At 29.7% G+C, this 115,343-nt stretch carries 94 protein-coding genes, 6 tRNA genes, 1 other RNA gene and 1 pseudogene (2 of these 102 only partly in view); 52 read left to right on the top strand and 50 right to left on the bottom strand.

What is annotated here, in order from left to right; translation table 11 throughout:
- From FZC34_RS02025 to FZC34_RS01995, 7 genes and pseudogenes are all read left to right on the top strand, one after another.
- Positions 1-407, top strand: the 3' portion of a protein-coding gene (locus FZC34_RS02025) for a trypsin-like serine peptidase (protein ID WP_148971798.1). The gene continues 955 nt to the left of window position 1, outside the view; only the last 407 of its 1,362 coding nucleotides appear in the window; its start codon lies beyond the left edge, outside the window; its stop codon occupies positions 405-407.
- A 169-nt stretch (positions 408-576) separates the two neighbouring features.
- A complete protein-coding gene (locus FZC34_RS02020; RefSeq protein WP_148971797.1) occupies positions 577-1,188 on the top strand; it encodes a hypothetical protein in 612 nt (203 codons plus the stop codon).
- Positions 1,189-1,221: 33 nt separating this feature from the next.
- Positions 1,222-1,776: pseudogene (locus tag FZC34_RS02015) on the top strand (trypsin-like serine peptidase); the annotation flags it as partial.
- Entirely contained in the window at positions 1,748-2,020 is a 273-nt protein-coding gene (locus FZC34_RS02010; RefSeq protein ID WP_187440015.1) for a hypothetical protein, read from the top strand. The pseudogene FZC34_RS02015 and the gene FZC34_RS02010, both read left to right, overlap by 29 nt.
- A gap of 360 nt (positions 2,021-2,380) precedes the next feature.
- Positions 2,381-3,604 carry a trypsin-like serine peptidase gene (locus FZC34_RS02005; protein ID WP_148971794.1) on the top strand — a complete coding sequence of 408 codons (1,224 nt, stop codon included), beginning with the start codon at positions 2,381-2,383 and terminating at the stop codon, positions 3,602-3,604.
- Between the two features lie 287 nt (positions 3,605-3,891).
- Positions 3,892-4,209 (top strand): hypothetical protein, encoded by a 318-nt coding sequence (locus tag FZC34_RS02000; protein ID WP_148971793.1) that lies wholly within the window; start codon positions 3,892-3,894, stop codon positions 4,207-4,209.
- Positions 4,210-4,308: 99 nt separating this feature from the next.
- Complete coding sequence (locus tag FZC34_RS01995) at positions 4,309-5,349, top strand: hypothetical protein (RefSeq protein WP_187440014.1); 1,041 nt, start codon at positions 4,309-4,311, stop codon at positions 5,347-5,349.
- A gap of 363 nt (positions 5,350-5,712) precedes the next feature.
- Here the strand turns inward: FZC34_RS01995 and FZC34_RS01990 are convergent, their stop codons facing one another.
- Both FZC34_RS01990 and rnpB read right to left on the bottom strand, forming a co-directional pair.
- The gene (locus FZC34_RS01990; protein WP_187440013.1) at positions 5,713-6,981 is read right to left on the bottom strand and encodes a hypothetical protein; all 1,269 of its coding nucleotides are present in this window, start codon (positions 6,979-6,981) and stop codon (positions 5,713-5,715) included.
- A gap of 41 nt (positions 6,982-7,022) precedes the next feature.
- Positions 7,023-7,355, bottom strand: an RNA gene (rnpB, locus tag FZC34_RS01985) — RNase P RNA component class A.
- Positions 7,356-7,527: 172 nt separating this feature from the next.
- On the opposite strand from rnpB, the gene ndk reads away from it, so the two are divergent.
- From ndk to accD, 5 genes are all read left to right on the top strand, one after another.
- Positions 7,528-7,947 carry a nucleoside-diphosphate kinase gene (gene ndk / locus FZC34_RS01980; protein WP_148971790.1) on the top strand — a complete coding sequence of 140 codons (420 nt, stop codon included), beginning with the start codon at positions 7,528-7,530 and terminating at the stop codon, positions 7,945-7,947.
- Positions 7,947-8,438, top strand: a complete 492-nt coding sequence (locus FZC34_RS01975) for a CDP-alcohol phosphatidyltransferase family protein (RefSeq protein ID WP_148971789.1) — start codon at positions 7,947-7,949, stop codon at positions 8,436-8,438. Before ndk ends, FZC34_RS01975 begins: the two co-directional genes overlap by 1 nt.
- Before the next feature lie 16 nt (positions 8,439-8,454).
- Entirely contained in the window at positions 8,455-9,423 is a 969-nt protein-coding gene (locus FZC34_RS01970) for an AI-2E family transporter (protein ID WP_148971788.1), read from the top strand.
- 184 nt (positions 9,424-9,607) lie between these two features.
- Positions 9,608-10,240, top strand: coding sequence for a P-loop NTPase family protein (locus FZC34_RS01965; protein ID WP_148971787.1), 633 nt, complete (start codon positions 9,608-9,610; stop codon positions 10,238-10,240).
- A 229-nt stretch (positions 10,241-10,469) separates the two neighbouring features.
- Complete coding sequence (accD, locus tag FZC34_RS01960; RefSeq protein ID WP_148971786.1) at positions 10,470-11,309, top strand: acetyl-CoA carboxylase, carboxyltransferase subunit beta; 840 nt, start codon at positions 10,470-10,472, stop codon at positions 11,307-11,309.
- Between the two features lie 92 nt (positions 11,310-11,401).
- On the opposite strand, the gene FZC34_RS02830 is transcribed toward accD, so the two are convergent.
- Positions 11,402-11,545, bottom strand: a complete 144-nt coding sequence (locus tag FZC34_RS02830) for a hypothetical protein (RefSeq protein WP_187440012.1) — start codon at positions 11,543-11,545, stop codon at positions 11,402-11,404.
- A gap of 250 nt (positions 11,546-11,795) precedes the next feature.
- On the bottom strand, positions 11,796-12,515 hold the full coding sequence (gene dapF, locus FZC34_RS01955; RefSeq protein WP_148971785.1) for a diaminopimelate epimerase: 720 nt from the start codon (positions 12,513-12,515) through the stop codon (positions 11,796-11,798).
- Positions 12,516-12,641: 126 nt separating this feature from the next.
- Between dapF and FZC34_RS01950 the strand changes: the two genes are divergently transcribed.
- Positions 12,642-13,787: a hypothetical protein gene (locus FZC34_RS01950; RefSeq protein WP_148971784.1), complete on the top strand. Its 1,146-nt coding sequence runs from the start codon at positions 12,642-12,644 to the stop codon at positions 13,785-13,787.
- A 20-nt stretch (positions 13,788-13,807) separates the two neighbouring features.
- On the opposite strand, the gene FZC34_RS01945 is transcribed toward FZC34_RS01950, so the two are convergent.
- Entirely contained in the window at positions 13,808-15,178 is a 1,371-nt protein-coding gene (locus tag FZC34_RS01945) for a lipid II flippase MurJ (protein WP_148971783.1), read from the bottom strand.
- 89 nt (positions 15,179-15,267) lie between these two features.
- The gene (locus FZC34_RS01940) at positions 15,268-15,813 is read right to left on the bottom strand and encodes a peroxiredoxin (protein ID WP_148971782.1); all 546 of its coding nucleotides are present in this window, start codon (positions 15,811-15,813) and stop codon (positions 15,268-15,270) included.
- A gap of 192 nt (positions 15,814-16,005) precedes the next feature.
- Here FZC34_RS01940 and FZC34_RS01935 point away from each other — a divergent pair, with 192 nt between their 5' ends.
- A complete protein-coding gene (locus tag FZC34_RS01935; protein ID WP_148971781.1) occupies positions 16,006-18,411 on the top strand; it encodes a ComEC/Rec2 family competence protein in 2,406 nt (801 codons plus the stop codon).
- A 263-nt stretch (positions 18,412-18,674) separates the two neighbouring features.
- On the opposite strand, the gene FZC34_RS01930 is transcribed toward FZC34_RS01935, so the two are convergent.
- A complete protein-coding gene (locus tag FZC34_RS01930; RefSeq protein WP_148971780.1) occupies positions 18,675-19,403 on the bottom strand; it encodes a 2,3,4,5-tetrahydropyridine-2,6-dicarboxylate N-succinyltransferase in 729 nt (242 codons plus the stop codon).
- 175 nt (positions 19,404-19,578) lie between these two features.
- Here FZC34_RS01930 and FZC34_RS02825 point away from each other — a divergent pair, with 175 nt between their 5' ends.
- From FZC34_RS02825 to FZC34_RS01905, 5 genes are all read left to right on the top strand, one after another.
- Complete coding sequence (locus tag FZC34_RS02825) at positions 19,579-21,855, top strand: hypothetical protein (RefSeq protein ID WP_187440011.1); 2,277 nt, start codon at positions 19,579-19,581, stop codon at positions 21,853-21,855.
- A gap of 207 nt (positions 21,856-22,062) precedes the next feature.
- Positions 22,063-22,818 (top strand): enoyl-ACP reductase FabI, encoded by a 756-nt coding sequence (locus FZC34_RS01920; protein WP_148971944.1) that lies wholly within the window; start codon positions 22,063-22,065, stop codon positions 22,816-22,818.
- A gap of 145 nt (positions 22,819-22,963) precedes the next feature.
- Positions 22,964-24,373 (top strand): S49 family peptidase, encoded by a 1,410-nt coding sequence (locus FZC34_RS01915; protein WP_148971779.1) that lies wholly within the window; start codon positions 22,964-22,966, stop codon positions 24,371-24,373.
- Positions 24,374-24,599: 226 nt separating this feature from the next.
- Entirely contained in the window at positions 24,600-26,759 is a 2,160-nt protein-coding gene (locus FZC34_RS01910; RefSeq protein ID WP_148971778.1) for a hypothetical protein, read from the top strand.
- Positions 26,760-26,959: 200 nt separating this feature from the next.
- The gene (locus FZC34_RS01905) at positions 26,960-29,899 is read left to right on the top strand and encodes a hypothetical protein (protein WP_148971777.1); all 2,940 of its coding nucleotides are present in this window, start codon (positions 26,960-26,962) and stop codon (positions 29,897-29,899) included.
- A 318-nt stretch (positions 29,900-30,217) separates the two neighbouring features.
- Here FZC34_RS01905 and FZC34_RS01900 read toward each other — a convergent pair.
- Positions 30,218-30,308: transfer RNA gene (locus tag FZC34_RS01900), tRNA-Ser, on the bottom strand.
- Between the two features lie 80 nt (positions 30,309-30,388).
- Here FZC34_RS01900 and rpmH point away from each other — a divergent pair.
- Together rpmH and rnpA are read left to right on the top strand one after the other, a co-directional pair.
- Complete coding sequence (gene rpmH, locus FZC34_RS01895) at positions 30,389-30,523, top strand: 50S ribosomal protein L34 (protein ID WP_148971776.1); 135 nt, start codon at positions 30,389-30,391, stop codon at positions 30,521-30,523.
- Positions 30,524-30,856, top strand: a complete 333-nt coding sequence (gene rnpA / locus FZC34_RS01890; RefSeq protein WP_148971775.1) for a ribonuclease P protein component — start codon at positions 30,524-30,526, stop codon at positions 30,854-30,856.
- 406 nt (positions 30,857-31,262) lie between these two features.
- Here rnpA and frr read toward each other — a convergent pair whose 3' ends face one another.
- Complete coding sequence (frr, locus tag FZC34_RS01885) at positions 31,263-31,820, bottom strand: ribosome recycling factor (protein ID WP_148971774.1); 558 nt, start codon at positions 31,818-31,820, stop codon at positions 31,263-31,265.
- A gap of 156 nt (positions 31,821-31,976) precedes the next feature.
- Here frr and FZC34_RS01880 point away from each other — a divergent pair, with 156 nt between their 5' ends.
- Together FZC34_RS01880 and FZC34_RS01875 are read left to right on the top strand one after the other, a co-directional pair.
- On the top strand, positions 31,977-32,675 hold the full coding sequence (locus tag FZC34_RS01880; RefSeq protein ID WP_187440010.1) for a triose-phosphate isomerase: 699 nt from the start codon (positions 31,977-31,979) through the stop codon (positions 32,673-32,675).
- Positions 32,672-33,379, top strand: coding sequence for a ComF family protein (locus FZC34_RS01875; RefSeq protein WP_148971772.1), 708 nt, complete (start codon positions 32,672-32,674; stop codon positions 33,377-33,379). The genes FZC34_RS01880 and FZC34_RS01875 overlap by 4 nt, the downstream gene beginning before the upstream one ends.
- Before the next feature lie 192 nt (positions 33,380-33,571).
- On the opposite strand, the gene greA is transcribed toward FZC34_RS01875, so the two are convergent.
- The gene (gene greA / locus FZC34_RS01870) at positions 33,572-34,045 is read right to left on the bottom strand and encodes a transcription elongation factor GreA (protein WP_148971771.1); all 474 of its coding nucleotides are present in this window, start codon (positions 34,043-34,045) and stop codon (positions 33,572-33,574) included.
- A gap of 223 nt (positions 34,046-34,268) precedes the next feature.
- Here greA and rpsB point away from each other — a divergent pair, with 223 nt between their 5' ends.
- The 4 genes from rpsB (at position 34,269) to FZC34_RS01850 (ending at position 37,884) form a co-directional block, all read left to right on the top strand.
- The gene (gene rpsB / locus FZC34_RS01865; RefSeq protein WP_187440009.1) at positions 34,269-35,153 is read left to right on the top strand and encodes a 30S ribosomal protein S2; all 885 of its coding nucleotides are present in this window, start codon (positions 34,269-34,271) and stop codon (positions 35,151-35,153) included.
- On the top strand, positions 35,146-35,976 hold the full coding sequence (gene tsf, locus FZC34_RS01860) for a translation elongation factor Ts (RefSeq protein WP_148971769.1): 831 nt from the start codon (positions 35,146-35,148) through the stop codon (positions 35,974-35,976). Before rpsB ends, tsf begins: the two co-directional genes overlap by 8 nt.
- A gap of 17 nt (positions 35,977-35,993) precedes the next feature.
- Positions 35,994-36,686, top strand: coding sequence for an amino acid kinase family protein (locus FZC34_RS01855; RefSeq protein ID WP_148971768.1), 693 nt, complete (start codon positions 35,994-35,996; stop codon positions 36,684-36,686).
- A gap of 700 nt (positions 36,687-37,386) precedes the next feature.
- Positions 37,387-37,884: a glycoside hydrolase family 108 protein gene (locus FZC34_RS01850; protein WP_148971767.1), complete on the top strand. Its 498-nt coding sequence runs from the start codon at positions 37,387-37,389 to the stop codon at positions 37,882-37,884.
- Between the two features lie 109 nt (positions 37,885-37,993).
- Here FZC34_RS01850 and FZC34_RS01845 read toward each other — a convergent pair whose 3' ends face one another.
- The gene (locus tag FZC34_RS01845; RefSeq protein ID WP_148971766.1) at positions 37,994-40,009 is read right to left on the bottom strand and encodes a hypothetical protein; all 2,016 of its coding nucleotides are present in this window, start codon (positions 40,007-40,009) and stop codon (positions 37,994-37,996) included.
- Between the two features lie 417 nt (positions 40,010-40,426).
- On the opposite strand from FZC34_RS01845, the gene FZC34_RS01840 reads away from it, so the two are divergent.
- Positions 40,427-41,536, top strand: a complete 1,110-nt coding sequence (locus FZC34_RS01840; protein ID WP_187440008.1) for a M23 family metallopeptidase — start codon at positions 40,427-40,429, stop codon at positions 41,534-41,536.
- A 327-nt stretch (positions 41,537-41,863) separates the two neighbouring features.
- Positions 41,864-44,911, top strand: coding sequence for a S1 family peptidase (locus tag FZC34_RS01835; RefSeq protein ID WP_148971764.1), 3,048 nt, complete (start codon positions 41,864-41,866; stop codon positions 44,909-44,911).
- Between the two features lie 171 nt (positions 44,912-45,082).
- Here the strand turns inward: FZC34_RS01835 and ybeY are convergent, their stop codons facing one another.
- A complete protein-coding gene (gene ybeY, locus FZC34_RS01830; RefSeq protein WP_148971763.1) occupies positions 45,083-45,601 on the bottom strand; it encodes an rRNA maturation RNase YbeY in 519 nt (172 codons plus the stop codon).
- 226 nt (positions 45,602-45,827) lie between these two features.
- On the opposite strand from ybeY, the gene FZC34_RS01825 reads away from it, so the two are divergent.
- The 4 genes from FZC34_RS01825 to FZC34_RS01810 all read left to right on the top strand — a co-directional run bounded on the left by FZC34_RS01825 (position 45,828) and on the right by FZC34_RS01810 (position 51,499).
- Positions 45,828-46,373, top strand: coding sequence for a nucleotide exchange factor GrpE (locus FZC34_RS01825; RefSeq protein WP_148971762.1), 546 nt, complete (start codon positions 45,828-45,830; stop codon positions 46,371-46,373).
- Positions 46,374-46,467: 94 nt separating this feature from the next.
- Positions 46,468-48,375 (top strand): molecular chaperone DnaK, encoded by a 1,908-nt coding sequence (dnaK, locus tag FZC34_RS01820; RefSeq protein ID WP_148971761.1) that lies wholly within the window; start codon positions 46,468-46,470, stop codon positions 48,373-48,375.
- A 27-nt stretch (positions 48,376-48,402) separates the two neighbouring features.
- A complete protein-coding gene (dnaJ, locus tag FZC34_RS01815) occupies positions 48,403-49,512 on the top strand; it encodes a molecular chaperone DnaJ (protein WP_148971760.1) in 1,110 nt (369 codons plus the stop codon).
- A gap of 298 nt (positions 49,513-49,810) precedes the next feature.
- Complete coding sequence (locus tag FZC34_RS01810; RefSeq protein WP_148971759.1) at positions 49,811-51,499, top strand: MBL fold metallo-hydrolase; 1,689 nt, start codon at positions 49,811-49,813, stop codon at positions 51,497-51,499.
- 212 nt (positions 51,500-51,711) lie between these two features.
- On the opposite strand, the gene rpoD is transcribed toward FZC34_RS01810, so the two are convergent.
- The 9 genes from rpoD to FZC34_RS01765 form a co-directional block, all read right to left on the bottom strand.
- Positions 51,712-53,310 (bottom strand): RNA polymerase sigma factor RpoD, encoded by a 1,599-nt coding sequence (gene rpoD, locus FZC34_RS01805; protein ID WP_148971758.1) that lies wholly within the window; start codon positions 53,308-53,310, stop codon positions 51,712-51,714.
- A 2-nt stretch (positions 53,311-53,312) separates the two neighbouring features.
- Positions 53,313-54,896: a DNA primase gene (gene dnaG, locus FZC34_RS01800; RefSeq protein WP_148971757.1), complete on the bottom strand. Its 1,584-nt coding sequence runs from the start codon at positions 54,894-54,896 to the stop codon at positions 53,313-53,315.
- Positions 54,897-54,923: 27 nt separating this feature from the next.
- A complete protein-coding gene (locus FZC34_RS01795; protein ID WP_148971756.1) occupies positions 54,924-55,304 on the bottom strand; it encodes a hypothetical protein in 381 nt (126 codons plus the stop codon).
- A gap of 1 nt (position 55,305) precedes the next feature.
- The gene (gene atpD / locus FZC34_RS01790; RefSeq protein ID WP_148971755.1) at positions 55,306-56,742 is read right to left on the bottom strand and encodes a F0F1 ATP synthase subunit beta; all 1,437 of its coding nucleotides are present in this window, start codon (positions 56,740-56,742) and stop codon (positions 55,306-55,308) included.
- On the bottom strand, positions 56,735-57,514 hold the full coding sequence (locus tag FZC34_RS01785) for a F0F1 ATP synthase subunit gamma (RefSeq protein ID WP_148971754.1): 780 nt from the start codon (positions 57,512-57,514) through the stop codon (positions 56,735-56,737). Before FZC34_RS01785 ends, atpD begins: the two co-directional genes overlap by 8 nt.
- Positions 57,511-59,034 (bottom strand): F0F1 ATP synthase subunit alpha, encoded by a 1,524-nt coding sequence (gene atpA, locus FZC34_RS01780; protein WP_148971753.1) that lies wholly within the window; start codon positions 59,032-59,034, stop codon positions 57,511-57,513. The genes FZC34_RS01785 and atpA overlap by 4 nt, the downstream gene beginning before the upstream one ends.
- Positions 59,015-59,512, bottom strand: a complete 498-nt coding sequence (locus FZC34_RS01775; protein WP_148971752.1) for a F0F1 ATP synthase subunit delta — start codon at positions 59,510-59,512, stop codon at positions 59,015-59,017. Before FZC34_RS01775 ends, atpA begins: the two co-directional genes overlap by 20 nt.
- Before the next feature lie 267 nt (positions 59,513-59,779).
- On the bottom strand, positions 59,780-61,738 hold the full coding sequence (locus FZC34_RS01770; protein WP_148971751.1) for a hypothetical protein: 1,959 nt from the start codon (positions 61,736-61,738) through the stop codon (positions 59,780-59,782).
- 279 nt (positions 61,739-62,017) lie between these two features.
- Entirely contained in the window at positions 62,018-62,602 is a 585-nt protein-coding gene (locus FZC34_RS01765) for a coiled-coil domain-containing protein (protein WP_148971750.1), read from the bottom strand.
- Positions 62,603-62,887: 285 nt separating this feature from the next.
- Here FZC34_RS01765 and FZC34_RS01760 point away from each other — a divergent pair.
- A tRNA-Gly gene (locus tag FZC34_RS01760) sits at positions 62,888-62,959 on the top strand.
- A 286-nt stretch (positions 62,960-63,245) separates the two neighbouring features.
- The gene (tsaD, locus tag FZC34_RS01755) at positions 63,246-64,247 is read left to right on the top strand and encodes a tRNA (adenosine(37)-N6)-threonylcarbamoyltransferase complex transferase subunit TsaD (RefSeq protein ID WP_148971749.1); all 1,002 of its coding nucleotides are present in this window, start codon (positions 63,246-63,248) and stop codon (positions 64,245-64,247) included.
- Positions 64,248-64,475: 228 nt separating this feature from the next.
- On the opposite strand, the gene FZC34_RS01750 is transcribed toward tsaD, so the two are convergent.
- The 3 genes from FZC34_RS01750 to FZC34_RS01740 all read right to left on the bottom strand — a co-directional run bounded on the left by FZC34_RS01750 (position 64,476) and on the right by FZC34_RS01740 (position 68,502).
- Complete coding sequence (locus FZC34_RS01750) at positions 64,476-64,922, bottom strand: histidine triad nucleotide-binding protein (RefSeq protein WP_148971748.1); 447 nt, start codon at positions 64,920-64,922, stop codon at positions 64,476-64,478.
- Between the two features lies 1 nt (position 64,923).
- A complete protein-coding gene (locus FZC34_RS01745) occupies positions 64,924-66,900 on the bottom strand; it encodes a ComEC/Rec2 family competence protein (protein ID WP_148971747.1) in 1,977 nt (658 codons plus the stop codon).
- A 141-nt stretch (positions 66,901-67,041) separates the two neighbouring features.
- Positions 67,042-68,502, bottom strand: coding sequence for a hypothetical protein (locus FZC34_RS01740; RefSeq protein WP_148971746.1), 1,461 nt, complete (start codon positions 68,500-68,502; stop codon positions 67,042-67,044).
- A gap of 183 nt (positions 68,503-68,685) precedes the next feature.
- On the opposite strand from FZC34_RS01740, the gene cgtA reads away from it, so the two are divergent.
- Positions 68,686-69,882 (top strand): Obg family GTPase CgtA, encoded by a 1,197-nt coding sequence (gene cgtA / locus FZC34_RS01735; protein WP_187440007.1) that lies wholly within the window; start codon positions 68,686-68,688, stop codon positions 69,880-69,882.
- A gap of 292 nt (positions 69,883-70,174) precedes the next feature.
- Here the strand turns inward: cgtA and FZC34_RS01730 are convergent, their stop codons facing one another.
- The 3 genes from FZC34_RS01730 to tsaE all read right to left on the bottom strand — a co-directional run bounded on the left by FZC34_RS01730 (position 70,175) and on the right by tsaE (position 74,400).
- A complete protein-coding gene (locus FZC34_RS01730) occupies positions 70,175-72,397 on the bottom strand; it encodes a hypothetical protein (RefSeq protein WP_187440006.1) in 2,223 nt (740 codons plus the stop codon).
- 89 nt (positions 72,398-72,486) lie between these two features.
- Complete coding sequence (locus FZC34_RS01725) at positions 72,487-73,761, bottom strand: M48 family metalloprotease (protein WP_187440005.1); 1,275 nt, start codon at positions 73,759-73,761, stop codon at positions 72,487-72,489.
- Positions 73,762-73,932: 171 nt separating this feature from the next.
- The gene (tsaE, locus tag FZC34_RS01720; RefSeq protein WP_148971742.1) at positions 73,933-74,400 is read right to left on the bottom strand and encodes a tRNA (adenosine(37)-N6)-threonylcarbamoyltransferase complex ATPase subunit type 1 TsaE; all 468 of its coding nucleotides are present in this window, start codon (positions 74,398-74,400) and stop codon (positions 73,933-73,935) included.
- A 167-nt stretch (positions 74,401-74,567) separates the two neighbouring features.
- On the opposite strand from tsaE, the gene rpmE reads away from it, so the two are divergent.
- Entirely contained in the window at positions 74,568-74,819 is a 252-nt protein-coding gene (gene rpmE / locus FZC34_RS01715) for a 50S ribosomal protein L31 (RefSeq protein WP_148971741.1), read from the top strand.
- A gap of 466 nt (positions 74,820-75,285) precedes the next feature.
- Here the strand turns inward: rpmE and FZC34_RS01710 are convergent, their stop codons facing one another.
- From FZC34_RS01710 to FZC34_RS01695, 4 genes are all read right to left on the bottom strand, one after another.
- Positions 75,286-76,893, bottom strand: coding sequence for a Mur ligase family protein (locus tag FZC34_RS01710; protein ID WP_148971740.1), 1,608 nt, complete (start codon positions 76,891-76,893; stop codon positions 75,286-75,288).
- 175 nt (positions 76,894-77,068) lie between these two features.
- Complete coding sequence (locus FZC34_RS01705) at positions 77,069-78,556, bottom strand: penicillin-binding transpeptidase domain-containing protein (protein ID WP_148971739.1); 1,488 nt, start codon at positions 78,554-78,556, stop codon at positions 77,069-77,071.
- Positions 78,557-78,830: 274 nt separating this feature from the next.
- Positions 78,831-79,676: a 16S rRNA (cytosine(1402)-N(4))-methyltransferase RsmH gene (gene rsmH / locus FZC34_RS01700; RefSeq protein WP_148971738.1), complete on the bottom strand. Its 846-nt coding sequence runs from the start codon at positions 79,674-79,676 to the stop codon at positions 78,831-78,833.
- Entirely contained in the window at positions 79,676-80,104 is a 429-nt protein-coding gene (locus tag FZC34_RS01695) for a division/cell wall cluster transcriptional repressor MraZ (protein WP_148971737.1), read from the bottom strand. Before FZC34_RS01695 ends, rsmH begins: the two co-directional genes overlap by 1 nt.
- A 426-nt stretch (positions 80,105-80,530) precedes the next feature.
- Between FZC34_RS01695 and FZC34_RS01690 the strand changes: the two genes are divergently transcribed.
- From FZC34_RS01690 to rpsD, 4 genes are read left to right on the top strand one after another with little or no spacing between them, the layout of a single operon-like run.
- A complete protein-coding gene (locus FZC34_RS01690) occupies positions 80,531-82,621 on the top strand; it encodes a sodium-translocating pyrophosphatase (RefSeq protein ID WP_148971736.1) in 2,091 nt (696 codons plus the stop codon).
- Positions 82,622-82,636: 15 nt separating this feature from the next.
- Entirely contained in the window at positions 82,637-84,601 is a 1,965-nt protein-coding gene (locus FZC34_RS01685; RefSeq protein WP_148971735.1) for a hypothetical protein, read from the top strand.
- Positions 84,585-86,969 carry a UvrD-helicase domain-containing protein gene (locus tag FZC34_RS01680; protein ID WP_148971734.1) on the top strand — a complete coding sequence of 795 codons (2,385 nt, stop codon included), beginning with the start codon at positions 84,585-84,587 and terminating at the stop codon, positions 86,967-86,969. Before FZC34_RS01685 ends, FZC34_RS01680 begins: the two co-directional genes overlap by 17 nt.
- Positions 86,970-87,012: 43 nt before the next feature.
- On the top strand, positions 87,013-87,633 hold the full coding sequence (gene rpsD, locus FZC34_RS01675; RefSeq protein ID WP_148971733.1) for a 30S ribosomal protein S4: 621 nt from the start codon (positions 87,013-87,015) through the stop codon (positions 87,631-87,633).
- Positions 87,634-88,257: 624 nt separating this feature from the next.
- Here rpsD and FZC34_RS01670 read toward each other — a convergent pair.
- From FZC34_RS01670 to FZC34_RS01650, 5 genes are all read right to left on the bottom strand, one after another.
- Positions 88,258-89,250 (bottom strand): hypothetical protein, encoded by a 993-nt coding sequence (locus tag FZC34_RS01670; protein WP_148971732.1) that lies wholly within the window; start codon positions 89,248-89,250, stop codon positions 88,258-88,260.
- Positions 89,251-89,408: 158 nt separating this feature from the next.
- Positions 89,409-90,623, bottom strand: coding sequence for an APC family permease (locus FZC34_RS01665; RefSeq protein ID WP_148971731.1), 1,215 nt, complete (start codon positions 90,621-90,623; stop codon positions 89,409-89,411).
- 188 nt (positions 90,624-90,811) lie between these two features.
- Positions 90,812-91,270 (bottom strand): holo-ACP synthase, encoded by a 459-nt coding sequence (locus FZC34_RS01660; protein ID WP_148971730.1) that lies wholly within the window; start codon positions 91,268-91,270, stop codon positions 90,812-90,814.
- A 97-nt stretch (positions 91,271-91,367) separates the two neighbouring features.
- Positions 91,368-92,564, bottom strand: coding sequence for a tRNA 2-thiouridine(34) synthase MnmA (mnmA, locus tag FZC34_RS01655; RefSeq protein ID WP_148971729.1), 1,197 nt, complete (start codon positions 92,562-92,564; stop codon positions 91,368-91,370).
- A 2-nt stretch (positions 92,565-92,566) separates the two neighbouring features.
- The gene (locus FZC34_RS01650; RefSeq protein WP_148971728.1) at positions 92,567-93,739 is read right to left on the bottom strand and encodes an MFS transporter; all 1,173 of its coding nucleotides are present in this window, start codon (positions 93,737-93,739) and stop codon (positions 92,567-92,569) included.
- A 135-nt stretch (positions 93,740-93,874) separates the two neighbouring features.
- Between FZC34_RS01650 and FZC34_RS01645 the strand changes: the two genes are divergently transcribed.
- Together FZC34_RS01645 and FZC34_RS01640 are read left to right on the top strand one after the other, a co-directional pair.
- Positions 93,875-93,947, top strand: a tRNA-Thr gene (locus FZC34_RS01645).
- 162 nt (positions 93,948-94,109) lie between these two features.
- A complete protein-coding gene (locus tag FZC34_RS01640) occupies positions 94,110-94,550 on the top strand; it encodes an NUDIX domain-containing protein (RefSeq protein WP_187440004.1) in 441 nt (146 codons plus the stop codon).
- A 252-nt stretch (positions 94,551-94,802) separates the two neighbouring features.
- On the opposite strand, the gene FZC34_RS01635 is transcribed toward FZC34_RS01640, so the two are convergent.
- The 7 genes from FZC34_RS01635 to FZC34_RS01605 form a co-directional block, all read right to left on the bottom strand.
- Positions 94,803-94,885, bottom strand: a tRNA-Leu gene (locus tag FZC34_RS01635).
- Positions 94,886-95,256: 371 nt separating this feature from the next.
- Positions 95,257-95,823 carry a cold shock domain-containing protein gene (locus FZC34_RS01630; RefSeq protein WP_148971726.1) on the bottom strand — a complete coding sequence of 189 codons (567 nt, stop codon included), beginning with the start codon at positions 95,821-95,823 and terminating at the stop codon, positions 95,257-95,259.
- Between the two features lie 87 nt (positions 95,824-95,910).
- Positions 95,911-95,981, bottom strand: a tRNA-Gln gene (locus FZC34_RS01625).
- A 158-nt stretch (positions 95,982-96,139) separates the two neighbouring features.
- Positions 96,140-96,733 (bottom strand): ribosome biogenesis GTP-binding protein YihA/YsxC, encoded by a 594-nt coding sequence (yihA, locus tag FZC34_RS01620; RefSeq protein WP_148971725.1) that lies wholly within the window; start codon positions 96,731-96,733, stop codon positions 96,140-96,142.
- Positions 96,730-99,174: an alanine--tRNA ligase gene (gene alaS / locus FZC34_RS01615; protein WP_148971724.1), complete on the bottom strand. Its 2,445-nt coding sequence runs from the start codon at positions 99,172-99,174 to the stop codon at positions 96,730-96,732. Before alaS ends, yihA begins: the two co-directional genes overlap by 4 nt.
- A gap of 121 nt (positions 99,175-99,295) precedes the next feature.
- Positions 99,296-99,907 (bottom strand): MarC family protein, encoded by a 612-nt coding sequence (locus tag FZC34_RS01610; protein WP_148971723.1) that lies wholly within the window; start codon positions 99,905-99,907, stop codon positions 99,296-99,298.
- 139 nt (positions 99,908-100,046) lie between these two features.
- Positions 100,047-100,868 carry a response regulator transcription factor gene (locus FZC34_RS01605; RefSeq protein WP_148971722.1) on the bottom strand — a complete coding sequence of 274 codons (822 nt, stop codon included), beginning with the start codon at positions 100,866-100,868 and terminating at the stop codon, positions 100,047-100,049.
- A 284-nt stretch (positions 100,869-101,152) separates the two neighbouring features.
- On the opposite strand from FZC34_RS01605, the gene FZC34_RS01600 reads away from it, so the two are divergent.
- Positions 101,153-101,224: transfer RNA gene (locus tag FZC34_RS01600), tRNA-Thr, on the top strand.
- Between the two features lie 637 nt (positions 101,225-101,861).
- Here FZC34_RS01600 and FZC34_RS01595 read toward each other — a convergent pair.
- The 5 genes from FZC34_RS01595 to FZC34_RS01575 form a co-directional block, all read right to left on the bottom strand.
- A complete protein-coding gene (locus FZC34_RS01595) occupies positions 101,862-102,794 on the bottom strand; it encodes a beta-ketoacyl-ACP synthase 3 (RefSeq protein WP_148971721.1) in 933 nt (310 codons plus the stop codon).
- Positions 102,795-102,802: 8 nt separating this feature from the next.
- The gene (locus FZC34_RS01590; protein WP_148971720.1) at positions 102,803-103,777 is read right to left on the bottom strand and encodes a phosphate acyltransferase; all 975 of its coding nucleotides are present in this window, start codon (positions 103,775-103,777) and stop codon (positions 102,803-102,805) included.
- Between the two features lie 6 nt (positions 103,778-103,783).
- Positions 103,784-103,966 (bottom strand): 50S ribosomal protein L32, encoded by a 183-nt coding sequence (gene rpmF, locus FZC34_RS01585; protein WP_148971719.1) that lies wholly within the window; start codon positions 103,964-103,966, stop codon positions 103,784-103,786.
- Positions 103,967-104,033: 67 nt separating this feature from the next.
- Positions 104,034-105,917, bottom strand: a complete 1,884-nt coding sequence (locus FZC34_RS01580) for a ribonuclease J (protein ID WP_148971718.1) — start codon at positions 105,915-105,917, stop codon at positions 104,034-104,036.
- A 10-nt stretch (positions 105,918-105,927) separates the two neighbouring features.
- Positions 105,928-107,238 (bottom strand): UDP-N-acetylglucosamine 1-carboxyvinyltransferase, encoded by a 1,311-nt coding sequence (locus FZC34_RS01575; RefSeq protein ID WP_187440003.1) that lies wholly within the window; start codon positions 107,236-107,238, stop codon positions 105,928-105,930.
- Between the two features lie 46 nt (positions 107,239-107,284).
- Here FZC34_RS01575 and FZC34_RS01570 point away from each other — a divergent pair, with 46 nt between their 5' ends.
- The 5 genes from FZC34_RS01570 to FZC34_RS01550 all read left to right on the top strand — a co-directional run bounded on the left by FZC34_RS01570 (position 107,285) and on the right by FZC34_RS01550 (position 111,165).
- Positions 107,285-107,818: a hypothetical protein gene (locus FZC34_RS01570; RefSeq protein WP_148971716.1), complete on the top strand. Its 534-nt coding sequence runs from the start codon at positions 107,285-107,287 to the stop codon at positions 107,816-107,818.
- An 83-nt stretch (positions 107,819-107,901) separates the two neighbouring features.
- Complete coding sequence (locus FZC34_RS01565) at positions 107,902-108,576, top strand: pseudouridine synthase (protein ID WP_148971715.1); 675 nt, start codon at positions 107,902-107,904, stop codon at positions 108,574-108,576.
- A 151-nt stretch (positions 108,577-108,727) separates the two neighbouring features.
- The gene (locus FZC34_RS01560) at positions 108,728-109,501 is read left to right on the top strand and encodes a hypothetical protein (RefSeq protein ID WP_148971714.1); all 774 of its coding nucleotides are present in this window, start codon (positions 108,728-108,730) and stop codon (positions 109,499-109,501) included.
- A gap of 265 nt (positions 109,502-109,766) precedes the next feature.
- Positions 109,767-110,327 (top strand): hypothetical protein, encoded by a 561-nt coding sequence (locus FZC34_RS01555; protein ID WP_148971713.1) that lies wholly within the window; start codon positions 109,767-109,769, stop codon positions 110,325-110,327.
- A 265-nt stretch (positions 110,328-110,592) separates the two neighbouring features.
- On the top strand, positions 110,593-111,165 hold the full coding sequence (locus FZC34_RS01550) for a hypothetical protein (protein WP_148971712.1): 573 nt from the start codon (positions 110,593-110,595) through the stop codon (positions 111,163-111,165).
- A gap of 96 nt (positions 111,166-111,261) precedes the next feature.
- Here the strand turns inward: FZC34_RS01550 and FZC34_RS01545 are convergent, their stop codons facing one another.
- Together FZC34_RS01545 and FZC34_RS01540 are read right to left on the bottom strand one after the other, a co-directional pair.
- Entirely contained in the window at positions 111,262-112,329 is a 1,068-nt protein-coding gene (locus FZC34_RS01545) for an FtsW/RodA/SpoVE family cell cycle protein (protein WP_148971711.1), read from the bottom strand.
- A 99-nt stretch (positions 112,330-112,428) separates the two neighbouring features.
- On the bottom strand, positions 112,429-112,767 hold the full coding sequence (locus FZC34_RS01540) for a hypothetical protein (RefSeq protein WP_148971710.1): 339 nt from the start codon (positions 112,765-112,767) through the stop codon (positions 112,429-112,431).
- A gap of 112 nt (positions 112,768-112,879) precedes the next feature.
- On the opposite strand from FZC34_RS01540, the gene FZC34_RS01535 reads away from it, so the two are divergent.
- The 3 genes from FZC34_RS01535 to FZC34_RS01525 form a co-directional block, all read left to right on the top strand.
- Positions 112,880-114,130 (top strand): terminase large subunit domain-containing protein, encoded by a 1,251-nt coding sequence (locus FZC34_RS01535; protein WP_148971709.1) that lies wholly within the window; start codon positions 112,880-112,882, stop codon positions 114,128-114,130.
- 267 nt (positions 114,131-114,397) lie between these two features.
- Complete coding sequence (locus tag FZC34_RS01530; protein ID WP_148971708.1) at positions 114,398-114,871, top strand: single-stranded DNA-binding protein; 474 nt, start codon at positions 114,398-114,400, stop codon at positions 114,869-114,871.
- 157 nt (positions 114,872-115,028) lie between these two features.
- Positions 115,029-115,343: the 5' portion of a hypothetical protein gene (locus FZC34_RS01525; protein WP_148971707.1), read on the top strand. The gene runs 297 nt beyond the window's last position; the window shows 315 of its 612 coding nt (coding positions 1-315); it begins with the start codon at positions 115,029-115,031; its stop codon lies off the right edge, out of view.

Raw genomic sequence — 115,343 nt, 5'->3', positions numbered from 1 at the left:
ATGCAATCTATAAAGATCAGCTAATCATTCATACAGCAGATACTTTGCCAGGAAATAGTGGAAGCCCTATTATTTTACGGTCAAATAATAATGTTATAGGGGTCCATACAGCATATAGTGATGCAATGAAATTTAATAATGGATACGGGGTTAATAATGATACTGTAAAGTTCATAAATAAAGCAATTACATTGTACAATAAAGATTTAAAAATCATGAAACAACCTAAAACAGGTAGTCTTAAAGTGCTAAAGAGTATAAGCATTGCTAAAAAAGTGAAATTAGACTATAAGATAATTCAAATTGTGAAGAATTTACTAGCAGATCATATGCCTATTAATAAGATCGCTACCATAACAGGCGTTAGTAAAAGTGCTATTAATAATATAAAAGCTAAAAAAAAATAAAGTTTATATTATAATGAGCATATACGTTGTGGTGAGTTATTGTATATATATAATTTAATATACAAAATCACATTATATAACTTAGGTGAATAAAATAATGATCGTTATCAGAAGGTTATTATAGTGATACAATACTGCATGGGAATTTATAGTTTCTATAGGGGGTAATATGAATAAAGTTTTACTATTAAGTATACTGTTAAGTAGTTCTGCTGATTGCATGAATTTTTCATATGTAAAGAGTATAGGATTTGGTATTGCACGTAGTAGTATGGGGATTAGCCATGCATATGTACGAAGTGTTGGGTTGGCTCAAAGCACTTTATCACAGTCTGTTCGTTTTTATAGTAAAGAAGATCATAGCTTAAAATTGGACTATGTTTCGGTTGATAAAAATGGGTTGGTGACTATTTCGCAACCTGATTACCCTGAATTTGATCAAACTGTACATGAAGCTTATTTGCGTAATTCAAAAGGGCCATTTTATGATGAAGATAGAGGGTTATATTATACAGGTGATATTGAAGATCCAAATGATTATTTCGAATTACAAAGTAACATAAGTGATAGGGATTTACGCAATATAAGATTTTCTAAACAATTGGATCACAAAAAAAATACTATGCATAGAAGAAAAGAAAGCATAAATTTAAACAAGAAAAATCACAAAATATTTTCTGGAAAAACATTTGATAATGCATTTAAAATTGTAGATAGTGAGTGGTTATCTCAATTGCCATATGCTGCTTCTGGTAAACTGACAATGCATATTGATGAATAAGAAGGTAATGAAGTTTTTACTGGCAGTGCATTTTTTATTGGTACGAATGCTATACTAACTGCTGCTCATAATTTATTGCCTCCTTTCATCAATGGGCATTATAATACAGATCGCGTTAGAGCAGATTCAGTCAGCTTTCATCATATGTTAACTACAGCATCATTTGCCAAGAAGAAACCTGCATCTGCGACAGTATTAACTCACTGTTTTATTCATCCTGAATGGGAGAAGAATTTCAATCCTAAATATGATGTTGCATTATTATTTTTATCTGAGAGCTTGAATTTGTCGCAAGAGCAAATAGATAAACTGCTAAAATTGAAAATATTTAATGAGGAGAAAGTTATAAGTGTTGTGGGGAATCCAAATGGATCAAAAGATGTTAATGAATCAAAGGGAGATGTGTATACAGAAGATATAGATTCTAAAGAGATGATATACCATTTAGCTAATACATTACCTGGAAGTAGTGGAAGTCCAATTGTGTCGGAATGCATGCATATTATTGGAACCCATACAAGAGGAGTAAATGAAAAATATGCACAAAACCGGTGTAAAGATGAAAGTAGAGTTACTGCCATTTATTGATAGTAGTGTAGCATCATATCAAAAAATGCTAAGTCAATCTGATAAAATTGAAGAACTAAGGATTGAGGTGCAGGAGGAAAAAGATCAATTATTGATAGATAAAGGAATTGAAAGAGGGTTGAAAGGAGGTATTGAGCAAGTTGCAATGAATTTGTTAAGGGTGAATATGCCTATAGAGGATATTATGAAGGTTACAGGATTAGATGAAAATAGATTAAGTGAATTAAAAGAAAATATGAGATAATAAAGCTCTTTAAGCATAATGAAAATTATACTGGGTTCTTTATATGAATAGTATGATGTGAGTGTGCTAATAATGGTTTTGCTTACAAGAAATGCTAGATGCAAATTAAGTCGGTTGGGGAATAAATTTTCTTATTTATTCTATAAACATTAGTATGTTATTAGGCTAGATACAAACAATTGAGATCTTTAAGTACTGAATTGTATTTATTTTGATTTGGTTTCTTGTGGTAATATTGATGCTGTTATGCTAAATAAAGCCAATGTGTAGAAGGGAAATCTGCACAAGATTCTATTGCATATATATATAGAATGATAGTATAATTATTGTGGAAGGCGCTTGCTTTTATAGGGGGAGAATATGAATAAGATTTTATGTGCTTGTTTGATTGCAGGTATAATAGATGGTATGCCTGATTCGGAATCGGAAGTTTCATCTGAATCGACATTTCATGGAGTTTATGTGAATGCATGTGGTGATGGGAAGGTAACTATTAGAAGTCCTAATAAGCAATCTGTAGATACATACCAGACAAATACTATTGATCCAGATGAATGGGAGGGTCCATTTTTCGATTCTTTTGCACCTTATTATATAAAAAAAGAGGATCATGAGCATCAAGTCGAAGAATCTGAGGCATTAGAATCTATTCTGTCAGACAAAAGCAAATTTGATGAAATATTTAAATTAATCAAGAGTGATGAATTAAAGACTATGCCATATTCATCATGTGGAAAAGTAAGAGTTACATATGCAGTAGAAGGTCATAAGCGCAATTATGTAGGAAGTGGATTTTTAATCAATAAAAACATAGTGATGACAGCAGCACATAATGTGTTAACCAAGAATTTTAGCGCTGCCAAACCAAATAAAAATAAGATTAGAGCGGCTCATGCGTACTTTTGCGCTAAATCAGATGATAAAAAAGACCTTGGTAACGAATGTTCTCATTACTACATTCATCCAGAATGGGAGAAGGGTTTGGATGATAATTACGATGTGGCATTATTGTTTTTTGCGCAAGCAGAAGCAGATAAGCTTACATTACAATTAGCAAAAGACCAAAATGTAAAAGTAGTTGGATACCCAAAGGGATGCGATGAGATGCGCAAAACAGAAGGTAGCGATACTCAATATGATGGTGCAGTTCTAAAACATAAAGCAGATACATTGCCTGGAAATAGTGGTGGCCCAATCATATCTGCAGAAAATGAATGTGTATTAGGTGTGCATACAAGAGGAAAAAGTGATAAGGAAGATTATAATAAAGGTGTAAGAGTTAAGAAAAGTATATTGCAATTTATAGATGATAGTATAGAGAAATATAACCAAGATATAGCGGGAAATGATAAATTCAAAAAATCATACAATCAAGATAGTGAAATTGCAAAAGCAGAACGAAATAAGGAAACTGATATGGTTAAAAGTTTGTTGGCTAATAGTGCTGGTATAGATTTGGTTATGAGAGTAGCTAAAATACTTACAAAAGATGAAGTAAATAAGCTAAAAGAGCAAGTAGATCATAATAGTGATATCAACGCGAGTGGTGATAATCCTGACGCTAAAAGACAACGAACTGCTTGATTGTAATATATCAATAAATTCTGTGTGCAGTGTGCATAGTTTTTATGAATATATAGATTTGTGAATACTAACCAATGATGCTTTTGATATATATGGGTTTATTATGTATTTTGATATATATATGTTTATTATGTAATTAGCCATAATATCAATATTTTATATATAATATAATTCAGTAATCATATATATTGCTATAATACATATAGGTTTGTGATTTAGTTGTTATATATGTAATATTCATGCTATTATGCCGGATAGAAGCTAATATGTTTCTATAGGGGGGTAATATGAGTAAGACTTTTATGTGTGTTAGTTTTATTACATGTGTTTTAAATAGCACTAATGATGGACAATTCAAAAGCCAATATGTAAATGTAGGTGAAGATGGGATCGTGAATATTACAATGCCAAAGATTAATGGTCCCACAGCTGAAAGCACACCTTTTACTTTTAATCCAAGTGAATGGGAAGGGCCATTTTTAGATAAAAAGAGAGATATGTATTATTACACAAACAAAACAAGCAACACTGATGTTAATATGCAATATAAAGGAATTAGTGGTTATATTATGGGATTAATAGAAAAATATAATATGAATAGGTAGCAAATAATAAAATAGTAGGATTGATACTTTATCAATTATGTATTGTTTAATTGCATTTAACAATGATTGATATGTTGTTAATATAGTTTTAATATATATGTGGATATTAGTTTGCTGTTTTGTGGTTTATTAGGTTCATGCAATGTAAATTGTATGTTTTCAGATTTATGCAATGTAAATGAACATCGTTATGCAAATGTGCACAGTGATATAGTTGTTCTTTCTGATGATTCTGTTAAAAATGTAGATAGCTCAGAAGTTAGAAGCTTACAAGCGATCTTATCTGGGAAACCAATTGAAGATGCATTTCATATTCTTAACGCTGATCAATCAAATGAATTGCCAGATTCAGCTTGTGTAAGATTATTAATGGAATATAAAGATTATTCAGAAAATATAGAAAATATGTATTATAATGGCAGTGGGTTTTTTATTAATCAAACTATGATTATGATTGCAGGGCATAATTTGTATAGTCAAAATAATGCAGCCTCTAATGTATGTTATTATAAGCAATCACTAGATAGTACTGAGTTTAAGCTTGATGTTTTAGGATATGATATTATGAAACCTATAAATTCATGGCTATTAACTAAAAAAATAATTTTTGGAATTGATATTACAGAATCGATATATGTGTTATTAAACTATATTAATGATTATTATCTTATTAAATATGAAAAATTTAAACTTGAATCTTTTAGGTTGAATTATTATTATATTCATCCAAAATGGATGGAAAATGAAAAGCATGATATAGCATTGCTATTTGCTGATCATCCACAAAATAATTTTTTGAAACTAAGTACAAGTCATACACTTGGAAAGATAAGAACTTCTAGTTGTCCTAGAGGTAGATATAAAAGTGTGTCTTATGGTGAAGCGACAGAATATAATAATATTATGCCATACAGCAGATACAGAATCAGGAAGCAGTGGATGTGCTATAATATGTTAGCAGGGGATCATTCTGTAGTTGGAGTGCATGCATATAATAGGGGTAAATTAAATTTTGGAACAAGTATTAAATATAATATGCCATTTATCAATAATGGGATTAGAAATCGATATCTAATGACATTTTGTGATAAAGCATTTAATGACTTTGCAAATCCTAACTATATTCTTTCAGCAATATAAAATCCATAATCCATACAAACAATTCTAGAAAACCTTAGAGCAATATGCATATGAATTGTACAGTATGAACTATTAACAACTTTATACGAATCACATATATCATATAAACAATATATGTTTGCTCAAAGCATGATTAAACATTGAATTAATCTTGCACATATATGCCATATTATAGGTATAAAAACAGAGAATCTCATATATATGAACTATATAACATGATGAATAATGTGTTTATAAATATATAGCTTTGTGAATATTAAATAATAATGTTTTAGATATATACATATGGATTGATATATAGTTATAGTATTAGATTTGATATATTTCTATATATATAGAAATCAGCAATTATGTTATATATTGCTATAATACAGTAGAGGTTTGTGATTTAGAGGTTGTTATATATGTAATATGAACATCTTGACGGTTATTTATATTGATATGGTATGTGTTAAATGTACGTTCATTGTTGCCTTTTAATGATTTTTTAATTAATTCTCCATTATTATGATATGTTAATTCTATCATATCATATGTATCTAAATTGATTATAATACGAGAGCTGTGATATATATTTAATTCATCTATATTTGTTTTCGCTAATATAATAGTTTCATACTGTTGGTTAAGATTTGCTTGTTTAGCATTTAGATTTGATAAATCAATACATTCGTGCATCTCTCTATCTCTTGCTATGTTAACCATTTTACACTCCCCATTAATATTTAATCTTTGTGTTTGACTTCTATATAAATAACATGGAGTGATATTAATTATGCTATCTTTAGAATTAATATATAGTGATATTTTTGCGAATGCATAGTATTGAGTTAAATTAATATCTCCTTGTATGCTATGAATTATTAATGATCCATCTTGACTTAATCTATAAGAGTGTTCATCCTCATCGCTATATCCTGTAATTCTATATTTGACTTTATCTAAGAAATCTTTATCTCTTTTCAATAAATGGCTTGTTAATGAATATGGAATTATATATTTATCATCACTGCTATGCTTATGATCTTCGTTATTAGGTAGGTTTTTTAATAGTGCATTTGAATAGTTTGCTTCAACATTTAATATATCTGAATAATCATCCCCTAAATATTGCAATAAGTTATATGCTACTACATGCTCATATGCTTTTATTCTTTGCATAATTGCATTTCCTGCTGCTATAAAATTATTAGAAGGATATGTTTTTCTATTTTTATTGAATTGATCCAATAATTTACTAGAATAACCACATAATTTTAATGCAGATTCTGTTTTCTTATAATATGATTTGATTTCTTCTTGATCGCTAATAAATTGCTCAGTTAGGTTGCGTGTGATTTGTGATATAACCTTATCATCATGATTAAATAATCTATATATAGCCACTAGTTTCTGTATATTATTATACATGTTTAAAAAACAATCAATTTGGAACTGCTGGTTTTTATGATCTGTATTTTTCCTATCATTTATTGACATTCTCTCATAAGCGCTAAAATGTTCGCATTGAAGCCTATAAGGCATAACAGGGCTTGCATTTTCTATGTGAGAATTCCCATCATTTACTCCAAAATAATATGGGCCTGTAGACGCAATGCTTTGCATCATTAGTATAATTATATAATGTTTCATGGTTTAGTATAGCATAAAATACTGTTTAACTAATAATGATTTTTTAATAGAAGCTTATAAGCCGGGTTTTGTATTAAGTTGTCATTTGTCTCTATTTTACATTGCTGTAAAATTATAGCATTTAACCCAAGAGCATTAGTGAAGAACCAACTCTTTGCTTAAATTTGCTCCAGGTGGGGTTTGCCATGCCTGATCTGTTGCCAAATCAGCGGTGCGCTCTTACCGCACCATTTCACCCTTCCCAACTTTTCAGTAGGAGGTATATTTTCTGTGGCACTTTCCCTAAGTTTTTACACTCGCCGGCCATTAACCGGCACCTTTTCTCCATGGAGCCCGGACTTTCCTCTAATCATAGCGACAACTAAGCTTCCATTGATTATATTAATAGGTTTTCTCCGGAAGAGCAAATAGAAATGGCGTAGATATTTGAATTGCATAATTAAATAGCTATATAAGTTTTTATCAAGTTTCTTATTCAATGGTTTGAGGCAAATTTGTTAAGTGTAAATGCTTGAATCAAATTGGGTAAACATATAGAATTACGTTATGAATATTCAAAGAACTTTATCTATTATTAAGCCAGATGCTATTAAAAAAAGTGTGTCAGGAAATATTATCAATATGTTTGAATCTAATGGATTTAAAATTGTTGCTATGAAGAAAATTCACTTGTCTAAATTGCAAGCTCAAGAATTTTATAAGGAACATTCTGCAAGACCATTTTATGGTGATTTATGTGATTTTATGTGTTCAGGCCCTGTTGTTGTGCAAGTTCTTGAAAAAGATAATGCTATTAAAGCGAATAGAGATTTGATGGGAGCAACAAATCCATCTGAGTCTGATGAAGGAACAATTAGAAAGATGTACGGAGATTCAATTGATAATAATGCAGTACATGGTTCTGACTCTGAAGATAGTGCAAAAAGAGAAATTTCATTTTTCTTCTCTGAATTGGAAATTTGCTAATGCACTTAATCCCTAATTTGATCACAGTATCGAGATTGGTTTTAGGGGTTTTGTTTTTTATGCTTTATCCAAAACATGCTTCTCCACTTATTTTATTAGGTGCATTAAGCGATGTTTTGGATGGATTTATCGCTCGTGCTTTTCATATGACATCAAAGTTAGGAGAGATATTAGACCCTATAGTCGATAAAATATTTTGGATTTTAGTTATATTGAAACTATACCTTAATGATATAATTCCTGCATGGTTTATATCAATCATACTAATTAGAGATATGATATTTTTTGCTGCGTTTTTATATATGCTGTATAAAAAGATTGATAGATTCAAAGCGACATGGTCTGGTAAATTAACAGCTGTAGTTGTGGGAAGTACTATATTTATTTCACTGCATGAAACATGTCCATTTTGTATGTATAGACTATATGTATTGTGTGTTGGAATGATTATAGTCAATATACTAGATTATTATAAAAGAGTGTTTAGATGAGTATAAGGATATTTAGATGAATATATTAACATTAGGGATAGTGTTTTATTTTTTAGATGTAATCACATTGATATTTTCTTCTTTTTTATTATCATATATTTTATCTCCAATATATGAGCGGTTGGTGAAAATTGGACTGTCTAGGTTTCTAGCATCTTTAATGGTTGTTGCATCAAGTGCAATGTTGTTTATTTCATTCTTAATATATTCTTTGCCAAAATTATATATGCAAAGTATTGATTTATTTAAGTTTTTACAGTCAGTTTTTCGTTTGATTATAGATAAGTATTCGCATGTTTTCGAAGGATATCAGAATAGCTCATTAGATTATATTTTACTGAATAAAACCAATTTGCAGAAAGTAATTACTTTAGCATCTGCCTATGGGTACGATGCTGTGAGTTTGATTTTCCAGTTTATGACTGTATTAATGATGTGTTTTTATATGTTGAGAGATTGGGGATTATGGAGAGAAAGACTGCTAAACATTATTCCAGAAAAATATAAAAGCACCACAAATATATTGTTTGAAGATTTAATGTATTCGTTGAAGATTTGGATTTATGGGCAAATGTTAGTTACCATCACATTATTTATATATTACTTCATATCCCTTACATATATCAGCATGCCATTTGCATTTTTGCTTGCATCTACATTTAGTATGTTAAGCATTATTCCTTATATAGGAGATATGCTATCATCTGCAATTATGCTTAGTGTATTATCAGGATATCAGCCATTTATTTCTGAATTTTCAATTTATTCATTCATAATTTTAATATTAGGATTTATATTAGAAAATGTTTTTATTGTTCCATCATTTATAGGTAAGAAAGCAGGGATTCACCCATTATTCTTATTAATACTATTTTTGCTTTTTGGAAAAATATTAGGCATTAGTGGTGTTATTTTGACATTGCCATTATCAGTGATTTTTGCAGCAGTATGGAGAACAGGTATTATTAAGCGAAGATGGTCTTGAAGTATAAGCAAAACAGCTTGAAATGCATATTACACCTATATAATTTGGCGAAAACATTACATCAATATGTTATACAATATATTCTATGTAAGTACAGTATGGTATATAAATTAAGATTCAATTCTAGGTATAGGGTATATAAATACAAATATCAATTTATACATAAGTGGTTTTCATATAAAAAATGGCTTGTATGCAAATGATATTAGATTTTCAATGGAATATTGATTTTTCAGAAAGCAGTTTTTTTGTTAATGAAACAAATAGGCATGTTATTTCATGGATTAAAAGTCAGAATATGTGGAATTACCATACTATACTTATTGGCCAACCAAAATCTGGCAAAACCCATTTAGCGCATATATGGAAAAAACTTACAAATGCCTCTTTTATAAAAAATGTACAAAATATTGACTATACCCAACCCCTAATAATAGATAAAATCGAGAGCTTTATACAAGAAGATATATTTAATATTCTATTTAATTCTATGCACCATAAAACACATACATTATGGCTTATAGAAAATTCTAATATTTTAAAACAATTTATTCCTGATATACAATCTAGGTTTAACACTATGACATCTATGCATATTCCAAGCCCAACTGAAGAAATTTGCATAGAAATTATGAGAAAGATGAGTATAGATTTTGGATTAGATATACATGATGATGTATTTCAATTTCTGATTAAAAGAATCAAAAGATCATATGTAGATGTTTTTAATGTTATATCTCATATTAATATGCAGTGTATGCTGCAGCGAAAAGCCCCTTCTTTAATATTTATAAGCTCTATTTTGCATATGATTTGATGGTATATTGTAATATGTATCATATTTGTGTATTCATTTACTATACTATATATTGTTTTTTTACTGTGCCATGATTTTGTAATTTTATGGTATAACATGTAATTCACCCTATTATGATAATAGTATTATTGGACAATAATATAGCGTCACTATTAATTTTATCATATAGCAGGGAAGGATATTTGATGGTTACTAGCAGAAAAAGATAAATTATCATAAAATTGTGTTAATGAATTGGTTAACGAATTGGATTCCTAAAATTAGATCTACAAAGTCTTCTAGCATACCAGAGAACCTTTGGCACAAATGTAATAAATGTGGAGAGATGATTTTCAAGCAGCAAATAGAAGATAATTTATTAGTTTGTACTATTTGTGATCACCATGAACGAATGACAGCTAAGCAGAGATTATGCGCATTTTTCGGATCTGAGAAATGTTTTGTTGTAGAAGAGCCTAAGAAATACTCTGATGATCCTATTAATTTTACTGATAAAATTTCTTATAAATCTAGATTGAAAAAGTATAGAGAGATATGTGATTCAGATGATTGTTTCTTAATTGGAATTGGAAGTGTAGAAGGTAAAAAAGTAGTTGCATTATCTATGAATTTTAAATTTATAGGTGGGTCTATGGGGCGTGCACTTGGAAATGCAATTGTATATGCTGCTGATCTTGCTGTAGAAAATGGAATCCCTTTAATTATATTTTCATCTTCTGGTGGAGCTAGAATGCAAGAAGGAATGTTTTCTTTAGTTCAAATGGCTCGTACTACTATTGCTATTAAGCAAGTGAAGGAAGCTGGTTTGCCATATATCTCTGTATTATGTGACCCTACCACTGGTGGTGTGCAGGCTTCATTTGCAATGTTAGGAACTATTACTTTAGCAGAACCTGATGCATTAATAGGGTTTGCAGGAAAAAGAGTTATTCAGCAAACTATTAGAGTAGAATTGCCAGATGATTTTCAAAGTGCTGATTTCCAATTTAACAATGGATTTATAGATAAGATTGTACATAGATCTAAAATGCGATCAGAGATTATCAGAATATTAGATATTTTAGATTGAGAATTACGCAGTTCAAATTGAATTTATAGAGTTTTAGACCAGAAGTAGTGTGATAAATTATAGATCATAGATTAGTAAAATAGGCATAAGAATCAATTAAATTCTGATTTATATTGTATATTGATTTTGATAGTTAATGCTAACTCTTCTTTTAAAAGCAAATGATATTTCGAATCAATCGTGCTATTTAGCATTTTTGTAATAATGAAACTTATATATAAGAAACCTTTATACATATAGCCTCCTTTAGTTGAGCCTTGCTCGGAGGTATTATATCATATTATTATTGCGCATATGATTAGAACTTATGTATAACAGATTATGATTATATTTTACATATTATTTATTTAAACACTATTTGCATTGTTAATTTAAACATTACTATATATAGTGAATTTCGAATATTATGATGTATTATAATTGTAGTGTTGTTTTTTGATATATATATTTAGTAAACTCGATACCATGCAGAGTTATATTTGCAATTTAAATCAGCTTAAAATTACCATTGGCTACAATATTTGCTGGTCCAATTTGCCATATTTGTTTTTTCTTTATAACAGATAATTCACCTATTTCAGTATGGAATGTAATATTATCTTTATTGCCTAGTGTGAGAGATTTATTATTCTCCCAAACTGCACATGCTGCAGCAATAGTTCCTGATCCACATGCTAATGTCCTGCCTACACCACGCTCCCATGACCTAATATTCCATTGTTTATCATGCCAAATACACATAATGTTTTTTATGCTTAAATAATCTTGAAAATCATGTGTAATTTGATCCCAATCTGGCTCATTATTTATGAATATAACAATATGTTCATTACCAATGTGAACGTCATAAGTAGGCAATTTATAACTCATTTGCTTTATTACAGGTATGACTGGTAGTGAAAATGCAACCTGTTCATTATTCAGCTTAACTGTATGAATTATTCCTGAGTTTGTATGAAATTTATTGATTACTCTATCGTAATATTGCGCTAAACAGCGAATTCCATTACCACACAAGTTTGCTTCTGATCCATCTTGATTCCAAAACCTTACATTATATTGTCCATTATTATTTATGTTCTGAATGACCTGATCACATCCAATCCCTAATTTTCTGTCAGATAATAATATCATATCTTCTTTAGAAATATCTTGAAATATCATAATAAAATCATTTCCTAGTCCATGTGCTTTAACGAATTTCATAGCATATTTTAATACATTTAATTGACAAATTATATAATATAACTAACATGTGGTGATATAGTGAATTTTATATTATTTATAATAATGATCTACTATATGCATATATATTATATTTACAATTAAATTATGGTTAATATAAATAAAATAATTACTGCTTGTATGCTATATTATAGCAGTGCCAATACTACTTTTGAAACTAAGATAGAAGATGCAAAAACACATCAAATATTTGATGAAAGTTATATAAAGTACGTAGATACTTCAAGTTGTGTTAGAAGAATTATGTTATCTGGGTATATAGCAGCATCTATGATTAAAGATAATGAATATAAGAATTTATTTAAGTCAGTGCTTAAAAATGATGATAAATTTGAATTTAGCTATATAAGCAGATTACAAGAATTAGCAGATCAATTATTATATGGAATGGGTGTTATATCTAATATTTTGCAATATATGAGTGTTGAATGGAATATGTTATTTCGTATACATCAAGGTAAGTATGATTTCACATATGTAGATATAATAAGGTTGCAACGTCATATAAGGAGCGAAGATAAGTTTGTAAATACAGTTGTTTTAATGGGCCCAACTGATGTTGAGTTAGTTACATATATTCATGATATGTTGAAACAATATAGAGAAGAATGTATTAGAAATGATAATATTGTTATTAGAAATATTAGAATGTTACATGTAAAAGATAAAGATACGGAAGCTTACGCATTAGCAGATAGATTTAATAATGGGCCAAGAAGAAATAAAGTAACTATTAATGTGAAAGATTTGAAAGATGAGCTTGTTATAAATGCTAGAGATTGGGATGGCAGCAAGATAGATTTAGATATTGATTCTAATGGAGGAAGTGTGCATGTAATACGTCCATTGAGTGATTTGCCAACACTTCACTGTAGTTTTCGTGGAACATATGAAAATATTAGTTTAGATGGAAATATTGAAGCATATTTGATAAAAATGGTAGCTGATAGAATACATATAAAGAACTGTAGAAACAATGCTAGTAGTATTCTTGTAAATGAACTATTTATAGAGGATGGTATGCATGCTAATAAGTTTGTGCTGGCGCATATGAATTGTAATATGTTAAAAGTAGAAAATTCAATTTTATATTGGGATATGATATGTATGCCAATTGATATAGATTCCAAATCACTTCATGATGCTAATTTGCATATTCATACAACTGCAGTAGGAGGCATAGATAGTATGAAGGATATTATGAAATGCAATGCAGAAATCACATATAGCTAATTTTATTTATTGTGCTGATATTAAACTGTAAATTTATAGGATATGCGCATATTAACTCCCATGAATAGTGTGTAAATCCAAGCAGATGCTAAGAAACTAATAGAAATTCCTATTGAACCCATATAAAAAAGTGTAGGTATTAAAATGATATTTGAAGCGAATTGTATTGCAGCTCCTTTTAATGGGGTTTTTGTATCTCCATATGCAAAAAATACTGCATTCATTGTTTTGCTTAGTGTATATGCAGGTACGCTTAATATATATATCTTCAAATACATACTTATATTATATATATCATTTGCTGTCATTTTCCCTCTTAAGAATAGTATTTTACATATTTGATATGCAAAAAGAAAAATGAATAATGAGATTACGCATGATACTATAAAGCCATAGAGCCATACTTTATTATATAATTTTTTTGCTTTAATGAACTCTTTATCTTTAATGTATTGTGTTAAATAAAGTAAGAATGTCGTGCTAAATATGATGCCTATTAAACTGAGAGGAACTTGCATTATACGATCTGCAAATGCTAAATACGATATATTTCCTGTTGGGAGAAAGCTGGCGAACCAAGATGAAAACATAATCATAATTTGTGATATGCCTGATGAAAATGATATATTTAGAAACCTAGAATTGAATATTTTCATTTCAGATTGGAAGTTATCACTAGATTGTTGATTGTATAATAAATTGTGCTTATACACATTAAATGATATCCATAGAAACTGTGCTATATTACCGAATAAAATTGCTATCCCTATAAATAAAAATGAAAAATTATATTTATAGCTTATGAGAAGGGTAATAATTGCAATTATATTACATATTACGCTTGAGACAGCAGAAGCAAAGAATTTCTTATTGTGGTTTAATAAGCTCATCCAAATACTAGATAGTCCCATAAATAGTAGGCTAGGGAATATAAAATATGAAAATATCACAAAAAATTCCTGAGATAAGTTAGATAAATTGGTAAAGATTATTTTTGACAATGGTTTGATTAGTAGTAAAAATAAGGATACTACTATAAATATACGCATAAACAATTTTTTAGATAATTGCATGATGAATGATTTTTCATTCTGCTGTTTGATTTTGATATCTTTAAGCATAGGTATTAGTAAGTTATTCATACTTCCATCAGATATAACTTTTCTGAATAATGATGGAAATTTTGTTGCCAATATATATGCATCTGTAATAGCTCCAATGCCAACCCAGTTTAATATTATAATATCTCTGAAATACCCTAAAATTCTTGATATTAATGTAAAAAAGCTAACACATGCACTACTAGACAAGAATTGCCTATGTGCTATTTGTGATTTTTGAGACATACCTGATTTTATTTTCGATTTTTGATAATTAGAGCTTTGATTCATATGTAGATTCTTTCTTGCAATTTGCTTTCTGATTGATATATGTATTTTGACAGTTTGAATCTTGACTGATCATTGATTCATTAGTCGTTTTATTCATTTCCTGGTTGAAGGGTAGGACTCCCTTTTTTCCAGTTTACAGGACACAACCCACCATTTTGCAGCGCATCCAAAGTACGTAATATTTCTTCAGGACTTCTTCCAACATTCAAATCAACTACGCTAACATGTCTAATAACCATATTCGGGTCAATTATATATGTTGCACGTTGAGAAACACCATGTTTTGCATCCTTGATTCCTAATTCATCTGTCAAAGATCCACCAATGTCTGCTAACATAGGGAAGTTTACGCGTCCAATTTCAGAATTTTCTTTCTTCCATGCCAAATGCACAAACTCAGAATCCATACTAGCACCTAGAACTTGTGTATTTCTCTCTTCGAAATCCTTTTGCAAATCTGAAAAAGCACTGATTTCTGTAGGGCATACAAATGTAAAATCCTTAGGCCAGAAGAAAAATATAATCCATTTGCCGTTGTATGAAGAAGAATTGATTTCTTTAAACGTATTCTTCTGATCCTTGCCTAATACACTTTGCAAGTTAAATTCAGGAAACTTTGATCCAACACCAAGCATAAAACACCTCCATTTATTATAAGATCAATTTTATATGATTCATGCCATTTTTGAAAGTTGCTTATGATTTATAATTCAATTTATAGGCATTACCCTTTAAATTGCTGGGAAAATAGGTTATAGTCTGAACAATTATAAAGTTTCAGGTGCAGTTCGTTGTAAAAACCTGGACATTATGAGGATAGAGGTAAAATGAAGAATAATATGATGCTATTACGCAGCCTGATACTGGTTGTTGGTATATCGATCGATGCTGCGCCAATTAGTAGTGAGATGCATGTATTTGATGTAGGACAAGGCAACTGCCAGTTGAATACGTATGTTGTGCAAAATCCTATGCGTCCTAATGGAGAAGAGCGAATTGGATTCCTGTATGATTGCGGGAGTTGTGAGTTTCCTCAGCGTTTAGGAGGTAAAGGTGTCTTACCTGGAGGTATATTGAATTCTGATAAATTAATTCATAGCATTAACGACAAGCTTGTAGATTTAGATTTACTTGTAATAGTTTTGTCACATCCAGATTTAGATCATATAAATAAGATAGATGTTGTTTTGAAAAGTACTGATATAAAAGCAAAAATTGATAATGACACACTAAAAATTATATCATTTTTATGTGGTGATTTTGTTGGGAAAAATACTGTAGAATCATGGAATGTACAAGAAGTATTAAGTAAGTATGCAATAGAGCCATTTTATTGGGATAAAGAAAAAAGCAGTAATTTCTTTTCTGGGAATATTTTACGGTTGTGGGATAAGGCAAAATCTCAATTAGAAAACAAGGTTAAAAATAGGAATAATCATATATATGCAGCAATAGATGATGTAATAGAAAAAATAAAGGAAGAAGAAAAGAATATAGAAATAGCAGTAAGGGAAGCAAAGGAAGCAGCAGAGGAAAAAACAAGCAAAGCAATAGAAGCAGAAAAGAAAGCAATAAGGGAAGCAAAGGAAGCAGCAGAGAAAAAAACAAGCAAAGCAATAGAAGCAGAAAAGAAAGCAATAAGGGAAGCAAAGGAAGCAGCAGAGAAAAAAACAAGCAAAGCAATAGAAGCAGAAGAGAAAAAAATAAGAAAAGCAATAGAAGAAGGAGAGAAAGAAACAAGCAAAGCAATAGAAGCAGAAAAGAAAGCAATAAGGGAAGCAAAGGAAGCAGCAGAGAAAAAAACAAGCAAAGCAATAGAAGCAGAAAAGAAAGCAATAAGGGAAGCAAAGGAAGCAGCAGAGAAAAAAACAAGCAAAGCAATAGAAGCAGAAGAGAAAAAAATAAGAAAAGCAATAGAAGAAGGAGAGAAAGAAACAAGCAAAGCAATAGAAGCAGAAAAGAAAGCAATAAGGGAAGCAAAGGAAGCAGCAGAGAAAAAAACAAGCAAAGCAATAGAAGCAGAAAAGAAAGCAATAAGGGAAGCAAAGGAAGCAGCAGAGAAAAAAACAAGCAAAGCAATAGAAGCAGAAAAGAAAGCAATAAGGGAAGCAAAGGAAGCAGCAGAGAAAAAAACAAGCAAAGCAATAGAAGCAGAAGAGAAAAAAATAAGAAAAGCAATAGAAGAGGGAGAGAAAGAAACAAGCAAAGCAATAGAAGAAGGAGAGAAAGAAATAAGGGAAGCAAAGGAAGCAGAAAAGAAAGTAGGTGAATTAGAAAAATATGATGGATGTTTAGATTTATTTGATAATGCAGTTGCTCAGTTAAAAGATTATATATACATATGGTCTATGAATACTGCGCCTGGAAATGATCAGAATGCAGTAAGTCCTATTATTTCATTTACACATACTGTACCAGGGACAAAATATTTATCAATGATTTGTACGGGAGATGCTGAGGATAGTACAGTGTGTGGCAAAGGTGAGAATAGTGTATCATCGGAAGGAGGGTTGCCACTATATTTAAAAGATAGAAAAGATATTGTGCGTAGGAATATGAAATTACAAAAATACTCATATGTAAATGCATTGATGCAGGCGACAGATAGTCATAAAGTTGGATTATATGCATTATATGATTCTATAACAAGTGATACTAGTGATCATGATATTATTTGTGTTGCGCCACATCATGGTTCTGCAGGTCAGGCAAATACTGTGCTTTTATTAAATGATTTAATGAAGATGAGCATGGTTTATGTATCTAATGGGCATGGAGGGCGACATCCACATATTAATAAGAGATGGTATAGAACAATGAGTATTGGCATATTTAATAATGATATTATAAAGAGGTATAACTATCTATGTATTAATAGTAAGGATGCTATGGGACTCTCAGTTTATGATTCGTCAGGCGATAAGATAAAGTTAAAGGGTAGCTATGATATTTATGATAAAGAGATAAGCATAACTATGTATAGTGAGAAAAAATCTGCATCAGATTCATATAATGAATCTGCTGAGCATAAACATTGCCAATCTTGGCTATATTCAACAAATAATCATGGCAGTTTGCACATTTATATACGTGATTGGCGTGGCCTTACACATGCATCTTCACCTTCACCACCATCATCACGTGTGCCAGTTGCGTTGCATAATAGCACAGGTAGGGCTGGCAGTGTTCCTTCAGCTGTAAGAGATGATAATCAATCTGGTCAAAGCTCATAATATATATAGATAAAAACTATTGATATTTCTATTAAGTTAAATAAGGATTTTGGATATTAAAGGTTTTGAGCAATTTTATTTCTACGTCCTGCATGATTTTGCTTTGTTACTAGGTTTCGTGATTGTACCCGATTAGGTGTAGTGCCCATGAGCAACCATATGAATAAAACGTTCCTCGAAAAATAGTGATGATGAGATGCAAATATTTAGACAATTCATTAAAACCTACCAGTACATAGATCTATTTCCATTGCTAAAACACCTCAATCTCTAAGTAATTCATTGATGTTTGTTTTAGATTTTGTGTTTTTGTCGACTTTCTTGATAACTACAGCGCATGAGAATGAGATTTTGGAGGTTTTGCTGTATGTTCCTGGGATTATGACGCTGTACGGTTCGATTTCGTTGATTTCATCCCCATCGACGTCGAAGATTTTAGTGGAGGATGTAAGTTTTGTACCTGCACCTATTACGCATCCTTCTGGCACTACAACCCCTTCAGCAATGAGTGATTGTGCGCCGATAAACACGTTATCTTCGATAATTACTGGCATGTGTTGTGATGGTTCGAGTACGCCGGCGATGATGACATTGGATGAGATGTGGCATTGTGCGCCGATGTATGCGCAGGATCCGATTGTGACTCCGCTATCCACCATGGTTTCATCCCCGATGTGGGCCCCGATATTCACGAATGAGTTTGTCATGATTACGGATTTTGGGCCGATATATGCTCCGCGCCTTACCCATGAACCTGGTACTAGTCGGAAATCTTTGTTGAGCAAATCTTGATCATGTAATAGGTTGCTTTGCATATCGATTTTGTCTGCCCATTTGACCAATCCGTCGATTTTGCTGATTTTTTTGTCCGATTTGAATATTTCGTTTATTTTGGAGAAAGCAGGTTGATTTAATTCCCATTTTCCTTGATTTTTACGTACGATTCTTGTGTTTCCAGATTCCAATTCAGATAAAAATGTATCGATACTCATATATTCTCCTGATTTTACTGTACTTTTTATGTGGATTTTAGGCAATAAACGAATTTTCGTGATATTCAGGCATTACTCTTTAAATTGCTGGGAAAATAGGTTATAGTCTGAACAATTATAAAGTTTCAGGTGCAATTCATTGTAAAAACCTGGGCATTATGAGGATAGAGGTAAAATGAAGAATAATATGATGCTATTATGCAGCTTGATATTGGTTGTTGGTATATCAGTTGACGCTGCGCCAATTAGTAGTGAGATGCATGTGTTTGACGTTGGACAAGGAAATTGCCAGTTGAATAAGTATGTTGTGCAAAATCCTATGCGTCCTAACGGAGAAGAGCGAATTGGATTCCTTTATGATTGTGGGAGCAGTGAGAATTCATGGAATAATATGATGCGTAATGAGGAAATTAAGAGTGCATATAATGCTATAGACGATTCTTTATCAGATGATAATGTAAATTCTAGTATATATTATAAATCAGTATGCGCAAATAAGCGTAGTGATGTTTCAAAAATGCAGTTAAAAGGTATTACAGATGCGCTTAAATTCTCAGATTTAAATTTACTTGTAATCATCTTATCACACCCAGATCTAGATCATATAAATAATATAGGCAAATTAAATATTCCTGATGGATTAGCTAAAATTGCCTTTCTATGTGGAGATTGGGCTGGTAAAAATACAGAAGAATCATGGAAAGTAGAGCAGCTTTTAAGTAGATATGCAATAGAGCCATATTGTTGGAAAGATAGTATAGATAGTGATTTTCCTGCTAGAAATATTAAAGAGATGTGGGAGTATGCTCAAGGTCAATTCAGTGATGAATGCATAGATAAGCAAAAGAAAAATAAAATAGAAGCAATAAAAACAGAAAAAAGCAAAGCAATAATAAAGTATAACAACAAAGAAGAAGCAAAAGAAGCAAAAGAAGCAGTAGAGTCAGTAATAAATCATGCAATAGAAGAAGATGCAGTAAAAGATGCAGTAAAAGATGCAGTAGAATTAGCAATAAAAGCAGAAGAAGCAGAAACAGAAGCAAAAGTAGCAACAAAAGCAATAGATGAAGCAACAACAGTAGCAAACAAAGTAATAAAAATGAAAGACAAACTAAATAAGGCAATAGATGAATTAAGAGAAGCAAAAGAAAAAGCAGAAGAGAAAAAAGCAAAAAATGTAGCAGAAAAAGCAAAAATAGGAACATTAAAGAAAAATGCAACAATAAAAGCAATAGAAAAAGCAATAGAAAAAGTAACAGAAAAAGAAGAAGATGTAAAAAAAGCAGTAGAAGCAATAGGTGCAGTAGAAGCAATAGATGCAGTCAATAAAATAGAGGCAGAAGAGGCAAAAGTATTAGAAGTAAAAGAAAAAGCAGCAGAAAAAGCAGCAGAAAGAGCATCAGAAGCAGAAGCAGCAGCAAAATTAGCAGTGCACGGAGCATTAAAAGCAAAAGAAGCAATGAAAGCAGAAGTAACAGATGTAGAAAAAGAAAGATTAGTAAAAAATGCAATAAACAAAGGAGTGTTAGCAGAAAAAACAGCAGAAGCAAAGGCAATAAGAAGATTAAATGAAATGGAAACGCATGCTAATCAGAAAAAGAATGAAGAGATAAAAAATTTGGTAGGGTATTTAGGTGCATTTGATAATGCGATTGCTCAGTTGAAAGATTATATATACATATGGTCTATGAATACGGATATTGCAGGTAATGATAATGCATCAAGTCCGATTATTTCGTTTACACATCAATATCAAGATAGATCAAATGGAAAAACAAAGTATTTATCAATGATTTGTACAGGAGATGCTGAGGATAGTACAATTTTGGGATTAATAAGTAGCGTGCCATCAAAGCTTGAAAAAGAAAGTTATATATCTACTGACTTATTAAGAGATTTATTGGGTCATGACAGTAAAAATCATGATATTATTTGTATAGCACCTCATCATGGATCTGAAAATCAATGGAGCACAATGAAGTTTTTAGATAAATTTTTTAAAGTTAGTATGATGTATGTATCTAATGGACATGGAACACTACCTAATTGTCCTCATATACATCAAAATTGGTATGATCGTATAAAAAGCATGGATATAATGAGTAGATATAGTAAATTATGTAGCAATGGTGATAGCGCTATAGCATTTAAATATGATGATCTTAATTATGCTGGTTATAAAATAAGTGAAATGATTACAAAAAATGTATTGAGACTACCTAGTGATATATATTCTGATGAAGAGATTTATATAACTACATATAATAGGTCAGATAAAATTCTATTAACAAACTATCTTGAAAGTTCTCCAGATTGGTTATATTCAACAAATAATCATGGTAGTTTGCATGTAAGGATTAGCGATTGGTCTGGGTTTGATAATCAAGTCGCAGCAGGAAAGCCTCATGGTGATTTTCTAAGAGAGAAAAGCCCTTCTCATATTAGAAAATAAGTAGCAAAAGCATATAAACCCATCTCTTTTCAAAAGTGGGTATGCATTTGAAAATTATAGTGCATAGTTAGTAATAATTAGTCAGCAATAATTAATCAGTTTGACAAAATAAATACTAATGCATAAAATTCGACCTGTAAGGGGTGTGAATTGAACACTACAGATGATTGTAAAAGTAACTTGTTAAAAGGTAAAAAAGGTATAATTATGGGGGTTGCAAATAACAGATCTATTGCGTCTGGTATCGCGGAGTCCTTTGTGAATCATGGAGCTGAAATTGGAATTAGTTACCATCCGAATCTAGAAAGTAGAGCAGTTGGGATCGCAGATCAGCTAAATGCTAGTTTTGCGTATCCATGTGATGCTGATAACGAAGGCGAAATTGCTGGATTCTTCAATAAAGTTGGAAATCATTGGGATAATGTGGATTTTCTTGTACACTCAATTGCATTTGCAGATAAAACATATATGAATGGTAAGTACTCAGATGTTACAAAAGATGCATTTGCTCAGGCAATGAATATTTCCTGTTATTCTTTCACAGCAGCAGCTAGAGAATGTGCCCCATTAATGAAAAATGGTGGGTCCATGATCACACTTTCATATTATGGAGCAGTAAAATATATTCCGAATTATAATGTTATGGGAGTAGCGAAAAGTGCGTTGGAAGCTAGTGTGATGTACTTGGCGAATGATTTTGGTGTGGATAATATTAGAGTAAACTGTATTTCTGCTGGACCAGTAAGAACTTTGGCTTCATCAGCGATTAAAGATTTCCCAGAATTGCTAACATGGCATAAAACGCATTCCCCAATTAAAGCAAATACTACTTTGGAAGAAGTTGGTGGAACTGCGACATACTTAGTGAGTGAATTATCTCATGGTGTGACCGGGGAAATCATTTACGTAGATAGTGGATATCATACAATTGGAGTGAGAAGCCCTGAGAATGATATAAAATAAATTCTCAAATTTTTGATTTTTGAAAATTAGCGATTCCCAAAAAACTGAATAATGTGATAGAGATTTGAATTTTATTTCAGTTATTACTGTTTATGGTATATGTGACATAGATAAAAGATTAATATAATTGTACAATGAGCAGCATATGAAGCTTTTAAGAAATTTTTTGTTTGTTTTATTGGGATTTAGTTCAATGAAATCTTTTTATCAAATGTTTAAGTATCAATATAGTAATAAAATTACTTTGACCTATGGGTTTGATGATTTATATTTCCAGCATAATCAGTTCAATCAATTTTTATGCTTATTAAACAAAGCTGCGCATGATCCTAAAGTACGAGGCATTGCGATTAATTATCAGGGAGCTTTTTGTGCAAGTGAAGATTCAATCGCTAATATTAATGAATTGACCCAAGTATTTGATCTATTTAAGAGAAATAAGAAATTTGTGGATTTTTATATTCCATCTTTGACATTTAAATCATTGTATTTAGCTTCTCATGCATCAAGTATTACGTTAACACAAAATGAAATGAGCCATATTTCTGGAATTCACATACATATGCCATTTGTACGTGATGCATTAAAGGCTCAAGGAATTGAAGTTACTAGTATTGCAACTGGAGAATTTAAAACCCCAGAAAGTGAATCTAGGAACAGCATGAGTGATGAATATAAGGATGGGTTGAAAAAATTGTTAAAAGCATGTTCTGATTTAGTAATCAATGATATTAAATTACATACTAATATTGAAAATGGAATGCTCGGAATGCATAAGAATGCAGATATCGCAAAGAAATATTCTTTTATTAATATATCTAACTTTGCCACTTGGAGTAGCAGATATAATAATAAATTGAGTACATTCAAATATGCTAGAATATGCAAAGATAGAAAATCATATAATAAAATTGCAGTGATCAATGTTAATGGTACTATTCGTGCTGGATCTTATTTAGGAAATATGAGCTTTATAAGTCAAATAGATAATATTGCGAGAAATCCTAGAATTAAAGCTGTGATATTGCGAATTGATAGCGGAGGAGGGAGTGCGTACATTTCCAATGAAATATATAATGCATTGATAAAGCTGAAAGAGAAAAAGTTGCTTGTGGCATCTATTAAAGATATTTGTGCATCTGGATCATACATATTAGCTTTGAGTGCAGATAAGATATTTGCTCCTAAATGTGCATTAGTTGGATCAATTGGGGTTATTATGAATCATGTACATATTCAAACACCAGGGGTGAATGTAGAAAATATAGATTCACATGATATGCCAGATATTAACTCATATACACCTATTACTGCAGAGCAGAAAAAAGAAATCATCGTATATATTAAAGATGCGCTGGATCAATTTAGAAAGTTAGTCGCAAATCAAAGAAAGTTTAGTTTAGAATATTCTCGCCAGATTAGTTTAGGGCAAGTATATACAGGAAGAGATGCTAAGAGTTTAGGATTAATTGATGAAGAAGGTAGCTTATTAGATGCATTGAAATTCATTCAATATAAGAAAAATTTGAAGCACTATGAAATTATGTATGTTTAGACTAAGCGGATAATAATATGCATAGGTTATATGTGATTCTATATAATCATAATTGGAAAATCAGTATAATATGAAACTTGATTATCTTCCTAAATCGTCGAAAAACACTAATAGTAATATTGCATAACTATACAAATCGATGTATATTTCAGTCAATTATAAAATTTTAGAAACATGGTGTATGCTATGCTATAAAATCTGAAACTTATTAATAGATTGAGGTCAAATGAATAGTAATATTAGTATATCAGACAGATTATATTGCTTAATGCTTGCAGTTAATGTTGGGTTCATATCGATCGAATCTATAGTTCTGAGCAGCGAAATGCATATATTTGATGTTGGGCAAGGAAATTGCCAGCTTAATAAGTATGTTATTGAGTATAATAAAAAAGATCAATATGGGGTGTCGGTAGAGCAAAATAAAAGAGAAGTAATTGGATTCCTATATGATTGCGGGAGCAGTGAATATCCAAAACGTATTTCTGATCAAAATGAATATATGAAAGAAATGTACAAAGGTGATTTAGGAGAAAAAAGAGAAAAAAAAGATTTAGATTATCAAATATCTTGTATATCTTTAAATCAGGAAGATGATACATTAATCCATGAAATTAATGATAAGCTTACAGATTTAAATTTGCTTGTAATAATTCTATCGCATCCAGATCAAGACCATATAAATATAATAAATCATATAATAGATCCTAAAGATCTAAGTGAATATTGTAATAATACTAAAAAAGAGCTTAGCAAAAGAAATCCTGATTTAAAGATAGTTGCATTTTTATGTGGTGATTGGACTAAAAATACAAACATTGCTCAAAGCATAAAAGAAACTTTAGAAAGAGAAAGATTATATAACTATTGGGATGATAGCAAACAAACGATAAGAAAAGAGAATTTATTTGTAGCATATCCGCATAATTTTAAAGATTTTAATGGAGATTTAATGTGTGATACGCTAAACAATTCAATGAATATTGAAAAATTATTTTATTTAACAAAGCATAATTATGCAAGGAAGCATATTTTACTAACTAAGTTTGATGGTGCAATTAGTGAGTTGAGAAGCTTCATATTCATATGGCTAATGAACACTAATATTGAAGGTAATGATAATTCAGCAAGCCCAATTATTTCATTTACACATAAATATAAATATCAGTATATAGATAAGGAGAATCGTTTATATAAAAATCACAAAGGTGAAAGTGTAATGCAAGAAATAGATATAGTTAAAACAAAAAATAAATATATATCTATGCTTTGTACTGGAGATGCTGATGCATATACAATTGTTAACTTCATTTATAGTTATTTTCCAGATGCAAAAGGTCTATTAGAAAAAGCAAAAGAATTACAGAAATGCTTGGAACATAAGCATAGTAAGAATGAAAATGGTAAGCATATTGGATATAAAGAATACATAGATGCTTATAAAGAAGTTATTAAATATATTGGCAAGACAAATCTATTTAGAGAGATGATAAAAACAAATTTTGGCTGTTATAATGAAGATATAGATATTATATGTATAGCTCCTCATCATGGGTCTCAAGAGCAATATTATGACACATTATTATTGTATAAATTATTTAAATTCAGTGCTATATATGTATCAAATGGACAAGGGATTAGAGAGCCACATGCGCATATAAACTGGTTTCTTCCAATAACAATAGGTAAGAATCAACAAGGTAGTTATTGTCCTAAAATAGAAAACATTGAAGATCATTACAAACAATTTATGCAAAATATAAAAGGCGCAAAAGACTGTAATGAAAATCTCACTAAAATACTAAATAAAGGCATAACATTAGAGTGTTTTTCATCTGAGTCTATGGGGTTTTCATCACAAAGCCAAGGATTCAAACAGTGTCCAGAATGGCTATATTCAACAAATAGCCATGGTGAAATGTATATAAAATTCAACTGTATGCTCAGTAATCAGCTATTAATAGATAAAATTAATAGATGCATGCATGATAATCAACTGTTAATAGATGGTTATATGCTTGATAATCAGCTATTAATAGATAAAATTAATACACTAGAAATGCATGGCTCAGTATTATCTGATAAAACAAAAAAGTCAAAAGGTAGAAAAGTGCCTATTATAAAAAGACGAATGAAAAATAGGAGTTATAATGTAAAGGATGAATATGCATATGATAATCTCATGAACGAAATATCTAAAATTCAAGTTAAAGCTATAAAATTAGAAGATGAAAATCAAGAAGCACAAACCATAATCAAAGAATTAAAGGCAAAAAATCAAAAATCTAAAAATAAGCAAGATGAAATGCAAACTAAACTAGAAGAGTTACAAAACAGAATTCAAGAATTAGAAGTTGCTGCAAATACAGATACACAATCAGAATAGGAAATTGAAAAATCCATACTAAATTGGCTCTCAAATCTTGATTGTTGAGTTTGATTGAAATTTAGGTAATTCTAGGTTGCTATTCAAATTGCCTGTAAAATAGGTTACAATCTGAGCAATTATCAACATTTATTGTGTTGGCTTAATCGCTTTATGCCATAATATTACAATTTTGATGGTTATTAATTAATTGGAGGAAAATGAAACATATTGATAGTGATTATATAGGTCAGAATTTGCTAAAAATGGCACGAAATCTTAGTATGGTTTGTGCTTCTATTGGAGCGGTAGTATGGAATAGTGAATTTCATATATTTGACGTCGGGCAAGGTAATTGCCAGTTGAATAAATATAATACTAGTGCAGGTAGAATTGGATTCTTGTATGATTGCGGGAGTTGTGTATATCCATGGAATGATATGATGGGTGATGAAAATATAAAAGCAGCATATGAAGCAAAGAAAAAAGCTGAAAAAGCAGTAGAAGAATTAATAAAGCAATTTTATTTTCAAAGTTATTTGCAACAGGGTATAAATACAATATTTGCTCATAAAAATGCAGTATCAGAAGAAGATATATCATGTGCATATAAAGAGTTTTCTTTATCTACATATATGCAAGAAAATGAAGAATCTGATATATTGCAATTTGATGATAAGAAGATTAAAGAAAAAATAGATACATTAATAGATTCACTTACTGGATATAAGAAGCGTGAAGCAGAATCTATAAAAACAGCGCTTGAATTATCAATAATAGCAAATAGAAAATATGCAAACGCTTCTAGAAAAAATGTAGAGAATAAAATGATTAGCAGAGTTAACTCTAAACTTAAAGATTTAGATTTGCTTATTATATTCTTATCACATCCAGAAAAAGATCATATAAATAAGATAGAAAAATTAATTTATCCAATAAAAACAGATGTAATATCATTTTTATGTGGGGATTGGCATAATAAAAATACAGGTGAAATGCACAAAGCTGAAAGATCTTTATCTCCACAAAGAGATAGAAGTGAGAACGCAAATAACCTTCCTTCTAATGATGATACTAAATATACAGGTGTAAATGAGGTAATAAAAGTGTCAGGATATACTGCAGGGTATTATCATTTATCTTTCTATGAATATCCATTTTTTGCTGGTGATATTAAAAAGTTATTTGATGTTACAAAAAAGAGAAGTTCAATATATACAAGCATTTTATATAAATTTGATAATGCTATTAATCAGCTGAAAGATTATATATACATATGGTCGATGAATACTACAGGTTGTAATGCAGCAAGCCCCATTATTTCATTTACACATAAATATTCAAAACATTGCATTTCAAAGCAAGTATCAATGCTATGCACAGGAGATGCTGAAGATAGTACAGCTTTTGAATTGATTAAAAACTTATGTACAGGAGATGCTGAAGATAGCACAGCTTTTAAATTGGTTAAAAACAAAGATAAAAAAAGTAACATGCTATTGAAAGACATATTGGAAAAAATTGATAAATTAAAACAAATCTCAGGGAAAAGCTATGAAAGTGCAATTAATGAGTTAATTAAATTATTGCCAAATGATAATTTATTGAAAGGAGACATTATATGTTTAACACCTCATCATGGTTCTGCAGGCCAAGCAACTACTATGCTGTTACTAAATAAGTTATTTAAACCCAGTGTAATATATGTATCAGCAGGACATGGAACACAGCAACCACATCCACATATAAATTGGTATAAAGAGATTATAAAACTAGATAAAGGGGCAATAAATTATTATATTTCTTATATATTGCATTTATTCAATAATAAAACTGATAATGTTGCATATAACTATTTGAAAAGTGATTTAAATAATTTAATTACATTTAGCTCAGATAAAGATCAAAAAACCATATCAAAAAAAATAACATCCTATCAAAAAAAAGGTGATGGTGGAGAAAAAAAGTATTGCCCTGATTGGTTATACTCAACTAATGATCATGGATCTGCTTCAAGCATACAGCTTAAAATATCATACTTAAATCACTTATATAATAATATTGCTGAATATATTATTAACTCTGACATTAATAATAAAATCAAAAAAATTATGAAAAATGAAGTTAAAAATCTTGATCTTAATATTATTAAATTGTGTGCATTTTTATCATTATCAGCATCGGCTGTAGATTATATAGCAGGGAATGAAGATTTTTATTGGAGCAAATTAACTATAGGTTCATTTACTTATCCATATGTCGCATGCAGATCAGGCATTAAACTTGCTGAATATGTTATAAGCTCGGACATGAATAATGAATTTGCAAAAATTATGAAAAATGAAGCTGAACTTCCTATTAGAAGCAATGCAGGCGAGCTTAATCTTATTGAAGTTCTTTCAATTATATCATCGCTCACATATGCAATAGATTATATAGCACAAAATAATTTACTTTGTACAAAAATATTCGCTGGTTCAATTGTTTACCCATATATTGCAATAAGATCTATAGTCAATATTATTGAATATATGGAATATGATATGCAAAATCATGTTTATCGTGATTATTATACCAAGGCAATGTTATTCTTTATAGCAACAATATCAACATATCATATTGATTATATGACAAATAATGACTTAATTTGCATGAAAATATTAGCTGGTTCAGTTATTAGTTCATATCCAGTATATAAATTAGTAGTTAATACAGCTAATTTGATAAAATATGAAGCTAATCTTCTTAGTAAGGATAATTTCAAAAACCTTAAATCCATTGCAAGTTCAATATCATTATTACTTGCAACAGATTATATGCGTACTAATAGTTTCTATTGGACTAAATTTATGTTAGGAGGCGCTTTATTTCAACATATATTTTCACAATTAAGGAACAATAGTGAAGAGGATATGTATAGTTTATTAATTGCATCTATGTATCCTATAATGTATTGTAAAATGATTGGCAGTGATGATGTAGAATGGGATACAAGAATGATTAATGTAAATTCTGCATTTATTCCTATGCAACTAGCATATTTATTATTTAATGGGCCCGCTATTACAAAAAATATTAGAGTAATGGATTTTGTTCTTCATATAATTGGGTTTGTATTTTATGATTTTCTATATTCACTTTCTCCAATATTTGTTCAATAAATCATTTCACTAAAAATACGCCATAATTCAACCAGATATTTATGCATTTATTCTGTCCTGCATTTTGCATGACAGTTATTCTATAGTAATTTGAAGCTTCCGATCGCAATGTACAGAGCATTATATGATTCAGTTGCATTAATTGTGCTAATGCTAATTTTGCACTTCTAAAATACTATATTCATCTACTCGCCTGAATAAAATGATGGCGGAAAGATAGGATATCTACTCGATTGAATAAAATGAAATCGGAAAGGAAGGGTATTTTAAATCTTGTTTTTGCCCTTCCTCTCGCAATAAAATACAAAAAAAATGAATTGGCGGAAAGGAAGGGATTCGAACCCTCGATACGTTAGAAACGTATAACGGTTTAGCAAACCGCCGCCTTAAGCCTCTCGGCCACCTCTCCAGTTGAAATTCTAACCCTTATGATTTTTTTTTACAATATCTCTTCTTGACATATTTAACAAAAAACGCGAAAATTTTACTATGAAACGTACTTATCAACCAAGTAAATTAGTCAGAAAAAGAAGACATGGATTTAGAAAAAGAATGTCTACTCAAGATGGACGCAATGTAATGTCAGCAAGACGTAGAAAAGGTAGAAGTAAAATCTCAGCATAAATGCGCAAATATGTTGCTTTAAGTTGTAGATATATATTTCAAAAAGCTAAAAAAGAAAAGCCTTTTTTTTCTAAGTTTTTTTCTATTCGTAGTATTGATAATAATGAAGATAAAATTAGGATAGGGATTATTGCTAACAAAAAGCTTGGCAATGCTGTAGTTCGTAATAAATGTAAAAGAAGAATTAAAAATGCTATTGATCGTATTTTATGCGAACATCATTCTGTAATTGCTAAAGATATTGTGATTGTACTAAAGCGTGAAGTGTTTGACTGTTGCTTTATAGATTTACTATCATCTTTACAATTATCATTAAATAAATCAGCCTTTTAATAATTATTATATGCATGGAAGTTAATGATATTTGGGTGCATAAAGTTAATAAGTTGATAAAAGTTAAATATATAAATCAAGTGAATAATGTTTTTTTTAACTAAAATATATAGTGAAATAAGTATTGATTGATTCTTATGCTTAGCTTAATTAGTTGTATTAAATTTGATAAGTAATCAAATCATGCTATATGGATAAAATGAATGTTAAGTGCATTTTATTCAGCTAGCAAAGGTAAATTTATTAATTCTATAAAATTAGGATAATAAAGTGTATAAAATATAAAAAAAACTAAAGCTTAAAATATATGATTGGTATTTTCATTCAATTCAATTACAGTTTTACATCAGATTCTCAAAGTATAATTGTACGTTTAATGTAATGAAATGTGGTGAAACAAATCAGTTTAGCCAATGATATCTTTTTCTTTTTGAGATGTAAGTAACTCAATTTGAGCTGTTCCTTTTTTGATAATTTCTTCAAATATTTTTTCTGATTTCTTTCTAGCATCCTCAGATATTGCTTTGTCTTTTTCTAGTTTTTTAAGATCTGACATAGAATCTTGCCTAATTGTTCTAACAGAAATTTTAGATTTTTCTTTAAGGTCTTTAGCCATTTTTACAAGTTCTTTACGTCTTTCTTGTGTTAGTGGTGGAATTTTTATAAAAATAGAATCACCTTCCAATGATGGATTCACATTTAATTTACTATCCATAATTCCTTTTTCAACAGCTTTGATTAAAGATTTATCCCATACTTGTACGTGCAAGGTTTGATCTTTAACTGTAATACTAGCAACTGATTTGATAGGCATGAACTGGCCATGCGCATCAATCTTTACTGCACTCAGAAAATCAGGGGACACAACATTAGTTCTCAAACCTTTCAAGTGATCTGCAAATACTTCAATCGATTTTGCAATCCTGTTTTTCAGATTTGATTCTATATTATTTATTAATTCCATTTTTTCTCCATGCTCTTTACATATAATATATTTATTATCATAATTTTCTGCAATATTCCCTTTGTTTTTTATTTTAGTATTTATACTGCCTATCTATTAAATTATTCTATATATTCACGATATCTATCTTGAATAAAATATATTAAAATAATGGAAATGAGCTTTGTTATTATAGGAAATTGGAAGGGTATTTGCTCTCAAGCAAACTTATTGCATGCATCGCAATATAAAACAAAACAAAATATACATTATATAATTGCTCCTAATTATTTGCATATTTCCTATATATCAAAATTACAAAATATTAATTTATGTGCTCAAAATTCTGTGCAAAATGAACTAACAGGCAGTGTCTCTATCAGCTTACTTATGCAGTTTAATGTGAAATATATGTTGTGTAATCATGCAGATCATCGTGCAAACAATAATTATAATCCAACAGAGCATGTTTTGATATGTGAGGAAAATAGTATTACGCCAATCATTTTTATTAAAGATTATCAAGAAGCTATTAATCTATCTAATACGCTTAATAAGATTAAACGTAAACCTAATTACACTAATGAAAATAAGTCATTAGACCTCCTATCTTATAAGAGCATTTTTGTGTTTGAGCCACATGATTATATTGGGAAAGAAGGTATTGCTGATTTAAATAAAGTAAAATATGAAATTGATAGGATCAAACAATTAACAGATAGCCCAGTTTGTTATGGTGGATCTTTAAATGAAAATAATTATAAAGATTTGATTCCATATGTGGATGGATTGTGTTTTGGACGATTAAGCAGATCTGCAAATTTTAATCAAATAATTGAAAATATAAGTAATAATCTAATAAGCGCCAATTCATGAAAAAATTAATGAGTATATTTTACCCTAAGATTTGTTACTTATGTGATTGTACGTTGCAAGAAAATGGATTATGCCATCAATGTTGGGGTAAGATAGTGTTCATACAAGATCCAGCATGTATTACATGTGGTAATCCATTTGAATATGATTTAGGAAAAATATCATGCGCAAAATGTATACAAGATAATCATCATATAGATTATGCAAAATCTATTATGAAGTATGATAAAAATACAAGAAAACTAATTATGGCATATAAAAATCATGGTTGTTTTTATTTGACAAGTTTTTTCTCTAATTTATTAAAAAACACCATCAAAGAATGGATTAGTGATATAGATTATATTGTTCCCATACCATTACATAGTTGGCGTCTTTTTTGGAGAGGGTATAATCAATCCTCAATTTTGGCGAAAAATCTATCTAAAGCAATAAAAATTCCATATTTAGACAATGGGCTGTTAAGGGTCAGGTTTACTGGCACTCAAAGTACTTTTAATAAAGCGGATAGATGGAAAAATGTAAAAGGAGCTTTTGAGTTTAATTATGAATATGAATTTAGGTTCAAAGGAAAAAACATTTTATTACTTGATGATGTGACAACTACAGGTGCTACCATTAATTTTGCAGCAGAATCACTTAAAAAAGCAGGAGTAAATAAAATTTATTGTGTTACATTAGCTAGATCAATCACTTTGAAATAATTTAACTAACATCTTAATCTCACTTTGATTTAAATTTAATATATATACATTCATTATAAAAGTAATAGATACAGATATAAATATTTAGAGTGTTTAGCACACTAAAGAGTGCTGAAATATTCATAAAACACTATATCATTAGAAGAAATTGTAGGTATAAAAGGTATGTATATGCAATATATATGATGATTATTACCTATAATCAATGTTTTTTACTTCATACTCTTTTGTGCCACCTGGTGTGATTACTTTAAAAAAATCACCAACTGACTTTCCTAGAGAACATTTACCTACTGGGGATTTGATAGATATGCTGCCTTTTTCTGGAGAAGATTCATCTTCTCCAACTAATTGATAAATAATCTCTTTGTCAGTATCTATATCTATTAATGTGATAAATGCTCCAAATCTTATTATATTATCAACTGCTTTTGACAAATCGGTAATTTGTAATAATGGAATGCGTTTTCTCAAATATGAAATACGGTAGTCCAATTTTCCTTGCATTTCTTTTGCAGATTTATATTCAGCATTTTCAGATAAATCTCCTAAAGCTCTTGCTTTTTGTATTGCATCAATTATTTTTGGACGTTCTATTGCTTCTAAATCGTGCAACTCATTTTTTAATTTTTCATACCCATTTCTAGTGATTGGAACAGAATGCATTTTTCACCTTCCTAAAAAATTAGTTCATTGATTACAGTTAATTGTATAAACTCAATCAACTGAAACTACTGTTTGATTTTATATCTTTTTATGCGATAATGTCCAGCAAGTGCAGTCAAAAACTTTCTGTGGAGTTTTTTTGTTTTTAAGCATAGCTTGGTGAAATCAAAGTAGTAAAGCTATTAAAATTCCTGACTGCAACAAAACAGAAGGAGATTTATTTGTGAATACAGATATCAATAATATCAGTGCTGATAAAGCAGTAGAAAATCAACCAGAAGTTGAAGTTAACAAAGAAGCTAATAAAGAAATAGAATCTATTATTAATTTTACCTTTAATGATTTAAGGGATGCAGGTGTGCATTTTGGACATAAGTTAGAGCGAACTAACAGAAAAATGATGCCATATATATTTGAGCAAAAAGATGGAATGTACATAATTAATTTGGGTAAAACTATTCCATTATTTAAAAACGCATTGGCAGCCATTAGAAAACATGTTGCTAACTCAAGAAATGGACGTGTTTTATTTGTAGGAACTCAACATCAGTCTAGAAAAGCTGTAAAAGATGCTGCAAAACAATGTGCTCAATATTCTATCAGTGAAAAATGGCCTGGTGGGTTGCTTACTAACTGGAAAACAGTTTCTCAATCAATTAAAAGAATGAAAGACACTGAAAAGAAGTTAGAAGATGGTTTTTACAATAGTTATAAGAAGCATGAACAAGTAAAGATCCAAAAAAAGCATGATAAGCAAGCAAAGCTTTTTGAAGGTATCAGAGATATGAGTGATTTGCCAAGCTTAATTATTATTACTTCACATAATGAAACCAATGCAATTAAGGAAGCAAAAAAACTTAATATTCCTATAGTATTATTATTGGATACAGATGGAGATCCTCAAGGCATTGATTTCCCAGTACCAGGAAATGATGACTCTATAATCTCTGTAGATTTATTCTGCACTCTTTGTTCAAGAGCTGGATTGTTAGGTATTCATGATGAGCAAGAAGTATTAAAGAGAAAAGAAGAAGCAAAGAAGAAAAAAGAAGAAGAGAAACAAACAGAAAAAATAGAAAAAACCACGGAAGAGATTAAAAATGGGTAAAATAACTGCAGTACAAGTAAAGTCTTTAAGAGAAAGAACTGGAGCTGGTATTAAAGCTTGTAACGAAGCTTTAAAAGAAACTAATGGTAATGAAGAACAAGCTATAGATTGGTTACGTCAAAAAGGCATTGCTTCTCAATCTAAAAGATCTAGCAGAGATGCATCTGAAGGTATAGTAGCTATGCATTTGGATGGAAATGCAGGAACTTTAGTATCCTTAAAATGCGAAACAGATTTTGTTGCTAAAAATGAAGATTTTTGGGGAATTGCAAGAGATTTATGTACACTATCCATTGTGAATCCTAAAGATTTAGAGAATCAAGCATTAAATGGAACCAAAGTTTCTGAACTATTGATTGAATCATCATCTGTAATTAAAGAAAATATTCAATTAGGAGAAATTACAACATTAAAATCTGAACAAAACACATATGTATATGGATATGTTCATGGTAATATCGTGCCACTTCCAACAGTTGGAACAATTGGTGTTTTAGTAAGAATTTCAAGTCCTGATCCTGAATTTGGTAAGAAAATTGCTATGCATATTGCTGCTATGAATCCAGATGTATTGAATAGCTCTGAAATTTCTGAAGAAATTATGAATCGTGAAAAAGATATTGCTTTAGCTCAGATTGATCAAAATAAACCACAAGAAGTTCAAGATAAAATGCTTGAAGGAAAAGTTCAGAAGGCTTTGAAAGATAGAGTATTATTATCTCAACCTTACGCATTTGATGGTAAAATTACAATTGAACAATATGCAAAAGAAGCTGGCATTACAATTATTGAATTCAAAAAAATCATTATTGGAAAACAATAAGGAAACAGAGTGTTTGAATGAATTTCGGATTAATTAAAATCTCTGGATCATATTTCAAAGAACACATTCATGAATTGCTTAGTTTTATAAAATCAAACCATAATCAGAATATAATTTTTATGGTGGGTGGTGGTAATATCATGAGAGGAAGATCTGTCAAATCTGACAAACGCTTATTTAAAGATCGAATTGGTATCATGAGCACCTTGATTAATGGTATTGATTTAGCAGATAAGATATCAGATTTGGGATTTGATTCATATATTGCATCACCTATATGTAATGAAGATATAATTAATAAGTACAATCCTATTAAAATAAGACAGCTCATGCAAAACAGTCATAATAAAATTATTATATGTGGTGGATTAGGTTGGTGTGGAAATGTAAGTACAGATACAGCAATGGTGATTCGAGGGTTGGAATTATCTTGTAATTGGGTTTGTAAAGCATCTACAGTTGGTGGGGTTTTTGATAAAGATCCATCTTCTAATGTAGGTGCAAAACTTCTGCACAGTTTGGATTATGAGCAAGCGATTAAGTATGACGCATATGATAAATCTGCAATTTTAATTGCACAAGAGAATAATTTACCATTAATAGTAGCAAATCTAACAAATTTAAGTAAAATGCTTCCAATGCTAAATAATAATAATTTGAATGATATAGATAATAAGATAATGAATAAAAATAGCACAATAATTAAGTAAATGAAAAATACATATGATAATAAAGTGTAAAAAGCATTATAATGGAATATAACAATTGTATGATGTTTTAAGTTAATAAAAGCAATATTATGATTAAATCCATATATAGCCACATCTAAATTATATAATAACCAGTAATTCTTGTTAATGAAATATTGTAAAATACTAAGAAGATCATTATTCAATATAGCCAATTATATAATGTATGGTAACGCAGTAAGCAAATGGTGAATAATAGGAAATATTATAGAACTAAGAAAAAATGCAATCTGTAACCTAGGTTAATTTTAGTTATGCGCGCCATGTGAAAAGTATAATAATAGAGCTTTAAGTGTAGTGGTGGAGCTTTAGGAAATATATATGATCTGGTCAAATTATCTAAAATGTTTAATGAAAATATATAACAATTGTATGATGCATTGTAGTGATTTGCTGAATATATTATGGCAATGGATATATCTAGTAATATATTGAACAGGCTGCAATGATTGATTTAATATTATAATAGTTCAGAAATTTTTCTTGAATTTTTTACTTCATTTTTCGTAGAATTATTTATAAGAGCTATTCATCAAAACTACTTTATAGGGTTGAGCAAGCAACATTAAATAGATTTGTTGAATTTAATAATCAATCTCATGTTTATTGCTTATATATCACCCTATATAATTGAGAATTGGTGTAATTAAGGGGTATAACTATGGTAATTTATAGCAATAAATTTAAAAAAGCAATGAATGTTTTACTAGAACATGAAGGTGGGTATGTTAATGATCAGTATGATAGAGGAGGAGAAACAAAATATGGAATTAGTAAAAAAGTGCATCAGAATATTGATATTGAGAGATTAACGATTGAAACAGCAACAGAAATTTATTACAAATATTATTGGTGTACATGGAAGTATGACAAAATCGATGATGATGTAATTGCAAATAAAGTGTTTAATTTAGGGGTAAATTTAGGGAATAAGAATGCAAATAAGCTGCTTCAAAGAGCATTAAGAGCCACAGGTGTGCATATAGATGAAGATGGTATTTTAGGCACAAAAAGCATTGCTACAATTAATGAAGCTAACTCATATGCTTTGTTATGTGCCCTGCGATCTGAAGCTGCAAATTATTACAGAATAATTGTTATGCAAAATGCAAATCAGAATAGATTCATAAATGGTTGGCTGAATAGAGCATACTTTTAATTTATTGATTTAGTGAAAGCAATAAATTGATTGGCAAGTATATATAAATTTTATTAGATAATATAAGACTTTATATGCTAGATATCATACAAAAGAACTATTAGCTTTTTTAGACCATTAGCTGTGTGAATGATAGAAATATATTATAGAAGAAATCATAAAACACATATCCAACTACATAAACTACGTTCTGCAATATTGAATTAGATCCATATAGTAATGAAAGTGCTAATTTGATTGGTATGGATGCGTAATTTATATTAATTATCTTTGTGTCCCATATTTCGTCATTACTACCAAGCATTTGATGGTACATTATCGCAAATGCAGGCCCAGATAGTAAGTTATATATATATTTATTTACATTATCTACACCACTTAGCGAGCAAAAGTAATTGGACATAACATATGCTGTGGTCAGTTTGCTCCAATAAAAATCTTCATTCCCCATTATAAAATCTAATGCAAGTGGAAGTTGTGCCATCATGCCTAATTTTTTAGTGAAATCTGATTGTAAAAATGAAATATTTGCAATATCATCACATAATTTACGTACGATATACGGATAAATAATTGCTGAAGCGATTGGTGTTGTATAGTGTGAATCTGTAGCATAATCTACAATAGATGTCGTGCATAATAAAGATGCAAGAGATTTAACTAACTTATAATCATTCTTAGTAAGCAATTCGTATTCACGCTTCATAATATTTGAAATGACATTAGATATTTTATTTGATCCATCTTCAGTGCTTACAAATAATACACTTGAAGCAGATCCATGGCTGCTTGTAGAATACAGCCAATTTGGACATTCTCTCTCTTTGATTTCATTACTTTTAGATTCATAAGTTGTGATTATCTTTGGTGTATTTGCTTGATTTTTACCTAAATTAAATTTGATCAAATTATTCAAATTACTTTGGTCATAATTATATGCAATATGATAGGTCTTTGCGTTATACATATTTGACATTTGTGCCACAACGTAGTTAATGCTCCATCCCTCTAATGATTTTATTGTTTGATCATAGAAATTGCGATGTAAATTAGGATATTCATTTCCATTAGATATATATATAGCACTAAATTTAAACATACTATTCAATATGTATATAGTATTTGCATGCTGTTCTGATTCTCTATGTGATGCGATATATACAACATCTCCATCTAATAATACATCATCAATGGGTGGCAAAGCATATCTCACAGCATTCTGCACATCAACTTCCTGCATCTCTTTGTTTTTCTGAACCTTATCAATTGTCTGTATGAAATAACTATTGTTTTTATAGATACTTTGAACTAGCTCAAGAGCTGTGCTATGCTCAGCATTTCCAGCACACAAAAGAGATATTTGCTTCTGTGTATTATATTTCAAATAACTATGTGTAAATGAAATGATTGGGTTTGCTGCATTTTGATTATCTATGCTTTGGTGTTTAGTATTCATAGACCATATGTATATTTGCATTCTTAATTCAGCAATTGCATTATCAAACTTACTTAATAACAATTGTTTTGCATGACTTGTTTGTGATTTTGCTTTTGACCACAATTCAACAATATTATCAGAGAAAAATTCAGGTGATCCATCACTGTTTTTCCATGAATATGTTTCTATAGAATTATCTGCCAAACGTTTTTTTGTGCTTGCAACAGAGTCTTTACTTTGACCCCAATCACCACATAGAAATGAAACAAATGGCTTTTCAGAAGATCTTCTTTTTTTTGGATCATGGCTTTGGACTGCATAGTGATTTTCTAATAATCCACTCAAACTATTTATATTTTCTACATTTGGGTATGAAAGGATTGTTACAAGCAAGTCAAGATCTGTTAGCATATCTTTATTGATTGCATCACTTAAAGTTTGCGATCTGCTCTTATGGCTACCAGATTTTTGTGAATGCTTATGGTTTCCACAGTCATAAAGGAATCCAATTCTTTCCGTTTTTTCAACTGATTGTCCATATTCATTGCTATGATTATATTGGACATAATATTTACTCAACTGGCAATTACCTTGCCCAACATCAAATATATGAAATTCACTGCTTAGAACTACAGATTCGATCTGGGTGATTAATGTACACAGAGGTATTATTAGAGATTTTTTCATGCTTACACACTCCTAATGTGTGCATAATAGGCATATTATTTGTAATCATGCAATATAGAATATTATTTGCATAAAATTTACAAGAATAAACGGATAAATTTACATAAAATATACCATATAAAATAATGATATTTTTGTAATAAAGAAATTACAATATATTTGCGTTATATATAGGTATTTCCAAAGAATAAAATTAATTTTATATCAATTTTTACACAGATTTTTCAACATAAGATAGCGATAATTATTTGAAAGTGTTAGAATTGCTTCGTGGTCTCGATAGTAGTAAAGTTTTTTGTAGATGAAATTAGTTTTTGGAGTCGTTATGTGGCTAGTTTTGTCAGATTAATGCCTAGATTAATCAACTTTACTTATATCTTTTTCGAATTAATATCATTATTTAGATTATGTCTATTTATGAGTGGTTGTATTGTTATACTAAAATTAGCAAATGTTCCAAAAATTTCCCAATCTAATATGATTTTATCTAATATTCCTGTAAAACAATTAATGGTAAAGCACGTGATTGGGCATGAAGGTGTTTCAATATCATTTTCAAAAGAGGGAATTGCTCTTAATCAAGTTGCAAAAATTACTCAAGAAATTGAAAAAGTAATTCCTCCATCATGGCTATATAATGCCGTGATTTCCACTAAAGTATTTGAGCAAAATGGTCAGCATAAATTTGATGAATGCTATATTACAGGCAAAGGTTTTAAGATTTTTCTTAAATCTATTGATGATAATATTATTTTAGAATGGATTCAGAGAGAGAAAAGAGAAATATTTAAGCATAAAGTGAATGGTAATTTGAGAAATTCAATTTCTAAAAGTTTACCAATGCCGATGGTTCATACAATAATGCAATATATGCAAAAAGCAGGGAAATCTCTTCATAATATTCATAATATTAATGTGGAGTATGAATCTTCATCTCAAAAAGGAGTGATGCCAAAGATTTCTCTGATAGATGTTAAATATAAGAATGGTGAGAATAACGTGATAGTGCAGTTAGGGAAAAAACTGTATGATCCTATGAAAAATTATTCCTATGATGATTTGGTTTATTTGAATAAGCCTGTAAATGCTAGAGTTTCATCTTCATATGGTTGGAGAATTCATCCAGTTTTGAAAATTAAACGAATGCATAGAGGCATTGATTACGCAGCACCTTTGGGGACTCCTATTTATGCTTCAGCCGATGGAATTGTTACAAGAGCATTTGTTTGTAGGGGTTATGGAAATTATATTGAACTTACACATCCGACATATAATGGTAAAATCACAACTGGTTATGCGCATCTTACAAAATTGCTTTTGAATAAAAATCAGAAAATTAAAAAAGGTGAGTTGATAGGATATTCAGGAAATACAGGTATGACAACTGCTGCACATTTGCATTATGAGATTAAAGTGGATGGGAAATTTGTGAACCCTAATTCTATAAAGACTTTCTATAAAAAGATGAAAAATGAAGAGCTTCGAGCTGTGAAGCAGCACTATAATGCGTATAAATGTATCAAATAAATATTAAGTAATTTTTTTTATTTGATTATCTGGTTTTGATCAGGCTTAGGTGTTTATTTAGGATTTAAACATTTATAGTTTATATTATGCAATGTTGAACTGAGTATTTGGCACTGCTTTATCTTGTTGATTATATATATTCTTATTGCAGTTTGTTTTCTTTTTACATTTTCTTTTGAAATCATAGTTGCTGATTTTGATTGAAAATTGAGGTAATCATGAGGATACCCTTCAAATTGCCGGGAAAATAGGTTATAGTCTGAACAATTATAAAGTTTCAGGTGCAATTCATTGTAAAAACCTTGGCATTATGAGGATAGAGGTAAAATGAAGAATAATATGATGCTATTACGCAGCCTGATACTGGTTGTTGGTATATCGATTGACGCTGGAGTACTGAGCAGTGAGATGCATGTATTTGATGTCGGCCAAGGTAACTGCCAGTTGAATACGTATTTTGTTGAGTATGATAAAAGGGATGAAGATGGAATGCAAGTGAAAAAAAGAGAACGAATTGGATTCCTGTATGATTGTGGGAGCCATCCATTTCCATTGAGATTTAATGTATATGCTGATAATGTTAGGTCTGCAACTTTATGTGGTGAAATTAGCTCAAAACTTACAGACTTACATTTACTTATAGTAATCCTATCACATCCAGATAGAGATCATATAAATAAGGTTGAAGGAGTTCTTGAATATAAAGTTGATAAAGAAAGCCAGTCATTAAAAGACAAAATGATTGATGGGACATTAAAAGTTATTTCATTTCTATGTGGGGTTTGGAATGACAAAGGTGAAATGAAAAAAGCAAAAGATGCTTTTATAAATAAACTAATAGAGCCATATTCTTGGAGTAAGGATAGAATGGGCAATAATTTCTTCTATGGAAATATTGAAGAATTATTTGCTATAGCGAAGGGTGAATTGAATCTTATTCAAGCACGAAAAGTAGCAAATAAGACAGCTGCAGAAGCAAATGTTAAAAATTTAACTCATCAATTAAAATCTCTGACTGACTCTCATGCCAAAAACAAAATCAATTATATAGATTATATATGCCAATGGGATCATACAAATCAACAGTTTGATTTAGCTCAAAACCAGCTAATTCAAGCAAATGCTCAAGCATCATTATTAGGTTATTTAAATCAATTTGATAATGCAATTGCTCAGTTAAGAGATTATATATATATATGGTCTATGAATACACCATGTAATAGTGCAGAAAAGGATCAGAATGCAGTTAGTCCAATTATCTCATTCACACACCAATATCAAACTGTCTCAAGAGATACAAAATATTTATCTATGATTTGTACAGGAGATGCTGAGGATAGTACAATATCAGGTAATGATAATAAATCATTAGAAGAAAGGTTGCGGCTATACTTAAAAGATAGAAAAGATATTGTGCGTAGGAATATGAAATTACAAAAATACTCATATGTAAATGCATTGATGCAGGCGACAGATAGCCATAAAGTTGGATTATATGCATTATATGATTCTGTAACAAGTGATACTAGTGATCATGATATTATTTGTATTGCACCACATCATGGATCTGCAGATCAAGCAAGTACTATGATTTTATTAAATGATTTAATGAAGATGAGCATGGTTTATGTATCTAATGGGCATGGAACAATGTATCCACATATACATCAACACTGGTATAGGATGATGAGTGTTGGAATTTTGAATGATGATATAGGAGGGAGATATGGGAAATTATCAAAAAGCATTGGTGATAGTTATTGTATAATATTAAAAAACATTAATGGTGTGGTTGCAGGGCTAAAAACAGATTTGTCTCAAATAGCTACATATATAGGAGCATCAAGCGGAAAAGATGCACCTATTAGGCCATATAAAGATTCAGATAAGTTAAGGTGTCCAAATTGGCTATATTCAACGAATGATCATGGAAGTTTGTGTGTTACTATAAGTGATTGGAATGGATTTGATGATTGTATTGAGCCTTATCCTATCATTGCACTTGCAGCAGCATATTCTATTGTAGCAGTAAATAATACAGTGCCTGTAAGTAAAGATGATAAGAATATATTTACAAGTCAATATGTAAACGTAGGTCCAGATGGTATTGTTAAAATTATAATGCCTAAATTTGATAAACCAGATCAAGATGAAAAAGATGAAAAAAATATTAAAAGTATAGAAGGCTATGGCGGTCCAATTCTTGCTGAGTTAAATGAAAGTGAAAATGATAGAAGAATGGAAGCAATGAAAAAATATAATGAAGGTAGGTATGGAGAGCCTGAATCTATAATGAGTGCAAAATCAGAAGATGAGGCATTTGAACAAATTACAAAATCGGAAGAATTGGAATCACTTCCATACTCTGCTTGTGGAAAAATAACCATGAAATTTGATGGTATTGATAAGCCAGTATTTGGAAGTGGATTTTTAATTGGTAAAAATATAGTAATGACTGCTGCGCATAATGTATATGATTTTGAATTTAAAGGAGCTTATGAAGTATATTTTGCACTTGCAAAAGAGGGGCATAATACTAAACATCATTGTAAACATTATTATGTTCATGACAATTATAAAGGAAAAGAAGAGCGTGCGCTTGAGTATGATATTGCATTACTATTTTTTGATTATAATATTACTGATAATGAAGAAGGTGTATTTAAACTTAAAGTAGTAGAATTTGCTGATAAAAAAGATGTAACAATCATTGGATATCCAGGAGCTTGCAATACAAGTACTAATAGCAAACTGTGTAAATCATCTGGAAATGCTAAAAAAGCTAGACTCAGAAATAATGATAATGAAATGATTTTACATACAGTAGATACTTTGCAAGGAAATAGTGGAAGTCCAATTATTTTAAATGGTAATGTTGTAATAGGTGTCCATACAAACAGTGTGCCTAAATCTGTTGAATCTGTTGAATCTGTTGAATCTGTTGAATCTACTGAATATACTAAATATCTTGAATCTTGGAAATATATTAAAGAGTTTGAATATAAGGAATATGCTGGACATAATAGCGGAGTGAGAATCAAGGGTAGCATACTGGAGTTTATGAATGATAGTATAATTAAATATAACTATGGTATTTCTATGGATAAGGCAGAAAAGGAAAGAACAAATCAAACGCGTATTAATATTGCGAAAAGTATGTTAATAAAGAATACGGTGAGTATAAATGAAATTGCTGAAGTTACTGAACTTACTATAGAAGAAGTAAAAAAGTTAAAAGGTGAAATTGATACTGCAATAGAATACTTAGACGGAGCGTGTGTAGATGATGCACTTAGGGATTTAGGTAAATATGCAAATTTAACTTTCACTATAGATGAATTGAACAAGCTTAAAGCACAAGCTGAAAAAAGATGATCAACAATAATCAGATTCAAAAGAACTGGCAACAGCTTAATTCACAATAATGGATTTATATTATGTTTTAATCAAATTTTTTTTAGTCAAGATTAATGAATATATTGTAAAGTTTTTTTGTTAATATTGATTTAGCAGATATTATAATATTTTCAATTAATATGCATTATATCAGTCATTTATTTTATATGGATTTTGGATGTTGAAGGTTTTGAGTAATTTGATTTCTACGTCTTGCATGATTTTACTTTGCTCTTCAGTTTCATGATCATACCCGATTAGGTGTAATGCCCCATGAGCCACCATATGAATGAAGTGCTCCTCGAAGTTTTTATCTGCTTCCAATGCCTCATCCTCTATGACTTTAGTACATACAAAAATATCCCCTAAAATCCTAGTACACTTCATATCATCTGGCATCACATCAGAAGAAAAAGACAAAACATTTGTAATTTTATTCTTGCCCCTATGCTTCTTATTCAAATATTTCATATATCGAACATCAATGCATCTAACATTAAGGTGTATTTCCTGCTCATGCATGTGTGTCTTGAATGCAATCGCCTTCTTTGCAGCATATTCCGCAGCTAATTGTAAACTGTGTGGAATATTCGCTGTTGTGATTCTCCAATATTTCGCATAACTAGGTAATGGTTTGATTTCAATTAACATATTCGTACAGGATAACATATATTATGGATTATTTGTATAAAAAGGATTTTAGGAGCTAATTAATATTTTAAAAATTACTGATAACGAAAGATGTGTGATATATAGGATAGAATGATGGTTTGTACAGAAAATTGACTTTGGTTAGGTATTATGTTAAATTAGTTATGATTTAGTTTGTTTTTAAAGGTTCAAACTAGATTAAATAATATTTTTTTGATAAAATTCATAGTATTTTGGGGGTTCAATGTTTGTAGATCATGATTCAAGTAATGTAGATGAAACTTTAAATGATAATGTGGATTCTGTAAATTTAAATGCTAATTCAGATTCTGAAAATGAAGAGAATGCGCAAGAAGGTTTAGAGAATTTAGTTAAAAAATTAAAGGGAGATCTTGTCCTTTCATTAGCTGATAAAGAGAATATGAGAAAAAGATTTGAAAGAGATTCGAGAGAGTATGCTAAACATGTTGTCAACAATTTTGCTCTATCTATTTTAGAGGTTGTGGATAATTTAGAGTTAGCATTGCAAGCTGCTGAATCTGATAAGAATATTCATATTGGTATTCAGTTAGTATATAAGCAAATTCTGTCTATTTTAGAGGGTAAAAATATCACCCAACAAAATACTCAAATTGGTGATGAATTTGATGCTCAAAAACATGAAATTTTAGAAGAAATAAGCTCAGATCAAGATAAAAATAAAATAGCTCAAATAAAAGCAAAAGGTTATATGATGAATGATAAAGTATTGAGGCATGCGAAAGTCTCTGTTTCAACAGGAATTAAATAGTTCTTTACAGAAATTAGTAGCTTTTTACAGAAATTTTTGATAAATTGAAATATACGGTTAATTTATTATTGAATTTTACGAGAAAGGGGTCATGATGAACAAAATTATTGGAATAGATTTAGGAACAACAAACTCATGTGTTGCAGTTCTTGAAGGAGGAAAGGTTGTTATTATACCTAATGATGAGGGTGGAAGAACAACTCCTTCTGTAGTTTCCTTTAAAGATGGAGAGAAAGTTGTGGGTGCTGCAGCAAATAGACAAGCTGTGACAAATGCATTGAATACTTTTAACTCTGTAAAAAGGTTAATTGGACGTCGTTACGATGATAAAACCACAAAAGAACATGCTAATTTATCTTCATACAAAATTGTGAATTGTAATGGAGATGCATGCGTAGAAGTAAATGGACAAACTTATAGACCTGAAGAAATTAGTGCTATTGTTTTGCAAAAATTGAAATCTACAGCAGAAAAATATTTAGGAGCTACTGTTACTGAAGCGGTAATTACTGTTCCTGCGTATTTTAATGATGCACAGCGTAATGCTACAAAGAATGCTGGTAGAATCGCTGGATTAGATGTAAAAAGAATTATTAACGAGCCTACAGCTGCAGCATTTGCATATGGTTTAGAGAAGAAGAAATCAGGGAAGATTGCTGTTTATGATTTGGGTGGAGGAACATTTGATGTTTCTATCCTAGAAATTAGTGATGGTGTTTTTGAAGTTCTATCAACTAATGGTGATACTTTCTTAGGTGGTGAAGATTTTGACCAAGCTGTATTGAATTATTTAGCTGATGAATTTTTGAAATCAGATGGTATTGATTTAAGAAAAGATAAGCTTGCGCTACAAAGATTAAGAGTAGAAGCAGAAAAAGCTAAAATTGCACTTTCATCTTCTAATCAAATTGAAGTTAATTTGCCATTTATTACAGCAGATGCATCTGGTCCTAAACATCTTAATGTATCTATTACTAGAGCTAAATTAGAATCTTTGGTTGACGGTTTGGTTGAAAGAACAGCAGAACCATGTAAAAAAGCATTAGCAGATGCTGGGTTATCTTCTAGTGATATTGATGATGTCGTTTTGGTTGGTGGTATGACACGTATGCCTAAAATTGCAGAGAAAGTACAACAAATTTTTGGTAAGAAACCACATCAAGGAGTGAATCCTGATGAAGTTGTTGCAAGTGGAGCTGCTATTCAAGGTGGTGTTCTTCAAGGTGATGTAAAAGATGTATTGCTTCTTGATGTTACACCATTATCATTGGGAATTGAAACTGAAGGTGGAATTTGTTCTAAACTAATTGAAAGAAACACAACAATTCCAACTAAGAAATCTCAGGTATTCTCAACTGCAGCAGATAATCAAACCTCTGTTACAATTAGAGTGTTGCAAGGTGAAAGAGAAATGGCTTCTGATAATAAGCTGTTAGGGCAATTTGATTTGACAGGAATTTCTCCAGCACCAAGAGGGATTCCTCAAGTTGAAGTTACTTTTGAAATTGATGTAGATGGTATTGTTCATGTTTCTGCTAAAGATAAAGCAACTAATAAAGAGCACAGAATTTCTATTAAAGATTCTGGTGGATTGTCTGAAGAAGAAATTGAACAAAAGATCAAAGAAGCTGAAGAATATGCTGAATCTGATAAGCAAAAAGTTAAATTAATTGAAGTTAAAAATAAAGCAGAATCTTTGATTTCAAGTACAGAAAAAGCTTTGGTTGATCATGGAGATCAACTTGAAGCAGAAAACAAGCAAAAAATTGAAGCATCCTTAGAAGATTTGAAAAGCAAAAAAGATTCTGATGATATGAAAGTTCTTGAAGATTCAATCGCTGCTCTATCAAATGACGCTATGAAGCTTGGTGAAATTGCTTATAAAGCTGCTCAAGAAAAAGAGAAAAAATCAGATGATAATTCTGAAAGCTCTGAAAATCAAGATACTGTTCAGGATGCTGAATATAAAGCAGAAGAAGAGAACGTAAAAGAAGATAAATAAAGTATTGAATGCTAAGGAAATAAATAAATGAATAAAAAAAGTTATTATGATGTTTTAGGTGTTTCTAAAACTGCTACACAAGAAGAGATTACAAAAGCTTACAGGTCTTTGGTAAAGAAACATCACCCTGATAGATTTGAAGATGCAAAGAAAAAAGAAGCTGAAGATAGGTTTAAAGAAATATCTGAAGCATATACAGTTTTGAAAGATCAAAATAAAAGAACGCAATATGATCATGGTGGGGATGAATTTGGTGGATTTGATTCAAGTCAATTTCAGCAAGGATCATCATTCTTTAATGGTATGGATGACATATTTTCTAGTTTTTTTGGTGGTGGGCAAAAGCAATCTACTAATCAAGCAGGTCGTGATTTAAGTTTCGATTTAGAAATAACTTTAGAGCAAGCTTATCATGGTCACCAAACTAAAGTGAAAATTCCAAAATTAGCAAAATGCGAAAAGTGCAAAGGTGTTGGATCAATGGAGCCACCTGTAAAATGTAATCAATGCCAAGGTAAAGGAACGTTGCATGTTAGGCATGGTTTTTTTCATGTGGAGCAAGCATGTAGTAATTGTAACGGAACTGGAAAAACCATAAAAGTTAAGTGTAGATTTTGTGCTGGAAATGGTAGAGTTAAAAAAGATAAAGAAATCTCAATTACTATCCCACAAGGCATAGAAAATGGACAAGAAATCCGTTTGGTAGGTGAGGGTGATGAAGGTGTTTCTAGAAGTGGTGACCTATACATCAGGATTCGTATAGCAAAGCATAAGGAATTTACTAGAGTTAAATCTGATCTGTATTGTTCTGTGAATATCTCACCAGTACAAGCTGTGAATAGTAGTGAAATTCAAATTAGCTCTATTGATAAAAAGATGATTAATATTAAAATTCCTGAAGGCATACAATCTGAGACTAAGCTGAGAGTTGCAACACATGGAATGGTTATTGGGCGAAGCAAGGGTAACTTATATGTACGCGTTGTTGTACAAACTCCTTCTAAGAAAACTATGACAGCAGAAGAGATAAATCTTTGGAGCGCATTGGATAAGATTAGTAATCAGAGCAATAAAACAGAAACAAAGACAAGTTCATTCGAAAATATCAAAAATATGTTTAATAAATGGACATCATAATACGCGATCAATCTACTAATTCTTAGCAACCTCCTGTTACATAGTAGGTGCTAAAATGGATTTTGCATCATTAAATTAATACATCATAATATATAAGCTATAAATAATGCATGATATATTAAGCATGCATCGTTACTTAGTGTATACTTATATATTAGAAATTTTACGATCATATATAATGATTTTACTTAAAATTATGTGTTTGCAATTATGAAAAGGGTGATAATTGTTTATATTACAGTGAATAATGGATGCTATGTGTATTGTAAGTAATGAAGAATAAAGTTATAGTCTGATCATGTTGAAAATATTCGTAAATTATTTGCAGCGTACATGCTTAATGATATGCATGCTGCAAATCGACTCGGTGGTGGAAAAAAGTGAGTTTTATATATTCAATTTTGGTAAAGGGAATTGTCAATTAAATAAATATTGGGTGAAAGAGGATAATAGTACTCTAGTGCCCCAAAGAGTAGGCATAATGTATGATTTTGGAACTACTACTACTTACGGTATAGATAAAGATGCTGCTTTAAAAGCACTAAAAGGTTTGAATTTATTGATAGTTATATTATCTCATCCTGAACAAGATCATATAAGTGAAATGAGGGGTTATTTTAGTTATTTAAAGCAGTTTAATCTAGTTGCATTTCTATGTGGTGATTGGAATACAAAAGATACAAAAATTGCGAAAGAAGTACGTTTGCAGTATAAAGATAGATCAATCGAACCATATTATTGGAGAAATAAAAAGAATGAAGAACATTCTAATCCTGCTTTTTTTAATGGGGATATTAAAGAATTATGGGATAAGGCTCAAGCACAACTTGAAAATCAATATATAAGTATCAATGAAAATAGAAGTATCAATGAAAAAATAGAAAAATCAGAAATTAGTGAAAAAGCGGAGAGATATAGAAGATATTTAAGTGGATTTGATAATATAATTTCTGAATTGCAAAATTATGTATACATATGGTCTATGAATACTAATGCAAATCACAATGCAGCCAGTCCGATTATTTCATTTGCACATAAATATGGTGATAAGGATACTATGTCACTTTTATGTACTGGAGATGCTGAAAATAGCACATTGAACACATTGAAAGACAATTTACCTGCATATTTAAAAGAAAAGATAAATGATCAAGAAGCAGATGGAGGTGTGCTGAGACATAAAATAAGATTACAGAAATATCCATGGCTTAGTGCGTTGATGCAGGCCACGGGAAAAAGAATAGATAATGAAAATAAGGCATTATACGCGTTATATGACTCTGTACAAGAAAATCCAGCACATCAAGCTCAACCACAGCATAGTATTATTTGTATGGCGCCACATCATGGATCAGGAAGTACTGCAAGTGTAGATGCCATGATACAGTTAAATAATTATTTTAAAGTAAGTGCAATTATTATTCCAGCTGATTTTGATTCTTTTCCATATACAAGATGGATGGAAAAATTTGCATATGTAGATAGTAAGGTGTTTGAAGATATTATGCCTAGATATGTTGCGATGGCTTACAGCATTCATTCTAAAATATGCTTAACTTATTGTAATGATGGAGATCAATATAAACTAAAAAATAAAATGACAAAATTATTAACATATCCGTGTCTACCTTGTTATAGTAGTTTAATATTATTTAATAAGTTAAGTAGTGAACTAAATGAGAAGCTTTTATACTATAAACCTTCTGAAAACATAGATGAATTTAAACAATACATTAAGGGTAAAAATTATGTTATTTCCAGTAGTAACTCTAGTAAGCCGATTTATATGCCCTATGTTGCATCACCTTATTATTCTGGGACAATTATGTTTGATAGTGATCCAAATTATGTGCTAAATAATAAAGAGATGTTAAGAATTGTTGAAAAAGCAATGGTAGATAAGGATAAAACAATTGATGAACAGCGGAAAGAAATTGAAGAATTGCGAAAGAAATTAGAAAAGATATCATCTATAATATCAGAATAAGTAATGCAGTCATGAGAAATTAGAGATCTGAAAGCTCTAGCATATCATAATTTTTGTTTCCCCATTAACAATATTTCATTAAATAATATAATTATGTTTCATTTTTTAATTTTGTTACATAGTCTTTTGTAATTATACAAGTTGATTTTGCATACGGATTTATAATCTGCAGTTATGTTGTAACGTAATGCAGTATGGTGTTGAATTTTCTTTTAATTGTACAAAGAGCGTAGCGCTTTTAGATTAAACAACTTACGAATTGCCTTCGCCTCAATCTGACGAATACGCTCTCTTGTGACTTTGAATTTCTCTCCAACTTCTTCCAAAGTATGGTCGCTTTTTGTTCCTAGTCCGAAACGTAATCTAAGCAACATTTCTTCACGACTGGTCAAATGTGAGAATGATTTCGAAATCGCATTCCTTACACTAGATTGCATCATAGCATCCATAGGAGAAACAGCACTTTGATCTTCAATGAAATCACCCAACTGCCCATCTTCACTGCTACCTACAGGTAATTCTAAGCTTACAGGCTCTTTGGAGATCTTCTGAACTCTACGTACGCGATCAACAGGAATACTCAAATATTCACTGATCTCTTCAGGTGAGGGATCTTTCCCATTTTCATGTAGTAACTGCCTAGATGCTTTAACAACCCTATTAATCGTCTCAATCATATGCACAGGAATACGAATTGTTCTAGCCTGATCGGCAATTGCCCTTGTGATTGCCTGTCTAATCCACCATGTTGCATAAGTAGAGAATTTATATCCTCTAGTATACTCAAATTTATCAACTGCCTTCATTAATCCAATATTTCCCTCTTGAATCAAATCTAAGAATTGCAATCCACGGTTTGTATATTTTTTAGCAATAGAAATTACAAGTCTCAAGTTGGCAGAAACCATTATGTTTTTGTTTTTAGACATGATTTTCTCACCAGTTTTTAGTGACTTAATAATTCGTTTGAATTCTTTTAAAGGTAAGTTGATGTGATTAGTAATTGAATTCATCTTCATCTCATTCTCTTTAATAAACCCTGAATTCTTTTCAAAAAACTCTTTAACTTGAGTGTTTTTAATTGGATTTTTATTCATATGCGCAACAAAAATATTTCTTTTTATTTTTTGCTTTTCAGCTAATTTAATTACTTCTATTTCTAGCTTTATAATTTCTTTATTTAAGCTGTACATCTCATTAATTAGCTTATCAATGCAAAGGTAGCTTATTCTTAGTTCAATTATACATTGGGTTAGATCTTTATGAGTCTTCTGATATTTATTCATAACAGATTCACTAACTTCTTTATCTTCATTAATAAATTCTAATTTTTGATTTTGTACTTTTTTGAATTTCTTATATACTTGATCTAAATTTTGCATATTTTTTTCTAAAGCTTCTAAATCATATTTAGGCTCATCACTATCTTCATCAGTTTCAAAGCAGTTCTCTTCATCAGTAGATGTGCTATCTTCAACGTCTATTAATTCAGAAGGGTGCATATGTTGCTTTTTTATTGCATCATGCCATTCTAAAATTCTTTTGACAGTGATAGTGCTTTCACAAATAGCACTAATCATTAAATCACTACCTTCTTCAATTTTTTTTGCTACTTCAATTTCTTCTTCTCTAGATAATAATGGAACATTTCCCATTTCTCTTAAATACATACGGACAGGATCATCATTCGCTGCAGAACTTTTTGAAGATTTTATATCATCAAATACAATTTCATCATCATTTTTCTCACTTGATTCTGAGCTAATATTTTTATCTTCAAGCGGAAAATGTCTATTAATGCTTTTTCCCATTTTTACTCCCTATGTTTATTAAGTATAAATTGCCACATTTTTACTAAATTTTCTTTACTATTTTTAGAAAACGCAAAAGGCGCTAACTGCATAATAGTATCAGAAAGGCATAACTCCACTAGATTAGTACATCCCTTTTGTTCAAAAAAGTCAAGTTTCTTTGTATGATGTGTTATCCATTCAGGAATGATTTCATGCATTTTACTCATATTATCAGAGAAGTTAAGGTATAAAAAATCTTCACAAATTTCATCATATATTTCAGGATTATTTAAAATAATAGCAAATAAAATCTTTTCATATGTATGTTTTATATTTTCAATGTGTTTGTTAGGCATACTGTTTTTTATATAACTAGATTTATTTTTGTGATTTTTATATTGATTGCTTTTATACTGCATTACATCTTTGCTCCACTTTTCCTTCCATTTTTTCTTATAAAGCTCCTTAATATTATGATTTTGTATTTTATCACCTAAATCAAGAATTTCTTTATAGTATTTATATTGCACTTCTGGAATATCACTGGTTTTGAAAAATAATTTCCAACATGCATCAACTAATGCAATTCTATCTTTGGCTATACTCTCCCATTTTTGTTTGCCATATTTTCTTAAAAACGAATCAGGATCTTCATTATTTGGCAAAATCATGAAAGATATAAGAAAATTTTCGTTTAAGTGTGGTAATACTGTATCTATTATCCTCTTCATTCCATTGAGTCCAGCATTATCTCCATCTAAGCAAATAACTAACTCTTTGCCGAAACTACACCCTTGTTGAATATGTTCGTACGAAATAGCTGTTCCATTTGAAGCTACAGCATTTATATTATGTTGATGTAAAGCGATTACATCCATATATCCCTCAACTAAAATAATAGGCTTTGATTTATCAATTAAATTCATTCCATATAATATTTTGGATTTTTTGAAATACGCAGTTTCAGGGCTATTGATGTATTTAGGGCCATATTGTTGTTCAGTAAGTTTCCTAGCACCAAATGCACATATTTTACTGTTATTATATATAGGCATAATGATCCTATTCTGGAATATTTTCAATAAACTATTTTTAAATCCAATTTGTTCCATAGTATTATTTGTGATTTTCTGAGATGCGCAAAAATTATATACATCTTGAATATTTGGAATCCACCCCATCTCGAATTTCTGTATTGTTTCATAATTTAAGCCACGGTTTTTTAAATATTCTATTGCAGTTAAATTAGAATTTAAGTTTTTAACAAACCAGTCTTTGAGTTTAGCCATTGCTTTTAAATTAGGGTCATGTTTTTTATTGCTTGTTGAATACTGTATGTTAAACCAATCTGCAATCTTCTTACATGCTTCTAAAAAGGGAATGTTATCCATTTTCTCTACAAACTTAATTGAATCTCCACTAGCTCCACACCCAAAACAGTGAAACAAACCTATATCATCTTGAATAGCACATGATGGACTTTTTTCACTATGGAAAGGGCAGCAGATATATAGCTTTTTAGTAGAACTACTTTGTATATTAACATACCTTCTTACAACATCTGATAATTTTACAGAAGACTTAATACTATCTACTAATTCCATTTGTTTCTGTTCCTTACCTTACTCAGCTTATATCTTCGGAATCAAATTAATTGCATGATCTTTATTTTGTTCAAACCAGTTCTCTCTAGACCAATTTTTTTTATATGCTTTTACGATTTGATCCCATTTTTCTTGTAATTTAGGCTGAATTTTCAGTTTTTGATCATTATCAATATAGTGTGTGATAACGTATAAGTTTTCTTTTCTTTTTTTGATTAATGCATTGCCAATAGAATATAATTTATGAGATTTTTCTAATAAAACAAATAATGTGTTTGCAGGAACTGACATGACGAAACTTTTATGTCCATAATATACAGCTTTCATCCCATTATAATTGTTAAACCCAATCATAAATACTTTCTCATGAATCACTTCTTTTACTCCAGATGTGATAGAAAGAAACATATTAGCTTATTCCTGTTTCATATTTCGCAATAGCTTCTTCTATTGTACCTACCATATAAAAATGACTATCGCTCATATGGTCACATTTCCCTCCAAGAATCATTTTACATCCAGATATTGTGTCTTCTATATCAATATATTTCCCTGGCATTGAACTGAATGACTCTGCCATAAACATAGGTTGAGATAGGAATCTTTGAACCTTTCTTGCTCTTTTTACAGTCATTTGATCTTCATGAGATAGCTCATCTAAACCAAGCACAGCAATAGTATCACTTAATTCTTTGTATTTTTGTAAACATCTAATTACTTCAGTTGCAACTTCGTAATGTTCTTCTCCAACAATATCTGGTGCTAGTGCATTAGAATATGATTCAAGCGGATCAATTGCAGGGTAAATTCCTATTGCAGCCATAGATCTACTAAGTACTGTAATAGAGTCTAAGTGTGAGAATGCTGCAGCAGGAGCTGGATCTGTACTATCATCAGCAGGCAAATAAATTGCTTGAATACTTGTGATGGAGTTTGATTTTGTACTTGTGATTCTTTCTTGCAATGCACCCATTTCAGTTGATAGTGTAGGTTGATAACCAACTGCAGATGGCAACCTACCTAGAAGCATTGAAGTCTCAGCTCCAGCTTGAGTGAATCTAAACAAATTATCTACAAAAAAGAACACATCTTGATTTTCTACATCTCTGAAATATTCAGCCATTGTGATTCCACCAAATGCAACTCTAGCTCTAGCTCCTGGAGGTTCATTCATTTGCCCATAAATTAGAGAAACTTTAGACATCTCACCATTCAAATCAATTAATCCTTCATTAATCATTTCATTGTAAAGTTCATGGCCTTCTCGAATTCTTTCTCCTACTCCAGCAAACACAGCTTTTCCACCATGTTCTTGAGCCATATTATTTATCAATTCCATGATCAATACTGTTTTTCCAACACCAGCACCACCGAATAATCCAATTTTTCCACCTTTAACGTATGGTAGTAATAAATCGATTACCTTAATTCCTGTAACAAATATTTCAGTATTAACAGCTTGCATGTAGAAGGGTGGAGCTTTTCTATGAATTGGCAACTTTTGAGCATTTGTTATTTGTTCTCTTCCATCAATCGTATTTCCAACAGCATTAAACACTCTACCAAGTGTTGGTTTTCCAACTGGCACTTCGATCCCACTGCCAGTATCTACTACTTCAATACTTCTTTTTAATCCAAGTGTATCAGACATTGCAATTGTTCTTACCACTCCATTACCTAAGTGAGATGATACTTCCAAGTATATTTTTTGATTATTTAAAGGATTAATCACTATTAAAGAATTAAATATAGCAGGAACAGATTTCTCAAATAATACATCAATAACAACACCTCTTATTGATATGACTTTTCCTATATTTTTATTAATTTTTATACTTTTATGCATTTGATCCTCCTATTATTTCGCTCATCTCAAGCGTGATTTTTTCTTGTCTCAATCTATTATAATCTAATTTCAATTGATGTTGCATGCTTTTGCAAGTATCTGAAGCTTGTGACATGGCAACTGCTCTGCTTGCATTTTCCATCATACTAGTTTCTATAGCTGCCATTTGTATGGAATATGCTATATATAACCCATATAAATTATGAGTTTCTTGATGGCTTTTAGATGTGGCTTCAAATATAGATTCAGAGCATTCTGTAAGTTTAGGAGAGCCTTTGAATATACTCTTGCTAATAAACTTTCCATCATCTATAGAGTAAAAATGTAGCTTGATATCAACGCTATTCATTAAGTATTTGAGAGCTATTTCACTTGCAGTATATGAATCTTCAATAGATGTAGTCACATTCATTATTTCTATTTTATTTGAGATATGTTTCAGTGAATCTATGGCGTATTTTCCAAAAACCATGAATTCATCATCATTATTATACTCTAAGCTTGAAACATGATTAGATGCTAAATATATGAAGTTTTTACATAACTTCTTATCAGCAGTAAAAATTATATGCAAACACTTTGAATTAGGAGTAAATTTCTCATAATCTAATTTATTTATTTCTTTATTTAATATAGAGAATGAAGCAATCATCTTATTATGCATTTTTTTTGCTTGTTGTTTTTTTACCATAGAAATAGTTTGTATTGCAGATGTTAATCTGCCAATATTTGCAATATTAAGTTGTTTTGCTAAAATTTGCTGTAATTTCATATAGACTGTTCCTTGAATTTCTTTACAAACTTCTTCACAGTGGAATCTATTTCTTCGTCAATCACTTTTGTTTTAATTAATTTATCTAATATGCTAAAGTTTTCTTTTCTAAATTGAGATAAGAATTGTTTTTCAGCTTCTTGTAATTTATCTATTGGATAATTATCAAAGCATCCTAAGTTGCATCCAAAAATCACAAGTATTTCATCTTCAAATGAGTACAGCTGGTTAGCACCTTGCCTCAATATTCTTGTTACTGCTTCACCTCTTCTTAAAGCTTTTTCAGTAGTTTCATCAATATCTGTTAAGAATCTAGAAAATTCTTTTAATTCAGCATATTGTGCTAATTCCAACTTAAGCATTCCAGATACTTTTCTCATAGCCTGTGTTTGTGCTGATCCACCAACTCTACTTACAGATATATTTGTGTTGATTGCAGGTCGTTGCCCGTATAAAAATAGGTTCTTATCCATGAAAATCTGACCATCAGTAATTGAAATCACATTTGTAGAAATATATGAAGAAATATCTCCTTCTAATGTTTCAATGATTGGCAAAGCTGTTAACGATCCACCACCTTTTTCATCGCTCATACAAGCTGATCTTTCTAACAAGCTAGAGTGTAGGAAGAAAATATCTCCAGGATATGCTTCTCTTCCAGGAAAACGTTTCAACAATAGTGAAATTTCCCTATATGCTATAGCATGTTTAGATAAATCATCATAAATAATTAATGCATGCTCTCCATTATCTCTGTAATATTCTGCAATTGCTGTTCCAACATATGGAGCTAAATACTGAAACACAGCTGGATCGTCTGCTGAAGCAATTACAAAAGTTGTATATTTCATTGCATCTTGTTCTTCAAGATATTTCGCTAATTTTGCTGCATCAGAGGCTTTTTTACCTATAAACACGTAAACACAATAGACTGGTTTCCCTTTTTGGTAATTTTCTTTTTGATTTAAGATTGTGCCAATTGCTATTGTGGTTTTTCCAGTTCTTCTATCTCCCAGAATCAACTCTCTTTGCCCATATCCTATAGGAATCAATGCATCAATCATTTTAACACCAGTATAGAGAGGTTCGCTAACTTTTTTTCGGTCTATGATTTGTGGAGATTCTGCCATTACAACTTGCTCTAAATCAGTATTAATATCACCTTTTCCATCAATTGGATCACCAAATGCATTTACAACTCTACCTAGCATTGCTGGTCCTACTTTAACTTTAAGTATTTGCTTTGTTCTGTATGCAATCATTCCAGATATTATTTTTGGATCAGAATTTAGAATGGCTACTTTTACATTATCTTCCAATAACTCTACGATTAACCCTCTTTGTTTGTTTTCAAAAACGATAACCTCTCCATATATAGCGTCAGATAATCCCAAAACATTGCAAATTCCATCAGCAACAGTTTCTACCTTCCCAGTTTCGTAAATATCTATATTTGTATCTAAGGTATCTATTTTAGCTTTAATTCCATTTATAATATCCTCAAGCTTTAAACGATTCATGCAATTCTCCAATAAACTTATTCAACATATTACCATAAGAAGCATCAATTCTGATAGATCCAATGTCAATCATAACACCGCCTAAGATGGATATTTTGTATTTAAATATTATATTTACATCATTTTCAAACTGATCCACAATGAATTTTCTTACGATTTGCTCTAATTCTTCATCAGGCTTAGATAAAATAACTTGAACATTATTTATATTGCTTTTGCATATTGAGCATTGCCTATACATCATAGAAATAAATTGATTGAAGTCTGACCAAGTACATGAATTGTATACATAAGATATTATATCATTTGATATTTTTGATAGATTTAGAGTGTTTTCAAGGTCTAGATTAAGTATTGGAATCGAATTCCAGGTATCATTTTCCTTTTTCCTAAAAATGTATATTTTCAGAATATCTGCTGTCAAATCACTAATGCGATCTACAGGCACATTACTCCAAACTGAATGCTGTAAGCTCATAACCCTCCTATTATATTACACTTAAGATAACAATCAACTAAAATTTAAATTTTCATTAAAATGATGAATTTTTGAGGTGATTATACTGGGGGAGGGAAATAGCTAAAGTGATTTTCAATAGAGCTGCTTTTTATATATGAAAGATTATTTTATTTTATTTGCTCTATCAAGCATATTTTGAGCCCTACAGTGTTGACCCACTTTCTCCATTTCATTGAATTGCTCAATGAGCGAATATTTAATGCTAATTCTTTTGTTAGATATTTATCAATTTTGTGTAGGGGTAGATCTTCTTACCCTTGTTGATTTATGCACTCTGCGGTGAGATAGGGCATGTCGTGGGATTATAATTTTATTAGCTTCATTATGCATTTCATCTGCTTTTGTATGTTTATTTGCATTTTTATATTGCTCAGCAGCTTGGGAATATAGTTGCTTTTTTGGTGTGTCTGATGAACACTTTTGTGCTAATTTTTCATAAGTATTTGCTGCTTTTGTATATTGATTTATTGAATCTAAAGATTTGCCTGCATTTTTGTATTGCACAGCTGAACACAAATATTGATGAGCTGCCTTATCATCTATTTTTGCAGTTATATATTTTTGTGCAGCATTATTATAGTGCACAGCAGCATTTTCATATTGCTCTATTTGTTTATATTGCTCTGCAGCTTTTATATATTGTTCAGCTGATTTCACGTGCTCACTGCATGATCCCATGACATAATTTTGTGCAGCATTTATATACAATTTTACGGCCTTTTCAGATTGATTTGCTTTTACGTATTGCTCAGCAGCCTTTACATATTGCTCAGCGGCCTTTTCATATTCATTACATGGTCTAATAACATAATTTTGCGCAGACATCATATATTGTTCAGCAGCTTCTTTATGCATTTTTTCTTTTGTATATCCTGCACCAGCGCTATCGTATGCTTTAGCAGCGTTTTCATATTGATTGATTCGTTCATATAGATTTGCTGCTTTTATATATATAAGTGGGTTATCTGCTCGTGTTTTTGAGTGCCAATTATTCGCAAAACGGTTAGCATATTCTATATATGAGGCGGCAGCATTTTCATATTGTGTGAGTTTTTCATAAAGCTCAGCAGATTTTGTATCGCGCAATGCTTCAGAATATCGTTTTGCTGCTACTTCATATAAATTTGATGCATCTATAGATTTATTTGCTTTCTCATATGATTGTGCAGATTTTTCGTATTGTTCAGCAGCTTCGTTTTTTTTATGGCACTCTCTATATTGTTGTCCAGATTTTATATATTGTTCAGCAGCTTTTATATACTGCTGCTTTTTTTGTTCGCCATATTGAGTATATTGCGTTCCATCTTTCTCATATTGTTCGGCAGCTTTTGCATATTGTTGTGCTGATTTGAGGTGAAAGCTTGCTTTTTCGTATTGTTGTGCAATAACAATGTATATTAATGCAGACCTGTCAAATTGTTTTGATTCTTCATGAATTTTTGCTGCAGCTGCATATTGTGTAGAAGATTGGTCGTAATGCTTTTCTATTGTGCTATTAAGACCCTTTCGTTGAAGATTTACTATATGATCAGGTTTAAAAGTGCCACACTGTTTTTGGCGTTCATATTCTAATTCCATTTGTTCATGGAGTTTTATATATTGACTTGAGGATTTTATGTGCTGTTCAGCAGCACTTTTATACTGTTCTATAGCATCTTCGTATTGTTGTGCTTTCTCATACTGTTGTCCAGATTTTATATATTGTTTAGCAGCTTCAGAAGATTGTCTAGATGCATTGCTATATTGTTCAGCAGAACTTTTATATTGATTATTTTGTTTATGCTTATTTCCTTGATTTTCATGCTGAGTTGCAACATCTTCATGTTTTGCAGCATCGCGTGAATAGCATTGAGCCGCTTTAACATATTGTTCCGCTTTAATGTAATTGGTTGCAGCATTATCATAATTTTCTGCTTCTTCATATTGCTCTGCAGCTTTGCTATGTTGATTTATTTTGATGTATTGCTGTGCAGATTTTTCATACTGTTTGAGTTGTTCATAAAGTTTTGCAGATTCTATATATTGCTCAATAGCGTTTTCAATATACTTATCTCGTGTGGATTTATATTTAGACTTGCATGCTTCATACATGAATGCAGCCTTTTCATGCGATTCTGCAGCATTTTTATTTTTATTTGCACTAAAATATTGCTTGGCAGCTATAGTATATAGCTCTCCAGACAATTCATTCTTATCTGTTTTTGCATATAATTGTGCTGCTTTTTTATATAATTCTGCAGCTATTTCTGCTTGCTTTTCATCTTGATCTTCTTCTGCATTACTAACATATTGCTCTGCAGCTTCTTTATATAATTGTGCAGCTTTTTCATATTGTCCTGATTTTTCATACTTTTCTGCAACCTTTTCACCTTCAGTTGTATTTGGATTCTTTTCTAAATTTATTTTATTTTGTTCTGCAAGCCTGATTGCAGCAGCATTTTGGTTCTTTTGATTTAATTCAGATTATAATTTATCGATATTTTTCTGACCATCATTTTTGCTATTTTGTAAAATAGCAGCTTCATTTTGTAATTTTGTAATCTGATAATTAAATTCATTTTGCCTGTTCTGCAATTCAAGTTTTAGTTGCTCTGATTTTTCTTCTTTGTTTTGCAACTTTGACAATAATGATTTAATACTTTCTCGATCATTACCTCTATCTTCCTTTAAATTTGCAACCTCATTTTGTAATTCGTTAATCTTATCTTCATCATGTAATTGTAATTTTAATTTGCTATTTTCCATTTTGCGTAACAATGCCAGCTCTGATCTTTGCATATAAGTAATATGAGCAAAATCATCAGCTCTATCTTCTTTTATTTGACTACGATAATATATTTGATCGTTATCTAATATCTTCACTGTTATTTGAGAATCTAACTGAGGTGATTTTGACACATTTAAATGTTCAGAGCCCTCATTTACGGTATGCTCACTATACTTATCAAGCTCAGAATAAGGCATTTCATCCATCATATCCATCTCTTCGTTTTCCATAGCGTATGATTCACTTGTTATAAGTAGCATTATTATAAATTTTTTTAACATAAAAATCCTTTTGTTGGACTATACATATTTACTTAATTGAATGCAAGTGTTTTTTATGTGGTTTTTAGGCATTTGTTAAGCATTTCCATGCGGTGTTAATATAAACAAAACATATTTTTAAACCTATGTGTTTTTACTGATCTATATATATGTTCAATTTATCATTTGTTTTGATTGTAAAATAAGGTTTGGGGAAGGTTGAACAGTAACTGGTTTGAAAATTAGAAATAATAGTTTGTTGGAATTTGACTTTTAGCTTTTTTGTCATGTATAATCAATTCACAAGCGGGCGTAGCTCAGTGGTAGAGCATAACCTTGCCATGGTTGGGGTCGAGGGTTCGAATCCCTTCGCTCGCTTTTTTAATTTCAATCTCAATTTCATAATATCTTAATTTGGCTATTAGGTTAGTTTGGAAAATTAAATTTTAATTTCATAATATTTTTAATTTTCACTAATATTGATTAGTTATTTTATGTATATTATTTATTGAATGATTCTATTTAATTTGTATTAGCTAAGAAGCTTATATTTATTTAATTATTATATTTATTATTTTAATTCTAATTCGAATTAATTATCAGCTAGCTATTTTATTTTGGTATATTTACTTTAAGAATTTGTTAATTTTCACTATAATTGTTCGTGGTTTTATACTTGGGAATAGAAACAAGCTGTGATGATACTGCTGTTGCGCTGATGGAAAATGAGAAATGTTTAGCAAATGAGATAATTACACAGGATTCCTCAATGTTTGGTGGGGTAGTCCCAGAATATGCTTCAAGAGAGCATATGGATGTTTTGCCTAAATTGATTGATAGTATTCTCATACGTAATAATGTTACTTTGCACGATTTGAGTTTTATAGCTGCTACACAAGGGCCTGGATTGTTAGGTAGTGTTATGGTTGGAGTGCAATATGCTAAAAGTTTAGCATGGAGCTTGAATATTCCATGGATTGGTATTCACCATTTAGAAGGTCATGCGATAATTGCGAAATGGAATAGCAGCTTAGAATTTCCGTTTGGAATATTATTAGTTTCTGGAGGGCACACATGTATAATTCTAGCAAATGAATTAAGTAAATACGAAATTTTGGGTTCATCTATGGATGATGCTGTTGGTGAAATGTTTGATAAAGTAGGGAGGTGTATGGGTTTTCCTAATCCAGCTGGTCCTTATATGGAAGAGTATGCAAAAAAATCAAAGAGTGCTATAGAATTCACTATTCCACTAAAGAATGATGATTCTATGAATTTTTCTTTTTCTGGATTGAAAACAGCAGCAATAAGGTTTTGGGACCAAAGTGATAAATCTGAACAAACAAAAAGTGATATATGTATGGGTTTGCAAAAAACAGTAGCAAAATCTCTTGAGAGCAGGCTGGAAAATGTATGGAAATCTTACAATATAAAGTCATGGGTATTTGCAGGTGGAGTTGCTTCTAATTTGTATATTAGAGAGAAAATTACAAATTTATGTGAGCAGAATGGTAAAAATATTTTCATACCAGAGCCAAAATTATGTAGAGATAATGGTCTAATGATTGCATATACAGGATACTTATATTACAAAAAAGGAATAGTTTCACAATATAATGAAAGTGCGATTGCAAACTATAAAATAGACCACATTAAATTCAAATAATAAACCTAATAATTTATAACAATCAATCTAATAATAATCAATGTATTTAGTAAGTAATATGTATGATAAAACATGAAAATATAAAAATTATCAATGCAATATAATAAAAGGCGTATGAGGGTTGTAAAACATAAAGATTAGCATTAGATAATCAAAATTAATTAATATATCAATGGCAAATCTAATTAATGATTTATTTGTTTTTAATTAGAATATTAATGAAATAGCTTAATTAATGAGTAAATGGAAATGCATATGAAATATTTCTTGGCCAGCATTAGTACCATTATTTGTTAATAACTTAAAATCTTTATTTTCTGGATTTGCTTTCTGAATTGTTTTGCTTACTCCTAGCATAAAGTTTCCTAAAAATTCTTTATTACCATTAAGCAAATCGCTTACATTGCAATATCTTTGTTTTGGTATAATAAGAATATGAATTTTAGCTTGTGGGTTAATATCTTTGAAAGATAAAGTATGTTCATCTTCATAAACCACTTCAGATGGAATTTCCTTTCTAATGATTTTTGCAAATAAATTGTTTGTATTATATGTATTGTCTATACTTTTGCTGTGCACATTATTTGTATTACTGTATATATTACTTGTATTATGCTTATTACGTATATCATGTGCATCATATGATATTGAGTTTATTTTATCTTTTTCATTCATATTAACTCCAATAATTAATATTAGGTTTATTATTTATAATCTTACAAGGGCAATTCTTGAAACTTTGTCTAGATAAAAACATCCTATTTCTTAATTTTATTGTATTCACTCTCCCATTTATTTTGTTAATTTGTACGTGATTATCTATTTCAGTGCCTACTAAAAGCTTAGCTCCTAATGTTTTTGCCCAACAATTTGTGGTGAAATTGTCATTTTTAGCATATAAAATACTATTTTGTAGTAGTGCTACTTCTCCATTTTTTGAAATCACAAACATATTTTTTGGCTTGTTATATATATTAAATAAGAATGGCAATAAGAATACCAATCCAATTTTTTGTGCATAATTTTTATAATTTGCTATGATTATTAAGCTGATTACCCAGAAAATTAAAGCAGAATAATGTATTTGGTGAAACAATATAGTATGGTTTAAAAAATCAGAAAATATTATTGCTAAATTATTTAACCAATATAGGAGTAATGCAATTATTTTGTTTAGAAAGATGAATGAAATATTTAATTTGAATAAAAATACCCAGAAAGTAATTAAGGACATAATAATAAACATTAGAGGAATACATATTAAATTTGATAGAAATGGTTGAATTGGTATTTGATTGAACCAATATATTGTGAATGGAGCTGTGATTAAAAAACATATTAATGTGCTTGATAGTATTTTTATAAAATAATTTTTATATGTAGATTTAAATGAAATTAATCCAAATACTGCTAAACATGAAAATTGAAAACTAGGGTATAGCAATGATTCAGGCCAAATCATGAGCAGTATGAAGATTGCTGACATAAGCCCATGAGATGGTAATGTTTTGCGGAAAGAAAAATATGACATAATTGGGAATAAAAACATTATAATTGCTCTGATTGCAGATATTGATGTTTCAATTAAAAATAAATAAGATATTATTCCTATAACAGAAAATAATTGGCTGATATATATGATAGGAATTTTATAGTGCTTAAAGATAAAAAAGTATATTCCCCACCTACATAATGCATAGCAAAACAATGCAATCAATCCAATATGCAGCCCAGAAATTGCTAATAAATGTGAAATACTGGCATTTTGAAATGCCTGTTTGGTTTTATAAGGCACTTCATTGCTTTGCCCTAATAATAATGATTTAAATAATGATGCTTCAATTGGTTTGAAATTTGCTTTTATGTATTTGCTTATTTTCTCAGAGAAAAGGTAGCTCTTAGATGATATGATTTTATATGATTTTGTATTGCCGTAAGATATCACTCTGGAAAAATATTCTTTATATCGAATATCTTTTGCTTCTGGCAAACATGGTTCAGGGATTCCATATAATTGTACATGCCCAGAAATATAATTATTAATTTGTAAATTTTCATTGTAAGTTTCATGATGTTTCAAACTTCTATTATAATCTTCATTATTATTTGTAGAACTGTAGACGCTATGGGATTGATTTATGCAATTACTATGATAATTATGCTTATCATGCTGCTTGCTCGTTTTATATGAATTTAAATTTTGATATGAATTAGGATTGCTAGTTTGCTCATTAATAATTCCAGCTTGATATAAATCATTATTATTTTGATGTAAGTCCTGATCATTATCTAATTTAATCCTTATGAAATTTTTAGAATCATTCAGCTTTACTAATACACTACATCTGTCATTATTACGGTATATTTTATGGATTATGCCATCAAAATACGTAAAGGTTGGTTTGTCATACTTTAATGAATATATTTTATGACTAATTCGTGCAAACCCTAAAATCAGTCCAAACATAAGAAATATGGTAATGTTTTTTCTTACAAAATATAGTAATCCTATGGGAATTATAAGGAATAGTAATGTTGGGGTAGGGCATATTAGATATGTTCCTATTCCAATAATTTTACCTATTAACAGCCAAAAAAGCGGATAATGATGAATTGGAATTTTAGGTGTAACAATATTTTTCAAAATCCACATAGCTTTCTCTTACTGATTGTACCCTAAATCACATAGTATATGCAAAAAATTATGTGTATATAAATTGAGGATCAGGAAATCTCTGGCATGTATATACCGACTATATATGAAACTATAGCGGTGAATTAAGAGAATATATTATTAACCACCTGAATTGCTGTTTTTTTGTACATTTAAAACATGAATTACCTTATCATAATCAAATTTAAATTTAAATAATCGAGGATTTTCATTCCTAAGTACCGCATCACTTGATGTATTCATGTAAAAATGAACGGTATCATGTTCTAACCTTCCATTTATCATTGGAGTTACTCTTGGATTAAAAGAACTAGCATATCCAGAGAGATCACAAGCAAAATCCTTTCCGGTGCAACACTCTTCTCCTTTGGAAAAGAAAAATTGTATACAATCACCTGCTTCTTTTTCTACATGCATTCGAACCACACTCATTTTACTTATGTTAATTGTAGCAGGTAATTCTTGGCCTACTTCTACTAATGGAACATTTCTTGTAAATGTTGTACTAGATACGTATCTATTACCTATATAAACATTAGCATATAAATTAAATTGAGCTTTTTTAATAGTTAAACTTTTGATTAATTGACTTTGTGTTTCATTGATTTGGTCAGCTTGTTCTTGCACTTTTTGCTCAGCTAAGTCTAATGCACCTTGTAATAGTTTTTGCTTTGCTTGTTCATAATTTACAGATGATTCTTTTGCAAGTACTGCTTGATTTTTATCATTAAGTGCTTCTGAAAGTTCTTGTGTATGCTCATTCTTTAGTTTGGTAAGCTCATGCTCATGCTGATTAAGTAAACAATCCATTTGAATTCTTGTGATAAAATGTTTATAAGTTTGGAAAGTGCTTTGAGCTTCCATTGTATAATCTATATCAATTGATTGTCGCGCAATGATCTCATCAGACATTAAGCTGCGAATTTCATGCATACATAATTCCCATCTCATAGCCTGAGTTTTTTGATTTGCCAATCTCCTAATGCTTCTGACATCCTTCTCTTTCTCTTCTGATATTTGTTTGAGTTTGTTTTTGAGTTTCTCAATTTCTATGTTGCATCTATTACGCTCTTCTTCCTTTGCTTTATTTATAGATTCGCGCACAATATCATGTTTTGATCCAGCTAATTCTGCACTTACTATTTTATGCATTTCACTATATAAATAATTACGCATTTGATGTTCTAAATCAGATCCTATAGCAACTCCACTCCTATTAGGTGGTCCATTATGGTGAGAAGATGACGAGATGGTCAATGAGTTTTGTCTATCATTTGCATTGGATGCAGAGCATGTATGGTAAGAAATACTTGCACTAACTGTATCTCCTGAAGTAGTTGAAACTTGCTCAAAGTGTAAGTCTTTCTTTTGTGTTAAATCTTCAGGGTAAGATAGTTCATGTTGATCTTCTTTGCTATTTTTAACCATAGTGGTAGAAGATTCAGTAGTAGGTGAGGGAGACTCATCCTGTAAACTGTGACTAAGTGTTAGTAAGGTCTCCTCAGTAAGTACTGTAGGCAATCCCGTAGCAGGCAATTGTTGTTCAACTGTGTCCCTTGTAGCAATCAGACTGAAAGCCATAGAACAAACTATTGAGGGAATCATGGTACTCATTCTCATGATTACCATATATATTATATATATTGGAAAGTCAAGTAACTTAAGAATAAATATAATGAGTATCTAATTAATACGTAAATGATGCATTGAGATTAATAATATTGCATATATAATATTTATCGATCGTAATATATAATGATTCTAATGAGTCAGTACATAGATAGAATTGGAATTATTGTTAAAGCTGGAAATGGTGGAAACGGATGTATAAGTTTTAGGTGTGAGAGTAGAGAACCTCAGGGTGGTCCTGATGGTGGTGATGGTGGACGTGGTGGAAGCATTTACATCAAAGGAAACCATAATCTTAGTACTTTAGTAGATTTTCGATATAGAAAAGTATGGAAAGCTGAAAACGGTCGTGATGGATCTAGTTGTTTATGTACAGGAAGATCAGGAGAAGATTTAATTATTGAAGTTCCATTTGGTACTCAAATATATTTGGGCGATGAAAGTGGAGATTTATTAGGTGAAATTTTAAATGACAAAAAGATTCTGATTGCTCGTGGTGGAAAGCGTGGATTAGGTAATAAGAGATTTGCAAAACCAAATTTTCAAACTCCACGAATTGCAACTGATGGAGATAAAGGTGAAGAGAAAGAATTAAAATTAATTTTGAAAAAGATTGCAGATGTTGGAGTGGTTGGAAAGCCAAATGCTGGTAAATCCACACTTGTTCATGTTATTTCAAATGCCCCAGTTGTTATTGCTGATTATCCTTTTAGTACAATTAAGCCCAAGCTTGCACATGTAAAGCACCATAATAAAGATATTACATTTATAGATATTCCTGGTTTGATTGAAGGAGCACATAAAGGGAAGGGCCTTGGTCACCAATTTTTACAACATATTGAAAGATGTAAAGTTTTATTACATTTAGCAGATATAAGTAGTCCAGATTTTGAGCAAGATATTGAATGCATTATGACTGAAATACATGAGTATGATCCTAAGCTTTCAGAAAAAGTAAGTTGTATTTGTCTGACTAAATGTGATTTAGTTGACGAAGAAGAAATTGAAGAAGCAAAAGCAAAGGTAAAACAGAAATATAAGAATGTATTTTGCCTTGCAAGTTGGGATAAGCTTGGAATTAACGATATGTTGGATTTCGTACATGATTATTTGATTGAATTACGGAAAAAAGAATTAATTGATCAAGAAGCTTTGGAAAAAGAGTTGATTGAGCAAAATAGAATCGAAAAAGAAAAGTTAGAAAAAGCAGAAATTGAGAAGCAAGAGCGTAAAAAAGCAGTTCTTGAAAGAAAAGCATTAGAAAGAGCAGCAATAAAAGAAGAAGCAAGGAAAGAGAAATTAGCAAAAGAAGCTGAAAAATCTGAAAATTAATGAACTATAAAAATATCAAAATAAACTCAATTTAAAAATTCGCAAATCACGAATTCGGGTAGAATCAGACTGAATTTCATATATGTACGTAAGGTTGATTGGCATGTGTATTATATCTTGAATATAGGTAGCTTTTAGTTTAGTGTATTACAAGGTTTAGTACGCTATATAGCTCTTTGGCTAATTATTACACTCCTAGATTTTGTGCATTACATATTTAGATATGAGTATTATAGAATCTCTAAAGATTAGGATTAACTTGTTAAAAAGAATTAAGGTTTAGATAGTTTTATTATGATTTAGCTAATTTCTCCATTTCACTGGCTTTCTCTCGCATATTCTCAGCTTTTTCATATTCTCCTGAATTTTTATATTGTTCCATTGCATTGCTATACTGTTTTACAGCTTTGACATATATATCATTCATTTTATATCGTTGTGCAGTATCTTTATAAATATCTGCAGCTTTTTCATATTCTTCAGCAGCTTTTGTATATTTATGCACACTTATATATTGCTCTGCAGTTTTTTCATACTGTTTTGCAATATTTGCATATTGCTTTGCAGCGTATGCGTATTGTTGTTTTGCATGTACGCGCTGTAATGCTTCACTTTTATTCTTTCTATTTGAATCTGCTTCCTGTGCTCGAAAATAATTCAAACTTTCAACACTAAAGCCACTACTACTATAATAACCACTAGCAATATGTTGTAGGTCTATTTTTTCATATACATTCGAATAACATTCATATTGCTCTGCAGCTTTTTCATACTGTTTAGCAGCTTTTTCATATTGATGTGCATTTGTATATTGTTGTGCAGAATGTGCATATTGCTGTGCAGAGTATTCATAGTTACTTGCGGTGCAACTATAATAATATGTAGCATCTGTTGCGTTTTGTCCTCCATTTCCTTCTTCATACTGTATGATTTTTGTATATTCTTGTGCAAGTTTGATATATTGTTCCGCGGCTTTTTCATAAAACAATGCAGCCTTTTCATATTGCTTTGCTTTTATATATAAATCTGCAGCTTTTTTATATAAATCTGCAGTATTTCCATATTGCTTTGCTTCTATATATTGCTCTGCAGCTTTTTCATATCGATTTGCTTTTATATATAACTCTGCAGCTTTCAAAGGTTGCTTTGCTTCTATATATTGCTCTGCAGCTTCTGTACATTTATGTGCATTCTCATATTGCTTTGCAGCTTTTTCTGATTGCCCTGCTTTTATGTATTGTTCTGCAGCCTTTTCATATTGAGAATTGTATAAATATAGCTCTGCAACTTTTTCATGTTGCTTTGCTTTTTCATATAGTTCCACAGCTTTTTTATACATTTTTGTATATTCATCATACATTCCTATACTCTTATATAATTGAAAAGCTTTCTCATATAATTGAGCAGATTTGAATGGAGGTTTTTCAATGTAATGCTCGCTTTCATATTTTTGGTGTTCTTCTGCAGCTTTTTGATATAGTTGAGCAGCTCTCTTAGAATTACCTAAATGTTCATATAGTTTTGCAATCTTTTCACATTCCTCTGTATTAGGTTGGCTCTCTAGATTTTTATCAGTCTCTAGTTTATCAATACATTCATTAGTTTCGCCTAGTTCAGATTGATCTGTTTTATCATTGTCATTTACTTTATTTACTTTTAAATTTGTAACTTCATTTTGTAATTTTGCAATCTGATCATTAAATTCATTTTGCTTGTCTTGCAACTCAAGTTTTAATTTTTCAATTGTAGCATTTTGCTCAGCAATTGCATTGTCTTTTTCATTGATTGCTTCTATTTTTTGTTTTGCATCATTCAATTGCTCTTTTGCTTTACTATGTGCGTTTTTTTCATTCGCAAGATCAAGTTTTAGTTGCTCTAATTTTTCGCCTAACTCACATTCTGCCTGTATTGATTTATATTTCTCAGTTTCTAGTTGCTTGATTATTGCGCTAAGGTGAGAAGAATCTATACCATCTCCTAATTGAGATTTAAGATTATTTTCCATTTTGCGTAACAGTTCCAGTTCTGCTTTTTGCATATAAGTAATATGAGCAAAATCATCAGCTCTATCTTCTTTTATTTGACTACGATAATATGTTTCATCATTGGCAGTATTAGACAGAATCTTCATCATATTATCCTTTAATGCTTTGCTTGAATCTGCTTTTATTTTTGATAATAAATCATTTGATCTGCGCGCATACTCTTTTTTTAGTTTATGACTTAGTTTTTTCTTATAATCATTTTGCTTTGTTCCAAATTCACTATAACTGCTACTTGTACTCATGCTATCATCAGTGCATACACTCATAGTTCCAATGGTTTCAATATCAAAATGAAGTTCTGATGTGCTTGGTTTGCTTTTAGGGTCTAATTGAGCTAATTTTGATACAGTTAAAGGTTCAGAATATACAGTATGTTCACTGTATGCATCATCAATAGATTGATGTGTTTCATCCATCATATCCATCTCTTCGTTTTCCATAGCGTATGACTTATTTGCCATAAGTAACATAATTATAAGTTTTCTTAACATAAAAATCCTTTTGTTGGACTATACATATTTACTTAATTAAATGCAAATATATAATATAAAGATAGAGATTACTTTAATATAGCATTCTTTAAATCTTGTATTTTGATATTGAATGGGGAGTTTTGCTTTGTGATTTTCAATGCTCGGTTTAAGTAATATTTAGCTTTTCTCATATCATTTTTAGCTAATGATGCTTCAGATTTATAATAGTAAAATGCAGATCTATCATTTTTCTTTGCATAATAATACGCGAATAAATTCCAAATACGCATGTCACTTGGATTGCTCTGCTGATAATTCTGTATTTCATGTAATTTGATATTTTTTGTATAGTGTGATTTCCATAAGATTTCATAAAACAATGCTTCTGAACTTTGTGTTTGCTCATATACCTTATGCATAGCATCTATAGCATTTTGATACTTCCCTTGCTTCAGTAGAATTTTTGCTTTCAGTACAAGTAATATATATTCATTTCTATAATAGTTGTTTTTATGATTTTGACTTGTATCTTTGCTACTTTTATTTTGATATTTACTTTCAGTGATTTCTTGAAGTAAATTGAGATCGTATTTATGATTTAAATAATTATTCCATATTTTTTCATAATTGTTAGAAGGTATGAATTTAGGATTCCCATTTTCATATAATTCTTTTGAAATTCTAGATTTTATTGATTTATATGATTTTTCTATATTTGCTGGTAATATATTTGATTTTACTATGAATTTTTCAGCCATTGCCTTTCTAGAAGATGACCATGGGTGAGATGAAAAGTAATTTTTATTTTCTTTATAGCTCCATTTTTCAAATAAATCTATTAATCCTTTTACAGGCCATTTAAGTTGGTTTAATCTTTTAAATGCATATAAATCAGCATCAATTTCATTTTGTTGAGAATATATCATTAAATTATTAAATTCAGCAGATAAAAGTATGAGAGAAATTATATTGATATATGGGATTATGCTTAGTAAAGATAGTGCATTTAAGCTAGCTTTCTGCTTATTCAAAACATATATAAAATTAATTACATGTTTGTGCTTTATATGTCCAATCTCATGACATAATACTCCGGTAAACTCCTCTGCTGTCAAGGATTTGATTAATCCAGTATATACCGCAATAATGGTATTCCCATTTTTATCTATAGTAGTAAATGCATTTTCTTCATTTGATTTGATAATGAATAATTCATACTTTAAATGAGGATCAATTTTTTTTATAATTTTCCGTAAAGTAACATCAAACTCTATATCAGTTACAAATGTAGTTGCATTCATATTAATGTTGGGTGTGATATTAAAAATTAATATTAGTGCATAAATCATTTTTTTTACCATAACTAGATTATATTTTTTGATCATAATCAAATTATATATATTATTGATAAATATTGCATTGTTTAGGTAGTTATTATATTTGGTTTTCTGTATTGATTTATAGTAATTTTTTATAACAATCTACATTTCTATAGGTTTTGGATTTTATATCGCTAATTTGTATATACTACTCTATATTGTTATATAGTTGAATCTGCCATGCTTGGTTATAGATATTTTTCTTTGATTTTCTGAATAATGTTCGATCTTTATTTCTATAATATCTTCTAATAATTTTAGATTAGGGTATTTACATGCCCATTCTACAATTAAAATACCACTTTCAGAATCATATATATACTCATTTAGTTGATTGAATGTGTTTTGTTTGCTATTTATCACTGTATGTTTTTGATTTGACTGATCGCCCATTTGATATAAATCACAATGCCATAAGCAATGTTTTGGAGATTCATACGTTATGATTTTAGAGAAAGTAGGGCTTCCTATATAATCAAATCCTAATGCTTCAATTAGAAACTTAGAGAATGTGCTTTTTCCAGCCCCTAGTTCTCCATCTAAAGTAATCACATCTCCATGTTTCACTATTTCTGATACGCGTTTTGCTAATTGCTTTACTTGATCTATATAAAATAGCATGCCTTAATTGTAGGTGAATTGATGTATAAAATATATAAAAACAATGTGTGATTATTACAATAATGTAGAAGATATACTGGAGGAATAAATATATAGTGTGATGCTGAAGCTTTATGAGCAATTGATTTAAATCTTATATTTATGTACTATCTTGTAAAAGAGGTTTTATGAACACTGCTAATAAAGTAAATAAAAATAAGTCTGCTAAGTCCAAGCATCCAAAAATGAATAAAGTTGTTTTGACTTTAACAGATGGATCTACAGTTGAAATAATGAGTTCTAGGGGTGGGAAAGAAGCTGTTGAACTAGATATTGATCCTAAATCACATCGTGCATGGACAAAGCAAGATAAGCTTGGTCTTGAAAAAGATGGTATGGCTGCTAGGTTTAGTAAGCGATTCGGAATGATGGATATATAACTTCCTAAACCTTCTTAAACTCTAAATATAATGTTAATATTCATAAGTCCAGTATTTATTATTGAATCTATATAGAATATTCATATTAAAATTACATTAAAAATTTCTTTAAATAGTTCGATAGGTATGCTTGATTTGGAAGTCATTAGGTATTATAAAATGTTTATACATTTTTGTTTTTTTGCATAATATTATATATGATCAAAATGCTATACTACGTAGTATTGTGTTGAATAATACTTGAGTTATACGTAAATTATGTAATAGTTCACAGTGACTTTGCGTTATACATGATTTTGAAGTGATATGAATTTATAAAAATGTTTGATTAATCACCGCATTAATCATAATCGCATGGAAATATTAATTCACAATTTGCTATTTTAAATACTGCATGACAACTGTTTTATTATATTGGTAATAATACCTTAATAATGTATTAATTCCTATTTTTATATAGTTTTAGCTACAGTTTTTGATTTTTGAGTGTGATTATTTCATTTATTACTGATTGGTCATGGAATTCTTCAATACGATCATGGAAGGTTTGAGTTGTTTCCTCACCTTTACCAGCAATTAATAGTACTTCTTGACTCTTTAGTAATGTTTGTTCTGATTTTTCTGAATTATGTTTATTGATTTGCTTTGATTTATCTGGGCTATGTTTATGGTTTTGTGATAGTTGATCAATGCTATATCTCATTGCTTCTCTTCTATTTAGTATGATTTTAGCTTTTGCACATTTAGATTTAATTTCATCTGCTATTTTTTGTGGGTCCTCTGATCTAGGATTATCATTGGTAATAATTACATTGTCTGCAAGTTGATCTGCAATTAATCCCATCTCTTTACGCTTTGATTTATCACGATCCCCACCGCATCCAAAAACTATATTTATTTTTTTATAATGTTGATTAAGAGTTGTCAAAGTATGTTTTAATGAATCTGGAGTATGAGCGAAATCCACAAAGATATCACAATTATTTATATTATCGATTAAACTTAATCTGCCAGGGACTGGCTGTAGTTTAGCAAACGTATTGATGATTTCATTTTCCATAAACCCACTTTTTTCAATTATCAAAAAAGCAGCAAGCATATTATCTCCATTATAATTCCCAATTAATTTATTCTGTATATGATAAGTATTATTACGAATATTAAAAACCCAATAATTATTTTTATAAAATGCACTAAATTTTGATCCATTTCCATATTGATTCTTTGGTTCATATCGATTATGTATTTTATTGGTTGCATTTTGCATAGTGCTTTCTATAGAATTTGTTGATATCTTTATTAAGCTCTCTATTTTCTCCTTATAATTATTACTTTCTTTGATTGAAGTGTGCATAAATAAATCTTTACTAGATGATATGTTTTCTAAAATTTTTAATTTTGCGTTTAAATAATTATCAGCATTATGGTGATAATCTAAGTGATCTGATGTGAAAGTAGTGAAAATAGCGATATCTGCCTTTATAAATGCTAATCTTTCGCGTTCTAATCCAATACTAGATGCTTCTATAGCAACATGCTCTATTCCTAATTTTTTCATTTCATTTAAATAGTAGTGTAGTACGGCGCTATCAGGTGTAGTTAAGTTTGATTCAAATTTTTCTTCATGCAAGAAAATGCCTAAAGTGCCTATATAACCAGCTTTGATTCCTAATAGTTGCCATGTTTTATATGTGATCCATGCAGTGGAAGTCTTACCATCTGTTCCAGTGATTAAAGCGATGAATTTTGGTTTGCCTGGAAATGCAATTGAAGCTAATTCTGACCATGTTTTCTGTGGATTTATAGATTCTATATAATTTATTTTACAATCTATAGCTTTGATTTCATCATAACTCATAACCTTACTTAAATTGCAGTTAATAATATTTTTATTGTGTTCTATAGCTTTTAGTAAGTTTTTATTACTATTTTTATTTTCATTCAAAAACCACTCAGACTGATCTAAATAATTTGTATGTTTACAAATTGAATTAATTTTTATATTTGACTCCGTATTGCACGTTTCCAAATCTTGACTGTATAAATTTTTAAATTTTAAGCAATTAATTTTCATAGTAATATGTATTATCTCAGTATATAAATTTAGGTGCTATGGATCAATGTATAGATGAATATTTAATTTTCTTATCACCTAAATGCAATTGTATATATCAATGCAAGATACAGCTTATGTTCTAATGTGTATTATAATTATACTATATTTGTTATATGTTCTGCCTTAATTTGTTTTATATAGGCTCGATATTTTCTATAGATGCAATTTCTTGTACAGCATATCTTACTTTTTGTGTTAAAACGTTAGATGCAACAACATATCTACCATATTTTAATTTTGATTTTTTTGGATTGGTTGTTTGTATTAAGAAAATATATTTTGGCCTATGCATTGGGAAAGCACCCAAGTAAGATACTCTGTTTTTACCTTCTACATACACTCCATTCTCACACATATTTGCAGTTCCTGTTTTTCCTCCTATCTCATATCCATCTATGTTGATACTCCTATACGCTGATTTAATAATTGTTCTCATGATGATTTTAATTGATTCTATAGTATGCTTGCTAATTATCTTTTCTTCTTTATTGCTTTGATTATTTGATGCATAAAATGTAATATTTCGTGATTTCCCACTGAGAATACGCATCAAGCTTTGTGTGATATGCAGTGAAGTTAATCCTATGCCGTAACCATATGATGCAGTTACTACAGTAGACTTACCCCACCTTTTAGGGAGTAATGGTTTTGCAAATTGATTTGGTAACCATTCGATATGATTTAAGAATCCAATCTTTCTGAAGAAATTCTTTTGTTTATCGACACCTATTTCAAGTGCTAATCTTCCAGTAGCAATGTTAGATGAAAATCTCACAGATTCTAAAAATGTCATTTTCTTATCTTTACCAAAAAAGTCTGTAACTTCAAACTCTCCTATTTGTAATGTTCCAGTAGCATCAACTACGCTATCTAAATTTACAATTTGGTTTTCTAAACACATTGCAGCATTATGTAATTTTAATATGGATCCAACTTCTATTGCAGATAAATTATGATTTCTATTTTCTTTTTTCAAATATGTAGATGGAATGTTCGAATTGGGAGAAGGGTATGAAACCATAGCTTTTACTTCCCCAGATTCAACATCTACAATAATTCCTGACGCATCTTCACTCTCAAACTCTTCAGAAATTTCTTTGATAATATTGTGCAATATGTTTTGGATCCTAATATCAATAGTTAATTGTAATGTATTATTAATCAACGAAGTATTAAATGATAATTCAGCTCCAGATTTGCCATGAAGATTTCTATCACAGTACCCAATAATATGAGAAGTGTTGTTTGCATATGGATATACTCTTCTATGATCTTTAATAATGATTATGCCTTTTTTATGCTTACTTACATTTATTTCATTTTGACTTGCATGTCTTTTTAACCATAAAAATGATTTCTTCTTGTGTATGTTGATATCTATATTAAATGTTTGCTTGATAAACGATATACTATTACTATTTAGTTGGTGTGGGATGCAATAGATTGATTTGGTTTCTTCTGTAAAAGCTAATACTTCATTCTGACAATCTAGTATTTCTTTCCTTACTTCTACTTTATTATAAAACTTTCTTACAGGAGCTTTATAAGATAAAAATCCAATTCTAAATAACAATATACTATAAAATATTATAAATGATGAAAAGATAAATTTACTTCTCATGCTATTCTCACGCTATTTGGCATACTGCATACTCATGTTATCTTAATAAATTGCCTAACATTAGTTGGCCCATAATTCGTGAGCACTTGAGATGATCTGGTTAATCTCTCTGGATGACTTAAATTAGATAAAATAATTTTTTGTTGATTTAAGATTTGTTGTTGCTTAATCATACTTATTTTTAAATTACTAATATTATTTTTTGTTTTAGAGTTTTTATAGTGTAATACTATTAAATTTAAAGTTAGTACTGCGATAGCGATATTAAGAATTTTCATATTTTGATTCCCCATCTCAACTTTGCAGATCTTGATCTTATATTATATTTAGTTTCTTCTTTGGTAGGGAACAAAGGTTGGGGCTTTTTCAGAAGAAATCTGGATTTTTTAAAAAAGCGTTTAATAATTCTGTCTTCTATAGAATGAAACGAGATCACAACCAACTTGCCTCCTATTTTTAATTTTTGACTTGCAATTTCAAGGCCTATGCATAACTCTTCTAATTCTTCATTTGTAGCAATTCGTAATGCTTGAAAAGATTTGGTGGCTGGATGAATTTTTTGTTTTTTCTTGCCTGGATAAATAATATCAGCTAATTCTAGGGTTGTAGTTATTTCTTTGTTTTTTCTTGCTTCAATTATTCTTTTAGCTATAGATCGTGATCTAGTTTCATCAGCATAATAATATAGAATGTCAGCTATATCATTCTCATTCCAAGTATTAACAATATTTGCAGCAGAAATCTCATTTAACCCCATTTGCATACTAAGAGGGCCATCTCTCATAAATGAAAAACCTCTATCTGCTTCATCTAATTGTACAGATGAAACTCCAAGGTCCATTAACACACCATCTAATAAAGGTATTTTTCCATGAATTTCACTGAATTTAGATCTTTTAAATGTAAAATTTTGATTATGAGATTCTAGTATTTTCCCATATTTATATGAATTCAAATCTCTATCAAGTCCGATAACTTTACAACCATATGATAAAAGCTCTTTGGTATGTCCCCCTAATCCAAATGTCATATCAGCAAATATTTTTGAATTAGATGGTCTTAAAATTTGTATTACTTCTTTCATTAAAACAGATATATGTTTTTGCATTAATGTATGCATTATATTTCCTTTTTGATTCTTTTTCTCATATTTTCTTGATGTTCTTGGAATAAGTTTGGCTCCCAGATCTGGAAAGTTGATCCTTTTCCTATAAATAGTAAGTCTGAAGAGATTTGTGCATGTTCAAGCAGGTCTTTTGATATAGTTGCACGGCCTTCATTATCAAATTGTATCATTATAGCATCTGCAAATGCATTTTCTTCTACGTTTGATTCATGATTTGTAAACGGATTTTCATTTTCTAGTTTATCACTAAGTTTTTCCATCTTTGAAATGCCAAAACAATCTATAGTAGGCAAAAAGTATGACTTAAATGCAATAAATCCATTGAATGATTCTTTGGATAATATATTTCTAAAACTACCAGGTGTAGATACTCTACCTTTTTTGTCTATTTTTTTCTCGTAGGTAGAAAGAAACACATTCATTGATAAAAATGTATCATGGGGTTAGAGAGGGAGTCAATGGGATTTCATGGGAAGTTATTAACAAAGTTTTCCACAGGCTGTGCAAAACTAGGTATAAATGTTTCCACAAATACTTTTAAATTATGGTGATAAATGATTGATATTTTAATAACCTATACGTGCAATCTATATATTTATATAATATATGAGGATGTAAAGTGCTATCCGAAAGTCCTATACACCTATATATAAACTGTATATTCATCAGATGACTAATTATATTTATAAGGTGATTAATTAACATTATATTGACCAAATAACATGATTAAATATTGAGATTTATATGGTAGTTGGTGTTTAGATTTGGAGCATGATTGATACTTGTTAGTATTGATTAGTATTGCTTAGTATGTAAATATTTCAATAAGTGAATTTATAGGAGTTAGAATGTTTATAACTATTTATTACGCATGTTTTGGGTTGAGTTTCATATTACCGCTTGTGCATGCTTATTATTATTATAGTCAAATTGTTAATATTGAAGTTGATGATTTGCGTAAATTGTCTGCAAATGGTGTGCAGAATCAATCTATGAGAGAAATTGGAAACGCAATTAAAGATGCTGCTCAAGCTTATTTAAAAAAGCAATATACATATGTTGCATTAGTTTCTGTTATTTCTGCTGCATTAATGTATTTTATTTTTAATATATATGTTGTATCTGGATTTATTATAGGAAGTTTTTTATCTGGATTATGCGGTGTGATTGGAATGCATATTGCTGTTATGAGTAATATGAGAACTGCACAAGAAGCTAAGAAAGGGCTAAGCGATGCTTTTAATATTGCTTTGAAGGCAGGAAAAGCTACAGGATTTGTTGTTGGTGGAATATCAATGATGTGTGTTGCTGCATGTTTTTTTATGATAGTAAAAGGAATGAATGTTCAATACGTTCTTGATTTGTTGCTTGGGCTTAGTTTTGGAGCCTCTGTAGTTTCTGTTTTTGCTAGATTAGGTGGTGGAATTTTTACTAAAGCTGCTGATGTAGGTGCTGACCTTGTTGGTAAAATCGAAAAAAATATACCAGAGGATGACCCAAGAAATCCTGCTGTAATTGCTGATAATGTAGGTGATAATGTAGGTGACTGTGCTGGAACTTCTGCAGATCTATTTGAAACATATATTGTAGGATTTATGGCTGTTTTATGCATTATGAAAAGTATGATCAATAGTATGAATGATGCATTTATGTTTAATTATCCATTTATTATAGCAATGATCTGTAGCTTAGGATGTTACATTGCTATTCTATCTGTTAACAGAATGGGACGTAGCCCATTATCTAGTTTAGCATCTATTTTAATTAGATCTGCGTTGTTTTCACTAGTAATGAACTTTGCATTTTTACATCATGTTATGAATTTCAATGCTGCAGCAATGATTTCGATACCTTTTTCTATGGGTATCTTTGTAACTTTTGCTTTAGTTTTAATTACAAATTATTATACTTCAAGTGACTATAATCCTGTACATAAAATTGCTAGGTCTTCAAAATCAGGTCATGCAATGAATATTATTACTGGATTGTCTATTTCAATGGAATCTTGTTTTGGAGTAATTGCATCAATTGTAGTTGCAATGTTAGTTTCTTATTCTGCATTAGGATTACAAGGTATTGGAATTAGTGTTATCTCAATGCTTGGAATGATTACCTCTATTGTTACTTTGGATGCATATGGTCCAATTACAGATAATGCTGGTGGTATTGCAGAAATGTCTGGGCAAGATCCTGAAGTTAGAGAAAGAACAGATGAGTTAGATGCTATTGGAAATACTACAAAAGCATTAACAAAAGGTTATGCAGTTGGATCTACGGCGTTAGCTGCTATTATTATTCTTTATACATATATTCAAGATACTTATGAATTTACGTTGTTATCTAAAAATATTTTTAGATTAGATAATGTATTTGTTATGTCTGGTTTGTTAATTGGTGGAGCTTTGACATATTGGTATAGTTCTTTCTCAATGAATTCTGTTGCTGTAGTAGGAGAATCTGTTGTTGATGAAGTGAGGAATCAATTTGATAATGATCCAAAAATAATGACAGGAGAATCTAAACCTGACTACGCACGTACAGTGAGTATGTTGACTGAAAAATCTATTAAAAGCATGTTTGCACCTATTGCTGTTGTGTTTGGTGGTACAATATTCTTCTTCTTGATTTGTTTACTAATTGAACCATCTGCTAGATTTGCAAATGCATTTGCTGGAATGGGTGGATTAATTACAGGTGTAACATTAGTTGGTATATTGCTTGCAATTTCTATGACTACAGGTGGTGGTGCTTGGGATAATGCTAAGAAATACATAGAAGATGGTAACTATGGTGGAAAAGGCTCTGATTCCCATAAAGCTGCTGTGACTGGAGATACTGTTGGAGACCCTTATAAAGATACATCTGGTCCAGCGTTAAACCCTATGATTAAAATGGTTAATATTATTGCTATTTTGATAATTAAGTTTATATTTAGGTAAAAAAATCATTAATAGATGAATTTACACCTCTTTTTACAAGAAACTAAAAAAGTTGTAGTATCTGACAGTTCTTGGATATTTTGGTTGAAAAATAGTTTTCCAAAAATAGAATTTACATATACAAGCTTGGATGAAATAATCAACTCAATTAATTCAGGATCATTTAATTTAAGCTCTTTAGTGATTAATCAAAATTCATCAACGAATAATATGAGCGCTGATTCATTTATAACAAGTGCTAATAAAACAATAAGTACTAATAAATTAATATTACAATCAGATGATTTAGCTGAAATTGAAGGAAAAATAAGTATGGATTTATATGATGCTATACATTCCGATAGTATACATTTATATGGTATATATATATTAAAAAAACGAAAAATTAATGGTGTATGCTTAGAATTCACAGATGTGATAGAGGAAGCTAAATATGTTATTGAATCTATTAAAAGGCATGATAAACCATCAATAAATAGTAGAAATAACATATCAATTCAAGATAAAAATGAATTGTTAACTCAAAAAACCACACATTATTTTATTGCGACTGATAGTCAAATTATGAAAAATACTTTGCTAAGTATGAATCCAGATTTACGTGTATTTGATGATAAAGCTTATAAATATGAAAGGTTTGTGTTTTTACAATGTACTAAATTATTGCTTAATATAAATAAAGAATATGAGAATAAAGAATTGATGAATATATATCAAATAGATAAAAGTTATATTGGGCAATTGGTTATTGAAGTAAGTGATTTGTTAAGTATTTGGAATAACAATATAAAACTCATCAAACAATTTAATATTGAAGTGCTAAATAATTATATTGAAAGTATTGATGAATTAATTCGAAATAAAATACAAATAAATGATCAATATACAAATGATACATATAATCTGATTGAAAAAACAAACAGAAAAGATTATATCAAATTTCTAGAAGATATTATGACTCTTAATATGAATATGCAGTGTAAACTACAAAATCATATTGTTCCTATTAATGCCATTCCATATTTGTTTGCAGATAATTTATATATATGTAATCCTGTGAATCATAATTTGGATTTGTTTTGCTTTAATGAAAATTATATAAATATAAATATATCATGTAATGCTTCTTCTCATATTCATGCTGAGGCATTAAAAAATATCACGATAAATACAGTGCAGAATAATTGTGCTCAAAGTGCTTTGAAATTACAGTTTAAGTTTAATGATTTAAAAATAAAACAACATTTGATTCCAAAGAAAATATTTTCTATTAAACTACGTGATATTAAAGATGATATTTTAATATTCTATGTAAAATGTATATTAGGATTAAAATCAATCAATTATGAAATAGATGATTATATTACATATCATGTAAAAGTGATTTTATGTAATTATTTTGTTGAATTTAATATAAATGAAGTAGAAAAATATTTATATAATAGTAATTTTGCTGCTTTAGATGCTATGAAAATAAAAATAAAATCATATGCTTTGATTCATAAAGTGCAGAGCATAGTGGATTTTCATAATATAGTCAAAAATAGTATAACAAAGAAAATGTTTAATATTTATGAGGAAATAAATTTGAATATTGCTAATGCAGTTATTATAAATTCGCATTATGATTGTTTTTATATATTGCAGAATAAAAGTGGCATCTTATTTAAATTTATGTATTTTACAACTATAAATCAGAAAGACATTCTATTAATGAGGAATCTATATATTAATATAATTGTTTTAACTGCATCTAATTTGCTATTTAAGTATAATTTGTGGGATATTAAATTATGTTTTGTTACAGTGAACGAAATCTTTACAGTGCTTTTGTCTGAAATTAATTTTAGTGATTTGTATTTTATTATTGAGAAGCAAATCAAATTGCCAATATATTACAATTATGATTTTGGATTTAAAAACATTAACATGAATTATAAACTGATTAATTTAGTGAGGTATTATGATTACATGGGTTGATGCATCAGCTGGTTCAGGGAAAACTTATAATTTAGTTCAAGAAATTAAAAAACTTATATTGAAAAAAGTACATGGAGAATCAATATTATGTTTGAGTTTTAGTAATGCTGCAGCAAATGAAATGAAAGATAGATTAAGGGCATATTCAGATAAGATAAGGTTTTATACTGTGCATAGTTTTTGTAATACTTTTTATGATGATTCACAACTGATTAATGAAATAGAATCAGAAAACTTAATTAAAAGAATTATCAATGATGTGTTGCAAGAGCAAGCATGGTTTGATTTGATTTATTTGTTATTAGATGAGTGGGCTTCTCTATTAAGTCATATTATTATGATTGTTAAGCAAGATAACATTGTTACATTGAATGATTTATGTGATTTTGTATGGAATCCAATTGAATTTCCTGATTCTGTAATATGTGATTTGAACAAAGGAGGGAATTTAGAGCTAAAGCTTCTAAATGCCAATAGTATTAATAGCATAGAAGGTAGTAATGATAATAATACTAATGATGATAGCTATAGCGATATAAATGATCATGGAACATCAGAAAACAGTAATGATAGTAGTAGTAACATAGCAGATAAATATAATAGGTTAGATGCACATAATAGTGGGGTAAATTCATATGATAGGGTATCTAAGCAGAATATAACGCCTGAGCATGTTTTTAATATTATTATGACTAAAGATGGTGAGTTACGTAAAAAATTATACTCTAAGAAATGGGGCATGAATCATATACAATCCAGAGAATGGTTAGATAACTATTTTATTCAAATTAAAGAAAAATCTGATGAATATAACGAGTATCAAGTAAATCTTAAATCAAATTCTATAGGGCAGTTTATCAATCATATCAAATTGTTGTATAGAGCAGAAAAAGATAAAAACAAACTAGTAGATTTTAATGATTTAATTAAGAACGTTAACTTTGCAGATTATAATGTTTTACAAAAGATCATACCGATTAAATATATTTTTGTAGATGAGGCACAAGATTTATCTCAGGGGCAATGGGATGTTGTTCTTAATTTATATAAAGAAATACAATCTAGTAATAAATGTACGCTATATATTGTTGGAGATGAGAAGCAAAGTATTTACTCATCAAATACGTTTGACGGGCCATTATTTACAAAAATGAAAAGAAATTTACAAAATTATGCCAAAACATATGGTTTGCAGTTTGAAGTGAAGAAATTACATGCATCTTATAGATCTTCAGATGACATTTTACACTTTGTAGATACAGTGATGTCATATACAAATTACCCTACTAAACACATTTCAAATGTGAATTTTAGAGGTAAAGTGCAATGCAAATTGTTTGATGATAATAGAGTAGATAGTAAAATATTCACCGATATGATTAAGAAAATACGTGATTTAGTCAATGAATATTATTTATTTGAGCAAGGTAAGTATGTTGAGTTCAAAGATATTTTAATTTTAATCAAAAAAAGAAACAACTCTACATTTCGCCTGTTGTCTGAAATACAAAACGCTGGAATTCCAATCAATGAGCATCCTTTTTACATTATGTATGATTGCATAGTCGAAAGCTTGATAAATATTGCTAAGTTTGCGCTATTTAAAGATTCTACTGCATTAATAGCTATATTAAAAAATGGATATTTTAAATGGAGTTATGAGGATTTAGAAATGTTATTTTGTGAGCAGGAAAATATATTTAACTTAAATGAAGATTATTGTATAAATCTTGGAAATTATAGTGATATGTCAGATGAGTTTCTAGCAAAAGTTATAGAATTAAATAAATATATTAAGCGATGGGTTTCTTATCCTAAGAATATTATTCCTTTCTTTTCACAGATTGTTTTTAATGATAATTATGGTAAATATTTAATGAAACTTGGATATAATTCTATATTGGCCTTCTGGGAAATAGTGAATGATTTTGGTGAAGAGTCATGGTTAGAATTTTTTGATTATGTAAGGAAATCAAAAAAAATGGTAAACCATCATAATAATGGAATACGAATTAAAACTGTACATTCATCTAAAGGGCTAGAATCTCCGATAGTAATTATTTTTGATGATAGCAAATATGATAATATTCAAGATGTGTTATATGATAGTGGAAAAGTTATCTTCCCACATAAACAAAGTATAAAATATCAAAATGCTTTGAAAAAAAGAAAGCATATATCAGAATATGAGTATGATCGATTGCTTTATGTTGCTATCACAAGATCTAAAGAACAATTATATATATATACAGTTAAGAATAAATTGTCTGATATTATTTTCAAAGCTTATGCTAAAGAAAGTAATATTGCATCACAAGAAATTAATTTAGGTTTAGAATTGACAAAAGATTATAAAAAGCTATCATAGTGTTAATGAATGTGAAGATATTGCGTGGTATATTGGAGGTCATATGCATTTAATCAGAAGTAAATATAAGATTGATAGAGCATGTGGTGTTAATCTTTGGGGTAGGGATAAGAGTCCTTTCAACAAAAGACAAAGTAGACCAGGCCAACATGGAAGTAGAAGAAGGAAAAAATTATCTAACTATGCATTGCAATTAATCGCTAAACAAAAGTTTAGATATTATTATGGAATGAAAGAAGGACAATTTAGAAGGTTCTTTAAGATTTCTATGAATAAAAGAGGTGATACAGGAACTAATTTGATTCAAATGCTTGAAAGAAGATTAGATACATGTATTTATCGTTTGAAATGGTCTGCTACTATTTTTGGAGCTAAGCAATTAGTTAACCATGGTCACATATTGATTAATGGAGCAAGAGTTGATGTTGCTTCTTACTTAGTATCTCCTGGCGATAAAATTGAACTTAGAGATAAATCTAAAAATATGGGTGTGATTAAACATTCTATAGAATTAAAAGAAAGAGATGTTCCTGCTTACATGGATGTAGCGCAAGATGGTTTGTCTGGTTCTTTGGTTAAACTGCCTGATAACATTGAAGAAATCAAATATCCTGCTATTATGGATATGCCAATGGTTATCGAGATGTATTCTAGATCTATGTGATCAGAAATATATTATTATTCCATAAATATTTTGCAATTAATTTTGTTTTTCTTATTAAATTGTTTACATGAAAGCATTGCTTTTTGTTATTCTTATAGCATTAAAGATGTAGATTATACTATAATTTTAATGTAATCAGAAAATATACAAATTTATTATCCTTAAATACGCTTTATAAATTATAAATATTGCTATTGAATAGACAGTATATTGATTGATCAGAACGCTTAATCAAATATAATATTAGCAAATAAGTTTGAATCACTAAATCACATTGGGTTATATAGTAAGTTAGAGAATAAATAACTTTGATATATTAAAATGAATTAAGTAAGAATAGAGTTATGAACCTTATTATTATGAGTTTATATGAATTTATGATGATATTTCGTTCTGATTTATATATATATGAATTTATGTAAACCTATGTATAATAAGCATCATATATGATTAATCTTCAATATATTTATAGTAATAAATTTTATATCCATAATGATCTAGTATAGATTAAAATACGTTGATAGCTATAAGCATAGTTTATGATTTTTATAATAGTGAGATTAATTCTCATAGTTTTGTGTGTTATGATTATACAATTTATATAGTAGAAAATAGTTTATATAATTAGCTAATAGTACAGCTACATCCACAACCACCACCTTTAGCAGGTCTTTGGTTGTTTTTAGCAATAGGTTTTGGGTTTTTATGTGTTGGGGATTGCAAAAGGGATTGAATTGATTTAATAGATTCATTAAGGTTAATACCTTGATTATTCTTTTGATTTTGTCCATTATTTGCAGGGCTTTCATGTGTAAGTGTTAGAGTTCCATTTGCATCTAATTTGACTCCTGTAGGAATAGGTGATTGAGGTGTATCCACACTAAATCCATGCTCACTATTATATTTGACCAATCCGCCTATATCTATTCCATTTTGATCTATTACAATGCTTCCGACACTTCCTACAGATGCTGATTTTTTTATAGCAGTCTCTGGAGTCTTTTGTACTGAAGATACTTGTTGTGGTGTATCATATTGTGGCTTTGATATGCTTTGGTGTTTTGGTGTTTGGCTTAACTGGATTGATGTGCTTTTTTGCTTTTCAGGAGTTGCACCATGTGCTGCTTCGCTTACTAAAGATAAGTGCAATCTAGCTGCAGTTACCTGTTCCTTAGTGTATGAGCCTGTATTTTTTACGATATCATGTGCATTTTTTGTAATATATGCAGTTTCTTCTATGCTCATTGCAGTGTTTTGATTTAAGCTGAGCTCTGATATATTTGATTGAGATTGTCCATTATTAACACTCATTCTTCTAGCAGTTTCTTGTACTAAGTCTTGTTCTGTTAGTTCTATTGTTTGTATATGATCTTGGTCATTAAAAGTACGCAATAAAGCATCTGCATCTTCAGGTGCATATGATTCAGTTGGTGCTGCTGAATCAACTCCATGAACAGATATTGCATCTTTATTTTCTTTAATGATATAGCCTGATGGTGATCTTTCTATACCAATACCAGTAACAGAAGTTGCATCTGTTTCAGTGTCATCAAATACTATGCCATCTAATGCATATAATTTTGCTCCTAATAGTAATAAAGCTAAATACTTTGACATATACTTTACCTCCAAAAAATTGTTTGTATATTTAAAGATTATAAATAAGATGTGAATAAAAGGTTAAAATGGTTAGGTTCATATAAATAATTGTATGATTTATAATGATTTGATATTGTATTGTTTAGATGTGATTTAACATGAATTATTGATGTGATTTATGTTAAAATTTGCATAATTATTATGGAAATTGCTATAATATTAGCTATTATAGCTGTGGTTCCTATGAATAAATTATATATTGTCAGTTTAGATTGAGAGAAGATAAATTTAAAGAATGCGATGTTTGTAGCAAAGTGTACAAAAAATGTAATCAATGTAAGAAAATTAATCATAATATCAAAATGTGTAGATAAATCATCTCTATAAGTTGCAATAAGAAACAATAATGAAAATAGTGAAGAAACTATTAATGCATTTGATGGAGCCCCAAACCTATTTTTATATGCTAAAAATTTAGGAAACAGTCCTTGTTCAGCTGAATCAGATGCAATAACACCAGTTGTGAAAATCCAGCTATATACAGATCCTAAAATCAAAAATATTGCTAATCCATAGATAAGGGGAGATGCGAAACTTCTAATTGATTGAGGCACTATAAACATAAGAAGCTCTGTATACGGTGCATTTATTTCGCTTACATTAGGTAATATTTTCAAAATTGCCCACATTCCTAATATATATGCTATAGCAATTGTTGACATTCCAACTATCATTGACCTTGCTATTGTTTTTTCTGGATTATGAATTTTACTTCCTATTGCCACTGCAGTCTCTACACCTAAAAATGCCCATAATGTATGTGTTAAAGTTTGCTGAATACCAGAAGTGAATGTAGTGGTTTCATATATTTTATATATATCTACATTGGATTTCCAAGCATAATAAATACACAATAAAGGTAGACCAATTAATGGTATCATTTTTACAGCTGCGACAAATAATTCAACTATTTTTACAGCTCTTAAATCAATACAATTAAATAAAGTTGCAAAAAACAAGATTATTGATGTTAGTGATAAACATGTTAATAAAGATATTTTTCCAAACCCTATATATGAAAACAAGCTAGTAAATAATGCACTATTTCCTGTGACTACAGATAGCCAATATAAAAATGCTGCAGCTTTACCATATTTATTCCCAAAAACTTTTAAAATAGGTCCATGTACACCTTCACATTTTAACCACATTTGCATTTGTGCATATAATAGTCCTATTGCAAGAAATCCTACTGCACTAATTGCATAAGACCATAATGAAATAATTCCAAATTTACCAATTGTTTTTGGTAATAGAAGTACTCCACTTCCCATAATATTTCCAATTATAATTGATGTAAGAGATATAAATCCTATTTTTTTACTAGACATTTAGCCAATTTATAACATATATTAGCATATAAATGCAATAAGTGGTGAATATGCATTGACTGTAATCATACTATATAGTTATTATGTATAATTTATTTTGCATGTAATTTTTACTTAATTTGACTATTTTGATTGAATTAGTCCAGTCATCTCAATCTTACTGATTTGTACTAATTGATTTGTTTGCTTCATTCAACATTACACAGTATAACATTACATATTACTATTTTATGAGCATCAATGATTTCATCACTAAAGCTGATGTGGATTCTGTATTTATTATTTTTACTTAAATATTGATTTGTTTGGCCTGTAACATTTATTTGTGGTTTTCCTGATATTTCATTATATAAATGCAAATCATGAAATCTACAATATTTTCCTATTCCAGTGGAACTTGCCTTACTTATTGCTTCTGTTACTGCTAATTTTTTTGCAATTAAATTTATTAATTTATTTTTATAAAATAGATTTGATGCTTCATTTTTAATATTTGATTTATCATTATGGTTTGCGATATGTTTATCATTGAACTTTAGGATTTCCCAATCACTAAGAATTTTTGCTGCTAATTTTTCTCCATATTTATTAAATAAGATTTCTATTCTATTATAATTGACTAAATCTATACCAATTCCAATAATCATATTGTATGCCTTATGTGTAATATTTTTATATAACTATATATTACATAGCTAATTATAATATAGTTCTGAAAATGCTGGTAATTATGAAAGCTAAAAATCATACGTTTTTATTTGTTTGTTTTTTCAATACAAGATCCTTGTCAACAATATAGCCACCACCTAATAGAATCTCATTATGGTAGAATCCACAAAATTGACCAGTTGCAACTCCATATTCAGGGTTCTTTAAATGTATAATTCCAGTTCCATTATCAAATACTTCTACAGAGCAGGGCACAGGCCTATGAGTCCCTCTGACTTTGGTTTTTAGATCACTCATATTATGCAAATCAAAATCACCTAATAAGTTTAGTTGTTCAAAATACACTTCATAACATTCTAAATCTTTTAGGCTTCCAACGATTACTGTATTGCTTTGTTTATCTATTTTATTCACAAACCATGGACCACCTGCTAAGCTTAAACCTTTACGTTGGCCAATTGTAAACTTAGAAACTCCATTATGCTTTCCAAGCTTTTTCCCATCTAAATCTACAATATCTCCACTTTCATCTTGTGTTCCCATATTTTTTAATACATCGTAATATTTATTACTTACAGCAAAGCACAAGTCCTGACTCTCAGCTTTTTTAGCTACAAATAAATTCCAGAATTCAGCGATTCTTCGTGCAATAGGCTTAGTCATAATTCCTAGTGGAAATCCAATGTATGGTAAATGATCCTTGGAAATCATAGATAAGAAGTAACTTTGATCTTTATTAAAATCCCTTGCCATCATAATTCGATGTTTATCATCTTTTATTACTCTTTTTACATAATGACCAGTTACTAACCCCTGTGCACCTATAGATTTTGTATATTCTACCATTCCGCTGAATTTGATATTTCTATTACATCTCATACATGGATTTGGTGTTTTACCTTCTTCATATTCAGACATGAATTTATCTAAAACATGTTCTTGAAATTCATTTCTAAGATCTAAAACATTATGTTCAAATCCTAGAAAATCTGCTATTGCTTTTGCATCTCTAATATTATGATTAGTTGACGGATTATCATGTAATTTTAGTGTTAATCCAACAACGTCATATCCAGCTTTGATCATTAATGCAGCTGTCACAGAGCTATCTACACCACCGGACATGGCTGCCACAATTTTTGATCCTTTTGGAAATAGAGATTTAATGTATTGGGATAAATTTAGTCTAGAAGTGATTTCTATTTCATCAAGGTTAAGGTTTATAATATGATTTTTATCTTTTATATTGTTGATATTAATACTTGTATTCATGCCTATATTTTCTCCATCTTCCTAAAATATAAGAAAAGATAGAAAGTAACAACAGATGTTAGTAATAAGTATAAGTATCCACCTAATGGTTGGTATGGAATGTTAAATACAAATAATATTGCAATTACTTCATAAACGCTATTTCCAGTTCCAACAAGAGATTGACCACTACCTGGAGAATCTTTAAAAATAGTTAAAAGAGCTAATTTTGTTGCTGGTTGTGCTATTCCTGAGGCTAGGCAAGTTAGGAAAAATCCAAATATTCCGAATAGTATTAATTTGTCGAAAACCATTCCGCTTATAAACATCCAAAACATTCCAATCGCTATACCTAGCATGCTTAAAGATAAGTATTTTCCTACATTCCCAAGATTTAATTTAACAGAACACATAGTTGCTGTAATAAATGTACAAAAACGACCAATACCTTGAATTAATGCTAAGGTTATAGCAAATTTAAACATTCCATTAACTGTTAATTTTCCATTCAATTTGGAGAATTGAGCAGCGTATATAGCAATGAACCCATAGAAGCCACCAATACAAATCATAGAAACTGCAGAACATGCTATAAATTTAAAATCTTTAAGAAAGTTTTTCCATTTTTTAAATGTTTGAAAGTTAATAGGAATAGGCTCTTTGTTTGGCAAATGCGCGAAAATATAATATGAAATTATTAAACAAATTATCGAACTTATAATGGATAATACTTGAAATGAGTAGTTTTTAACAATTAATGAAAATGCAATAGGAAATAATGCACTTAAACCAAATAAAGCCATATATAGAACTGAAGTCATTCTAGGTAATTGATCTCCTTTATATAATAAAGATGTTCCAACATATGTATTATTAATTGATCCGGCCAAACAAACACTTCTTAGCAATAAAACAACCCTTAATAAATTAACACTTAGATTATATGTTAAAAAAATATTCAAAATACTAATTAAAACCAAATAGACGGGAAAGGTTTTTTTTGGTCCAAATCGATCATTAATTGGCCCTACTATCATAGCTCCTAATGTCAATCCAATCCCAGAAAACACTACAGATTGCCTTATGATTGCTGCAGGCATACCAATGTATGTTGCTATTGATGGAATTGATAACATTAAAGTATCTTGCCAGAATTTTGAGATCAAAAATCCACCTAATAAAAATGCAAAAGTCATGAGAAGAATTTAACATATACTTAATAAAAAAGAGCGCTTACATAAAAAAATTATTTATGTTAAAATCACCATTAAATCAAATTGCCTTTACACATGTCTTGATAGTTTTTTCCAAAAATTGTAAAAAGATTTTAAGCCAAAATAGCTCAATAGGTAGAGCGCTTGATTCGTAATCAGGAGGTTGGGTGTTCGATTCACCTTTTTGGCAATTTTGCTATTTGAGCATTTATATAATATGAAAATATTAAGAAATCAGAATAAATAAATATTTATAAATTAGTTATTAGTGTATGTTACTTACTAAACTATGATTAGTTTGTAGTCAGTGAGCAATCATTCACTATAAATCAAAATTGCAATACAATTAGGTGTGTATGATTTAAATGTTGGTATAGTAGCTATACATAATGGTCTGATTTTTGTTGGTAAGAGATTTAAGCAAGGAACATGGCAAATGCCTCAAGGTGATATAGAATATAATGAAACTCCATTTCAAGCTGCTGTGCGAGAATTAAGAGAAGAAACTGGGATAGTAAATGTTGAATGGTTAGGAGAAACTAATTGGCACTCATATAACTTTCCAGACTCAGTACGTAAAAATAAGTTTTTTAGAAGTAAATCTGGGAAAAAGCAAAAATGGTTTTATGCAAATGTATATGATATTGATGAAGTATCTCTAAATGAAGAATTTGTAGATTATAAATGGGAAGCAGATGAATGGGTAAAAAGAAATATCATTGGATTCAAAAAAAGCACTTATAACTACGTTTTCTCTAATAATATTTATGAAAAAATCAAAACATTTATATAAGCTATTAAATAATACAAATCATTTATATGAAATATCTATATAAACCATTAAATTAGTTATTAAACCCATATAATTTGATGTGACTATAAATAAATTTATTATTCATTGATTATTATTTCACTATGATCAGGTAATTACATTTGCCAATGATAATGTATATAAAGTTATTTAATATAAGAACATATAAAAATATAAAATGAGAATTTATAAGTTTTTGCATGCCTGAATTACTTGAATAATTCAAATAAACAATACCCCCAGAGAGATTCGAACTCTCACATCCTTACGGACAGCAGATTTTGAGTCTGCCGCGTCTACCATTCCGCCACAGAGGCAATACAATCAAATATAGAATATTAGTAATAAAAGTCAATACTAAATTGCGAGTAAACAAGGCTTGATCTATGAACGTTTTTAGGTTTATTTGATGAATAATATTTGTTTTGAAAGTCATATTTATATAACTAGGATTGTCTAGATTATCAGAACACAACTATAGCTTTATATAGTTCATTGTAATAAACCTTATTCTAGTAAATTTGTACTGCTAGAATTATATTTACAAGATATGCTATTTTTTACACATGTTTTGGTGAAATTTGATGTATGGTTTTAGTTGTTTTAGTTGTTTTAGTTGTTTTAGTTGTTTTAGTTGTTTTAGTTGTTTTAGTTGTTTTAGTTGTTTTAGTTGTTTTAGTTGTTTTAGTTACGCGTAAATCGCTTCTTCATCCTTATTTGGAATTGTAACTTGATATGCTATTTTTTTATTTTCTATTTCTAGGAAGTAACATTCTACTTCTACACCCTCACAGAAGTTTTCATCTGAAATATAAAATTTACGTAATAAAGTACCTGATACAAAAATATCATCATGCCCATTATTAAGAAATCCATAATCTGCAACAGCATTAAACCATTTCACAATAGCATTTGATTTGACTAGATTTTTGAGATTTGCATTTTTCCGTAAGCAATTATGAACTTTTACAACATGTGGTTTTTGCATATGGCCTACCATTATAATATCGCATTCAACAGTATCACCATGTATTAGGTCAACATTGATTCCTGCTTCCTTAATTTTAGAATGGTGTAGAAAAATATCTTCAGATATATCATCCGAAATTAAAAAGCCATATCCCTTTTTGTTTTTAAACCACTTGATTGTACAGGTTCTATATACAACAGATTGATCGCTAGAATCATTACCGTGCTCAAAACAACTTCCCATCTTTCTGCTATTAACGTTATTATCTTCTGAAAAGCTGTTCATATAACCTCCTAATAAAAATATATGCCAAATTTACTAGAGATTATTCCATTATTTTATAGAAATCTCAATAGATTAATCTCATGTATTCTGGGAGACCTGGATTCGAACCAAGATTACCTGATCCAGAGTCAAGAGTTCTGCCGTTAAACTATCCCCCACAATTTGATCATAACTCATAATTAGCTTTGTATACAATACAAGTAATTTGATATAAATTTTAATAGATTGAAAAATGGAATTTGTTAATGAGCAAACAAGTAGTGATTTTATGAAAGAATGTTAAACTTCAATAAATAAGTAAGAAATGTTTAATTTATTATATATGTTTAATATAATCTATAATCTCATGAATTCCTTCTTTAGTTTTTGATGAAACTCTAAAATTAGCGTCAATTATTTTAGACTCTTTTTTATCTATTTTGGTCGAAATAATTTTTACCGGTATATCATTGTTCACTACGAAATTAATCAATTCAATATCCAAGCCCATAATACCTCTCCTAGAATCTATTAGAATCCATAATTCGTCAATTCTTCCACATAATATATATTTCTGTACCATTACAGTAATTAATGCTTCTTGTTTTTTACTCACATTTGCATAACCATAACCAGGTAAATCAATGAGTGTTACATTTTCAAAATCATAATATCCAAGCCATCTTGTACACCCTGGCTTTTTTGATACTCTAGAAGTTTTTTCATTTAAAATACTATTTAATAATGATGATTTTCCTACATTTGACCTACCAATCAATGCAATCTCATATTTGATTTTTGTAGGTAGCTCATTGATAAAATAAGTTTTATTCTTACTTTTTACATTCTTATCCTTATATTTTGCATTTTGATTTGTAAAGCCACTGTTTTGATGAGCAGAGTTTACATTATTTGCTTGATATCTATTCATAATATTTCCATAACTTGCTTAGTAATTGTTTCGATATTGAATTTATTTATATTTCCTTGTGCCATGTTTTTACGACCACCACCTTTTCCTCCAAGTTTTTGCATGATTTCTGTAGCTTTTCCAACTTTATCTATTGCATTATCACTCATCTTGACCAAAAATGCTTTTTGATCATTTGCTAGAATCACTATATCATATTGTGAAATATATTCGTCACTTCTATCTAATAAATATTTAGAACTAGCATTAGAATACTGTTCTATAATTATTTTGATATTTCTCTGATTTATAGTCTCACGTTTTATCAAATTAGCCTGTATATTAAGTTTATTATTGTTTTTATCTGTATGCTTTTCTTCAAAGATTTTATCAACTGCACTCATTCCACAAATCGCTTCGATACGTTTTACTCCTGCAGAAATGCTTTTATGGCTTTTAATAATTAATAACCCTATCTCTCCAGTAGCAGAAACATGAGTTCCACAGCATAATTCAGTAGAAACATTATCAATTGTTAGTACTCTAACTTCATTTGGATAGTTTTTTTCTGTAATTAGTGCTCCAGATTTAATAGCAGACTCATAATTCATAATTTTTGTAGAAATTTGAAAGTTATTTTGTATAATTTGATTTGCTTCGTACGCTATTTTTTTTAAATCACTTTGATTAATTAAATTATTCATAGAAAAATCTAGTCGCAATCCATCCTCTTTAACACTAGATCCTTTTTGCAGAACAGAATCTCCAAATCTTTGCCTTAAGATAGCTAATAAGATGTGAGTGGCTGTATGATGCTGTTTAAGTCCTTTTCGCCTCTTAGAATCAATTTTTGCCGTTGCTTTGCCTTGTTTTATTTTGCCAGCAATACATTTTCCTATATGCCATATTTCATTTTTATCTTTTTGCATATCATATACTTCAAAAACTCCATCTGACGTTATGATTTGTCCTATATCATGTTTTTGCCCTCCTGATTCAACATAAAATGGAGTTTGATCAAGTAGAATCAATTCAAATTTATCATTGCCTTGTTCTTTTGATTCATATTCTCTATATTCCAAAATATTACATTCTATTTCTTCATGCTCATATCCAACGAAAGGCGTACAGGTATTTGTATTCTCGATAGTGTATTTTTTTAACTTTGATATTGTTTTTTGAGTATTAAGCATTTGTTCAAATTTATTAAAATCATATTGAATGTTTTTTTCTCGTAAAATTTCGAATGAAATATCATATGGAAATCCATAAGTATCGTATAATTCAAATACTTTATGCTCATTTGATGAACTCTCATCGTTCTTCTTACCATTCTCATTGTTCACATCAATTGTATTAACATTATTAGTATCACTATCTATATTATTCACCATATTATTTTGGCTTATATACTCATTTAGTTTTTCGATTCCAGAATAATATACATGTAAGAACTGCTCTTTTTCTTGCTTAAAAACATTTAAAATTTTATTACGATTTTGTAATAGGCTAGGGTAATCATCTGACATGTTTTTAATGATATAATCTATACATAGTTCAACTGAATTATTATTTAGAGATCTTCGTACTGCTCTACGTATGATTTTACGTAAAATATAACCAGCCCCCTCAGGTTCAGGTATGATTCCATCATCAATCATAAAAGTTATTGATCTACTATGATCAGCAATTACTCTATTATTAGTATTGTTTGAATCATTTACAGAGATTATATCTATCATTTTTGCAAAAAATGGTGCTTCATAGTTATCATTTGTCCCATGGTATAATGCCTCAACTCGCTCTAAACCCATTCCAGCATCCACACATGGTTTTTCTAATTCTATCTTTATTCCATTAAGTACAGTATGTGTCATAAATACTATATTCCATATTTCTACAAATCTATCACCTTCAATAATATTTCCAGGAATATGATCTCCATGATCATAGAATATTTCTGTACAAACACCACACGGTCCTTCTTCTCCAGCGCTCCATTCATTTTCATTTTCATCTACTATATGTTTATGAATTAAATTTGGAATTTTCTTCCATATTTCACGTGATTTTGTATCATCTGGGTGTACAGTTATATATAATTTATCTGGTGATAAATTTAATATATTTGTTAAGAAATCCCATGCCATATTGATTGCTTCTTCGTGTGCATAATCTCCAAAGGAGAAATTTCCTAACATTTCGAAGAATGTATGGTGCCTTTTGGTATATCCTACATCATCTAAATCATTATGCTTCCCCCCAGCACGAATGCATTTTTGACAGTTTGCAACTCTGCTGTTTGGAGGAGTTGCTTGGCCTAGAAAGAACTTTTTCATTGGTGCCATTCCAGCGTTAATCAAAAGTAAGGATGGATCATTTAATGGTATTAAGGAGAAAGAGGGTATTATTTTATGATTTTTATTTTCAAAATAGTTTAAAAACTTTTGTTTAATATGCATGATGTAATTTTATCTGAAAAAAAAATAAAAATATACGATAAGTATATGTGATGAAAATTTAAAATTTTAGCATATTATCTTTATCTATAGCTTTATGAGATTGTTTATTATAAATCATTGCTTATTTTATAATTAATTTACTAACCATAATCATTCCATCAATAAAGAATTGTGCTGATAATGCTAGTAATATTGTTCCGAAAAACACACTCATCATACGTATATATGAGCTGTTAATAGTGCTGAAAAACCTATTTCCTGTATTAACTACAAAATACGTTGTAAATAGTGCTGCAATTATGCCTAATATTGACGGAATCAAATCAGCAGCTCCCCCATTTTTTAGAATCATTAATACTGTTGTGAATACTCCAGGTCCAGCAAGTGTTGGGACTCCTATAGGGAAGAAGTGCATATCATTTTTGTGTTCTTTTTTATTATCTATAGAATGTCCCACAACCATATCATATGCAGCTGGACCAATCAGTATTGCTCCCGTTAATTTCATAGCAGACATTGTAACGTTTAGAACATCAAGCATTAACTGCCCTATGATTGCAAATAAAAACACTGCAGCAGCAGCAACAAGCATAGATTTTCTAATAGTATTTTGTCTTTGTATGAAATTCATATGGGGAGTAAATGAGATTATAATAAATATATTCATAAACGCGTTGAAAATAAAAAATACCGAAATATATGATTCAAAAAAAACATTAAAACAATTAATCATTATTGAAAGGTTATCAGCTTTAGGTATGCAGGTCAAATTTAAAGTGTGACCTCTTTAATGCATTAATATCTTATTACAAAATATTAATTAGAATAAAATGAACAATATGCTTTATAGAATAGGTAATGTTTATAAAATTTTAACTGCTTATTTTAATTTTTTTACTTAATTTAGAGTTGATAAAATCATGCTTATTATTAAATTGATTATCTGAAATTTGCTTAGTTTGGGTTTTGTTTTTGGGGAGTAAATAATCTGCTAAATTTTTACGTTGATCTAATCTATACCCATTCCCCCATGACGTAGCAATAGCTGGGCTATTATCATCATTTTTAGAGTCACCTAATGCATTAGAAAGTTTCTTACGTAATTTGCACATAAATACATCAACGATTTTTCTACCAGGTTCATTGCAATCAGAATTATACAAATGATCTAGGAATGAATCTTTATGTAAAAAAGAATCTTTTCTTCTAGCTAATAATTCTAGTATATTATATTCCGTTTTAGTTAGTACCAGGTTTCTCCCAGCAATAGAAGCAGTTTTACGTTGTAAATCTATTTCAAATGTTCCTATTCTAATAACTGATGCTGCATGCCCATTAGACCTTCTAACAATCGCATTTATTCTTGCAAGCAATTCGTGTTTATCAAATGGCTTTGGCAAGTAATCATCAGCTCCATCAGATAGCGCTTTAATTCTTTGATTTGTTTCAGAAATGCATGACAAAATAATAATTGGAGTTTTGATTTCGCAGGCTCTAATTCTATTTAGTAATTCTTCACCTCTTATATCTGGTAGTATCATATCTAAAATTATTACATCATAATCTGATAATCTTGCAGAATCAAATCCATCTTGACCATTTATATCATGGTCACAAATGATACTTTGTGATTTCAACATTGCAATGATCGCAGATGCTACTGCCTTATCGTCTTCTATTAGAAGGACTTTCATAGAACTTTCTCCTATCCATAAGTTAATAAAAACATTTTTAGGCAAAAAAGTAAAAAAAAACTAAAATTTATATATAATTTTATGTAAATTTAGATGAAAAAAAGTCTTAATTTGGCAAATAAATAGAAATGCCATATCTTTATTAAGTATTGTTATGTTATTTTATAAATGTTGATAAATTGGAGTAATGTATAGCTCAAAACATAAAAAGCATGTTAATTATGTGTTGTTTTATATATATGTATCTTGTTTTTATTGTATTTTTATGGGATCAATTTATTTATGCCGTTGTAGCTCAGGGGTAGAGCGTTCCCTTGGTAAGGGAGAGGCCGAGAGTTCAAATCTCTCCAATGGCATAAGGAATTTACTATATAGATTAAGCAAGCGAATAGCATGAGCTTGTAAAATCTCTCCAATGGCATAAGGAATTTACTATATAGATTAAGCAAGCGAATAGCATGAGCTTGTAGAACTTGCTTATTAATTTAAGAATTGATAAGCAAAGTTTACAATCATACATTTCGTAGATAATGTGTGTATTGTACATATCTCTCCAATGGCATAGATAAAAGTGTACGTTGTATTTCTATTAATAGGTTTTGTATATAAACCTTTCATGTGTTTTCATATTTAAACTTTAGTATATTTTACGTACTAATATACTACTTATTTGTGCTTTCTAAAATTTGAGCTGGTTTAATGAAGTTTTGTATGGAGTTATTATGCATTTTTGATTTTTTAATATGAAGACATTTTTTAATATGAAGGCATTATGTCCTAATTTTTAGTATGCTTTTTAATTTTATATAACATTTTTACCTTTAGATTATTAATTATTATTAATTCATACTTTTTCAAAGCTTTAGTTAGGTTAATGAAATTTTATGTATGATGCAATGCTGTTTTTAATTTTTCAATATGATAGTATTTTAATTTTCTTATATCTCAATATATATAATTTAACATAAATATATAACTTAGCTTAAAGGTGTGCTATATCCTGATACACAAGCTATTTCCACGTAGTCCTGCACCAAAAGCACTGAGTAATATTGTGTCACCAGATTTGATTTTATGGAAAAAATCGAATAATGCTAATGGTATTGAAGCTGCAGATGTGTTTCCATATTTATTTCCATTATAAATTACAGATTCTGTAGGGAAATTTGTGTTTTTTATTACAGATTCTATTATGCGTAAGTTAGCTTGATGGGGAATGAACCAATCTACTTTCCCTACATCAGCCATGACATTTGCTATATCTTCTGAGAAGCTATGAACAGCATTTTTGAACACATGCCTCCCATTCATTTTAACTGTGCCTGTGCTTGTGTTTAATGAGTCATAGCTTGCTATGCTTTTTGAGGATCTAAATAAAACTTCTCCATGCGTATTATTGAGTAAGATTGATCCTGCTCCATCACCAAATAATATTGCTGTGCCTCTATCATTCCAATCTAGGAGTTTAGTCATTGTCTCAGCTCCAATTACTAATACTTCAGAATATTCTTCAAAATCTTTTAAGTATTTCAATGCAATATCCATTGCTTGTACGAATCCATTACATGCATCATGTACATCAAAGCACATAACATCATTTTCTAACTCCAATTTTTCATGTACATAAGACGCACATGAAGGAAATGCCATATCCGGAGTTGATGTAGCAACTATAATGATTTTTAAATTTTTAAATTTCATATGCTTTACAGAATTATATGCCATGGAATATGTGGTTTCATCTTTTGCTATATATCTAGTTTCTATTCCTGTTCTTTGCTGGATCCATTCATGATTTGTATCTAAGTTTTCTGGCAAATCATTATTATGTACAAGGTTTTCTGGTACTGAAATGCCCATATCACTTATCATCATATTGTTATTTGTATTACTAACAATATTATTTAGCATTGTGTTTTTTATCATGATTGAAATTATCGCAATGCATTTGACGCAAAGTCAATAGAGTTTAGATTATTAGTAAGTGATTTGTTTTTATCAGCAAACTTATATGTAGTACGTAATGCATTGATTAATGATGGCATTTTTGAAGAACCATGTGCTTTAATTGACAACCCTTTGGTCCCCAATAAGACAGCACCATTATATCTATCTGCATTATGTAAAAACATAGACATTAATTTGCGTACAATCCAATATTTATTGAATTTGTTCATAATAAACCTTGATGTTCCTTCACATGATTTAGAAATACAATTTCCAGAAAATCCATCTGTTACAATAACATCAGCTTCACATGTAAAGATTTGATCAGCCTCTATAAACCCTTTAAAATTTTTATCTATATTTTTCTTAAATAAATTAGATGCATTCTTCAAAACACTAGTGCCTTTAGTTTCTTCATGCCCAACATTAATTAAGCTAACGCTTGCATTTTCAATTCCTAATACGCTAGTAGCAAATGCTTTTCCTAATAAGCCAAAATTATATAAGTCATTTTCAGAGCATTCAAGATTTGCACCTATATCAGTTAATACTTTATGCCCATTAACTGATGGAATTAGTACAGCCAAAGGCAATCTATCTAACCCATCTAGGCTACCTAAAACTTTTTTTGCTAATATGAAGTACGGAGCAGTATGACCAACTGTGAATACTGCATTACTTTCACCTGTAGATACAGATTGTAACGCTGCATACATTGTTGATGACTTGAAGTTTTTTAATGTAGATAATAAAGATTTATCAGCTTTCAAAAAATTATCACATTTCCTGATTTCTATTCTATGTTTAAAGGGCTCTAAACATTTTATGCTGAATTCACTATTTTTATCTATAAAAAACAGTAAGTGCAGATCTTCATATTCTTTTAATATATGAGAGGCAGAATCAAGCAAAACCTGAGGACCATAATCTCCTCCCATACAATCTATGGAAAATTTCTTCATGCTCTTTTATTCTTTTGATTTAATATCTAGAATTTGTCTTCCTTTGTACATTCCACATGATTTGCATACATGATGTGGTAATCTATATTTTCCACATGTACAAATTACAACATTAGGTAATTTAACTCTACTATTAGAATGTCTTAATCTTCTTTTATTAATCGAAACTCGTTTTTTAGGAACTGCCATCGAATTATCCTCCAATTATTCAAAATTTATTGATATACATGCAGTATACAGCTTTTTTAATAAGTTTTCAATCTCCTAATGAATCAGATTCTCTTTCTTCATCAATGTCAATTTGTACCCCTTCTTTTTCTTCTTTTGGAGATGCAGGTTTTTTGTCCAAAATAGTTGAATGGATAAATACAGCAGGATCTTTTCCTCTTAATTCAAACATTACATACCTAATTGCTTTCCTAATAACGCTTGCAAGTTTCTTTTGAACTTTTCTATCATCCTGGTTTAATGACATAATAGCAGTTTTAATTCTTTCTTTTACTTTGTCTCTTAAAATATCATCCTGCTCACATATTCCTGAAAATGTTGCTATTAATTTGAAATATCCTCTGTTTCCAATTAGTATGCTCACGAAAATACATCCATTTTCTAACCAATATCTTTCAGTCATGGTTTTTCCATCATATGGAACCACTACCTTACCATCTAATACAGATTTAGAGATAGGAAAGTTATTAATGATTTTCATGCTAGATTGTTCAATTTTTAATATATCACCATTCTTTATAACAGCAGGCTCTATTCCCATTTCTTTTCCAAGTTCAGCATGGGCATTTTGATGTAATCTTTCTCCATGAACAGGAATTAAAAATTTAGGCTTTAATAATGTATATAATTTCTTTAGATCTGATCTTACAGGATGACCTGATGCATGTATAGGTGCATCTTCAGAATATGTAATTACTTTTACATTATTTCTTGCAAAATTATTCAACATTCCTGATACTTCTTTTTCTCTTCCTATAATAGTTTTAGCTGAAACTATAACCGTGTCACTTTTATCTAATTTAATTCTAGGGTGGTCATTTTCAGACATTCTTTTTAGTCCAGAGTTTGTTTCCCCTTGTGATCCTGTGCAAATAAATAAAATTTTATCTTTAGATGTTTTGAATCCTTCTTCTTCAGTTAAAAATTCAGGTAAGTTAGCAAAATACCCATGCTCATAAGCTGATTCTTTGATTTTATGGATGGATCTTCCAACTAACGCAACTTTTCTTCCATATTTTTGTGCTAATCTAGCACATGAATCTATCCTAGAAACATTTGATGAGAAGCAACCAATAACTATACGGTTTTTTCTATCAACTTTTGATAGTACTTCATTAATAGACTCTTTAACAGTTTCTTCAGATACAGTCTCTCCATAAGTCATAGCATTTGTTGAGTCAGATACAGCAGCTAATATTCCATCTTTTGCAGCAGATTCCAATGATTCCATATCAGTTTTTTCTCCAGTGACAGGGCTATTATCTAGCTTCCAATCACCTGTATGCATAATATTACCTAAAGGTGTTTTTATATATACCATTGAGCTTTCAGGAATAGAGTGTGTTACATTAATAAGCTTAACTTCAAATGGGTTTAGTGAAAATGTTTCTCCAACGTTTACAGTATTTAAGGTTGCTTTAATATTATTATCTACTAGTTTTCTTTTTATTAAAGAAGATGTAAATGGACCTGCAAAAATAGGAATCTTTAATTCTTGGATTAAGTAAGGAATAGCTCCAATATGATCTTCATGTCCATGAGTGATTACCAATCCCATAATATCTTTTTTGTCTAATTTTTTGATAAAATTAATATCTGGTAGTATTATATTGGATCCTGGCATATCTTCGAAGCTCATTCCTAAATCTACTAATAACCATTTTCCATTGCAATGATACAAGTTTAAGTTAAGTCCAAATTCTCCAGCTCCACCTAATGGCATAAAGCATAAAGAATTCATGTCAATACTGCTTATATCAAATGATGCTTTCTCTATATCACTATTAGCTTTGGCATTTCTATTAAATGACATCCCTTTTTTGTTGAATGGAACATTTTTTTTATTTCTATTAAATGGCCTTTTTTGGCTGTTTGATGTTCCTTGTTGTGTTTTGTTAATTATTTTTTCCATGTTAACCTCTCTATTTTATAAGATTTATATCAACATTTAATAACTTGAATTTTTCAAGAATATTTTCATATCCCCTAGTTATTAAATTCGTATTTCCTATTTTAGATATTCCTTTTGATATGCACCCTGCGATTAAATATGTAATTCCAGATCTTAAGTTCTCAGATTTAATGATTTGATTAGGAGATTCCAATTTAGTATTGCCGCATATAAAAGCGCTGTGATAATAGTTTTGATTAGAAAATTGACATGAAGACCCAATGCATTTTGTAATGATTTCACTTTTTACACCAAACTTTTTCAAATTTTGTAAGTGTGATAATCGATCTTCGAATAGAGTTTCATGAATTGAACTTATTCCATTCGCTTGAGACATCATTAATGTGATCATTGGTTGATAATCTGTTGAAAATGCTGGATAAGGTCCAGTTTCAATTGAAATGCTCTTTAATTCCCCTTTTTTAAAAAATCTTATTCCATTATCTATTCTTTTGAATCCACCGCCCATTCTTTGGAAAACTCCTAAAAATGTTGAAAGCCATTCAATGTGATCAACTGTTTCTATATCAATCACACCATCACTACATGCTGCTAGTACAGCCCAAGAAGCCATTTCGATCCTGTCATTAATAATTCTGTAGTTTACTCCATGTAATTTTTTCACACCTTCAACTACAATCTTATTATGACTGATCCAATGTATTTTAGCCCCCATCTGCTGTAACATAGCAATTAAACACATAATTTCAGGTTCTGCAGCAATGTTTTCAAGTACAGATATTCCTTCTGCTAAAACAGAAATAAACAAAGCAAATTCAGTAGCACCAACAGAAGGAAATGGTAATGAAATGTTTTGACCTGTGATTTTTTTTGTTTTTTTTGCTATGTAATTATCTTCATTTTCTTGAATACTTATTCCGAATTTGCGCAATATGTCAAAATGAAAATCAGTTGATCTTGGTCCAAACTTACATCCATCTAATTTAGGAACTGAAACACTATCGTTTTTATGTATTAATACAGCAAGAAGCAATATAGGAAGCCTTCCATATAAAATATTGTGTTCAGGTTTAATTGTAAAATTGTTAATTTGATTTGGGCTGATTGTCATCTTTCCATTTTCAAATTCAAAATAAACACCTATTTTTTTAAGAAGAACTTTAGTTACTTCAACATCTCCAATATTAGGAATATTATCTAAAATAGAAATTTCATCAGAAAGCAAGGTTGCGATTATAGCTTTAGTAGACAAATTTTTAGCACCACCACATTTTATTTGTCCAGAAAAATTATATCCGCCTCTTACTTGATAAAAATCCACACAAAATCCTACCATAATTTTAAGTTTTTTAGTATAAGATAATCGTATGTTTTGTAAAATTAAAAAAACCCGCAACTTAATTGCTGTATTTATTTTGTTATCAATTGGATTTTTATGCTTCCAAGTAAATAAAGAATATGTGCTGAAGAATGAGAGTGGCTCTTTATCTACTAAAATAACAAAGCCAATTATGATTATATTTTCTGAGATTAAAAAAAATAGCTTGCCATCAGAGCAAAATATAGTTGCTATGTATATGCTTTCACAGGCTCATGCATTATTTGGGAAAGATGTAAAAATTGCTATGGTTTTAAATGTTGATTCAGATTCAGACGAAAGTCAAATTTTATATTTGCTAAACTTAATGCAAAAAAGGTATAAATTTAATTTTGGATTTGAAGTTTATTTAGATAAAAATAATAAATTTGCTAAAAAGTTTAGAATACGTCAAAAACCTACAGTTGTGCTGATGAAAAACAATAAAGTTCAATATAAAACTCAAGATTTTAAGTTTCAATGGTTTGGTGTTGATGGAATAAAATTAATTAATGAATACCTTGGAATTGCAGTAGGACTGTAGAGGTTGCAGTAAGATTATAAGAATTGCAATAAGCTAAGTAGTTGAATAGAATAAAGTAATTGAAACATTATGAAAGGCTATAATTGAAAAAGATTGCACATGTTATTTCATCATCAGGGTTTTGTAGTAGAAGAAAAGCAGAACAGTTAATTTTAGATGGTCGCGTTTACATTGATGGGGAAAAAGTTGAAACATGTGCTATAAGGGTGGATGATAATGCTGATATCTATATAGATAATAAAAAACTTATAAAATCAGATATGAGATTATTTCTATTTCATAAACCCGTTATGTATCTTGCTAGCCACAAATCCCAAAATGGATATAATAGTATTTTCGATTTGATAAATATAGAAGAGTATTTAACGTTTATTGGGCGGTTAGACTATATGTCAGAAGGGTTAATGGTTTTGACTAATGTTCCATCATTAGTTTCAAAATTTTCATCTAGTAAATATAACAGGATTTATGAAGTTTTGGTTGATAGGGTTATGGAGTCTTTTATAAGAGAGTTAGAAAATCCTGAATTAGATGGTTATAAATTATTGCCTATTCGTCTTTTAGGTGTAGAAGTATTGGATCGATGTTATAAGATTGTATTAGAATTGCATGAGGGAAAAAATAGAGAAATAAGGCGAATTTGTGATAAGCATGAAATGACAGTTTTAAGATTAAAGAAAATCCAACATGGACCATTTCAGTTAGAAAATTTAAAATTAGGAGAGTTACAAGAAGTTAATTTACAAGATTATATTTAGATAAAATGACATTTAAAGTATGTGTTATATAGTAGTGTTGAAGTATAATAGCATGATAGTTCTTTATATATAGCAAGATTCATTTGTTTATAATTTAAAATTTACTTAAACTTAATTTAATACAAGTACAGTTTGAGTACAGGAGAAGTAAATGAACAAAAATTATTTTGCAATATTATGTGTGTTAGCATCATGTACAAAGATAGAGTGTGGTCTATTTTCTAAAGTAAAAAAGACTGCATCAAGTGCTGTTAATAAAGGAATTAACTTAGGTAAAAAAGGTATTGAAGTTGGACAAAGAGGTTTTAATTACATAAAAGACCCATCAAACGTAGCAAATATCAAAAATGCAGGAAATCAAATTAAAAGTGGATATCACTATGTAAAAGATAATAAAGATGCTGCAATTAATGAATACCATAAAGCAAAAAGCGAAGGTATGAACTATTTTAACGCAGAAAATATGAATAGATTATCAAATGCTGGTAAACAAGCACAAGAAGAGTTCAATAGAACTAAGCATGCTGGACAAACATTGTACAATGCTGGTAACACAGTTTATGGTTCCAACGGTTCTTCATCTCAAGGTAGATTAAGTCAATTTGCTGGAAAAGTAAGTGGTGTTGCTCATAAAGGGTATGATTTAGGTAGAAGGGGTGTTTCATACGTATCTAACCCAGATAACAGAAATAAAATTATTAATGCAGGTAAAACATTGCAAGATGGATACAACTATGCAAACACTCATAAGGGTGCCATTAAACAAGAGTTTAATACAATTAAAAACCAAGGAACAGGTTACTTGAATGCACAAAACTTCAATAGACTTCAAGAAGCTGGTCATAATGCACATAGTAAGTTAAATGATGCAAAAGCAGCTGGACAAACATTGTACAATGCTGGTCATGAAGCATACTCACGCTAATAGTGTTTTGAGTAAAATCAATTTAATAATGATCAATATATTTTTAACAACTGCATAATATAGTTTTTAATTTTATATATTCAATCAATTATCTTTAATAATTCGAAACAAGCAAACAAAATAATAGTAATAATTCAAATAAAGCATAATAAGAATATAGTATACTTTGCAATCATAATGCAATATATTTATGTATTGTCAATATAAAAATCCATGAAAAATTAATACGATTTAAGTATAATTTAAATATAGGGAGAAAAATCTAATGAAAAAGAATTATATCGCAGTATTGTGTATTTTAGGATCATGTGCAAATGTGAAATGTGTTAATCCATCTAGAGCGCAAGCATTATGGAATACTGCGCGTAAACAAGTATTTACTGCTAGAGGTAATGTAGGCCCACGTATAAATACTGCAATCAATAATACAGGTCCATTTGTGACTTCTTCTATGCATAATGCAAGTGTAAGGGCACAAGAAATTGCAGATAGTACTAAAAATACAATAAATGCTGGGCAAGAGGCATTACGCAAAGCAGGTGAACAAGCATATGTATCAGCTGCATCGCAAGTTGCAAAAGCACGTATATACTTGCATGATCGAAATGCAAAGGAAAGATTTGACAAAATGTTAAGAATAGCTGAAGAGATATGTAAGATAGTAGAATCTATTCGTCCTGGTACAAGTGCTGCTCGCGATATTTATGATAATGGGGTTAGTTTAGACAATGTTCAAAAAATTAAAGATTCATCTCAAAAAGTGCATGGTGCAGCTACTGAATTAATAACTATGTATAAAATGAATAATCATGCAACAAATGCATAATGAGCTATGATCATTTAAAAATAGTATGATTTTTATGATGTATCAAGAGATACTCTAGTTTATAAAATACATCAATATATAGTTCAATTTGCATAACTCAATAACAAATAAATATTCTGAAAAAACAATTAGAAGATAATAATATTAAGTGAAAAATCAAATAAAAAACAAGTACAATGATACATATCTACTATATGATTGATGTAAAAATCTATGAAAAATTAATATAGCTTAAGTATAATTTAAATATAGGGAGAAAAATCTAATGAAAAAGAATTATATTGCAATATTATGTATTTTAGGATCATGTGCAAGTGTAGAGTCTAATCCAGGTCCATCAAGAGCTCAGTTAGCAAAAGGACAGAATACTAACGCAAGAAAGCAGCAGAATGCAGATAGAACTGTTGTGGATAGATTAGCTGCAAGCGCAAGTAGTATGCTTCAAAGTGGTATAGAATCTACTCAGCATTTGGCGCAAGGAGCTTTGAATGCAGGGCGTAATTTGCCTTCTCAAGGATATAATGCAGCACATAGTGCAGCACAATATGGATATAGTACAGCACAACGTGGGTATAGTGCAGCAAAAGATTTGCCTGGTAAATATTTGCCTACTCCAGAAAATAGAAAAAAACTTATGGATATATATAATCTATTAAACTCACTATATACTGCTTTTAATGCTTTCTATAATAAGACACCTAACTCATTTAATGAAGTAAATTATGAGGTGAGTTTAGATAATTTAATTAAAATAAAAGGTTTGGCTTATAGTGTATATTCTGGAATAGACGCATTACAAAAAGCATATGCGTCTAGTCAATCTTTATATAATGGTTAGTAATAATATTTGATCAAATGGTAAATGATTTTATCATAACTTATAATAAAGTAATATATATATAACAATAAATCAAGTGATGTGCATATAAAAATATCAATAATATTTATGCAATAAAAATTCTCTAGAAAACTGTGCTTTTCTAGAAGAAATGAAAATTCCAGATAAAGTCCAAAATGATATTAATAAAGAAGTTCCTCCATGACTAATAAATGGTAAGGTTATTCCTTTTGTAGGTATGATCCATAATGCGGAAGCAATATTAATCCATGTTTGTATAATAAAAATGCTTGTACAGCTAATATTTAAATAGTATTCAGAGTATCCGTGGAGTTTTGCATTATTTTTGAATGATATGAAGCTTAATAGTAGAAAGATAAAGATTAAATATATACATCCTATAGTTCCTAATTCCTCACCAATCACAGCAAATATAAAATCTGAATATGCATCTGGTAAGTAACGTTTCATAATTCCTTTTCCAATTCCAAGCCCAAATAAACCACCAGATTTGATTGTTTGCACTGACATGAATCCTTGATATCCACCCTCTAATATAGATTTATTTCCATATATAAAGTTCAAAATTCTAGCTCTAACATGTGGTAAATATAATATTGCAAATATTGCAAATACTAGGGCAGTTATAAAGAAAATCAGAACAGTAGACATTTTTATATCGGATATGAATAGTTGTATCATCATTATTGATAGTAGCAGTAGTGCTGAACCGAAATCTGGCTGTTTAATTAAGAGTGCTATACTCAAGAAATATGTACTGAAAAATTTTAAATGCTTAGATTGGAAAATATACTTTGAAGTTAGTATGATGCATGAGCTTTTGAGTAATTCTGATGGTTGTAATGATAATCCAAAGATTGAAATCCATCGTTTTGACCCTTTAATTGCAGAGCTTTTGAAATATGTAAAGAGTATGAGAAATATTGAGATTATAAATAATATACGTGAAACTTTATATAATAAACCACTATCTTTAGAATGCATGTAAATTGTTATAGAAATGCCTATTCCCCATAAAAATATATGTCTGAATATTGATGCAGGTGCATATGCTGCCATGCAAAAAGAACTGATCATAAAGAAGCTTAACAAACAAAACATTATTTTTTTATCTAAATATCCAAAAGATCGAGTAATGTACATACATATATTCTATAATTTTAATAAATACAAATCTATGAGCATTAGAAAATGATGCTTGACTATAAGGTTTGAAGTATTTCTTTCTTTATTCTTATTTTTTTATTTTTCTGGTGAAGGAGGAGATCTAGATTGAGTTGCAATTTCAAATTTTTCAGCTAATTCTAATGGATTTTTAATGCACATATTTATAGTATTACTTGTAAGATTTATATCAAAAATCATACTGTTCTTGATATCAAAACTATATTGCATCATAAAATATGGGTAGAAAATAAGTAATTCTAAATATTCATTATATTCTGGATTTTCAGTGATTTTAAAAGAATTGAAAATTTCTATAGCATTTGTTGTCTTGTTAGGCTCATCAATAACTATTGATTGCATTGGTCTAGCAAACACACTCTTTATACAAAGCATTAATAAAACCATCTTATTCATAACTATATATTAACATGAGTTTAAGCAAATATAAGTATTGTGTGTTTTAGGATTGTTTCAATTTTTTATAAAAGGTTTGAATTATGGTAAGCATATTTTCTACAATAGAGTTATGCATGCGAATATAAAATTATTAGAAGAGATATACAGTTTAGGGATAAAGTTAATTAACCAAGAAGAAAGAAAGTATGATTGGAGAATGCAAGCACGTGATAATCAGAAAATTCCACAATGGGACTGGAGAATTTGGTTACTATTAGCTGGAAGAGGTTTTGGTAAAACACGTACAGGATCAGAATCAATCAAACAATTTGTTCAGATGGGATATAAAAACATTTGTTTATTAGGAAAAACCAAAGAAGAAGTGAGAAAAATCATGGTTGATGGTCAAAGCGGAATATTAAGTGTGTATTCGAATAAAGAAAAGCCAAAATTCTTTGCCTCACAAAATATATTAAAGTGGAAAAATGGTGCTATTGCCCAAATACATAGTGCTGATTCTTATGAAAGCTTGAGGGGGCCACAATTTGATCTAGCTTGGGTAGATGAATTGGCAAAATTTAATAATTTAGATGAAGCATGGGATCAATTAATGATGACAATGCGATTAGGGATTCCAAAGATTATTGTCACTACTACACCTAAGCCAATACCTTTATTACATAAAATCATTAAAAGGAGTGATGTGCATTATACTAGTGGTAATACAATGGAAAACAAGCTAAATTTATCTAAAGAATATCTTAGTTATATTAAAAATGAATATGAGGGAACAAATTTTGGTAAGCAAGAAATTAGTGGTGAATTATTAGATAAAATCACAATGTGGTCAGATAATAATATTCTAAGGAAAGAAATGTCCACATCAGATATATCTCAATTATCCAATATTATAATTTCCATAGATCCTGCTGTTACAAATAATGAAAATAGTGATGAAACTGGCATTATTGTGGTAGGTAAGAAAAACGATGAGTTTTATGTACTAGAAGATAAAAGTGGGAAATGGTCTATGTCAGAGTGGCCGAAAGTTTGTGCAGAATTATGCCAAAAATATAAAACCAATAATGTGATTGCAGAGATTAATCAGGGTGGAGACATGATAGAACAGCTGATTAAAATGCAGAATAGAATGGTGAGATTTCAAGGCATTAGATCTGTACATAACAAGATTATGCGAGCACAACCGATAGCATGCCTATATGATCATAGAAGAGTTTTTCATATTGGTACTTTTACAGAGCTAGAAAAACAAATGAAATCCTTTCCCGGTTTTAGTAAATCCCCTGATCGTGTAGATGCGCTTGTGATTGGAATTAATCATATTAATAAAACTAATAGAATCTTTTCTTCAATTATATGAATAGTATATTCTTCCCCCCCCTTAATCATGTGGTTCATTATTGATTTATTATATAGATTATATAAATTTACATACTATAATTTAATTTATGATAGTTTGATTTATAGTTTTTGAAGTGATATTTGCATCATAAGATATTTAATCTATTAATTTATAAAGATTTAAATTTTCTATAGTTTTTACACGTGATTTCTGTACTAATAATAAATATTAAATGAAATTATATTATTAATTGTATTGTATTTTTTCATGTGTTAGAATCCGGGCATGGTAAAGTCTGTAAATATGGTTATGATCATTGGAAACTTAGGAAATGATCCTGAAATCAAAGAAGGTAAGAGTAGCAAGATAGCAAAATTTTCTGTTGCAACATCTGAAGAGTGGATGAACAAGGAATCAGGAAAGAAATTTTCTAGAACTGATTGGCATAGAATTGCGGTTTTTAACCCACAATTAGTTGATATTGCATCTAAATATCTTAAAAAAGGTAGTCTTGTATATATTAGAGGGCGACTAAGACCAACATCTTGGGTTGACGATATGGGACAAAAAAGAACTACAGTTGAAGTAGAAATGGTAGATTTGAAAATGTTTGGATCAAGAAATGATAGTTCTGAGCAATATGATGACGGTAATTCTGAATATGGTTCTTCATTTAATGCTCAATCTTCAGAGCCTTCTGAATCAAACAATAATATGCCATTTGATAAACAAGAATCTGATATTGATATTCCATTTTAATTAATATCATATTGTAAATATTGTTTATAATATTCTAAACAGTTATATTTTTCAAATTTTACATGCTATAGATGTTATAAACTATTGATATTTTGTGTATAAATAATACATGAGAAGATTTATATTATGCGCTTTAATAGTTTCCAAAGTGCATTCAATGTTCATATATAATACAGATGTACACGCTTTTACTTTTAATGTGAAAATTGCAGAAAAGCTAGTTGACCAAGGTAAATATGAAAAAATATTTCAAGAAGAAGATGGAAAAATTATTTATTTAGGTTTAGCTATAAATTGTAATTCAATATTAGATGGTAAAAATTTAACAAATTTTATTGAGCCGAAAAATGTTAGAAAAAGAGATTTTCTACCAAGGGGTGAGTTTAATGAATCTAATACAACCTTAATTACTTATGATCAAGCAAAAAATCTACATAAAGATGCAGAAAATGCAATTATATTAATGCGTAGT

Origin of the sequence: Candidatus Cytomitobacter primus, from assembly GCF_008189405.1 — a bacterium.
GTDB classification, from domain to species: Bacteria; Pseudomonadota; Alphaproteobacteria; order CAJXXZ01; family 1604HC; genus Cytomitobacter; species Cytomitobacter primus.
This window is presented reverse-complemented; position numbering and strand designations above follow the sequence as displayed.

Bases quoted from the DNA above. Each gene is read 5' to 3' on its own strand.
- FZC34_RS02020 (WP_148971797.1), top strand. From the start codon at position 577: ATGAATAAAGTTTTACTATTAAGTATACTGTTAAGTAGTTCTGCTGAT.
- FZC34_RS02010 (WP_187440015.1), top strand. From the start codon at position 1,748: ATGAAAGTAGAGTTACTGCCATTTATTGATAGTAGTGTAGCATCATAT.
- FZC34_RS02005 (WP_148971794.1), top strand. From the start codon at position 2,381: ATGAATAAGATTTTATGTGCTTGTTTGATTGCAGGTATAATAGATGGT.
- FZC34_RS02000 (WP_148971793.1), top strand. From the start codon at position 3,892: ATGAGTAAGACTTTTATGTGTGTTAGTTTTATTACATGTGTTTTAAAT.
- FZC34_RS01990 (WP_187440013.1), bottom strand. From the start codon at position 6,981: ATGAAACATTATATAATTATACTAATGATGCAAAGCATTGCGTCTACA.
- ndk (WP_148971790.1), top strand. From the start codon at position 7,528: ATGAATATTCAAAGAACTTTATCTATTATTAAGCCAGATGCTATTAAA.
- FZC34_RS01975 (WP_148971789.1), top strand. From the start codon at position 7,947: ATGCACTTAATCCCTAATTTGATCACAGTATCGAGATTGGTTTTAGGG.
- FZC34_RS01970 (WP_148971788.1), top strand. From the start codon at position 8,455: ATGAATATATTAACATTAGGGATAGTGTTTTATTTTTTAGATGTAATC.
- FZC34_RS01965 (WP_148971787.1), top strand. From the start codon at position 9,608: ATGGCTTGTATGCAAATGATATTAGATTTTCAATGGAATATTGATTTT.
- accD (WP_148971786.1), top strand. From the start codon at position 10,470: ATGAATTGGTTAACGAATTGGATTCCTAAAATTAGATCTACAAAGTCT.
- FZC34_RS02830 (WP_187440012.1), bottom strand. From the start codon at position 11,545: ATGTATAAAGGTTTCTTATATATAAGTTTCATTATTACAAAAATGCTA.
- dapF (WP_148971785.1), bottom strand. From the start codon at position 12,515: ATGAAATTCGTTAAAGCACATGGACTAGGAAATGATTTTATTATGATA.
- FZC34_RS01950 (WP_148971784.1), top strand. From the start codon at position 12,642: ATGGTTAATATAAATAAAATAATTACTGCTTGTATGCTATATTATAGC.
- FZC34_RS01945 (WP_148971783.1), bottom strand. From the start codon at position 15,178: ATGAATCAAAGCTCTAATTATCAAAAATCGAAAATAAAATCAGGTATG.
- FZC34_RS01940 (WP_148971782.1), bottom strand. From the start codon at position 15,813: ATGCTTGGTGTTGGATCAAAGTTTCCTGAATTTAACTTGCAAAGTGTA.
- FZC34_RS01935 (WP_148971781.1), top strand. From the start codon at position 16,006: ATGAAGAATAATATGATGCTATTACGCAGCCTGATACTGGTTGTTGGT.
- FZC34_RS01930 (WP_148971780.1), bottom strand. From the start codon at position 19,403: ATGAGTATCGATACATTTTTATCTGAATTGGAATCTGGAAACACAAGA.
- FZC34_RS02825 (WP_187440011.1), top strand. From the start codon at position 19,579: ATGAAGAATAATATGATGCTATTATGCAGCTTGATATTGGTTGTTGGT.
- FZC34_RS01920 (WP_148971944.1), top strand. From the start codon at position 22,063: ATGGGGGTTGCAAATAACAGATCTATTGCGTCTGGTATCGCGGAGTCC.
- FZC34_RS01915 (WP_148971779.1), top strand. From the start codon at position 22,964: ATGAAGCTTTTAAGAAATTTTTTGTTTGTTTTATTGGGATTTAGTTCA.
- FZC34_RS01910 (WP_148971778.1), top strand. From the start codon at position 24,600: ATGAATAGTAATATTAGTATATCAGACAGATTATATTGCTTAATGCTT.
- FZC34_RS01905 (WP_148971777.1), top strand. From the start codon at position 26,960: ATGAAACATATTGATAGTGATTATATAGGTCAGAATTTGCTAAAAATG.
- rpmH (WP_148971776.1), top strand. From the start codon at position 30,389: ATGAAACGTACTTATCAACCAAGTAAATTAGTCAGAAAAAGAAGACAT.
- rnpA (WP_148971775.1), top strand. From the start codon at position 30,524: ATGCGCAAATATGTTGCTTTAAGTTGTAGATATATATTTCAAAAAGCT.
- frr (WP_148971774.1), bottom strand. From the start codon at position 31,820: ATGGAATTAATAAATAATATAGAATCAAATCTGAAAAACAGGATTGCA.
- FZC34_RS01880 (WP_187440010.1), top strand. From the start codon at position 31,977: ATGAGCTTTGTTATTATAGGAAATTGGAAGGGTATTTGCTCTCAAGCA.
- FZC34_RS01875 (WP_148971772.1), top strand. From the start codon at position 32,672: ATGAAAAAATTAATGAGTATATTTTACCCTAAGATTTGTTACTTATGT.
- greA (WP_148971771.1), bottom strand. From the start codon at position 34,045: ATGCATTCTGTTCCAATCACTAGAAATGGGTATGAAAAATTAAAAAAT.
- tsf (WP_148971769.1), top strand. From the start codon at position 35,146: ATGGGTAAAATAACTGCAGTACAAGTAAAGTCTTTAAGAGAAAGAACT.
- FZC34_RS01855 (WP_148971768.1), top strand. From the start codon at position 35,994: ATGAATTTCGGATTAATTAAAATCTCTGGATCATATTTCAAAGAACAC.
- FZC34_RS01850 (WP_148971767.1), top strand. From the start codon at position 37,387: ATGGTAATTTATAGCAATAAATTTAAAAAAGCAATGAATGTTTTACTA.
- FZC34_RS01845 (WP_148971766.1), bottom strand. From the start codon at position 40,009: ATGAAAAAATCTCTAATAATACCTCTGTGTACATTAATCACCCAGATC.
- FZC34_RS01840 (WP_187440008.1), top strand. From the start codon at position 40,427: ATGAGTGGTTGTATTGTTATACTAAAATTAGCAAATGTTCCAAAAATT.
- FZC34_RS01835 (WP_148971764.1), top strand. From the start codon at position 41,864: ATGAAGAATAATATGATGCTATTACGCAGCCTGATACTGGTTGTTGGT.
- ybeY (WP_148971763.1), bottom strand. From the start codon at position 45,601: ATGTTATCCTGTACGAATATGTTAATTGAAATCAAACCATTACCTAGT.
- FZC34_RS01825 (WP_148971762.1), top strand. From the start codon at position 45,828: ATGTTTGTAGATCATGATTCAAGTAATGTAGATGAAACTTTAAATGAT.
- dnaK (WP_148971761.1), top strand. From the start codon at position 46,468: ATGAACAAAATTATTGGAATAGATTTAGGAACAACAAACTCATGTGTT.
- dnaJ (WP_148971760.1), top strand. From the start codon at position 48,403: ATGAATAAAAAAAGTTATTATGATGTTTTAGGTGTTTCTAAAACTGCT.
- FZC34_RS01810 (WP_148971759.1), top strand. From the start codon at position 49,811: ATGTTGAAAATATTCGTAAATTATTTGCAGCGTACATGCTTAATGATA.
- rpoD (WP_148971758.1), bottom strand. From the start codon at position 53,310: ATGGGAAAAAGCATTAATAGACATTTTCCGCTTGAAGATAAAAATATT.
- dnaG (WP_148971757.1), bottom strand. From the start codon at position 54,896: ATGGAATTAGTAGATAGTATTAAGTCTTCTGTAAAATTATCAGATGTT.
- FZC34_RS01795 (WP_148971756.1), bottom strand. From the start codon at position 55,304: ATGTTTCTTTCTATCACATCTGGAGTAAAAGAAGTGATTCATGAGAAA.
- atpD (WP_148971755.1), bottom strand. From the start codon at position 56,742: ATGCATAAAAGTATAAAAATTAATAAAAATATAGGAAAAGTCATATCA.
- FZC34_RS01785 (WP_148971754.1), bottom strand. From the start codon at position 57,514: ATGAAATTACAGCAAATTTTAGCAAAACAACTTAATATTGCAAATATT.
- atpA (WP_148971753.1), bottom strand. From the start codon at position 59,034: ATGAATCGTTTAAAGCTTGAGGATATTATAAATGGAATTAAAGCTAAA.
- FZC34_RS01775 (WP_148971752.1), bottom strand. From the start codon at position 59,512: ATGAGCTTACAGCATTCAGTTTGGAGTAATGTGCCTGTAGATCGCATT.
- FZC34_RS01765 (WP_148971750.1), bottom strand. From the start codon at position 62,602: ATGTTAAAAAAATTTATAATAATGCTACTTATAACAAGTGAATCATAC.
- FZC34_RS01750 (WP_148971748.1), bottom strand. From the start codon at position 64,922: ATGAATGAAAAAGATAAAATAAACTCAATATCATATGATGCACATGAT.
- FZC34_RS01745 (WP_148971747.1), bottom strand. From the start codon at position 66,900: ATGTGGATTTTGAAAAATATTGTTACACCTAAAATTCCAATTCATCAT.
- FZC34_RS01740 (WP_148971746.1), bottom strand. From the start codon at position 68,502: ATGGCTTTCAGTCTGATTGCTACAAGGGACACAGTTGAACAACAATTG.
- cgtA (WP_187440007.1), top strand. From the start codon at position 68,686: ATGAGTCAGTACATAGATAGAATTGGAATTATTGTTAAAGCTGGAAAT.
- FZC34_RS01730 (WP_187440006.1), bottom strand. From the start codon at position 72,397: ATGTTACTTATGGCAAATAAGTCATACGCTATGGAAAACGAAGAGATG.
- FZC34_RS01725 (WP_187440005.1), bottom strand. From the start codon at position 73,761: ATGGTAAAAAAAATGATTTATGCACTAATATTAATTTTTAATATCACA.
- tsaE (WP_148971742.1), bottom strand. From the start codon at position 74,400: ATGCTATTTTATATAGATCAAGTAAAGCAATTAGCAAAACGCGTATCA.
- rpmE (WP_148971741.1), top strand. From the start codon at position 74,568: ATGAACACTGCTAATAAAGTAAATAAAAATAAGTCTGCTAAGTCCAAG.
- FZC34_RS01710 (WP_148971740.1), bottom strand. From the start codon at position 76,893: ATGAAAATTAATTGCTTAAAATTTAAAAATTTATACAGTCAAGATTTG.
- FZC34_RS01705 (WP_148971739.1), bottom strand. From the start codon at position 78,556: ATGAGAAGTAAATTTATCTTTTCATCATTTATAATATTTTATAGTATA.
- rsmH (WP_148971738.1), bottom strand. From the start codon at position 79,676: ATGCATACATTAATGCAAAAACATATATCTGTTTTAATGAAAGAAGTA.
- FZC34_RS01695 (WP_148971737.1), bottom strand. From the start codon at position 80,104: ATGAATGTGTTTCTTTCTACCTACGAGAAAAAAATAGACAAAAAAGGT.
- FZC34_RS01690 (WP_148971736.1), top strand. From the start codon at position 80,531: ATGTTTATAACTATTTATTACGCATGTTTTGGGTTGAGTTTCATATTA.
- FZC34_RS01685 (WP_148971735.1), top strand. From the start codon at position 82,637: ATGAATTTACACCTCTTTTTACAAGAAACTAAAAAAGTTGTAGTATCT.
- FZC34_RS01680 (WP_148971734.1), top strand. From the start codon at position 84,585: ATGATTACATGGGTTGATGCATCAGCTGGTTCAGGGAAAACTTATAAT.
- rpsD (WP_148971733.1), top strand. From the start codon at position 87,013: ATGCATTTAATCAGAAGTAAATATAAGATTGATAGAGCATGTGGTGTT.
- FZC34_RS01670 (WP_148971732.1), bottom strand. From the start codon at position 89,250: ATGTCAAAGTATTTAGCTTTATTACTATTAGGAGCAAAATTATATGCA.
- FZC34_RS01665 (WP_148971731.1), bottom strand. From the start codon at position 90,623: ATGTCTAGTAAAAAAATAGGATTTATATCTCTTACATCAATTATAATT.
- FZC34_RS01660 (WP_148971730.1), bottom strand. From the start codon at position 91,270: ATGATTATTGGAATTGGTATAGATTTAGTCAATTATAATAGAATAGAA.
- mnmA (WP_148971729.1), bottom strand. From the start codon at position 92,564: ATGAATACAAGTATTAATATCAACAATATAAAAGATAAAAATCATATT.
- FZC34_RS01650 (WP_148971728.1), bottom strand. From the start codon at position 93,739: ATGACTTTTGCATTTTTATTAGGTGGATTTTTGATCTCAAAATTCTGG.
- FZC34_RS01630 (WP_148971726.1), bottom strand. From the start codon at position 95,823: ATGAACAGCTTTTCAGAAGATAATAACGTTAATAGCAGAAAGATGGGA.
- yihA (WP_148971725.1), bottom strand. From the start codon at position 96,733: ATGAATAGATATCAAGCAAATAATGTAAACTCTGCTCATCAAAACAGT.
- alaS (WP_148971724.1), bottom strand. From the start codon at position 99,174: ATGCATATTAAACAAAAGTTTTTAAACTATTTTGAAAATAAAAATCAT.
- FZC34_RS01610 (WP_148971723.1), bottom strand. From the start codon at position 99,907: ATGATTAATTGTTTTAATGTTTTTTTTGAATCATATATTTCGGTATTT.
- FZC34_RS01605 (WP_148971722.1), bottom strand. From the start codon at position 100,868: ATGAAAGTCCTTCTAATAGAAGACGATAAGGCAGTAGCATCTGCGATC.
- FZC34_RS01595 (WP_148971721.1), bottom strand. From the start codon at position 102,794: ATGATAAAAAACACAATGCTAAATAATATTGTTAGTAATACAAATAAC.
- FZC34_RS01590 (WP_148971720.1), bottom strand. From the start codon at position 103,777: ATGAAGAAATTTTCCATAGATTGTATGGGAGGAGATTATGGTCCTCAG.
- rpmF (WP_148971719.1), bottom strand. From the start codon at position 103,966: ATGGCAGTTCCTAAAAAACGAGTTTCGATTAATAAAAGAAGATTAAGA.
- FZC34_RS01580 (WP_148971718.1), bottom strand. From the start codon at position 105,917: ATGGAAAAAATAATTAACAAAACACAACAAGGAACATCAAACAGCCAA.
- FZC34_RS01570 (WP_148971716.1), top strand. From the start codon at position 107,285: ATGTTTTGTAAAATTAAAAAAACCCGCAACTTAATTGCTGTATTTATT.
- FZC34_RS01560 (WP_148971714.1), top strand. From the start codon at position 108,728: ATGAACAAAAATTATTTTGCAATATTATGTGTGTTAGCATCATGTACA.
- FZC34_RS01555 (WP_148971713.1), top strand. From the start codon at position 109,767: ATGAAAAAGAATTATATCGCAGTATTGTGTATTTTAGGATCATGTGCA.
- FZC34_RS01550 (WP_148971712.1), top strand. From the start codon at position 110,593: ATGAAAAAGAATTATATTGCAATATTATGTATTTTAGGATCATGTGCA.
- FZC34_RS01545 (WP_148971711.1), bottom strand. From the start codon at position 112,329: ATGTACATTACTCGATCTTTTGGATATTTAGATAAAAAAATAATGTTT.
- FZC34_RS01540 (WP_148971710.1), bottom strand. From the start codon at position 112,767: ATGAATAAGATGGTTTTATTAATGCTTTGTATAAAGAGTGTGTTTGCT.
- FZC34_RS01535 (WP_148971709.1), top strand. From the start codon at position 112,880: ATGCATGCGAATATAAAATTATTAGAAGAGATATACAGTTTAGGGATA.
- FZC34_RS01530 (WP_148971708.1), top strand. From the start codon at position 114,398: ATGGTAAAGTCTGTAAATATGGTTATGATCATTGGAAACTTAGGAAAT.